General features: G+C 68.6%; 90 protein-coding genes, 2 pseudogenes and 1 riboswitch. Of the genes and pseudogenes, 44 read left to right on the plus strand and 48 right to left on the minus strand.

Annotated features, from left to right (window positions below; genetic code table 11):
- Positions 1-127 precede the first annotated feature (127 nt).
- The 6 genes from B0F77_RS05590 (at position 128) to B0F77_RS05615 (ending at position 9,453) form a co-directional block, all read left to right on the plus strand.
- Positions 128-1,258, plus strand: a complete 1,131-nt coding sequence (locus B0F77_RS05590) for a DegT/DnrJ/EryC1/StrS family aminotransferase (protein WP_086661696.1) — start codon at positions 128-130, stop codon at positions 1,256-1,258.
- Positions 1,259-1,406: 148 nt separating this feature from the next.
- Positions 1,407-6,188, plus strand: a complete 4,782-nt coding sequence (locus B0F77_RS05595) for a DUF4082 domain-containing protein (protein WP_086661697.1) — start codon at positions 1,407-1,409, stop codon at positions 6,186-6,188.
- Between the two features lie 16 nt (positions 6,189-6,204).
- The gene (locus B0F77_RS05600) at positions 6,205-6,852 is read left to right on the plus strand and encodes a NeuD/PglB/VioB family sugar acetyltransferase (protein ID WP_086661816.1); all 648 of its coding nucleotides are present in this window, start codon (positions 6,205-6,207) and stop codon (positions 6,850-6,852) included.
- Positions 6,849-7,931: a DegT/DnrJ/EryC1/StrS family aminotransferase gene (locus B0F77_RS05605; protein WP_086661817.1), complete on the plus strand. Its 1,083-nt coding sequence runs from the start codon at positions 6,849-6,851 to the stop codon at positions 7,929-7,931. Before B0F77_RS05600 ends, B0F77_RS05605 begins: the two co-directional genes overlap by 4 nt.
- The gene (locus tag B0F77_RS05610; protein WP_086661698.1) at positions 7,928-8,485 is read left to right on the plus strand and encodes an acyltransferase; all 558 of its coding nucleotides are present in this window, start codon (positions 7,928-7,930) and stop codon (positions 8,483-8,485) included. The genes B0F77_RS05605 and B0F77_RS05610 overlap by 4 nt, the downstream gene beginning before the upstream one ends.
- Positions 8,486-8,673: 188 nt before the next feature.
- Positions 8,674-9,453 (plus strand): CPBP family intramembrane glutamic endopeptidase, encoded by a 780-nt coding sequence (locus B0F77_RS05615; RefSeq protein WP_086661699.1) that lies wholly within the window; start codon positions 8,674-8,676, stop codon positions 9,451-9,453.
- Here the strand turns inward: B0F77_RS05615 and B0F77_RS05620 are convergent.
- Together B0F77_RS05620 and B0F77_RS05625 are read right to left on the minus strand one after the other, a co-directional pair.
- The gene (locus B0F77_RS05620; protein WP_086661700.1) at positions 9,428-10,075 is read right to left on the minus strand and encodes a response regulator transcription factor; all 648 of its coding nucleotides are present in this window, start codon (positions 10,073-10,075) and stop codon (positions 9,428-9,430) included. The genes B0F77_RS05615 and B0F77_RS05620 overlap by 26 nt on opposite strands.
- Entirely contained in the window at positions 10,072-11,217 is a 1,146-nt protein-coding gene (locus B0F77_RS05625; RefSeq protein WP_158102607.1) for a sensor histidine kinase, read from the minus strand. Before B0F77_RS05625 ends, B0F77_RS05620 begins: the two co-directional genes overlap by 4 nt.
- A gap of 58 nt (positions 11,218-11,275) precedes the next feature.
- Here B0F77_RS05625 and B0F77_RS05630 point away from each other — a divergent pair, with 58 nt between their 5' ends.
- Both B0F77_RS05630 and B0F77_RS05635 read left to right on the plus strand, forming a co-directional pair.
- The gene (locus tag B0F77_RS05630) at positions 11,276-12,127 is read left to right on the plus strand and encodes a helix-turn-helix domain-containing protein (protein ID WP_158102608.1); all 852 of its coding nucleotides are present in this window, start codon (positions 11,276-11,278) and stop codon (positions 12,125-12,127) included.
- A complete protein-coding gene (locus B0F77_RS05635; RefSeq protein WP_086661702.1) occupies positions 12,102-12,284 on the plus strand; it encodes a DUF397 domain-containing protein in 183 nt (60 codons plus the stop codon). The genes B0F77_RS05630 and B0F77_RS05635 overlap by 26 nt, the downstream gene beginning before the upstream one ends.
- Here the strand turns inward: B0F77_RS05635 and B0F77_RS47715 are convergent.
- Together B0F77_RS47715 and B0F77_RS47720 are read right to left on the minus strand one after the other, a co-directional pair.
- Positions 12,237-13,577 carry an O-antigen ligase family protein gene (locus tag B0F77_RS47715; protein ID WP_158102609.1) on the minus strand — a complete coding sequence of 447 codons (1,341 nt, stop codon included), beginning with the start codon at positions 13,575-13,577 and terminating at the stop codon, positions 12,237-12,239. The two genes, B0F77_RS05635 and B0F77_RS47715, sit on opposite strands and share 48 nt — an antisense overlap.
- Positions 13,556-14,443, minus strand: coding sequence for a YveK family protein (locus B0F77_RS47720; protein ID WP_158102610.1), 888 nt, complete (start codon positions 14,441-14,443; stop codon positions 13,556-13,558). Before B0F77_RS47720 ends, B0F77_RS47715 begins: the two co-directional genes overlap by 22 nt.
- 137 nt (positions 14,444-14,580) lie before the next feature.
- Here B0F77_RS47720 and B0F77_RS05645 point away from each other — a divergent pair, with 137 nt between their 5' ends.
- Complete coding sequence (locus tag B0F77_RS05645) at positions 14,581-15,546, plus strand: TolB-like translocation protein (RefSeq protein WP_086661703.1); 966 nt, start codon at positions 14,581-14,583, stop codon at positions 15,544-15,546.
- 16 nt (positions 15,547-15,562) lie between these two features.
- Here the strand turns inward: B0F77_RS05645 and B0F77_RS05650 are convergent, their stop codons facing one another.
- From B0F77_RS05650 to B0F77_RS05660, 3 genes are read right to left on the minus strand one after another with little or no spacing between them, the layout of a single operon-like run.
- Positions 15,563-16,756 (minus strand): rhamnosyltransferase WsaF family glycosyltransferase, encoded by a 1,194-nt coding sequence (locus B0F77_RS05650; protein WP_086661704.1) that lies wholly within the window; start codon positions 16,754-16,756, stop codon positions 15,563-15,565.
- Positions 16,753-18,201, minus strand: coding sequence for a lipopolysaccharide biosynthesis protein (locus B0F77_RS05655; RefSeq protein WP_245847841.1), 1,449 nt, complete (start codon positions 18,199-18,201; stop codon positions 16,753-16,755). The genes B0F77_RS05650 and B0F77_RS05655 overlap by 4 nt, the downstream gene beginning before the upstream one ends.
- Positions 18,198-19,241: a glycosyltransferase family 2 protein gene (locus B0F77_RS05660; protein WP_086661705.1), complete on the minus strand. Its 1,044-nt coding sequence runs from the start codon at positions 19,239-19,241 to the stop codon at positions 18,198-18,200. The genes B0F77_RS05655 and B0F77_RS05660 overlap by 4 nt, the downstream gene beginning before the upstream one ends.
- Before the next feature lie 92 nt (positions 19,242-19,333).
- Between B0F77_RS05660 and B0F77_RS05665 the strand changes: the two genes are divergently transcribed.
- The gene (locus B0F77_RS05665; RefSeq protein ID WP_086661706.1) at positions 19,334-20,179 is read left to right on the plus strand and encodes a glycosyltransferase; all 846 of its coding nucleotides are present in this window, start codon (positions 19,334-19,336) and stop codon (positions 20,177-20,179) included.
- Between the two features lie 20 nt (positions 20,180-20,199).
- Here B0F77_RS05665 and B0F77_RS05670 read toward each other — a convergent pair whose 3' ends face one another.
- From B0F77_RS05670 to B0F77_RS05680, 3 genes are all read right to left on the minus strand, one after another.
- Positions 20,200-21,345 carry an MFS transporter gene (locus B0F77_RS05670; RefSeq protein ID WP_245847843.1) on the minus strand — a complete coding sequence of 382 codons (1,146 nt, stop codon included), beginning with the start codon at positions 21,343-21,345 and terminating at the stop codon, positions 20,200-20,202.
- Between the two features lie 230 nt (positions 21,346-21,575).
- On the minus strand, positions 21,576-23,399 hold the full coding sequence (asnB, locus tag B0F77_RS05675) for an asparagine synthase (glutamine-hydrolyzing) (protein ID WP_086661708.1): 1,824 nt from the start codon (positions 23,397-23,399) through the stop codon (positions 21,576-21,578).
- Positions 23,400-25,406, minus strand: a complete 2,007-nt coding sequence (locus B0F77_RS05680; RefSeq protein WP_245847844.1) for a glycosyltransferase — start codon at positions 25,404-25,406, stop codon at positions 23,400-23,402.
- A gap of 111 nt (positions 25,407-25,517) precedes the next feature.
- On the opposite strand from B0F77_RS05680, the gene B0F77_RS05685 reads away from it, so the two are divergent.
- On the plus strand, positions 25,518-26,849 hold the full coding sequence (locus tag B0F77_RS05685) for a glycosyltransferase family 4 protein (RefSeq protein ID WP_086661710.1): 1,332 nt from the start codon (positions 25,518-25,520) through the stop codon (positions 26,847-26,849).
- The gene (locus B0F77_RS05690) at positions 26,849-28,144 is read left to right on the plus strand and encodes a UDP-glucose dehydrogenase family protein (protein WP_086661821.1); all 1,296 of its coding nucleotides are present in this window, start codon (positions 26,849-26,851) and stop codon (positions 28,142-28,144) included. Before B0F77_RS05685 ends, B0F77_RS05690 begins: the two co-directional genes overlap by 1 nt.
- Before the next feature lie 279 nt (positions 28,145-28,423).
- Here B0F77_RS05690 and B0F77_RS05695 read toward each other — a convergent pair whose 3' ends face one another.
- Complete coding sequence (locus tag B0F77_RS05695; RefSeq protein WP_086661711.1) at positions 28,424-29,119, minus strand: PIG-L deacetylase family protein; 696 nt, start codon at positions 29,117-29,119, stop codon at positions 28,424-28,426.
- 35 nt (positions 29,120-29,154) lie between these two features.
- Between B0F77_RS05695 and B0F77_RS05700 the strand changes: the two genes are divergently transcribed.
- Together B0F77_RS05700 and B0F77_RS05705 are read left to right on the plus strand one after the other, a co-directional pair.
- A complete protein-coding gene (locus tag B0F77_RS05700) occupies positions 29,155-29,610 on the plus strand; it encodes an SLATT domain-containing protein (protein WP_245847845.1) in 456 nt (151 codons plus the stop codon).
- Positions 29,611-29,646: 36 nt separating this feature from the next.
- On the plus strand, positions 29,647-30,492 hold the full coding sequence (locus B0F77_RS05705; RefSeq protein ID WP_086661712.1) for a DUF1963 domain-containing protein: 846 nt from the start codon (positions 29,647-29,649) through the stop codon (positions 30,490-30,492).
- A 48-nt stretch (positions 30,493-30,540) separates the two neighbouring features.
- Here the strand turns inward: B0F77_RS05705 and B0F77_RS05710 are convergent, their stop codons facing one another.
- From B0F77_RS05710 to B0F77_RS05725, 3 genes are all read right to left on the minus strand, one after another.
- Positions 30,541-31,641 (minus strand): right-handed parallel beta-helix repeat-containing protein, encoded by a 1,101-nt coding sequence (locus B0F77_RS05710; protein ID WP_143466583.1) that lies wholly within the window; start codon positions 31,639-31,641, stop codon positions 30,541-30,543.
- 271 nt (positions 31,642-31,912) lie between these two features.
- Positions 31,913-32,680, minus strand: a complete 768-nt coding sequence (locus tag B0F77_RS05720; protein ID WP_086661715.1) for an enoyl-CoA hydratase/isomerase family protein — start codon at positions 32,678-32,680, stop codon at positions 31,913-31,915.
- 9 nt (positions 32,681-32,689) lie between these two features.
- Positions 32,690-33,649 (minus strand): magnesium transporter CorA family protein, encoded by a 960-nt coding sequence (locus B0F77_RS05725; RefSeq protein ID WP_086661716.1) that lies wholly within the window; start codon positions 33,647-33,649, stop codon positions 32,690-32,692.
- Between the two features lie 69 nt (positions 33,650-33,718).
- On the opposite strand from B0F77_RS05725, the gene B0F77_RS05730 reads away from it, so the two are divergent.
- Positions 33,719-35,044 (plus strand): serine/threonine-protein kinase, encoded by a 1,326-nt coding sequence (locus B0F77_RS05730; RefSeq protein ID WP_245847846.1) that lies wholly within the window; start codon positions 33,719-33,721, stop codon positions 35,042-35,044.
- On the opposite strand, the gene B0F77_RS05735 is transcribed toward B0F77_RS05730, so the two are convergent.
- Together B0F77_RS05735 and B0F77_RS05740 are read right to left on the minus strand one after the other, a co-directional pair.
- On the minus strand, positions 35,029-35,898 hold the full coding sequence (locus B0F77_RS05735) for a hypothetical protein (protein WP_086661717.1): 870 nt from the start codon (positions 35,896-35,898) through the stop codon (positions 35,029-35,031). The genes B0F77_RS05730 and B0F77_RS05735 overlap by 16 nt on opposite strands.
- A complete protein-coding gene (locus tag B0F77_RS05740) occupies positions 35,891-36,382 on the minus strand; it encodes an RNA polymerase sigma factor (RefSeq protein WP_143466584.1) in 492 nt (163 codons plus the stop codon). The genes B0F77_RS05735 and B0F77_RS05740 overlap by 8 nt, the downstream gene beginning before the upstream one ends.
- A gap of 101 nt (positions 36,383-36,483) precedes the next feature.
- Between B0F77_RS05740 and B0F77_RS05745 the strand changes: the two genes are divergently transcribed.
- From B0F77_RS05745 to B0F77_RS05755, 3 genes are all read left to right on the plus strand, one after another.
- Positions 36,484-36,978, plus strand: a complete 495-nt coding sequence (locus tag B0F77_RS05745) for a GNAT family N-acetyltransferase (RefSeq protein ID WP_086661719.1) — start codon at positions 36,484-36,486, stop codon at positions 36,976-36,978.
- Between the two features lie 35 nt (positions 36,979-37,013).
- On the plus strand, positions 37,014-38,306 hold the full coding sequence (locus tag B0F77_RS05750) for a YVTN family beta-propeller repeat protein (protein WP_086661720.1): 1,293 nt from the start codon (positions 37,014-37,016) through the stop codon (positions 38,304-38,306).
- A gap of 147 nt (positions 38,307-38,453) precedes the next feature.
- Entirely contained in the window at positions 38,454-40,949 is a 2,496-nt protein-coding gene (locus B0F77_RS05755) for a glycoside hydrolase family 97 N-terminal domain-containing protein (RefSeq protein ID WP_211293677.1), read from the plus strand.
- Here the strand turns inward: B0F77_RS05755 and B0F77_RS05760 are convergent.
- The gene (locus B0F77_RS05760) at positions 40,946-41,128 is read right to left on the minus strand and encodes an MbtH family protein (protein WP_086661722.1); all 183 of its coding nucleotides are present in this window, start codon (positions 41,126-41,128) and stop codon (positions 40,946-40,948) included. The genes B0F77_RS05755 and B0F77_RS05760 overlap by 4 nt on opposite strands.
- 107 nt (positions 41,129-41,235) lie before the next feature.
- On the opposite strand from B0F77_RS05760, the gene idi reads away from it, so the two are divergent.
- The gene (gene idi / locus B0F77_RS05765) at positions 41,236-41,823 is read left to right on the plus strand and encodes an isopentenyl-diphosphate Delta-isomerase (RefSeq protein ID WP_086661723.1); all 588 of its coding nucleotides are present in this window, start codon (positions 41,236-41,238) and stop codon (positions 41,821-41,823) included.
- Here idi and B0F77_RS05770 read toward each other — a convergent pair.
- Together B0F77_RS05770 and B0F77_RS05775 are read right to left on the minus strand one after the other, a co-directional pair.
- Complete coding sequence (locus B0F77_RS05770; RefSeq protein ID WP_086661824.1) at positions 41,809-42,795, minus strand: ribonucleotide-diphosphate reductase subunit beta; 987 nt, start codon at positions 42,793-42,795, stop codon at positions 41,809-41,811. The two genes, idi and B0F77_RS05770, sit on opposite strands and share 15 nt — an antisense overlap.
- 44 nt (positions 42,796-42,839) lie before the next feature.
- Positions 42,840-45,209 carry a ribonucleoside-diphosphate reductase subunit alpha gene (locus B0F77_RS05775; RefSeq protein WP_245847847.1) on the minus strand — a complete coding sequence of 790 codons (2,370 nt, stop codon included), beginning with the start codon at positions 45,207-45,209 and terminating at the stop codon, positions 42,840-42,842.
- Between the two features lie 108 nt (positions 45,210-45,317).
- Positions 45,318-45,528: riboswitch (cobalamin riboswitch) on the minus strand.
- 64 nt (positions 45,529-45,592) lie between these two features.
- On the opposite strand from B0F77_RS05775, the gene B0F77_RS47725 reads away from it, so the two are divergent.
- Positions 45,593-45,760, plus strand: a complete 168-nt coding sequence (locus B0F77_RS47725) for a hypothetical protein (RefSeq protein ID WP_158102611.1) — start codon at positions 45,593-45,595, stop codon at positions 45,758-45,760.
- Here the strand turns inward: B0F77_RS47725 and B0F77_RS05785 are convergent.
- Entirely contained in the window at positions 45,726-46,274 is a 549-nt protein-coding gene (locus B0F77_RS05785; RefSeq protein ID WP_086661825.1) for a LysE/ArgO family amino acid transporter, read from the minus strand. The genes B0F77_RS47725 and B0F77_RS05785 overlap by 35 nt on opposite strands.
- A 99-nt stretch (positions 46,275-46,373) precedes the next feature.
- Between B0F77_RS05785 and B0F77_RS05790 the strand changes: the two genes are divergently transcribed.
- From B0F77_RS05790 to B0F77_RS05810, 5 genes are all read left to right on the plus strand, one after another.
- Positions 46,374-47,231 (plus strand): LysR family transcriptional regulator ArgP, encoded by an 858-nt coding sequence (locus B0F77_RS05790; RefSeq protein ID WP_086661826.1) that lies wholly within the window; start codon positions 46,374-46,376, stop codon positions 47,229-47,231.
- 81 nt (positions 47,232-47,312) lie between these two features.
- Complete coding sequence (locus B0F77_RS05795) at positions 47,313-48,020, plus strand: DUF998 domain-containing protein (protein ID WP_245847848.1); 708 nt, start codon at positions 47,313-47,315, stop codon at positions 48,018-48,020.
- Complete coding sequence (locus B0F77_RS05800; RefSeq protein ID WP_086661726.1) at positions 47,945-48,355, plus strand: type III secretion system chaperone family protein; 411 nt, start codon at positions 47,945-47,947, stop codon at positions 48,353-48,355. Before B0F77_RS05795 ends, B0F77_RS05800 begins: the two co-directional genes overlap by 76 nt.
- Positions 48,355-48,921, plus strand: coding sequence for a TIGR03086 family metal-binding protein (locus tag B0F77_RS05805; RefSeq protein ID WP_086661727.1), 567 nt, complete (start codon positions 48,355-48,357; stop codon positions 48,919-48,921). Before B0F77_RS05800 ends, B0F77_RS05805 begins: the two co-directional genes overlap by 1 nt.
- Before the next feature lie 11 nt (positions 48,922-48,932).
- Positions 48,933-49,271, plus strand: a complete 339-nt coding sequence (locus B0F77_RS05810; protein WP_143466585.1) for a condensation domain-containing protein — start codon at positions 48,933-48,935, stop codon at positions 49,269-49,271.
- A 45-nt stretch (positions 49,272-49,316) separates the two neighbouring features.
- Here B0F77_RS05810 and B0F77_RS05815 read toward each other — a convergent pair whose 3' ends face one another.
- Genes B0F77_RS05815 through B0F77_RS05830 form a run of 4 tightly spaced genes read right to left on the minus strand, consistent with a single transcriptional unit; the run spans position 49,317 to position 53,356 of the window.
- Entirely contained in the window at positions 49,317-50,012 is a 696-nt protein-coding gene (locus B0F77_RS05815; RefSeq protein WP_086661729.1) for a class I SAM-dependent methyltransferase, read from the minus strand.
- The gene (locus B0F77_RS05820; protein ID WP_086661730.1) at positions 50,005-50,685 is read right to left on the minus strand and encodes a DUF3800 domain-containing protein; all 681 of its coding nucleotides are present in this window, start codon (positions 50,683-50,685) and stop codon (positions 50,005-50,007) included. The genes B0F77_RS05815 and B0F77_RS05820 overlap by 8 nt, the downstream gene beginning before the upstream one ends.
- Positions 50,685-52,298, minus strand: a complete 1,614-nt coding sequence (locus B0F77_RS05825; protein WP_086661731.1) for a vWA domain-containing protein — start codon at positions 52,296-52,298, stop codon at positions 50,685-50,687. Before B0F77_RS05825 ends, B0F77_RS05820 begins: the two co-directional genes overlap by 1 nt.
- Positions 52,295-53,356 (minus strand): ATP-binding protein, encoded by a 1,062-nt coding sequence (locus B0F77_RS05830; protein ID WP_169730889.1) that lies wholly within the window; start codon positions 53,354-53,356, stop codon positions 52,295-52,297. The genes B0F77_RS05825 and B0F77_RS05830 overlap by 4 nt, the downstream gene beginning before the upstream one ends.
- Positions 53,357-53,512: 156 nt before the next feature.
- Here B0F77_RS05830 and B0F77_RS05835 point away from each other — a divergent pair, with 156 nt between their 5' ends.
- A complete protein-coding gene (locus B0F77_RS05835; protein ID WP_143466586.1) occupies positions 53,513-55,195 on the plus strand; it encodes a cellulase family glycosylhydrolase in 1,683 nt (560 codons plus the stop codon).
- Positions 55,196-55,247: 52 nt separating this feature from the next.
- Here the strand turns inward: B0F77_RS05835 and B0F77_RS05840 are convergent, their stop codons facing one another.
- The 3 genes from B0F77_RS05840 to B0F77_RS05850 all read right to left on the minus strand — a co-directional run bounded on the left by B0F77_RS05840 (position 55,248) and on the right by B0F77_RS05850 (position 58,265).
- Entirely contained in the window at positions 55,248-56,726 is a 1,479-nt protein-coding gene (locus B0F77_RS05840; RefSeq protein ID WP_086661732.1) for a glutamate-cysteine ligase family protein, read from the minus strand.
- Between the two features lie 77 nt (positions 56,727-56,803).
- On the minus strand, positions 56,804-57,445 hold the full coding sequence (locus B0F77_RS05845; protein ID WP_086661733.1) for a 4'-phosphopantetheinyl transferase family protein: 642 nt from the start codon (positions 57,443-57,445) through the stop codon (positions 56,804-56,806).
- A gap of 1 nt (position 57,446) precedes the next feature.
- Positions 57,447-58,265, minus strand: coding sequence for a metallophosphoesterase family protein (locus B0F77_RS05850; RefSeq protein WP_086661734.1), 819 nt, complete (start codon positions 58,263-58,265; stop codon positions 57,447-57,449).
- Positions 58,266-58,874: 609 nt separating this feature from the next.
- On the opposite strand from B0F77_RS05850, the pseudogene B0F77_RS49645 reads away from it, so the two are divergent.
- A pseudogene (locus B0F77_RS49645) lies at positions 58,875-59,282 on the plus strand (transposase); the annotation flags it as partial.
- A gap of 75 nt (positions 59,283-59,357) precedes the next feature.
- On the opposite strand, the gene B0F77_RS05860 reads toward B0F77_RS49645, so the two are convergent.
- The 6 genes from B0F77_RS05860 to B0F77_RS47730 all read right to left on the minus strand — a co-directional run bounded on the left by B0F77_RS05860 (position 59,358) and on the right by B0F77_RS47730 (position 65,078).
- Positions 59,358-60,533: a sensor histidine kinase gene (locus B0F77_RS05860; RefSeq protein ID WP_086661735.1), complete on the minus strand. Its 1,176-nt coding sequence runs from the start codon at positions 60,531-60,533 to the stop codon at positions 59,358-59,360.
- Between the two features lie 23 nt (positions 60,534-60,556).
- Entirely contained in the window at positions 60,557-62,299 is a 1,743-nt protein-coding gene (locus B0F77_RS05865; protein WP_086661736.1) for a sodium/solute symporter, read from the minus strand.
- Positions 62,296-62,643 carry a DUF485 domain-containing protein gene (locus B0F77_RS05870; RefSeq protein ID WP_245847849.1) on the minus strand — a complete coding sequence of 116 codons (348 nt, stop codon included), beginning with the start codon at positions 62,641-62,643 and terminating at the stop codon, positions 62,296-62,298. Before B0F77_RS05870 ends, B0F77_RS05865 begins: the two co-directional genes overlap by 4 nt.
- A gap of 53 nt (positions 62,644-62,696) precedes the next feature.
- Positions 62,697-63,608, minus strand: coding sequence for a LytR/AlgR family response regulator transcription factor (locus B0F77_RS05875; RefSeq protein ID WP_086661738.1), 912 nt, complete (start codon positions 63,606-63,608; stop codon positions 62,697-62,699).
- A gap of 299 nt (positions 63,609-63,907) precedes the next feature.
- On the minus strand, positions 63,908-64,195 hold the full coding sequence (locus tag B0F77_RS05880) for a hypothetical protein (RefSeq protein ID WP_086661739.1): 288 nt from the start codon (positions 64,193-64,195) through the stop codon (positions 63,908-63,910).
- 652 nt (positions 64,196-64,847) lie between these two features.
- Positions 64,848-65,078, minus strand: coding sequence for a hypothetical protein (locus B0F77_RS47730; protein ID WP_158102612.1), 231 nt, complete (start codon positions 65,076-65,078; stop codon positions 64,848-64,850).
- Positions 65,079-65,118: 40 nt separating this feature from the next.
- Between B0F77_RS47730 and B0F77_RS05885 the strand changes: the two genes are divergently transcribed.
- Together B0F77_RS05885 and B0F77_RS05890 are read left to right on the plus strand one after the other, a co-directional pair.
- Positions 65,119-69,819, plus strand: coding sequence for an NACHT domain-containing protein (locus tag B0F77_RS05885; RefSeq protein WP_158102613.1), 4,701 nt, complete (start codon positions 65,119-65,121; stop codon positions 69,817-69,819).
- Positions 69,820-69,849: 30 nt separating this feature from the next.
- A complete protein-coding gene (locus B0F77_RS05890) occupies positions 69,850-71,163 on the plus strand; it encodes a hypothetical protein (protein ID WP_086661741.1) in 1,314 nt (437 codons plus the stop codon).
- A gap of 4 nt (positions 71,164-71,167) precedes the next feature.
- Here B0F77_RS05890 and B0F77_RS05895 read toward each other — a convergent pair whose 3' ends face one another.
- Both B0F77_RS05895 and B0F77_RS05900 read right to left on the minus strand, forming a co-directional pair.
- Entirely contained in the window at positions 71,168-73,657 is a 2,490-nt protein-coding gene (locus B0F77_RS05895) for a DEAD/DEAH box helicase (protein ID WP_086661742.1), read from the minus strand.
- A gap of 10 nt (positions 73,658-73,667) precedes the next feature.
- Positions 73,668-75,017 (minus strand): glutamine synthetase family protein, encoded by a 1,350-nt coding sequence (locus tag B0F77_RS05900; RefSeq protein WP_086661743.1) that lies wholly within the window; start codon positions 75,015-75,017, stop codon positions 73,668-73,670.
- Between the two features lie 360 nt (positions 75,018-75,377).
- Between B0F77_RS05900 and B0F77_RS05905 the strand changes: the two genes are divergently transcribed.
- Entirely contained in the window at positions 75,378-75,893 is a 516-nt protein-coding gene (locus tag B0F77_RS05905; RefSeq protein WP_236219911.1) for a MarR family winged helix-turn-helix transcriptional regulator, read from the plus strand.
- A 151-nt stretch (positions 75,894-76,044) separates the two neighbouring features.
- On the opposite strand, the gene B0F77_RS05910 is transcribed toward B0F77_RS05905, so the two are convergent.
- Together B0F77_RS05910 and B0F77_RS05915 are read right to left on the minus strand one after the other, a co-directional pair.
- On the minus strand, positions 76,045-77,394 hold the full coding sequence (locus B0F77_RS05910; RefSeq protein ID WP_086661831.1) for a pyridoxal phosphate-dependent decarboxylase family protein: 1,350 nt from the start codon (positions 77,392-77,394) through the stop codon (positions 76,045-76,047).
- Positions 77,395-77,443: 49 nt separating this feature from the next.
- Entirely contained in the window at positions 77,444-79,540 is a 2,097-nt protein-coding gene (locus B0F77_RS05915; RefSeq protein ID WP_245847850.1) for a glycosyl hydrolase family 95 catalytic domain-containing protein, read from the minus strand.
- Between the two features lie 341 nt (positions 79,541-79,881).
- On the opposite strand from B0F77_RS05915, the gene B0F77_RS05920 reads away from it, so the two are divergent.
- From B0F77_RS05920 to B0F77_RS48920, 4 genes and pseudogenes are all read left to right on the plus strand, one after another.
- Positions 79,882-80,568 carry an energy-coupling factor ABC transporter permease gene (locus tag B0F77_RS05920; protein ID WP_086661745.1) on the plus strand — a complete coding sequence of 229 codons (687 nt, stop codon included), beginning with the start codon at positions 79,882-79,884 and terminating at the stop codon, positions 80,566-80,568.
- Positions 80,565-80,846 carry a PDGLE domain-containing protein gene (locus B0F77_RS05925; protein WP_086661746.1) on the plus strand — a complete coding sequence of 94 codons (282 nt, stop codon included), beginning with the start codon at positions 80,565-80,567 and terminating at the stop codon, positions 80,844-80,846. The genes B0F77_RS05920 and B0F77_RS05925 overlap by 4 nt, the downstream gene beginning before the upstream one ends.
- Positions 80,846-81,439: pseudogene (locus B0F77_RS48915) on the plus strand (energy-coupling factor transporter transmembrane component T family protein); the annotation flags it as partial. The gene B0F77_RS05925 and the pseudogene B0F77_RS48915, both read left to right, overlap by 1 nt.
- A 33-nt stretch (positions 81,440-81,472) precedes the next feature.
- The gene (locus B0F77_RS48920) at positions 81,473-82,261 is read left to right on the plus strand and encodes an energy-coupling factor ABC transporter ATP-binding protein (RefSeq protein ID WP_211293684.1); all 789 of its coding nucleotides are present in this window, start codon (positions 81,473-81,475) and stop codon (positions 82,259-82,261) included.
- On the opposite strand, the gene B0F77_RS05935 is transcribed toward B0F77_RS48920, so the two are convergent.
- Entirely contained in the window at positions 82,240-82,755 is a 516-nt protein-coding gene (locus B0F77_RS05935) for a TetR/AcrR family transcriptional regulator (protein ID WP_086661748.1), read from the minus strand. The two genes, B0F77_RS48920 and B0F77_RS05935, sit on opposite strands and share 22 nt — an antisense overlap.
- A gap of 78 nt (positions 82,756-82,833) precedes the next feature.
- On the opposite strand from B0F77_RS05935, the gene B0F77_RS05940 reads away from it, so the two are divergent.
- Genes B0F77_RS05940 through B0F77_RS05950 form a run of 3 tightly spaced genes read left to right on the plus strand, consistent with a single transcriptional unit; the run spans position 82,834 to position 84,867 of the window.
- Positions 82,834-83,283 (plus strand): nuclear transport factor 2 family protein, encoded by a 450-nt coding sequence (locus tag B0F77_RS05940; RefSeq protein ID WP_086661749.1) that lies wholly within the window; start codon positions 82,834-82,836, stop codon positions 83,281-83,283.
- Entirely contained in the window at positions 83,280-84,182 is a 903-nt protein-coding gene (locus tag B0F77_RS05945) for a phosphotransferase (RefSeq protein ID WP_086661750.1), read from the plus strand. The genes B0F77_RS05940 and B0F77_RS05945 overlap by 4 nt, the downstream gene beginning before the upstream one ends.
- A 49-nt stretch (positions 84,183-84,231) precedes the next feature.
- On the plus strand, positions 84,232-84,867 hold the full coding sequence (locus tag B0F77_RS05950; protein ID WP_086661751.1) for a cation diffusion facilitator family transporter: 636 nt from the start codon (positions 84,232-84,234) through the stop codon (positions 84,865-84,867).
- Between the two features lie 3 nt (positions 84,868-84,870).
- Here B0F77_RS05950 and B0F77_RS05955 read toward each other — a convergent pair whose 3' ends face one another.
- Positions 84,871-85,602 carry an RDD family protein gene (locus B0F77_RS05955; RefSeq protein WP_245847851.1) on the minus strand — a complete coding sequence of 244 codons (732 nt, stop codon included), beginning with the start codon at positions 85,600-85,602 and terminating at the stop codon, positions 84,871-84,873.
- A 19-nt stretch (positions 85,603-85,621) separates the two neighbouring features.
- On the opposite strand from B0F77_RS05955, the gene B0F77_RS05960 reads away from it, so the two are divergent.
- The 4 genes from B0F77_RS05960 to B0F77_RS05975 all read left to right on the plus strand — a co-directional run bounded on the left by B0F77_RS05960 (position 85,622) and on the right by B0F77_RS05975 (position 89,386).
- Positions 85,622-86,629 carry a stage II sporulation protein M gene (locus tag B0F77_RS05960; RefSeq protein WP_086661753.1) on the plus strand — a complete coding sequence of 336 codons (1,008 nt, stop codon included), beginning with the start codon at positions 85,622-85,624 and terminating at the stop codon, positions 86,627-86,629.
- A 131-nt stretch (positions 86,630-86,760) separates the two neighbouring features.
- Complete coding sequence (locus tag B0F77_RS05965; protein ID WP_086661754.1) at positions 86,761-87,588, plus strand: CPBP family intramembrane glutamic endopeptidase; 828 nt, start codon at positions 86,761-86,763, stop codon at positions 87,586-87,588.
- Complete coding sequence (locus B0F77_RS05970; RefSeq protein ID WP_245847852.1) at positions 87,585-88,730, plus strand: sensor histidine kinase; 1,146 nt, start codon at positions 87,585-87,587, stop codon at positions 88,728-88,730. The genes B0F77_RS05965 and B0F77_RS05970 overlap by 4 nt, the downstream gene beginning before the upstream one ends.
- Positions 88,727-89,386, plus strand: coding sequence for a response regulator (locus tag B0F77_RS05975; RefSeq protein ID WP_086661755.1), 660 nt, complete (start codon positions 88,727-88,729; stop codon positions 89,384-89,386). The genes B0F77_RS05970 and B0F77_RS05975 overlap by 4 nt, the downstream gene beginning before the upstream one ends.
- A 4-nt stretch (positions 89,387-89,390) precedes the next feature.
- Here the strand turns inward: B0F77_RS05975 and B0F77_RS05980 are convergent, their stop codons facing one another.
- The 7 genes from B0F77_RS05980 to B0F77_RS06010 all read right to left on the minus strand — a co-directional run bounded on the left by B0F77_RS05980 (position 89,391) and on the right by B0F77_RS06010 (position 95,340).
- Positions 89,391-89,546 carry a DUF397 domain-containing protein gene (locus B0F77_RS05980; protein ID WP_086661756.1) on the minus strand — a complete coding sequence of 52 codons (156 nt, stop codon included), beginning with the start codon at positions 89,544-89,546 and terminating at the stop codon, positions 89,391-89,393.
- 14 nt (positions 89,547-89,560) lie between these two features.
- The gene (locus B0F77_RS05985) at positions 89,561-90,391 is read right to left on the minus strand and encodes a helix-turn-helix domain-containing protein (protein WP_086661757.1); all 831 of its coding nucleotides are present in this window, start codon (positions 90,389-90,391) and stop codon (positions 89,561-89,563) included.
- A gap of 89 nt (positions 90,392-90,480) precedes the next feature.
- On the minus strand, positions 90,481-91,770 hold the full coding sequence (locus B0F77_RS05990) for a DUF58 domain-containing protein (RefSeq protein WP_086661758.1): 1,290 nt from the start codon (positions 91,768-91,770) through the stop codon (positions 90,481-90,483).
- 1 nt (position 91,771) lies between these two features.
- On the minus strand, positions 91,772-92,734 hold the full coding sequence (locus B0F77_RS05995; RefSeq protein ID WP_086661759.1) for an AAA family ATPase: 963 nt from the start codon (positions 92,732-92,734) through the stop codon (positions 91,772-91,774).
- Positions 92,731-93,765 carry a DUF4350 domain-containing protein gene (locus B0F77_RS06000; RefSeq protein ID WP_086661760.1) on the minus strand — a complete coding sequence of 345 codons (1,035 nt, stop codon included), beginning with the start codon at positions 93,763-93,765 and terminating at the stop codon, positions 92,731-92,733. Before B0F77_RS06000 ends, B0F77_RS05995 begins: the two co-directional genes overlap by 4 nt.
- Complete coding sequence (locus B0F77_RS06005; protein ID WP_086661761.1) at positions 93,762-94,361, minus strand: DUF4129 domain-containing protein; 600 nt, start codon at positions 94,359-94,361, stop codon at positions 93,762-93,764. Before B0F77_RS06005 ends, B0F77_RS06000 begins: the two co-directional genes overlap by 4 nt.
- Positions 94,348-95,340 (minus strand): YciC family protein, encoded by a 993-nt coding sequence (locus tag B0F77_RS06010; RefSeq protein WP_086661762.1) that lies wholly within the window; start codon positions 95,338-95,340, stop codon positions 94,348-94,350. The genes B0F77_RS06005 and B0F77_RS06010 overlap by 14 nt, the downstream gene beginning before the upstream one ends.
- Positions 95,341-95,450: 110 nt before the next feature.
- Here B0F77_RS06010 and B0F77_RS06015 point away from each other — a divergent pair, with 110 nt between their 5' ends.
- Positions 95,451-95,786 carry an STAS domain-containing protein gene (locus B0F77_RS06015; RefSeq protein ID WP_158102614.1) on the plus strand — a complete coding sequence of 112 codons (336 nt, stop codon included), beginning with the start codon at positions 95,451-95,453 and terminating at the stop codon, positions 95,784-95,786.
- 16 nt (positions 95,787-95,802) lie between these two features.
- Here B0F77_RS06015 and B0F77_RS06020 read toward each other — a convergent pair whose 3' ends face one another.
- Positions 95,803-96,537: an ATP-binding protein gene (locus B0F77_RS06020; protein ID WP_086661764.1), complete on the minus strand. Its 735-nt coding sequence runs from the start codon at positions 96,535-96,537 to the stop codon at positions 95,803-95,805.
- Between the two features lie 103 nt (positions 96,538-96,640).
- Complete coding sequence (locus B0F77_RS06025; RefSeq protein WP_245847853.1) at positions 96,641-97,219, minus strand: uridine kinase family protein; 579 nt, start codon at positions 97,217-97,219, stop codon at positions 96,641-96,643.
- A 37-nt stretch (positions 97,220-97,256) separates the two neighbouring features.
- Here B0F77_RS06025 and B0F77_RS06030 point away from each other — a divergent pair, with 37 nt between their 5' ends.
- A complete protein-coding gene (locus tag B0F77_RS06030; protein WP_086661766.1) occupies positions 97,257-98,606 on the plus strand; it encodes a replication-associated recombination protein A in 1,350 nt (449 codons plus the stop codon).
- Between the two features lie 52 nt (positions 98,607-98,658).
- The gene (locus B0F77_RS06035) at positions 98,659-99,294 is read left to right on the plus strand and encodes a maleylpyruvate isomerase N-terminal domain-containing protein (RefSeq protein WP_245847854.1); all 636 of its coding nucleotides are present in this window, start codon (positions 98,659-98,661) and stop codon (positions 99,292-99,294) included.
- Positions 99,295-99,309: the final 15 nt, after the last annotated feature.

Raw genomic sequence — 99,309 nt, forward strand, 5'->3', positions numbered from 1 at the left:
TCCTACTACCAACCTGTTCGGCGATCGCCGAACAGGTTGGTAGTAGGTAGCGGCGGTTCGATCACGGGTTGGTGGTACTTGCAGACGCCGGAACCGCCGACGAAGAGGTAGAGCTTTGATTCCGGTTATGCGGCCGTTGCTCGGCGAAGAAGAAGCGCTCGCCGCCGCCGAGGCCGTCCGGTCCGGCTGGGTGGCGCAGGGCCCGCGGGTCCGTGAGTTCGAGGAGAAGTTCGCGGCGTCGGTGGGAGCACAGCACGGTGTCGCCGTGTCCTCCTGCACCACGGGCCTGCACCTCGCCGTGCACCTGCTCGGCATCGGTCCCGGTGACGAGGTCGTCGTGCCGTCGCTGTCGTTCATCGCGACCGCCAACGCCGTCCGCTACACCGGCGCGACCCCGGTGTTCGCCGATGTCGAGGCGGAGACCGGCAACCTCAGCGCGTCCACAGTGGAACCGGTGCTCACCGGGCGCACCCGCGCGGTCATGGTCGTGCACCAGGCCGGCGTGCCCGCGGACGTCGACGCCCTCAAGGCGTTGTGCGAACCGCGCGGCATCGTGGTGATCGAGGACGCGGCGTGCGCGGCCGGCTCCACCTACAAGGGCAAGCCGGTCGGCACCAACGCGGTGCTGGCCGCCTGGTCGTTCCACCCGCGCAAGCTCCTCACCACCGGTGAGGGCGGCATGGTCACCACGGACGACGCCGACTGGGCCGTTCGGCTCAAGCGGTTGCGGGAGCACGGGATGAGCGTCTCCGCTGCGGACCGCCACAACGGTGGATCGGCCGTCATCGAGCAGTACCTGGAGACGGCATTCAATTATCGGATGACCGACATCCAGGCCGCGGTCGGTCTGGTGCAGTTGTCCAAACTGGACGCGATCATCGCTCGTCGCCGGGAGTTGGCCGCGCGCTACCACGCGTTGCTCGAAGGCTCCGGCGTCACGCCCGTCCGTGACCCTGAGTACGGCACGACCAACTACCAGTCGTTCTGGGTCTGGCTGCCGGAAGGCGCGCCGGACCGCCAGGAAATCCTTGCGGGCCTTGCCGAACGTGGAGTGTCGGCACGGCGCGGAATCATGGCGTCACACCTCGAACCCGCCTACGAGGGTCACCCCAGCGCCGCGCTGCCGGTGACCGAGGCCTTCACGGCCCGGACGCTGATTCTCCCGCTGTTCCACGACATGACCGAGTCCGAACAGGACACCGTCGTGTCAGCGTTGTCGGAAACTCTCCACACACCCCAACTGACCGTGCGTGGTTGAAAGATAAAGATTCAGGTTGTACCGGAACATTTTTGTGTTGACACGTAACAGTTTTCCCGAGATCGCCGACGTTCGGAGTAGCAGCCCTGTGCTGTCCAGCGTAGTGCGCGGATCACACACGGTAACTCCGTCCGAGAGGTGAAACCCAATGGTGGCTCAGCAGTCGCGTCTCGTGCGGGTGCTTGTGATCACGGCATTAATCGCGTCCACCATGTTCGTGCTGGGGGTGTTCAACGCCCCCAACGCCAACGCCGCTCCGTGTGACTTCCCGGTCACCAACAAGGTCGCGTGTGAGAACACGCAACCTGGTGCGGACAACTGGCAGGCGCAGTACCGGGACGACTCGATCCTCGGGTACACAACGGACATCAGCTACAACGTGGGACAGACCGTCAGCTTCAAGATGCTGACGTCCGCCTCCTCGTACAAGCTCGACATCTACCGAATGGGTTGGTACAACGGCAAGGGCGCCCGGTACATGGGCACGGTCAACCGGAACACACCGCAGAACCAGCCACCATGTCTGCGGGACGCGCCGACCGCGCTCATCGACTGCGGCAACTGGGCCGTGTCGGTCACCTGGAACATCCCGTCCACCGCGGTCTCCGGCATCTACTACGTGCGCATGACGCGCAACGACACCGGTGCCGAGAACGAGATGGCGTTCGTCGTCCGCGACGACAGCTCCACCTCGAAGGTGTTCTTCCAGACCTCCGACGCCACCTGGGTCGCGTACAACCGCTACGGCGGCAACAGCCTCTACTTCGGTGACGGCCCCGGCCAGGGCGGCAGCTCCTACAAGGTGAGCTACAACCGCCCGTACACCGGCGGCGACGGCGACGAGAACTTCATCTTCAACGCCGAGTACCCGATGCTGAGGTTCCTGGAACGCAACGGGTACGACCTGAGCTACACGACCGATGTGGACTCCGCGCGCCGCGGCAACCTGATCAAGAACCACAAGGTCTTCATGGCCGTCGGCCACGACGAGTACTGGTCGAACGAGCAGATGGCGAACGTGCTGGCGGCCCGGGACGCGGGCGTGCACATGGCGTTCCTGACCGGCAACGAGATCTTCTGGAAGACCCGCTACGAGAAGAGCATCGACTCCTCGCAGACGGACTGGCGCACCATCGCCTGCTTCAAGGAGACCAAGGGCACCCAGAGCGACGGCCTGAGCAACTGGACCGGCACCTGGCGCGACCCGCGCTACAGCCCGCCGCAGGACGGCGGCAGGCCGGAGAACGCGTTGCTGGGCAACATGTTCACCGTCAACGGCCGGCGTGACGACGCGCTGAAGGTACCGGCCGCGTACGGCAAGATGCGGCTCTGGCGCAACACCGACCTGCCGAACCTGGCGGCCGACACCACGTACACGTTCCAGCCCGGCACGCTGGGCTACGAGTGGAACACCGTGTACGACAACGGCTTCCAGCCCGCCGGCGTCGCGCAGATGTCGCGCACCACGGTCAACCTCGACGGTTACTACGCGCTGAAGAACTACGGCGACGAGTACGGCGGCGGTCCCGAGACCCACGCGATCACCTACTACCGCGCGCCTTCCGGTGCGTTGGTGTTCGGCGCGGGCACGGTGCAGTGGGCGTGGGGCGTGGACGACGAACACGCGTTCCTCACCAACACCCCGACCTCGGACAAGCGGATCAAGCAGGCGACCGTCAACTTCCTCGCGGACATGGGCGTGCAGCCCTACCAGCTGTGGGCGGCCGACCAGCTCGTCATCTCCGGTGCCATCAACGACAACGCGGCGCCCGGCGTGCAGATCACGACGCTGCCGTCGCAGTCGGCGGTCGGCCAGCCCTACACCTTCAGCGGCACGGTGATCGACGCGTCCGGCAAGGTGGCGGGCGTCGAGGTCTCCACCGACGGAGGCACCCGCTGGCACTACGCCAACTGGCAGGCCGGTCAGACGACGTGGAGCTACACCTACACGCCGTCGCAGTCCGGAGCCGCGGCACTGCGGGTCCGCGCGGTCGACGACTCGCTGAACCTGTCGACGCCGGTGCAGGCCTCGCCGAACGTGGCCGCTCGCACCTGCCCGTGCGGCATGTTCTCCGGCCAGGAGGTCCCGAAGGTCACCTCCGCCAACGACAGCTCGCAGGTCGAGCTCGGCGTGAAGTGGAAGGCCGCGAGCAACGGTTACGTCCGCGGCGTCAAGTTCTACAAGGGCACCGGCAACACCGGCACGCACACCGGTTCGCTGTGGTCCTCGGCCGGTGACCTGCTCGCCACCGGTACGTTCACCAACGAGTCGCCGACGGGCTGGCAGACGCTGCTCTTCGCGTCGCCGATCGCGGTGACGGCGAACACTACGTACGTCGTCTCGTACTACACGCCGACCGGGCACTTCGCGTACGACACCGGCGGGTTCTTCAACCAGCAGGCGTACATGGAACCGGTCACCGGACTACAGTCCGGTGTGGACGGACCGAACGGCGTGTTCCGCTTCGGCGCCGGCTACCCGAACAACTCGTTCGACAACACCAACTACTGGGTCGACGTGGTGTGGGCGACGGACCCCGGTCCCGACACCCGCGCACCGGTCCAGACCGCGACGTCCCCGGTGGCCAACGCCGGCTCGGTCGCGCTGAACACCACGGTGTCCGGCACGTTCGACGAGAACGTCACGCTCACCTCGGCGCAGGTCACGGTCACCGGCCCGGCCGGTGCGGTCAGCGGCACGAAGACGATCTCGAACGACGCCCGCACGATCACCTTCACACCGTCCACGCCGCTCGCGGCCGCGACGGCCTACACGGTGACCATGAAGGCGGCCGACGCGTCGAACAACATGTCGTCGCAGGCGAACTGGACGTTCACGACCGGCTCGCCGCGACCGGCGGCCTGCCCGTGCACGATCTGGGACGACTTCGCGGCCCCCGCCGTGATCGACGCGGGTGACACCACCCAGGTCGAGCTCGGCACCAAGGTCCGCTTCGACGGCAAGGGCGAGGTGCTCGGCGTCCGCTTCTACAAGGGCATCGGCAACACCGGCACGCACACGGGATCGCTGTGGTCCTCCACGGGCCAGCTGCTGGCCCAGGGCACGTTCTCCGGTGAGACCACGTCCGGCTGGCAGAAGCTGATGTTCACCTCGCCGGTCCAGGTGCAGGCGAACACGACCTACGTCGTCTCGTACTACGCACCGGTCGGCCGGTACTCGGTCAGCTCCGGCTACTTCAACGGCCAGGGCGCGGCCTACCAGTCGCTGCACGCGCTGCAGAACGGTGAGGACGGCGGGAACGGCGTCTACCGCTACGGCAGCGGCGGCGGGTTCCCGACCTCGTCCTACAACGCGACGAACTACTGGGTCGACGTCATCTACCGCAACGGCCTCAACGGCGACACCACGCCGCCGTCGATCACGAACCGCACGCCTGCCGTGGACGCGACGAACGTGGGCCTGCAGAGCACGCTGACGACGACGTTCAGCGAACCGGTCGACCCCGCGTCGGCGCAGATCTGGCTGACGGACCCGAAGGGCGGCAAGCTCAACGGCTCGGTGTCGCTGTCCGGCGACCAGAAGACGGTCACGTGGACGCCGTCCGGCAAGCTCGTGGCCGGCACGCGGTACCAGGCGCACGTCGGTATCGCGGACGTCAACGGCATCGCGATGCCGACGCCCGCGGAGTGGGGCTTCACCACCACGAACACGCCGACCTGTCCGTGCTCGCTGTTCAGCACGGCGACCGTGCCGACGGTGACGTCGTCCGACGACACCGGCGCGTACGAGCTCGGCGTCCGGTTCAGCCCGACCCAGTCCGGCCAGATCACCGGTGTCCGCTTCTACAAGGGCACGGGCAACACCGGCACGCACACGGGTTCGGTGTGGAACGCCTCCGGTCAGCGCCTCGCGACCGGCACGTTCTCCGCTGAGACCGCGAGCGGCTGGCAGACGCTGACGTTCGCGCAACCGCTGGTCGTCAGCGCCGGGCAGACCTACACCGCCTCGTACACGACCACCACCGGCCACTACGCGGTGAACGCCGGGTACTTCTCGACGGGCGCGGTCACCTCGCCGCCGCTGACGGCACCGCAGGAGCAGAACGGCGTGTTCCAGCCGGGCTCCGGGTTCCCGACGATGACGTACGGCTCCGGCAACTACTGGGTCGACGTGGTCTACCAGCCCAACGCCGACAACGTGGCACCGGTGCTGCAGTCGCACACCCCGTTGTCCGGAGCGTCCGAAGTGGACCTGACGTCCACGATCACCGCGTCGTTCGACGAGGCCGTCGACCTGAACGGCGCGCAGTTCACCGTCACCGATCCCGGTGGCGCGAAGATCGCCGGCACGCTGGCGCTCTCGCCCGACAGCAGGATGGTCACGTTCACGCCTGCCGCCAGGTTCGCCGCGTCCACCGTGTACTCGGTGAGCGTCAGGATGTCCGACACGTTCGGCAACATGATGGCGAACCCCGTCACGTGGTCGTTCACCTCCGCGACGACGCAAACCTGTCCGTGTTCGCTGTTCAGCGGAGCGACCGTGCCGACGGTAACTTCGGCTGATGACAACGGTGCGTACGAGCTGGGCGTGAAGTTCACGTCCACGGCCAACGGCCAGATCACCGGTGTGAAGTTCTACAAGGGCGCCGGCAACACCGGCACCCACACCGGGTCGCTCTGGTCCGCGGACGGCCAGCGCCTCGCGACCGGCACCTTCTCCGGTGAGACGGAGTCGGGCTGGCAGACGCTGACGTTCTCCTCGCCGGTGTCGATCACGGCCGGGACCACGTACGTGGCCTCGTACACGACCACCACGGGTCATTACGCGGTGAACGCCGGCTACTTCGGTTCGGTGACCTCGCCGCCGCTGGCCGCCACGGCGTCGGCCGGTGTGTTCACCGCCGGGTCCGGGTTCCCGACCTCGACCTACAACGGTGGCAACTACTGGGTGGACGTGGTGTTCCAGTGACGTCGGTGATGTGCCGGTGAGCCCTCGGCCACTGCTGTTCGTCGGAGCAGGTGGACTCGCCCGCGAGACTCTCGCGGCGGTCCGCCTCCTCCCGGAGACGTGGAAGCCCCTCGGGGCACTCGACGACTCCACCGCCCTGCACGGCACCCTGATCGACGGGGTGCCCGTGCTGGGCGGGCTCGCCACCCTGGCTGAACACCCGGAAGCGGCCGTCGTGATGTGCATCGCGAACGCACGGCGGCCGTTGTCCCGGCTGGCTCTGGCCAGGAAGCTGGACCTGCCGGACGAGCGATGGGCGACCATCGTGCACCCGGCGGCTGTCACTTCCGGCGCATCTGTCGGCGCCGGCACGGTTTTGCTGGCGGGTGTCGTGATCACGACCCCGCTGGCTGTTGGCAAGCACGTGGTGGCCATGCCACACGTGCTGATCACCCACGACGACGAGGTGTCGGACGGCGTCACGTTCGCCGGCCGCGCCTCGCTCGGGGGTTCGGTGCACGTCGGGGAGAGCGCGTACCTGGGCCAAGGCTCGTCGGTGCGCGAGGGGTGCAAGATCGGCGCCGGTGCCGTGGTCGGCATGGGAGCCGTTGTCCTGCAGGACGTTCCGGCAGGAGAGACGTGGGCCGGCGTGCCGGCCCGCCCGTTGCGTGGGGAGAGCGCGTGATCGAGATTCCGCTGGTGGACCTGCGTGCCCAGCACGAACAGGTGGCCGACGAGGTGGCCGACGGCTGGGCCGAGGTGCTCAAGACGACAGCCTTCATCAACGGCCCCCAGGTCGCCAGGTTCGAGTCGGAATTCGCTGCCTACCAAGAAGTTCCGCACGCCATCGGAGTCGGCAACGGCACCGACGCGATCGAGCTCGCGCTGCGTGCACTGGGCGTCGGCCACGGTGACGAGGTCGTCCTGCCCGCCAACACCTTCATCGCCACCGCCGAGGCGGTCGCCCGTTGTGGGGCGAAGCCGGTGCTCGTGGACTGCGTGGACGACACACTGCTGATCGACGTCTCGCAAGTGTCCTCTGTGGTCACTTCGCGCACCAAGGCCGTTGTGCCGGTGCACTTGTACGGCCAGGCCGCACCCGTCGAGCTGCTGCCGCTCGGCCTGCCGGTCGTCGAGGACGCCGCCCAGGCCCAGGGCGCGCGCCGCAACGGCGTCGCCGTCGGTGGACTCGGTCTGGCCGCCGCGACCTCGTTCTACCCCGGCAAGAACCTCGGCGCGTACGGCGACGGCGGCGCGGTGCTGACGACGTCCGACTCGATCGCCGAGTCGGTGAAGCTGCTGCGCGAGCACGGTTCGCCGCGCAAGTACGAGCACCCGGTGCTGGGCTTCAACAGCCGCCTCGACACGCTGCAGGCCGTGGTGCTGTCCGCGAAGCTGCGCCGGTTGGAGGGCTGGAACCAGGCCCGCCGCGCCGCCGCTTCGCGCTACTCCGAGATGCTCGCCGACGTCGAACGCGTGCGGGTGCCGGTTGTGCTGGACGGCAACCTGCCCGTGTGGCACCTGTACGTCGTGCGCGTGCCGGACCGCGACCGAGTGCTGTCCGCGTTGCACGCCGCGGGTGTCGGTGCCGGCATCCACTACCCGACGCCGCTGCACAAGACCGGCGCGTTCGCGCACTTGGACGACTCGTTCCCGGTCGCCGAGTCGTCGGCTGCCGAGCTGCTGTCGTTGCCGCTGTTCCCGGAGATCACCGAGGCGCAGCAGGCCCGCGTCGTCGAGGCGTTGACGGAGGCGCTGCGATGACCGTTCGTGTGCACCCTCAGGGGCTGTGCGAGTCCGACGACGTAGGCGACGGCACGCGCGTGTGGGCGTTCGCGCACGTGCTGCCGGGCGCCCGCATCGGCCGTGACTGCAACATCTGCGACGGCGCGTTCGTCGAGTCGCGCGCGGTGCTGGGCAACAACGTGACGGTCAAGAACGGCACGTTGGTCTTCGACGGCGTGACGTGCGAGGACGACGTGTTCCTCGGCCCGAACGTCCTGTTCACCAACGACCTGCGCCCCCGCGCGCACGTCAAGAAGACCGGTGACGCGCTGGAGACCACCCTGGTGCGCCGGGGTGCGACTCTCGGCGCCGGGACGGTCGTGGTGTGCGGCACGGTGATCGGCGAGCACGCGTTCGCCGCCGCCGGTTCGGTGATCACCCGCTCGGTGCCCGCGCACGCCTTCGTGGCGGGCAACCCGGCCGTGGTGAAGGGCTGGGTCTGCGCGTGCGGCGCACGGCTCTCCGGCGACCTGTCGTGCGTCGAATGCGGCGCCCGCCACGAAGAGACCCCGGACGGCCTGAAAGCCCTCTGACCCCGCCTCCCCAGCTCGCGAGCTGGCCATGAACGGCGCTTTCGTGGACCTGAGGTCCACAAAAGCGCCGTTCATGGACTAGTACCGGGGGACCAGGTCGGACTCGAAGTTCCGATCGCGGGTGGATGGTTGCGCGGCGGTGAGCAAGAAAACTCGGACGGGCCTTCGAGAGGAAGCAGGTCCCGTCCGTGTTCGAACAGCTCTCCGACCGCGCCGCCGCGGTCGTCTTCATCGTCCTCGTCCTGGGGACGTCGCTGAGCACCGCCACCATCGCCGGCGGGCTGATCCTCGCCGTCTCCCCGTTGCTCGTCGTGCTGGCGATGCTGCTCGTGGTCACCCGCGAGGGGTATCGGCGCGACGGGTGGCGGCGGCTGGGGATGGGGCGCCTGGGGTTGCGTGACTGGCCGCTCGCGGTCGCCACGACCGCAGGCGTCTCCGCGGTCGCGACCGCGGGTGTCGTGGTGCTCGGCTTCGCGCGGTTCTCCGCCCCGCCAAGCGGCTGGCTACCGAACGTCCTGCTCCTGTGCGTCACCGGGCCGATCCTCGCGTTCGCCGAGGAGATCGGCTGGCGCGGCTATCTCCAGCCACGACTCGCGGTTCTGGGCGAGCGGACGGCGATGCTCGTCATCGGCCTGGTCTGGATCTGCTGGCACCTGCCGTACATCCTGCTCACGCCCGACTACCACAGCGACGGGAACCGGACCGTCGTGCTCGGCCTGTTCGCCTGCTCCGTCATCGCGTTCTCGTTCCTGTTCGGCTACCTGCGGACGAGGTCCGGCAGCGTCTGGCCCGCAGTGCTGGCCCACTTCGCGCACAACGCCACCTTCGCCGCGCTCACCGCGTACGCGATCTCGACCGAGCAACCCGTTGTGGTCAACGAGTATCTGGCGGGAGACACCGGACTGTTGGTGTTCATCGGCACGGCCGTGTGCGCGATCGGGCTCAGCCGGCGGTCTGCGCGAGGATGACGGCCTGCAGGCGGTCGCGCAGCTCCAGCTTGCGCAGCACCGAGCCCAGGTGGGTCTTGACCGTCGACTCCGCGAGCTGAAGCCGCCCGGCGATCTCCGCGTTCGTCAGTCCCAGACCGACGAGCGCGAAGATCTCCCGTTCGCGGCCGGTGAGGCGGTCGAGGTGCGCGGCCGGCGGAGGTGCTGGTGGTGGGGCGGTGAGCACGAACGAGTCGATGAGCCGCCGCACGAGCCGGGGCGCGACCGGCGCGTCACCCGCGGCGGCCGCGCGGATCGCCGCCAGCAGTTCGGCGGGACTCGCGTCCTTGACCAGGAACCCGGACGCTCCCGCCCGCAGGGAGTCGACGAGGAGCTCGTCGGTGTCGAACGTGGTGAGCATGACGACGTGCGGCGGGTCCTGAGTGGACAGAAGACGCCGGGTGGTCTCGATGCCGTCGAGGCCCGGCATCGTGATGTCCATCAGCACGACGTCGGCCTGGTGCTCCGGCCGGCTCAGCAGATCGAGTGCCGCCTGCCCGGCACCGGCCGATCCCACGACCCGCATGTCCGGGGTCGCGTCGATGATCATGGCGAACCCGGCGCGCACGAGCTCCTGGTCGTCGACGAGGAAGACGCGGATCATCGATTGCCGCCTGGCAGGGGGATTTCCGCGTCGACGGCGAATCCACCGCCGGGAAGCGGTCCCGAGGAGAGCTCGCCGCCGACGGCGCGCACCCTCTCCCGCATGCCGCCGAGACCGCGCCCGGCCGAACCGGCGTTCTCGTTGTGCCCCAAGCCGTCGTCGGTCACCCGCACCCGCACCTTCTGTCGTGTCTGTTCGAACGTCACGTGAGCCGAAGCGTTCTCGCCGGCGTGCTTGAGCACGTTCGTAAGTGCCTCACGCACGACGCGGAGCAACGCGAACCGCACCGCTGCCGGCAGCCGTTCGAACGCACCGGGCTCGGCGTCCAGGACCACGCGCAGGCCCGCTGCCTGGACCGAGTCGACGAGCTGCCGCAGTTCGGCGACGCGCACCTCGGGATGCTCGTCCGGATCGGCGTCGCGCAGCACGTCGATGACGACCCGCACCTCCGCCAGGGCCGATCGCGCCGTCCGCCCGATGGTGGCGAGGACCGCCGCGGCATCCGCGCGGTCCCAGGACTCCGCATGCGCGGCGGTGTACTCGGCACCGTTGGTCTGCACGATGACGACCGTGAGCGAGTGGGCCACGATGTCGTGGATCTCCCTGGCCGCCGCCACCCGTTCGAGCCGCACGGTGGCCTCGCGCAGCCGGTGGCGGTTGATCTCGCGACCGCGCACGAGGTTGCCGACGGTCCAGATCAGCGTGGTGAAGGCGGCCAGGAACGCGGCCGTGCCGATCGCGTTCGCCAGGTACGCGGGCGGGGTGCTCCACCGCAGTCCTCCGGCCAGGCAACCACCGACGGCGACGATGAGCGCGCCCACACGAACCGTCAGCGACGTGACGTGCGCGGCGACCGTGTAGACCGCGAACGCTTGCGCGATGTTGGCGGGCAACGGCACCGGTAGCACCACGAGCTGGAGGACGAACGCCGCGATCGACCATCCGAGCACCGCGACCGGATATCGGCGCCGCACGGCGAGCGGCAGGATCGCTGCGGTGGCCAGGGCGATTCCGGGCAGACCGGCGACCAGAGCACTCGGGAGACCGAACAGCAGCCATCCAGAGCCGGCGAGGACCACGTCCAGGCGCCCGGCGTGCTCACGTGCCCAGCGGTCGAGGCGGGCGGTGAGGGAATCAGGCACTGTTTTCACCCGAACGAGCCGTTCTTTGGAGTTACTTCAACGCCTACCGTGCAAGGGCATGACCGCGATCATATCCACCGCCTACAGCAGGGATTTGGGCGACGAACTACGGCACCTGCGAGAGACTTGCACGTCGTTCGGCGGCCGCTCCATGGCTGCCCAACTCGGGTGGGATCCCAGCAAGGTGTCGAACATAGAGACCGGCAAGGCTCGCGCCAGCGAGATCGACCTGGCCCAGTACCTGTCGCTGTGCGGGAAGGATCTCGACTTCCTCCAGGAGTTCGGCAACCGGTACCGCCACGCCTTCGACCTGTACTTCGCTCAGGTGCCGACCAACCTGCGCACGCTCGCCATGGTCGAGTCGATGGCCACGAAGATCTCGGCATACGAGATCTTGTCGATACCAGGTCTCTTGCAGACGGAAGCCTATGCGCGGGCACTGTTCCTGGACACCGGATGTGAGTCGCTGGAGGAGATCGAGAAGGGCGTCGAACGTCGCATGGGGCGGCAGAGCATCTGGCGGCGGCCATACCGTCCCGACTGCGTGTTCTACGTGCATGAACTGGCGCTGCAGATGCGCGTCGGGGACATCAAGGTCATGGAAGACCAGTACCTGCGCCTGCTCTTCAACGCGCACATCGTGCGCGTGGTGCCGATGAGCGTCAGAGGTGTTGCGTTCCATTCGAAGTGCACGCTGTTCGAGTTCGGCAAGGCGTCGCCGTTGGCCTACACCGAGACCGATTTGGCCAAGGTGTTTGCGCAGGAAGACCGAGCGATCACCTGGAGCAGGAAGCTGTTCGAGCGGTTGGATGCGGTTGCGTTGGATGAGGAACAATCGAAGAACAAGCTGGCGGAGTACGTCAGCGGACTTCGAGAGGACCCCCATGACCAACGACCGGACCTGGCGTAAGAGCTCCTACAGCGGTGGCACGACTGACAGCGACTGTGTGGAGGTCTCGCTGGCTCACGACGCGTTGGTGCGGGACTCGAAGAACGCGAGCGGCGATGTTCTCGCGTTCTCAGTCCCTGCGTGGCGCGACCTCGTTCGTTGGCTGGGCTCGCACTGACAAGGCTTGCTGTTTGGCTATTCGCAGCAACGCCCCGGACACGCCGATCAGCAGGAACGACATCCCGGTCGCCACGCTGAAGCTGAGCTGGTCGAACGTCGCGGCGCCCAGCGCGGACGTCAGCATCGCGCCCACCAGGCACACGGCGATCCCGCGGATGCTCTCGTCCTTGGACAGCGCGCGGGCCCGCAGCGCCGCGTAGATGCCGCCGAGGAACAGCAGCACGTAGGCGAGCAGGCCCAGGTAGCCGTTCTCGATCATCGTGAGCAGGTACTGGTTGTCGAGGATCGTGTACTTGGACGGCAGGAAGGTGCCGAAGCCGCGGCCGAGCCACGGGTGTTTGGCGATCTCCAGCCAGGCGCCGTCGTAGTCCTTGGTGCGGCCCTGGAACGACGGGTCGTCCTCGATGTTGGAGAACATCGACGTCACCGTGCCGAACAGGCCAGGCACCACGGCCGAGGCGCCGCCCAGGAACACCGCGCCCACGCCCAGCAGCGGCAGGCCGCGCCGGCGGGGGAGCAGCACACCCAGCACGATGCCCGTCACCACCAGGCCGATGATCGCCGTGCGGGACAACGACAGGATCGCCATCAACGCCAGCAGCGACAGGGCCGTCCACCAGCGGCCGACGGGTTCGCCGCGGTCCTTCGCCTGGAACACGAAGTGCGCGGCGAACGGCACACCGAGCACACAGACCAGGCCGAACTCGATCGGGTGGTTCACCGTGCCGGCCGGGCGGAAGAAGATCGACCGGGACTCCAGCGCCGAGTAGCCGTTGTCCTGCACGCGCAGGCCCGGCAGCGTGATGTACGAGGCGAGGTCGAGGCCCAGGCCGAACTGGATCAGGCCGACGAACGCGCTGACCGTCAGGCAGGCCACCATCACCCGCAGCAGACGGCTGAGGCGTTCGCCGCTGCGGACCGCGTCGATCACGAACACCGCGAGCGCCGACATCGCCACGATGCGGATGAGCGCCGAGTCGGACACCGACAGCTCGTCCGGCGGCAGATACCGGCGGGTGGCCAGCGCGTACGTCATCAGGTGCAGCATCACGTAGAGGCCGAGCAGCGTGCGGACCGTGTTGCGGCCCTTCGCCAGCCCGAGGTGGTCGACGAGGTGCGCGGCGAACCACAGGATCGCGAGGCACAGCGCCACGAACAACGCCGGCGGCAGCGTGATCGGGACGAACGCGATGGTGAACCTGGCCGGGACGACGAGCAGCGCCAGCAGGTAGAAGATCAGCAGCGTGGCGCCGTCGGCACGCTGCTGGGTCAGTCGTCCTTGGTCGGCCATGCCGGGTCTGGGGGCTTGGGGGCGGGGATGATCACGGTCTTCTGGTGCGCGTTCGGCAGGCCCTGGGGTGCGGGGCGCTGCGGTTGCCCGCCGTTGCCGTTGCTCTGCGGGTGAGGCGGCAGCGGCGGCGGTCCGTGGGGCGGGCCCTGCGGCCGGACCGGAGGCAGGGGCGCGGGCGTGGTGTCCTTCTCGGACGGTGCCGCGCCGGACTCCTTGCCGTCCTTGGCGTCCTTGCGGCGCTTGGCCTTGAGCATGATCGAGTCGGCGGCGAACGTCGAGGCGATCGTCAGCAGCAGCAACACGACGGTGGCCGCGCCGACGTACCGGACCTTGCCGCCGATCTTGGCCGAGGCCGTCGTCGGCTTCACCAGGATCTGCGCCGTGATGAACGTCTGTTCGGGCGCGTTCAACGCCTTCTGCTGCGCCGCGAGCTCGTTCACGGTCTTCTCGAGCACCTTGCCGACGAGACCCTCCGCCGACTCGGCCGAGTCCGCCTCGGTCGAGATGAACAGCAGCGGGCCGCCGACGGGGCCGGTGTTCGCGGTGTAGGTGGCCGTGGACTTCTTGCCGGCCAGCTCCTCCGCCGTCTTCGGGTCGCCCAGGATCTGCGTCAGGATCTGCGCGGTCGTCGTGAGGCTGCCGTCGAACTGCAGCAGCGGGTTGACCTTGACCACGTCCTCGGGCTTGGTGTTCCCCGAGTACTTCCCGCCGGCCGCGGGGGAGGTGAGGACCAGCACGCCGCTCGACTCGTACCGGGTGGGCACGGTGATGTAGACGTACAGCGCGAGGATGCCCGTGAGCAGCACTGCGGGCAGGGCGATGTACCACCGCCGCCGCAGCACTCGTACGGTTCCCCAGAAGTCCATCAAAATCCCCGATCCGCGGCTCGGTCTTGCGAACGCACTGTTCGTAGGGTATCCGCTGCCTGGAAAATCGGGGTGAGCTGCCAACTGTTACAGGCCGTAGCTGACGAGCGATGAAGGATTGGAATCCAGGAGGCAGCATGCGTGCAGGACGACTGACCGTGACCGTCGCGGCCATTCTCGTGGTCATCGGCGGGACAACGGCTTACGTCGTCACGGCGGCCACCGACGCGAAGGAGCCCGCGGGCGCCGAGCAGGTGTCGCAGGCCAAGACCGGCGATCTGCTGTTCGTCGATCTCGCAGGTGGGCAGAACCGGGTCGAGAAGCTCGCCGACGGTGGCGCACGCACCCCGACAGAGCTCGCCTGCCAGCGGTTTTACGCCGCCGGCGGCACGAGCGTGTGCCTGAAGCTGTCGGGTCCCGGTCCGTCCTACGCCGCCGAGGTGAGTCGCGGGGGCAAGCCGATCAAGACCGTTCCGCTGCCCGGCATCCCGAGCCGCGCGAAGGTCTCGCAGTCCGGGAACGTGGTGTCGTGGACCAGTTTCGTCACCGGCGACTCGTACTCGGTGCCCGGTGGCTTTTCCACCCGGACCGGATTCTTCGACGTGCGCACCGGCGAGACCGTCGAGTCGATCGAACACTTCGCCGCCACTGTGGAGGGTGCTCCGCTCACGGCCAGTGACGCCAACTACTGGGGCCTGACCGTCGGTTCCAACGATCTGACCTTCTACGCGACGCTCGCCAGCGGTGGCTTCACCTGGCTCGTGAAGGGTGATCTCGTCAGCAAGTCCGTGACGTCGCTGCGCCGCGACGCCGAGTGCCCGTCGCTCTCGCCGGACGGCACGAAAGTCGCCTACAAGAAGCGCATCGGCCGCCTCGGGCCGTGGGACCTCGCCGTGCTGGATCTCGCGACCGGCACGGAGAAGCGGCTGCCCGGCACGGCCGGCATCGACGACCAGGCGACCTGGCTCACCGCGAACGAACTGGCGTTCGCCGCGGTGCCCAAGGACGCCAAGCTGCCCGCGGTTCACGTTGCTCCCGCCGACGGTTCGCAGCCCGCGAAGGTGCTGATCCCGGACGCCACCTCGCCCTCTCCAGTGACGTGAGGAACGTTCTGTCGAGTCATGTGGCGAGCTCGCGGCGGAGCACCTTCTCCAGCTCGTGTCCGGCGGCATCCCAGGAACGTCCCTCCACACTGGACGCGGCCGCTCTGGCGACCGCGTCGAAGTCCGGCGATGTGACCACTTCGGACAATGCGCGCGCCAGTGAGTGCGGGGTGGGCGTCGCGTATCGGACGTGGTCGTTGTCCAGGACTACGCGGTTGAAGTGCGCGTCGTTCACCACGGGGACGCATCCGGCCGCGAGCATCTCGTGCGGCACCAGCGACACGTTGGTCATCGACAGCGACAGCCCGGCGAAGCAACGGTTGTAGATGGCGTTCAGCTCGTCGGGCGTGACGAGGCCGTGGTCGACGAACTGCGGCCCCAGCTGCCCGATCTTCTCGCCGTAGACGTGGATCTTCAGGTCGGGGTGCTTCTCCGCGAACACCTCCAGCGCGAGCAGGCCGAGCTCGAACGCGCGCCGCGGTGCCTTGCGCCGGGCGTAGAAGACGATGCCGTCACGCTTCTCGTCGCCCAGCTTGTACCTGTCCGCGTCGCAGCCGAAGTCGAAGTGGTCGGCGGGCATGCCGTGGTCGTCGCGGACCTTGTCGGCGAGGAACCGGCCGGCGGTGAAGCCGTGCATGCCCATCCGGTAGGTGTTCTCCGCCAACGCGTACAGGCCGCCCGACGGGTAGAACCACGGCTCGTAGTCCTGCACGAGGTAGAACCTCTTGCCCGCGCACGGGTCGTTGAACGCCGGGTACGCGGTGATCCACGCCGTCGCGAACACCGCGTGCGCGTCCGCCATCCCGTCCGTCACGTCGTGGATCGAGCCCTGGAAGAACGGGAACGCCGCCCGGATGCCGGGTTCGAGGTCGGCGACCGTGTTGCCGAAGGTGTCGTACAGGTAGAGCTTGCACTCGTGGCCGAGCGATTCCAGATGCCGGACGAGCCGGAACATCGTGGTGTGGCCGCCGGATCCCTTGGACGGGGGAGTGCTCACCCAGTTGATCGTGAGCTTGCCGTCCTGCGGGATCGGCGGGATCACGACCGGCTTGCGCGCCTCGACGTCGGCCCTGCGGACGTCTTCGAGGCGCACCGGCAGCTCTTCGCCCTCGGCGCCGAGCCGGCGGGTCGCGGCGGTGAGCAGCCGGACGCCGAGCTTCTTGGCGCCCTGCTCACGGACGATCTTCGTGACCTGTCTGATCCGCCTCATGACGCCTTCCTGCGCAGCACGCCAAGGATTTCGTGTCTCATCGGGAACACCACGAGCAGGTAGGCGAGGCACGACAGTGCGCCGCCGACGAGGATCTGCAGCAGTTCGCTGTCGATCACGTTCCGGACCCCGAGCACCACGGCCACCATCAGCACGCCGCCGAGGAACGGCCGGAGCAGGCGTGTCCCGAGTGCTCCGGCCCGCACGCCGTAGGGCTTGAACGCGACCAGGTACGCGGGCGTGATGACCAGGACGGCGACGATCACGTGCGCCGCCGCCACCCCGCGGATGCCGTCGAGGTGCGCGCCGAGTGCCAGCAACGGCACCAGCGCGGCGAGCCACACCAGGTGGATCCACAGGATGGCCCGCGACCGCCCGGCCGACGCCAGGAAGTCGTACCCGAGTTCGAGGGCGACCCGGACCGCGCCGAGCAGCACCAGCAACGCCAGCGCGGTCGCCGCGGGTGCCCAGCGCTCGCCGTAGACGACGCGGATGAGCGGTTCGGCCAGCGCGGCCAGCAACACGCACGCGGGCACGGTGACGAGCGCCAGCAGTCCCAGCGCGCGTCCGAACGATTTCTGGAACAGCTCGGGGTCCTCGCGCACCTTCGAGAAGGCGGCCAGCGACACACTTCTGACCGGCGCGGAGAACGCCGCCACCGGCCAGCTCGCGAGGTTGAAGGCCAGCAGGTAGAAGCCGAGCGGCACGGTGCCGAGCATCGCGCCGACGACGATGTAGTCGACGTTCATCACGCCGAAGATCAGCAGGCTCGACCCCGCCAGCGGCAGGCCGAACGCCAGCAGTTCCTTCGCCTGGACCGCATTCCAGCCGGGGCGGAAGCGGTCCTTGGTGAGCCAGAACATGATGACCGCGGCGGAGAGGTTCTGCGCGATCCGCTGCCACGCGAGGCTCCACGCGCCGAAGCCCATCAACGCCAGCACGACGGCGACCGCCGTTCCGCAGATGAAGGCGGCGGTGTCGGCGTAGAACTTGTGGTCCTGCCGGAAGTTCCGCTGCATCATCGCGCCCGGCACCGCGGTCGCGCCGGCGATGACCAGGGCGACCGACATGAGCTGGATGACACCGGTCGCCTCGGGGGCGTCCATCGCGCCTGAGAACCACGGCGCGCCGACCACGCAGATCAACGCCAGCAGCGTGCCCGACGCGAGCGACAGCGTCGTGACGGTCGGCGCCATCTCGTCGACGGAGTCCTTGGCGCGCACCAGGGCCGCGCTGACGCCGAGTTCGGACACGCTCAGCACGATGTTGAGCACGACCAGGGCGACCGCGAACACACCGAACTGCTCGGGCGCGATCAGCCTGGCCAGCAGGACGCTGATGCCGACCGCCGCGAGGCGTTGCAACAGCGAGTTGATGGCGCTCCAGCGAATCGCCGAAGACACCTTGCCTTCGAGCTTGCCTGTCTCCTGATCCGTGGTCGTCACCACTCGCCCCGCCACTTCCAGCGCTGCGTCCCCACCCACAGCTTCGCCCTCTTCCAGGCGTGCGGGGCGAGGAACAACTGGGTGCGGCTGAGGAACGACGGGCTGAACTTCTGGCGGCGCAGCAGCGCCTTGTACTCCGGCAGCGTTTCCAGCTCCGGGTAGGTCTCGCGGGCGAAGTCGACGAGCTCGTTCTCGGTGCCGTCGAGCTGGTCCCGGTCGTGCAGCCGGACCGCGCGCCACAGCGCGTCCGCCGCGATCGCCTTGCGCGCCAGCGGCTTCAACCGCGCGGGCAGGCCGGGGTTCTGTTCCAGCACCAGGTCGAACACGTCGCGGCGCTGTTCCAGGTCGGCGAACACCGACTTGAAGGTGGTGCGCATCATGGAGTTCTCGTGCACCCGGTAGTACGCGCCGGGCTTGCCGCTGACGTAGCCGATGTCCGACACGGCCGCGATGCGCAGCCACATCTCCAGGTCGCCCGCGTGCGGCAGGTCGGCGCGGTAGCCACCGACCTTCTGCTGGATCTTGGTGCGCACCACGACCTCGGGCGAGGAGATCACGTTGCGGCTGCTGCGGAAGCGGTTCTCGATCCACTCCTCGCCGCGCCAGACCTTGGACGTCACCGGCAGCTGGGCGACCTTCGGCAACATCTCGTGGTCGCTGTAGTACACAACGCGGCCGTACACCATGCCCACGTCCGGGTTCTGCTCGAAGATCGCGGCCGCGCGCTGCAGGGCGCCGGGCGCCAGCAGGTCGTCGGCGGAGAGCAGCACCGTGTAGTCGGCGCTCGCCCAGTCGAGCAGGCCCTCGTTGTAGGTGGCGATGTGCCCCTTGTTGACCTCGTGCCGGTAGCCCTCGACGCGCCTGTCGGCGGCCATCAGCTCGGCCATCACCTCAGGAGTGTTGTCCGACGACGTGTCGTCGATCACAAGCACTCGGACGTCCACGCCTGGTTGGTCGAGGACGCTGCGGACACAGGCCGGCAGGAAGTGGGCGTAGTTGTAACAGGGGATCACGACGTCCACTGTGGGAAGCGTTGGCACAACCTAGCTATCGGTATCCACGGGCATTCGTTAGCCCCGCAACGTTTTGGGCCCATCGGGCGATGTAGGCGATGACCGGAGTAAGGGGAGTCATGGCCGACCACGTCATCCTGACGCGCTTCAACCTGCCTTCTAAGGGCGCCGAAAGTTACGTCCGGGCAAAGGAAGGATGGCTGACCGAGCGCGTTGCGCTGTTTGAGCGCTACTGCCTGCCATCGGTGCTGTCGCAGTCGGACAAACGGACGCGTTGGCTCATCTATTTCGACCCCGAATCACCGAAATGGCTCAAGGACAAAATCGCGCAACATGGCGACGCGTACACGCCCGTTTACCGCGCGGAAGTGTCGCGGGAAGAGCTGAGATCGGACATCCGGTCGCTTTACCGCCAGGTCGGTGACGAGCTCATCACCACCAACCTGGACAACGACGACGGCCTCGCGGTCGACTTCGTGGAACGCCTCTGCGCCGCTCCCCGCCCCACCACGACGGCGGCGTATTACCTGGTCAACGGCCTGATCAAGTCGCCGGGCGGCCTGTACCACCGGGTCGACCGGCACAACGCGTTCGTCTCGGTCCGCGAGACCTGGGACGAGCCGGTGACCTGCTGGGCGCACTGGCACAACCACATGCACCTGCACTTCCCGGTCGTCGAACTGGGCGGCGCGCCGGGCTGGCTGCAGGTCGTGCACGGCGGCAATGTGTCGAACCGCACACGCGGCCGGCTGGTCTCGCCCGAGCCGTACAGGGCGTCGTTCGGGGACTCGCTCGACGACGTGGCCGCGCCGGGCTCGTTGGCCGTGGCGCAGGACCTGCTGGTCTCCCAGCCGGTCCGGTTCATGCGTGACTCGGGCCGGGTGGCCGCCAAGAACGCGGCCATGAAGGTGCTCGGCAAGGGCGGGTTCGAGAAGATCAAGCAGAAGCTGGCTGCTCGCGGTTGATCCCGCAGCGCTGGCTCTTGTTATTGATTAAACGCAGCGATGACGAGCGTCACGGTGAGTGCGACCAGCGCCACCGTGACGCTCGTGGTGAAGCTGGAGAACTGCAGCAGCAGTCCAAAAGCGACGGACGAAACGAGACGCCCCAGCGCTTGGCCGGTCTGCACGACACTGAGCCCGGACGCTCGCAGCGACTCCGGCGCCGACTCGCTCACCTTGGCCGACAGCACGCCGTCGGTGGCCGCGTAGAACAGTCCGTGCAGCAGCAGTGCCGCGATCGCGACGCCCTTTCCGCCCTCGGGGATGAACAGCAGCGCGTACACGCCGAGCAGCAGGCCGTGGCCGAGCAGGAACATCCGCCAGCGGCCCATCCGGTCCGCGAGCCTCCCGAGCGGCGCGGCGGCCGTGAGGAAGACGACCGCCGTGCCGAGCGGGAGCAGGGGCAGCCAGCCGAGCGAGATGTTCGTGGCTTTCTGCACCAGCACGTACACGAACGCGTCCGACACCGTCGCGAGCCCGAGCAGCCCCGCGCAGACGGTGGTGCGGCGGAAGTGCTTGTCGGTGAGCAGGTTGAGGCCCGCCTTGAACGACGGCCGCGGTCCCTTCGGCTGCTGTTTCGCGGGCGTCTCCCGGACGAACGAGATCAGCACGATCAACCCGATGACCGCGAACGCCGCGGACACCGCGAAGATCGGCCCCGGCACCATCCCGATCTGCGCGAGCAGCAGGAACGTCACCAACGGCCCCAGCAGCGCGCCGAACGTGTCCATGCTCCGGTGCACGCCGAACGCCGCCCCGAGCCGGTCCTCCGGCGTGGCCAGCGAGATCATCGCGTCGCGCGGCGCCGTCCGGATGCCCTTGCCCGCCCGGTCCGCGGCCATCAGCGCGCCGATGCCGAACGGCGACGCGCCCACCAGCGGGAAGAACACCTTGGTGGCGGCCGACAGTCCGTACCCGGCCGCCGCAACGGCCTTGGGCCGGCGGAACTTGTCCGAGATGCCTCCGCCGACCAGCCGCAGCAACGCCGTGGCACCGGTGTAAATCCCGTCCAACAGCCCGAACTGCGCGTACCCGAGTTGCAACGTGAACAGCAGGTACACAGGCAGGAACGCCGTGATCATCTCCGCCGAGATGTCCGTCAGCAAACTGACCGTGCCCAACGCGAACACGGTCCCAGGCAACCTCTTGCGAAAGTCAGCCTTGGCCGGCCGCGACGACGCAACATACATGGCTCTACCCGCTCACTTCGGCTGACGGCATCTGCAAGTACCACCAACTCATGATCAAACCGCCGCTACCTACTACCAACCTGTTCGATGATCGCCGAACAGGTTGGTAGTAGGAAAGTGCCTGTTGATGTTGGGTTGGTGGTACTTGCAGACGCCCGAACAGCATGGGGTCACCACGCCAGAGTTTGGTGCCACACCTCGAGCGACAGCAGCGTCCAGATGCGCGGCTGCTCGTTGCGGTCACCCGAGTCGTGGTCGTCGAGCAGCGATCGCACCGCGGCCCGGTCGAAGGTCTTGCCCACGAACGACGTGGGCCCGGTCAGCAGGTCGTACGCCATGTCCCGCAACCCGTCGCGGAACCACGCGTCCAGCGGCACCTTGAAGCCCGACTTCGGGCGGTCCACGATGTCGGCCGGCAGGTGCTGGCGCGCGACCTCCTTCACGACCCACTTGGTCGTGCCGCCGCGCACCTTCACGTTGCTGGGCAACGAGAACGCGAGCTCGGCCACCCGGTGGTCGAGGAACGGCGGGCGCAGCTCCAGTGACGCGGCCATCGACATGCGGTCGCCGCGTTCCAGCAGGTTGTCGGCGAGCCAGGTGTGGGAGTCGGCGTAGAGCATGCGGCGCAACGCGTCGCCGCGCCCGTCGACGTACGGCGCCAGCACGGACCGGGTCGCCGGCCCTCCCAGCAACGCCGCCCTTTCGGACACCGTGAACGGCGCGAACCAGCCGCGCATGCGTTCGGCGTACGACGGTTCGGCGATCGCCCGCAGCGCGATGCCCAGCCGGGCCTTCGAGGCGGGCAGCGCTTTCTCCAGCCGCCGCAGCGCGAACGACGGCAGCGCGCCGGCCAGCCGGGTGGCGGTGGCGAAGCGGTACTTCGGGTAGCCGCCGAACAGCTCGTCGCTGCCCTCACCGGACAGCACGACCTTCACGTCGCGGCGCGCGAGCTCGGCGAGGCGGAACACGGCCACGTCAGCGGGTTCGGACAGCGGCGCGTCGCGGTGCCAGGACAGCTTCGCCCAGCTGTCGCGGAAGTCGTCGGCCGTCACGATCACGCTGTGGTGCGTGCTGCCGACGATCCCGGCGACCTTCTCGGCCCAGTGCAGTTCGTCGACGCGCGGGTCGCCGAAGCCGGCGGAGAACGTGTGCAGCGGAGCGCCGTCGCGTTCGCGCGCCACCAGAGCGGTGATCAGCGACGAGTCCACGCCGCCGGACAGGTACGCGCCGACCGGCACGTCCGCGACCAGCGCGTCCCGCACGGAGGCGGTCAGCGCCTCGTCGACCAGCCGGACGGCCTCCTCCGGCGTGACCTGCCGGATCTCAGACTGACGCGGCAGCTCCCAGTAGGGCTCGGTCCGCACCTCGCCGGACGCCGAAACGACCAGGTGGTGGCCCTGCGGCACCTTCCGCACGCCCCGCAGCAGCGTGTAGGGCGCGGGGACGGACCGGTGCGCCAGGTAGTCGTGCAGCGACTCCTGGTCGACCTCGGCCGACCCGATCGCGGGCAGCAGCGCCTTGATCTCGGACGCGAACGCGAACATCGAGGAGTCCGCGTAGTAGTAGAGCGGCAGGATGCCGAGCCGGTCGCGGAACAGGTGCGTCTCGCCGGTGCGCGCGTCGTGGATCGCGTACGCGAACTGGCCGCGCAGCTTGGCAACACCCGCGGCACCGTGCTGTTCGTACAGCGCCAGCAGCACCTCGGTGTCACCGCTGGTCTTGAACGGGTACGCGAGCGCGGTCCGCAGCTGCTTGTAGTTCAGGATCTCGCCGTTGAACGCGATCGTCGTCGTGCCCGACGCGCCCGCCATCGGCTGCGGCGAGCCGGCCAGGTCGATGATCGACAGCCGGGTGTGGGCGAAGCCGATCGAGCCATCCGACCAGAAACCGCTGTCGTCCGGGCCGCGGTGGTGCAGCCGCTTCGCCATCTCGGCGAGCAGCTCACGGGAGACGGGCGCGCCGTCGAACCGTCTGACGCCTGCGATGCCACACATTCAGCGTTCCTCCGCCAGCTGCATCAGTTCACGGGCACGGGAGTCCCACGACGCGGTCAGCACGGCCGCGCGCCGTTCAGCCGGGGTCTTCAGGCCGCCGTCCTTCAACGTGAGCCTGATCTGATCGACGAAGTCGGCTTCGCCGGACGCGATCCGGATGACGTCGGAGTACCGCTCCACCTCGGGGAAGTCCGTGGACACCACGGCCAGGCCGAGCGCCAGGTACTCCTTCATCTTGATCGGGTTCGCGTGCTTGATCCAGTCGTTGTCGAGCCACGGCATCAGCGCCACGTCGAAACCGGAGCCGTAGCCCGGAATCTGCTCGTACGCGCGGAAGTCCAGCCAGTGCACGTTGGGGTACTTGGCGTAGCGCTCCATCGAGCAGGTGGCGTCACCGATCAGCACGACGGACGCCTCCGGGAACTCCTGCGCGACCTTCTCGATCAGGTCGAAGTCCACCAGGTAGTCGTCGAGGCTGCCGAAGAACCCGATGCGCGGCCCCGGGATCGACGCGATGTCGGCCGGCAGCACGTCGCGGCGGGTGAAGTGGTCGACGTCCACGCCGTGGTCCAGGAAGTGCGCGCGCTCACCGGTCAGCGCGGACTCCTCGTCCTGAAGGGCGCGGGAGACGTAGAGCACGGTGTCCGAATTGGACAGCAGCTGGTTCTCCAGCGCGGCGATGGTGCCCTGGTCTGCCTCGGGGAACGCCGAGTGCCGGTCCGAGCGGTTGAAGATCAGGCCCTTGTGCTTCATCGGCTTCACGACGTCCCACGCGGTGGGAATCGTGGCGACGACTACGGGTGTGCCCATCCGCAGGAAGAAGCACACGAGACGAACCTGGGTGCGCACCAGCACCGAGTTCAGCTTGCGCAGCCACGGCTTGCCGTAGAACGGCAGGGGAGCGGGCGTCATCACGTAGAAGTTCGGCGTCTCGGGAATCGGCCGGCGCACCAGCTTCGCGACGCTCATCGCCTTGCGGAGGATGCGGCGCAGGAACTGCGTGCTCTTGCCGGGTGAGGGCATCCGCAGGCCGATGCTGTTGACCAGCAGCACCTTGCGGTGCTTCGCGACCCGGCGCAGCAGCTGGAAGTCCGAGTGCGCCCGGTTGTGGTACCACCAGTCCTGCGCGGAGAAGCACAGGTAGGCAGGCCCTGCGGAGGCCACTTCCTCCGGCCACTGCCGCATCGTGAGCAGCCCCTTGAACGCGGCCCTGTTCTTGGGCTTGTGCAGGCGCAGGCCCTCGTTCAGCAGCACCACGAGCCACATGAGCACCGCGGCGAACCGGCCGTACCGCTCGCGGTGCAGGCGGACCCGGTTCGTGGCCAGCAACGACCACAGCCGGGGGTTCGTGTTGGACTCGCCACCGATGTGCGTGGCGGTCGCGCGCGGCTCGAACCAGACGCCGCCGACGCGCAGCATGTACTCCACTTCCTCCGAATAGAGGAAATAGCGCTCGTCCAAAAGGCCGTGCTGCTCGATGACTTCGCGCTTGATGAGCCACGCGCAGCCGGTGGCCCAGTCCGCGGAACGGGAGCCCTCGTAGTGCTTGGTCCCGACGACCGTCGCGCCGAGACCCATCCGGCCGGCGCGCTGGCCGTTGAGGAGTGCCTCGGCGAGCGAGGTGCGCAGCGTGGGCTCGTTGCGCAACGAGAAGTGCACCATCCCGTCCTCACCGAGGATCTTCGGCACGGTGATGGGCTTGTCGGCCGCCTGCAACGTTTCGATCGTGGCGGGGTGCAGACGCGTGTCGGCGTTGAGCACGAGCACGTCATGGCCTTCTGCTGCCTTGATGCCGAGATTCACACCCGCGGCGAATCCGGCGTTCACCGGATTGCGCACGATTTGCGCGTTCGGTCGTGTGGCGGCGACCACACTCACGGTGTTGTCGGCGGAAGCGTTGTCGACGACGATCACCTTTACGTCGTCTGGCAGCGAGTTCAGGCACCCCTCGATGACCTGTTCGCTCTGGTACGTGACGATGACCACCGCGACAGGTGACCGTTCCACAACCGCTCCTCGCATTTGGGCTTGTGTCCGCTACATCGAGTGATTTGGAACCTCCGTTACGAGATTCGCGCAAGCTGTAACCGTTTTGCCCTCCGGAACGAGAACCAGAGCGTGACGTCATCGCCGCACGTGTTGATCATCGTGCAGAACCTCCCAGTGCCGCTGGACCGCCGGGTGTGGCTGGAGTGCCGCGCTCTCACCAACGCCGGCTACGAGGTTTCGGTGATCTGCCCCAAGGGTCCGGGTGATCCCGCTTACCAACTCCTCGACGGAGTGCACCTCTACAAGTACGCTCCGCCGCCCCAGGCCGAAGGCGCGCTGGGCTACGCCTGGGAGTTCCTGTACTGCTGGGTGCGCACGGCGTTGCTGAGCGTGAAGGTGCGCGCACGGCGCAGGTTCGACGTCATGCAGGCGTGCAACCCGCCGGACACCTACTGGGCGCTCGCGCTGCTGTGGCGGCTGGGCGGCGTGAAGTTCGTCTTCGACCACCACGACCTCAACCCCGAGGTGTTCCTGTCGCGCTTCGGCGAGCCCACCGGCGTCGCGGGCAAGCTGCAGTACCGGATCCTGAAGTGGCTGGAGCGCCGCACGTTCCGCACGGCCAACCGGGTGACGTCGACCAACACCTCGTACCAGAAGATCGCGTGGACGCGCGGGTCCGTGCCGCCCGAGCACACCACCGTCGTGCGCTCCGGTCCGGACACCACCGTGATGCGGCCTGTCGAGGGCGTGGACGAGCTCCGACGCGGCGGCAAACATCTGGTGGCCTATCTGGGAATCATGGGGCCGCAGGACGGCGTCGACGGTGTGCTGGAAGTCGCGAAGAGGGTCGTTTTCGACCGCGGCCGCACCGACGTCCGGTTCGCGCTGCTGGGCTTCGGCGACTGCCTCGAAGACCTGAAGAAGCAGGCCACGGCGTGGGGACTGGATCCTTACGTCGAGTTCACCGGACGTGTCGGGCCCGAACAGATCACCCGTTACCTCTCCACGGCCGCCGTAGGACTCGGCCCGGATCCGTTGTCGCCTTTGAACGACGTGTCCACTATGAACAAGACCATGGAGTACATGGCCTACGCGCTGCCGGTCGTCACGTACCGGTTGCAGGAGACCGTGGTGTCCGCCGGCGACTGCGCCGTCTTCGTCGAGCCGGGTGACGTCGAGGCGTTCACCACGTCGCTGCTCGACCTGCTCGACGACGCCGAACGCCGTGGCCGCCTCGGCTTCGAGGGCCGGCGCCGCTGCGAGGCGGAACTGGACTGGCGCCCGCAGGCCGAGAACTACGTGGCGGTGTTCGACGGGCTGACCGGCTTCGTCTCGCGCGGCCCGTTCCCCGACGGCAGGCCCGAGCTGACCGCGGGCTCGGACCAGTGGGGCAACAAGATGATCGACGTGAGCGACGACGCCGTGCTCCGCGCGTTCGCCGTGAACCGAACGGGAGAATGATGTTCGTCAGAAGGATCGCCGTCGTCGGCACCGGCTACGTCGGCCTGACCACCGGCGCCTGTCTCGCGTCGCTGGGCCACAGCGTGGTGTGCGCGGACGTCGACGCCGGCAAGATCGAACGGCTCTCGCGCGGCGAGGTCGACATCCTCGAACCGCGCCTCGCCGAACTGGTGGCGGAAGGCATCGCGTCCGGCCGCCTGTCGTTCGTGCTGGGCGCGTCCGCCGCGGTGGCCGACGCCGAGGTCGTCTTCCTCTGCGTGCCGACGCCGATGGGTGTCGGCGGCATCGCGGACCTGCAGGCCGTCGAGTCCGTTGTGGACGAGACGCGCGACCTGCTGCCGTCCGGCTGCGTGATCGTGAACAAGTCCACCGTGCCGGTCGGCACCGCGGTCAGGACCGCGGAGTTGCTGCGGCGTGACGACGTGGCCGTGGTGTCGAACCCCGAGTTCCTCCGTGAGGGCTCGGCCGTGCACGACTTCCTCAACCCGGACCGGATCGTCGTCGGCTGCGACCAGCAGGACGCGGCCGAGCGGGTGGCCGCCCTGTACGCGCGGCTCGGCGCGCCGACGGTGCTGACCGACGCGGCCTCGGCCGAGATGGTCAAGTACGCGGCGAACTGCTTCCTCGCGATGAAGCTCTCGTACGTCAACGCGGTGGCGGAGCTGTGCGAGCGGCTCGGCGCGAACATCACCGACGTCACCGAGGGCATGGGCTACGACAAGCGCATCGGCCAGGCGTTCCTCAACCCCGGCCCCGGCTGGGGTGGCTCCTGCCTGCCCAAGGACACGCACGCGATGCTCCAGGTGGCCGACGCGGCCGACTTCGAGTTCCGCCTGCTGCGCGCCACCATCGACACCAACGAGCGCCAGCGCCAGCGGATGGTCGAGAAGGTCCGGCTCGCGGTCACCGGCAAGCGCGGGGGTTCGCTGTCCCACGTGCGACTGGGACTGCTGGGCCTCACGTTCAAGGCCGGCACGGACGACCTGCGCGACTCGCCGTCGCTCGCGGTGGCGGCGATGCTCAAGCAGGCCGGCGCGGAGCTCGTCGGGTACGACCCGGCGCTGTCCGGCGGCATGGACCTCGGTTCGGTGTCCGTTGTGGACGATCCGTACCAGATGGCCAAGGACGTCGACGCGCTGATCGTGCTGACCGAGTGGCCGGACTTCCGCTCACTGGACTGGGCGCGCCTCGCCGACACCGTGCGGCAGCCGGTTGTCGTCGACACCAGGAACATTTTGGACCCGGACGTCATTCGCCGGGCGGGCTTCACCTGCACGTCCCTGGGTCGCAGGTAGTCCATTTGAGACAGTCCATTTAGCTCGATGGTGTGACTGGGCGCGCGAGGTTGTTGTGCTAGCGCTTTGATTCCCGGCAACACCCGGTGGGACGAGCCCGCCGGGTCTTGCCGGGAGGTTCCCACCGTGGCTGGACTCATGGACATGGTCAGCGGTCTCGTGCACCAGGCCAGCGGCCTGCTCGCTCAGGCGAGCGAGCTCGCGCACGGTCTGCTGTCCGCGCTGCCGCTCTGAGAGCCGTGCGGGGGCGTTCATCGGGAACGGCGAACGCCCCAAGGCTCACCAGCGCGGCAGATCCGGCCCGGCGGTGGTGATGCCCGCGAAGAGATCGGTCTCCGGCAGCGGCGCGTCAGTCGTGTCGAGCGCGCGGAAGTAGTGCTCCTGCAAGGCGAACGCCCCGTGCACCTGCTGCGACGCGTGGCACTGCAACGCCTTGCGCTTCAGGTCGGCGACCTCGCTGATGTCGATCGTCGTGGAGCCGTCCCTGGCGGTGAGGTAGAGCTTGGCCGGGATGCCGGTCCGGTGGACGGCCATCTTGGCGATCCTGATCACGTGCATGTGGTCGCGGTGCGAGCTGTAGTGCGTGACCACGACCTGCGGCTGGTAGTGCTCGATCAGCGCGGCGAGCCGGCCGGCCGCGGTCTCCACCGGGATCGTGCAGAACCCGCCCGCCGGCACCTCGCCCGTGTGGCCGGAGTCGTGGTACCCCAGCAGTTCCAGGTCGGTGATGCCCAGCGCGTCGCACGCCGCCTGCAACTCGGCTCTGCGGTGCGCGGCCACGGCCTGGGGGTGATGGCCCACCTCGCCGGGCATGGCCCCGCCGGGAGCGTCGTCGAACTCGCCGTTGGTGCACGTCACCACGACGGTTCTGGCGCCCGCTCTGGCGTAGCAGGCGAGCATGCCCCCGGTCGACGTCGACTCGTCGCCGGGATGGGCGTGGACGGCCAGCAATGTTCTCGGTCCGGCGAACTGCACGCGGGGCAACGTACCTCGAATCTATTGTCGTGCCGGTGACCGACTTGCCGTCCGGCCTGAAGCCGCTGGAACTCGCCCATCATCTCCGTGACCAGATCGAGCGTGGCCACGTCTACGCCAGATCCCGCAAGCACCGGTTCCGCTGGAAATCCGTGACGGTCCGGCTGACCACGCTGGTCCTTTCGGCCGCGTCCACGATCATCCTCGGCCTGCAGAACCTGGACCCGTGGACGGGCACGGCGTTCTCACTCGTCGCGGTGGTGACCGTGGTGTCCGCTTTGGAGCCGTTCTTCGCGTGGCGGTCGTTGTGGGTGTTGATGGAGGACGCCAGCCACCGGTTCCACCGGCTGCAGGACGACCTCTCCTACTACATCGCCTCGCGCCCGGCCGAGGAGATCGACCCGGAGCGGGTGCGGGAGATGTTCGAGCAGTACCAGGGCATCTGGGACTCGCTCAGCTCGCGCTGGCTCAAGTACCGCGACAGCGCCTGACACGGATTGTCAGACCCCGTCGCTACGGTTTTGGTCATGACTCCTGAGATGTGGGATCGGCTGGGTCCCTTTCGCGACGAGGCGCTCGCGCGGGGCATCCCGGCCGAGGACGTGGAGCGGTGGATCGAGACCGCCCGCCCCTGCGCGACGCTGGCGCGCAAGGGCGACGGGCCGGTCGTGGGCCGGTTCGGCGGTCCGCTCCTGCTGCCGGTCGGCGCTCCGGACCCGGAGAACCCCTTCGTCGCCTCGATCGACTTCGCGGCCCTGCCCGCCGGCGCCACGGACCTGCCGTTACCTCCGGACGGCGAGCTGCTGCTCTTCGCCTTCCCGGAGACCGACTACGAGACCCTGGGCGGTGTGGTCTACGTACCCGTCGGCACGGAGGTGGCCGAACGGGACAGGCTCGCCTGGGACTCCGGCGAGTGGGAGGAGAACGAGGCGATGATGGACGAGTTCCCGCAGGGCGAGCTGAGGGCGACGATCGACGTGTCGCTGCCCTGCCACGGGTGGACCCCGCTGCCGAACGCCACCTCGCTACCCGGTCATCCTCGATCCGGGGACCTGGTCGACGTCTGGGAGGTCACCCGTGCGGCCATCACCTCTGAAGGGACGCTGCAGATCGGGGGCTACGCCGACCATGAGGCCATCGACTCCGACCCCGTCGCCAACGCCGTGCCCGACGCTGTGAAGGCCTTGAAAGCAGCGGGGTTCGACGGACCGGTCTCCGAGGACCCGGCGGACTGGGTGCTGCTCGCCGACTGGCAGGCGGGCTGGGACGTGGAGGGCTGGGAGAGCTCCAGCGTCCACTGGGTCATCCAGCGTGAAGATCTGGCCGCGCGGCGCTTCGACCGCGCGTACACCACCATCTTCTGGAACCCGTGAGCTGAGGGGGCGGTCGGCTCGACCGCCCCCTCAGGGATCACCGCGTCGTCACGGGGTGCCCGCGGGCTTGCCCTTCGCGTCCGGCGCGTTCGGGTCGAGCAGGAAGTTGTCCTGCCAGACGGCCCACTTGTAGCCGACGCCGTTCGCGGTCACGTACGCCGCGCCCCAGCCGCTGCCGGTGAAGCGGTTGTTGATGGACTTCATGTTGCGCCCGTACTGGTTGCCGTGGCTCGACTCCAGTCCGAGCTGGTAGCCGCCGCCCTCCAGCAGGTTGCCCTCGACGGTGACGTTGTCGATGTCGCCGCCGTAGGTCTGGATGAACAGGGCGCCGGTGTCCTGACCGGTGGAGCAGTCGATCCGGTTGTTGCGGAAGGTCAGGGTGCGGCCGGCGTTGCGGTCCAGCGGGAAGTCGCGGACCGTGGCGCCGTCGTTGTGCGCGTCACCGGCGGTGCGCAGGCCACGGACGTAGTTGCCCTCGGCGAGGCCGCTCAGCGAGCTGCCGGTGTTGTAGAAGCAGATGCCGGAACCCATGCCGGTGATGTAGTTGCGCTGCAGGGTGCCGACGCCGAGGAAGGCGCACGACTTCGCGATCGTCGAGGCGGAGAGCTTCGAGCCGTCGATGTTCGAGTCGCGGATCGTCACGGGGGAGCCGGTGACCTGGCAGGAGTCGCTGCCGCACGGGCCGTTGGTCGTCACCAGCGGGGCCGCCTCGTCGAGCTTGTTGGGGCGGATGCAGGACTTCTCGATGGTGATGTTGCCCGCGAACAGCGTCAGCGCCTGTTCGACGCGCTTGCCGGAGATCACCGTGCCGGCGCCGGGCTGGCCGGGGCCGGTGTAGAGCGGCAGCGAGTCGCAGTTGAGGCCCTGCGCGGCGAGGCCGGTGTTGGCCTGCGTGAGCTGCCAGCCGGGCGAACCGGCCGGCGCGGGGGTGCCGGGGTTGTTCGGCGGCTTCACGGGGCCGTTGGTGGCGGTCTTGGTGGAACTGGGGGCCGCCGAGGTGCTGCTCGGGGCGGCGGAACTGCTGGACGTGCTGGTCGAGGTGGCGCTGGTGCTTTCCGCTACAGGTGTCGGGTTGGCCGCCTTCGTCGGGGAGCAGGCGGCCAACGCGATGACACCACCGGTCAGCAGTACGGCCAATCTCAGTTTCACGGCTGGATCTACCTCCACGCGCGTTCACGACGGGGGACCGTGAACTCGCTGTTTGTGTCGTCGGCCGTTGCAAAATGTGTACACACTCGTGCGACGGAGTTCGTACCGGGGGCCGTTGAACGGTCAGCACACTGCACGGGCTGACAGGAGGAGTCAAGCGGATCTCGTTGTCCCGCAACATCATCTTCCGGCTCGGTGGGAATGCCGCGTCAGTGTGAGCAGGTAGATCACGGTTTTATCACCGAGCCATTTGGTTTTTTGATGTGTGAGATCAGCGACCTGTGAATGTCGCGCGGCCGGGACCGTCCGTGAGGAAGCTGTGAACAGCGCGTGGCAGGTCCTCTGTTTCGTACAACGCGGATGCGATCGTCGTGACGTGAGCGTCCGCCTCCGGGACACCGCCGTTCTCGAAACGCGCGAGCACCTGTTTGGTCGCGAAGTGCGCCTGCGTCGGGCCCACCGCGAGCGACGCCGCGAACTGTTCGGCGGCCAGCGCGAAGCCCTCGTCCGGGAACACGCGGTTCACCACGTTCCAGCGCTCCAGCGTCGCCGCGTCGTAGAGGTCGCCCGTCATCACGAACTCCTTCGCGCGTCCCACGCCCGCGCGGGCCGCCAGCCGCTGCGTGCCGCCCATCGTCGGCGTCAGGCCCACGACCTTCTCCACCAGCCCGAACCGCGCACTCTGCGCGGCGACGATCAGGTCGCACGCCACGGCCAGCTCGAACGCCCAGGTCAGGCACAGGGCGTGCGCGGCGAAGACGGTCGGGATCGGCAGCGCGGCAAGGCGTTGCGGGAGCAGCAGCATGCGGTCGAACAACGCCTGCGCGTCCTCGCGGTACTCCTGGGCCGCGAACAGCGACACGTCGACACCGCCGGACACGACCCGTCCGGACGCGTTGACCAGCAACGCCCGTGCGTCGCCCAGTTCGTCCAACGCGTCGTGGAACTCGGCGTCGAGGTCCAGCGCGTAGAGGTTCAGCGGTGGCGCGTCGATCGTGATGATCGCGAGTTCGTTCTGCCGGGTCAGGTGGATCTTCATCGGGTTCCTCTACAGCCAGTCGCGGCGCTTGAACATCAGGTACAGGTAGTAGGAGAGGCCGAAGATGCCCGCCGTGGACACCCAGAAGCCCCACTTCTGCTCGAAACCGGGGTAGGGGACGTTCATCCCGTAGTACCCGGAGATCGCCGTCGGCACGGCGATGATCGCAGCCCAGCTGGTGACCTTCTTCATGATCGAGTTCAGCCGGTTGCCCTGCACCGCGACCTCGGCCTCGCGCAGGTTCGTGACCAGCTCACGCATCGACTCGGTGAGCTCGGCGGTGAACAACGCGTGGTCCTTGACGTCCAGGTAGTACGGCATCATCACGTCGTCCACCACGTCGTGTTCGCGGTGCACCAGCGAACCCAGGACCTCGCGCATCGGCAGCGCCACCCGCCGCAGCTGCACCAGGGCCCGCCGCAGCTGCAGCGCCTTGCGGCCGACGTGCGGCTTCTCCTGGTAGATCCGGTCCTCGAGCGCCTCGATGTCGTCGTCGAGCCGCTCGGCCGCGGTGTAGTGGCCGTCCACCACGTCGTCGAGCAGGCCGTGCAGCAGGAACCCGACGCCGCTGGACGCGAGCGTCGGCGCGCTGTCCCACCGGCGCAGCACACCGGCGAGGTCGTAGTCCTCGCTCTCGCGCACGGTCACGAGCGCGTTCTTGGTCACGAACGCGTCTACCTCGCACGTGCGGAGTTCGTGCCCGTCGCCATATGAGACGGCGTAGACGCTCAGGAACAGATGGGTGGGATAGCGGTCGACCTTGGGGCGCTGGCGTTCGGCAACGGCGTCCTCGATCGCGAGCTCGTGCAGGCCCAGCTCGTCGCGCAGCAGACCTATCTCTTCCTGCGAAGGCGCGCAAAGGTCGAACCACACCACCGCCGACGGATCTTCGAGGTGGTGCGCGACCTCGGAGACGGGGAAGTCCCGGTCCACGAGTTCGCCGTTGCGGTACAAGCGGGTCCGACCCATGGGTGACAACGATACGTAGATCTACTCAGATGTGAGGATTGACGGCCAACTCCCGCTACCCTCGTTACGGTGAAGGTGGACCAACCACAACGCATTGGCGACTACCTGCTGCTGGGCAGGCTTGGTCGCGGTGCCATGGGAACGGTCTACCTGGGCCAAGGCAGCGACGGGCGGCAGGTCGCCGTCAAGGTCGCCCGCGCCGAGCTCGCCGACGACCCGCGCTTCCGCGAGCGGTTCCGCCGCGAGGTGCAGATGGCCCGCGCCGTCGGTTCGGCCGGCACCGCGGCCGTCGTGGACGCGGACACGCGCGCGGCCCGCCCGTGGATGGCCACCGAGTACGTGCCCGGTCCGACGCTGCAGGAGGCCATCGAACGGCACGGCCCGCTGCCAGAGCACCACCTGCGCCGGCTCGCCGAGGGCCTCGCGGAGGCGCTGACGGCGATCCACCGCGCCGGGCTGGTGCACCGCGACCTCAAGCCGTCCAACGTGCTCCTCGGCGCCGACGGACCGCGCGTGATCGACTTCGGCATCTCGCGCGCGATGGAGCACACCGCGCTGACCGAGACCGGCATGGTCTTCGGCACGCCCGGCTTCCTCTCGCCGGAGCAGATCACCGGCCAGGACGTGAACGCGCCGTCCGACGTGTTCGCGCTCGGCGCCGTGCTGGTCTACGCGGCCACCGGCAGGGGCCCGTTCGGCGAGGGCCCGACCGCGACGCTGCTGTACAAGGCCGCGCACGGCGAACCGGACATCGACGGCGTGCCCAAGGGGTTGCGGCCGCTCGTGCAGAAGTGCATGCACCGCGACCCGGCCAAGCGCCCGGACCCGTCCGAGGTGACGCGGCTGCTCGCCCAGGTCGTGTCGCCGAAGCCGCCGACCAGCAAGCTGCCCGCCCCGATGACGCCCGCCGCGGCGACGTTCTCGACGTCGCGGCTCGTGCCGGTGCTGTGGGGACTGACGAACCTCGCCGCCGCCCTGCTGGCCGCCGCGATCGCCGACCCTGCCGCCAAGGCCAACGGCGCCACCCAGCTGCTGGCGCTGGCCGCGTTCTGCGTGCTGGTCGTGCGCGCGGCCCGGTACTTCGGTGCCGCCGCCCGCCGCAAGATCGTCATCGAGATCAGCCGCGAGGGCATCGCGACCACGCGCAACGGCAAGTTCCACCAGTACTGGTGGTACGAGCTGGCGCGGGTAAGAGTCGTGCCGCACAAGAAACGGCCGTGGGTCGTCGTCTGGCTGAAGGACCCGGCGCCACGCCGCTTCTTCGGTGCGCATCACGGCGGTGTGCGGGTGTTCCCGGTCGCCCACGAACGGACCAGACGGCGGCGCGAGCGTGACGTCGCCGAGTTGCGCGCCGCCCTGGCCTGGTACCTGCCGCGTTCCTACGACGGCCGCTGATCGGTCCACTCGTAGGTGACGGTGACCGACCTCGGCACGATGCCTTCCGGCAACGAGGGGTTTTGCCACGGGTTGAGTTCCCGCATGCCGCTCACGCGGCCCGTGGCGGGATCGATGGTGAACTCGGTGAGGCTGCCGTCGACCGACAGCTTTCCGTCGTTCCAGCGGATCTCGGGGGACTGAGCGAGCGTGCGGTAGAGGGCGGCCTTCTCCTCGTTCGTCGTGAACGGCGAGAGCAGCGCCGCCGACGCGGCCTTCAGCTTCTTCGCCGGGTCCGGCGGCAACGGCTGCGCGAGGCTGTCCTCCTTGCACGGAGTGGCCGCGCAGAACGAGTCCCACAGGTCGGGGATGTTGGCCAGATCGATGGTCCGGTCGGCCGGTGGCGGGTTGCCGCCGACCATTCGTCGCTGGCCGGTGAGCTTGCGGGAGATCACCACCGTCTGGCCGGGTGCGGTGGGCAGCCACACGTCGAACCTGAACTCGGCCGCCACCGAGCCGTAGTTGGGGTCTCCGAACGCCGCGCCGCTCATGAACTCCCAGAGCAGGTAGGTGATGTGCTGGTACTTGGCGGTCGGTTTCTCGGCGGTCTCCAGCATCGTCGCGGCCTCCAGCAACGAGGTGGCCGGGATGGTCGGCAAGGTCGCGGGCGCGTCCCGCGAGGCCGGCCGCAGCGTCACCACGAGCCCGGCGATCACCATGACCGCGACGGCCGCCGCCGCGATCCCGATCCAGCGCCGTGACCGCGGCGCGGGTTCCCCGGCGAAGAGCTGCTCGCGCAACCGGGCCATCCGCACGTCGTCCGCGGGCCGCACCGGGTACAGCTCGGCGAGGTCGTCGTCCAGCACGTCACGCATGTTCCACTTCCTTCAGCTTGGCGCGCAGGCGGTGCAGCCGGGACCGGGCGGTGCCGGGGTTCATGTCGAGCGCCTCGGCAGCCTCCTGCACGCTCAAACCGGCCAGCGACACGAGCAGCACCAGGTCGCGGTCGACGTCGGACATCTTCGCCAGCTCACGGGCGATCCGCCGCAGGTGCGAGCGGGAGTCGATGCGGGCGACCACCGTGTGTTCCAACGAGTCCGCGACACCGACGTCCACGCCATAACGTTCGGCGGTGCGCAGCAAACGGGTCTCCCGTTTGGCATGACCGCGCAACAGGTTCGTCGCGATGCCGTAGAGCCAGCCGACGACGCTGCCCCGCTCCGGGTCGTAGTTCTCCTTTCCGCGCATGGCGGCCAGGAACGTCTCGCTGACCAGGTCGTCAGCCACGTCGACGCCCACCCGTCGCGCCAGATATCGGTGCAGCGGATGGGCGTGCTCGTCGAACAGCTCCGCGAACATCACGCCCCCAGTTGGCTTCTCGCGGCATCGGTGTTGCAGTGACGTGGGTCACACTGTGTTGGATTTCTTATTGGATTGGACGGCGTCTCGATGATGGTCGCATGACCAACTGGACCGTGACGGTCGCCGACGCCGCGCACTCGCCGCTCAACCGCGAGTACAACGCCGAGATGATCAGCCGCTACTGGGGGCGGCCCACGAACGACGCCGAGATCGACGCCTACGAACGTGACGAGCAGGACCACGACGTGCCGGTGTTCCTGGTCGCGTCGCATGACGGCGAGGACGCGGGCTGTCTCGGCATGAGGTTCCTCGGCGACGGTGTCGGCGAGCTGACGCGGATGTTCGTGCGGGTGCCGTGGCGCGGAAAGGGTGCCGCGTCGGCGTTGCTCGTGGCGATGGAGGCCGAAGCGCTGAAGCACGGTGTCGAGGTGTTGCGCCTCGACACTCGCAAGGATCTCGTCGAGGCGCGAAACCTGTACGCCAAGCACGGTTTCGCGGAGATCGATCGCTACAACAACGCCGAATATGCCGACCATTGGTTCGAGAAGCGGCTGAAGAGGCTAACGTCCGCTGGTCCGGTCGCGATGTCCTGAAAGGTCGGGATGACTCGCGCCAGGAGGCATTGAACATGCGGTTGCGTCCACTGGTGATGGCTGTCGCCGTCACCGCGGCACTGGTGGTGACCCCGGCCTCGGCGGCTCCCGCCGGCCGGGTGCTCGGATACGTCGCCAACAACGGCGGCGGAGTGTCGGTGATCGACACGGCCACGAACTCGGTGTCCCAGACGATCGTCGACAACGGCGGAAGCTCGCCGTACATGGCGGCGGTCGCGTTCGACGGAACTCGCGGCTACGTGACGAACTCCGTGCAGAACACGCTCACCGTGATCGACACGCCGACCAACACGGTCGACAAGTCCATCCCCGTCGGGAGCCACCCGGCGGGCGTCGCGGTCGCCCCCGGCGGCGGCTTCGTCTACGTCACCAACTACGCGGACGGCACGGTGTCCGTGGTCGACACGGCCACGCTGACGGTCACCGCGACCATCACCGTCGGCCAGAACCCGGACGGCGTGGTCGTCACCCGCGACGGCACCGCCGTCTACGTCACGCACGACGTGGTCGGCCCGAGCAAGGTCTCGGTCATCGACACGACGTCCAACACCGTCGTCACCACGATCAACGTGGGCAGCACGCCCACCGCGGTCGCGGCATCGGCCGACGGCACGCGGATGTACGTGGTCAACAAGGGTTCGGACGACATCTCCGCCATCGACGTCGCCACGCGCACCGTCGTCGGCACCGCCAAGGTCGGCTTCGTGCCGCACGGCATCGCGTTGTCGCCCAACGGAACCCGCGCGTACGTGACGAACAGCGAGTTCGACTCGGTGTCCGTCGTGGACCTGACGGCGATGACCGAGCTGCAGAAGATCGTCGTCGGTGACCGCCCGATCAGCGTGGCCCTCACGCCGGACGGTGCGAGCGCCTACGTCACGAACTTCAACAGCAACACGGTGTCGATCATCGACACGGCGTCCAACACGGTCACCGGCTCCATCGCGGTCGGCCAGAGCCCGGTGGGCATCGCGATCAACTTCGTGCCGCCCGCCGCGTCGAAGCTCGTGGGCGGCAACGCCCAGCTGCAACTGCGCCTGCTCGGCTTCACGGTCCGCTCGCTCGACGCGACGCTGACCGACAAGCACACCGGCGTGCCGGTCGCGGGTCAGCAGATCGTGTTCCGCACGGTCAAGGGCAACCCGCTGTGCACCGCCACGACCAACTCGTCGGGCAAGGCCACCTGTGACGCGAACGTGTCGCTGCTGGTCGGCCTGTCGACGCTGCTGCAGGGCTTCACGGCGTCGTACGCGGGCAACGACGAGCACGGTGGCGCTTCGGCGCACGGCAACATCACCTTGCTCTAGTCAACGCTAGACATCGGAGTACTCACGGTTGTTACATCCCTTGACTCGGACGAAATGCCCGGCATAGCGTCCGAGTCATTGGATGTCTTCCGGTGACCGCCGCCCCGGATCACGAGGGGAGTGTCCGTGGCGGTGAGAGCTGCAGCCGTGGCTGTCCTGGTCGCAGGCCTGGTCGTGGCACCTGCGCAGGCTTCGTCCGACGGCCCGCGGGCGGTGGTCGGCACTTCCGGGGGAGCGGTCACCCTGGCCGTGACCTCCGGCGGCAGGACGGTCGTGCAGCCGTCGCCGGTCGGGATCACCACCGAGCGTGCCGACCTGTCATCCGGGTTGTCGTTCGCCGGCAAGTCGCGGCGCGCGATCTTCGAGCGCTACCGCACGACGTCCGGCAAGAAGCGGGACCGGACAGTGCGGGCCACCGAGACGACCTACCGGTTCACGTCCGGCGCGAACAGGCTCAACCTGGTGGTGCGCGAGTCCCCTGACGGCGTCGCCTACCGCTACGAACTGCCGCAGGACACCGGTGCGGTCACCGGCGAGACCTCGGCGTTCGTCCTTCCCGCGGACTCTCCCGCGTGGCTCGCGAAGTTCCGGCGCGACTACGAGAACCCGTTCCTGCAGCTGACCGCCGGCACCGCCGAACTCGCCGAGTACATGCACCCGGCGCTGTTCGAGGCCGGCGGCACCTACGCGCTGATCACCGAGTCCGATGTGGACGGACGGTACTCGGGTGGCCACCTCGTGCACACCGGTGGCGGCAGGTACCAGGTGAAGCTGTGGGACGAGAAGGTCGCGGTGTCCGGCGCGCTGAAAACGCCGTGGCGCACCGTGATCGTGGGCTCGCTCGCCACCGTCACCGAGTCGACGCTGGTGGACGACCTCGCGCCGCCGTCCCGCGTGCGCGACACGTCCTGGATCAAGCCCGGCCCGGCGATCTGGACCTGGCTCGCCGGCGGCCGCCCGGTGCAACAGGACCTGGCCAGGCAGAAGGAGTTCGTCGACTACGCAGCCGCGCGCGCCTGGCCGTACGTCGTGGTCGACGCGGGCTGGTACGACGACCCGAACTGGCGCCAGACCAGCTTCATCCCCGAACTCGTGCGGTACGCGAAGGCGCGGAACGTCGGCATCCACACGTGGGTGCGGTTCAGTTCTGTTGACACGCCGGAGAAGCGCGCCGATTACCTGCCGTGGCTGCGGAAGTGGGGCGTGCAGGGCCTGAAGATCGACTTCATGGACTCCGACGGCCAGGAGCGCTACCGCTGGTACGACGAGATCCTGCCGGAGACCGCCCGCATGCACTTCCTGGTCAACTTCCACGGCGCCACGCTGCCGCACGGCGTCCACCGCACGTGGCCGCACGTCATGACGACCGAGGCCGTGCACGGCGCCGAGAAGTCCAGCGGTCTCACCACTTCGCACATCACCGCGCTGCCGTTCACCCGCAACGTGGTGGGCGGCATGGACTACACGCCCGGTGGTTTCCACCGCACCCGCGCCAACACCGACGGCGGCGAGCTCGCGCTGTCCGTGCTGTACGAGTCCGGCGTGCAGAACCTCGCCGGGCGCCCGGACTCCTACGACGCCCGGCCGCTCGCGCGGTGGTTCCTCGAACAGACACCGACCGCGTGGGACGAGACGCGCCTGGTGTCCGGCCGCCCCACCGAAAGCGCCGTGCTGGCCCGCCGCAGCGACGACCGCTGGTTCGTGGGCGGCGCGGTGGCAGGGGAGTCGCGGACTCTGGACCTGCCCGCGCTCGGCAACGGGCGCTGGCTGGTCGAGGTGGTGCGCGACGGTGTCGGCGGTCTGGTCAAGGAAACCCATGTCACTTCGGACAAGCTGACCATCCCGGTCGCGAAGGACGGCGGTTTCGTCGCCCTGGTCTGCCGTCCGGACCGTTCGACCTGCGCACGGCCCACGCACGGCATCCCGCCGACTTCAGTGGTCGTCACGCCGGAACTGACGTCGGTGCAGCCCGGGCAGGCGTTCGAGATGAGCGGCACGGTCACCAACACCTCGGACCGCCCGCTCCACGGCGTGACGTTCGCGCCGCAGGTGCCTGCCGGCTGGACCGTCTCCCGAGCGGTGAAGGCGTTCCGAGTCGCGCCGGGGGAGTCGTTGAGCGGCAGGTGGAGCGTGCGGGTCGGCGCGAATCCGGTCGTGGGGCTGACAGATGTGCCCGTGGAGGCCCGCTTCAGCTCCGGTGTGTCCGCCGCGAAGGCGACCCGCGCACACGTGTGGAAGCCGTTGCCCGCCGGGCAGTCCTACCTGGCGGGCAACGACCGTTCCGTCGAGGGCAGGACTTTGACCACCGGCGGTGTGCGGTTCGGCAAGGGCATCGGCACGACGCCCGCGGACGACACCTTCTCACTCGGCACGTGCACGCGGTTCGACGCCACGGTCGGAGTGGACGACGAGGTCGACGGCCGCGTGGACCGCGCGGCCGGCGTCGGTGGGTCGGTCGTGTTCGCCGTCATCGGTGACGGCCGGGTGCTCTACGAGAGCGCGCTGCGCAGGTCGGTGGACCCGGCGTTGCCGATCAGCGTCGACCTGGGCGGCGTCAAGTCGTTGACGCTGCGGGTGACCGACGGCGGTGACGGGGCGAGCCTCGACAACGCGGTGTGGGGTGACGCGCGAGTGACGTGTTAGGCGGCGGCCGGCAGGTCGGCGCCGTGCACGAAGTCCTCGCACGAGATCCGGGACGCGACGCCGTGGACGACCTGCCACCCGGCGGGCACCCGCAGCACCGCCGGCCAGATCGAGTACTGGCCCGTTGGGCTGACCAGCACCAGGAACATGGTGTGAGCCTGAGCGAACGGGGATGTCATGACCTCAGGGTGACCCGCACCACCTCGGGTCTTGCTATCCGTACGCTCAAGCTCACACTCCCGGCTTCCGATCTGCTGCACTCGTGTGATTACGTGGCGTCGTGACTGTGGAACAGGTGGTCCTCCTGGCCGAGGACGGTTCGGCCATCGGCGTCGAGGACAAGGCAGTGGTGCACCACGCGGACACCCCGTTGCACCTGGCGTTTTCCAGCTACGTCTTCGACTCGGCCGGCCGCATCGTGCTCACGCGGCGAGCGCTGCACAAGAAGACCTTCCCCGGCGTGTGGACGAACACCTGCTGTGGTCACCCGTTGCCGGACGAGGACATGGCCGCCGCCGTGGTGCGGCGTCTGCACGACGAGCTCGGCCTGAACTGCGCCGACCCCGAACTGCTGCTGCCGGCCTTCCGCTACCGCGCCGAGATGGACGGCGTCGTCGAGAACGAGATGTGCCCGGTGTTCCGCGTGGTGTGCGACGACGAGCCGGTGCCGAACCCGGACGAGGTCGATTCCACCGAACGGGTGGCGTGGTCCGAGTTCGCCGCGAGCGCGCTCGACGGCACGCGCGAGATCTCGCCGTGGTCGAAGCTGCAGATCGCCGAACTGGTGAAGCTGGGGCCCGATCCGCTGGCGTGGCCGGTGGCGGACCGGGCCGGGCTCCCCAAGGCCGTGCGGCTGGGCTCACCACTCCAGTGAGCCGCCGTTCTGGTACTCGATGACGCGGGTCTCGAAGAAGTTCTTCTCCTTCTTGAGATCCATCATCTCGGACATCCACGGGAACGGGTTCTCCGTCTGCTCCCAGACCGGCTCCAGCCCGAGCTGTGCGCACCGGCGGTTCGTGATGAACCGCATGTACTGCTCGCACAGTTCGGAGTTGAGGCCGAGGATGCCGCTCGGCATGGTGTCGCGGCCGTAGGCGATCTCCAGCTCGCAGCCCTCGGCGAGCATGGTCCGCACCTCCTTCTGGAACACGTCGTTCCACAGGTGCGGGTTCTCGATCTTGATCTGGTTGATCGCGTCGATGCCGAAGTTCAGGTGGATCGACTCGTCGCGCAGGATGTACTGGTACTGCTCGGCGATGCCGACCATCTTGTTGCGCCGGCCGAGCGAGAGGATCTGCGCGAAGCCGGTGTAGAACCACATGCCCTCGAAGACCACGTAGAACGCGACCAGGTCGCGCAGGAACGCCTGATCCGTCTCGGGGGTGCCGGTGCGGAACTCCGGGTCCTCCAGGTGTTGCGTGAACTGCAGCGCCCACGCCGCCTTGTCGGTGATCGACGGGATCTCCCGGTACATGTTGAACAGCTCGCCGTCGTCGAGACCGAGCGATTCGCAAATGTACTGGAACGTGTGGGTGTGCACGGCCTCCTCGAAGGCCTGGCGCAGCAGGTACTGGCGGCACTCCGGGTTGGTCAGGTGCCGGTACACCGCGAGCACGATGTTGTTGGCCACCAACGACTCCGAGGTCGCGAAGAAGCCGAGGTTGCGCTTGATCATGCGGCGCTCCTCCTCGGTCAGCCCGTCCTTGGACTTCCAGAGCGAGATGTCGGCCTGCATCGAGACCTCGGTCGGCATCCAGGCGTTGTTGCAGCCGGCCAGGTACTTGTCCCACGCCCAGTGGTACTTGAGCGGCAGCAGCTGGTTGACGTCGGCGCGGCAGTTGATCATCGCCTTGTCGTCGACGGAGACGCGTGCGGCGCCTGCTTCGATGCTCACTGACAAGCCTCACAATCGGGATCGGTGACGGAACAGGCGTCCGGGGTGACGGGGGAGACGGCGTTGAGCTTGCCGTCGGTGCCCTGCAGCGTGGACTTCTCCACGTGCGTGGCGCTCTGGGTGCGCAGGTAGTACGTGGTCTTGAGGCCGCGCACCCAGGCCAGCTGGTACAGCTCGTCGAGCTTGCGGCCGCTCGGCTGAGCGAGGTACAGATTCAGCGACTGCGCCTGGTCGATCCACTTCTGCCGGCGCGAACCCGCCTCGATCAGCCAGGAGCTGTCGACCTCGAAAGCCGTGGCGTACAAGGCTTTCAGGTACGGCGGCACCCGGTCGATCGCGCCGAGACTGCCGTCGTGCAGCTTCAGGTCCGAGATCATCTGCTCGTCCCACAGCTTGCGCTGCTTCAGGGCACGCACCAGGTCCGGGTTGATCACGGTGAAGTCGCCGGACATGTTCGACTTCACGTACAGGTTGCGGTACAGCGGCTCGATCGACTGGTTCACGCCGGTGATGTTCGCGATGGTCGCGGTCGGCGCGATGGCCATGACGTTCGAGTTCCGCATGCCGCGCCGCACCTTCTCGCGCACGGCGTTCCAGTCCAGTGTGGACGAACGGTCCTGCTCCAGCTCACCCTCGGCGCGGGTGGCGGCCAGGATCTCCACCGAGTCGATCGGCAGGACGCCCCGCGACCACAGCGAACCCTCGAACGACCGGTACGCGCCGCGTTCCCCGGCCAGCTCGGCACTCGCGGAGATCGCGTGGTAGCTGATCTCCTCCATGGAACGGTCGGCGAACTCGACGGCCTCCTTCGACGCCATCGGCAGGCCGAGGGTGAACAGCGCGTCCTGGAAGCCCATCAGGCCCAGGCCGACCGGCCGGTGCTTGAGGTTGGAGTTCCGTGCCTCGGGGATCGTGTAGTAGTTGACGTCGATCACGTTGTCGAGCATCCGCACGGCCGTGCGCACGGTCTTTTCGAGGCGCGCGTGGTCGATGCCGTGCTCGGTCACGTGCTGTGCGAGGTTGACCGATCCAAGGTTGCACACCGCGACCTCGTCGATCGTGGTGTTCAGCGTGATTTCGGTGCACAGGTTCGACGAGTGCACGACACCGCTGTGCTGCTGCGGCGAACGCAGGTTGCACGGGTCCTTGAACGTGATCCACGGGTGTCCGGTCTCGAACAACATGGTCAGCATGCGCCGCCACAGGTCGACGGCCGGGATCTGGCGGAAGACCTTGATCTCGCCGTTGGCGGCCTTCTTCTCGTACGCCCGGTACTTCTCAGCGAACTCGTCACCGAACGCGTCGTGCAGGTCCGGCACCTCGTCAGGGGAGAACAACGTCCACTGGCCGTTCGCGCGGACCCGGCGCAGGAACTCGTCCGGCACCCAGTTCGCGGTGTTCATGTCGTGCGTGCGGCGGCGCTCGTCACCGGTGTTCTTGCGCAGGTCGAGGAACTCCTCGACGTCGATGTGCCAGGTTTCGAGGTACGCGCAGACAGCGCCCTTGCGGCGTCCGCCCTGATTCACGGCTACGGCGGTGTCGTTGGCAACCTTCAGGAACGGCACGACGCCCTGCGACTTGCCGTTGGTGCCCTTGATGTGCGCGCCGATGCCGCGCACCGGGGTCCAGTCGTTGCCCAGACCGCCGGCGAACTTGCTGAGCAGCGCGTTGTTGCTGATGCCGTGGAAGATGGCGGCGAGATCGTCGTCCACGGTGGTCAGGAAGCAGGACGACAGCTGCGGGCGGGTGGTGCCCGAGTTGAACAGCGTCGGTGTCGAGCACATGAAGTCGAACGACGAGAGCAGCTCGTAGAACTCGATCGCGCGGGCTTCGCGGTCATCCTCTTCGAGGGCGAGGCCCATGGCGACGCGCATGAAGAACGCCTGCGGGAGCTCGTAACGGCGGCCGTCGTCGTGCAGGAAGTAGCGGTCGTACAGGATCTGCAGGCCCAGGAACTGGAAGTTCAGGTCACGCGACGGGTCGAGCGCCGCACCCAGGCGGGCCAGGTCGAACTCCGCCAGGCGCGGGTCGAGCTGGCTGAGGTCGATGCCGTGGTGCACGAACGACGCGAAGTAGGACGGGTAGCGCTCGGTCATCTCGGCGTGCGAGAGAGGCACGCCGCAGGCCTCGGCACGCAGCTTGTCCAGCAACAACCTGGCGCTGACGTAGGAGTAGTCCGGGTCGTGCTCGACCATCGTGCGGGCGGCCATGATCGGCGCCAGCGCGAGTTCGGCGTCGGTGATGGCGTCGTAGAGATTTCGCTTGGTCTCGGCCAGAACCGCCTCGGCCGACGCGTTCGGCAGGTCGGCACACGCTTCGTTGACGACCCCAGAAAGACGATCCAATGTCGTTAGGCGGTCGGGCACGCTCTCTCCTCGCGAGCTAAGCCCGAGGAAAACGCATGCGCACGCCAGCGGACACACCACTGGTGCACACAGCCGCCCTCCCTCGGGGCACCGTGTCGTGCGCGCAGGCTTGCGCGCACACCAGTGGCAGGTCTTCGGACTCGTGGGCGCACTACGAACGCCTACCGGCCGTCGCTTCCCAGGTCGCGAGACCCAGTGCTCAGTTGACGGCTTTCGTTCCCACTCACCGCTGCGGGGCAGTCCTGGTTTTTCACCAGGTTCCCTCTTGCCTCACCGGCTCGTTGCTCCGAGTCGGTGAACCACCAGCGCGGCAGATACTACATGTAGGGGTGGGGTCTGGATCACCACCCAACATGGGCGTGTCGTGGGCTATGGTGATCAACGTGGGTGATGTTCGGCCGAAGGTCGTCGCGGGCGCGCTGGTCAGTGCGGGGCTCGCTTCGACGTCCCTTCTCGTCGGTGCCGCGGCGCCCGTGACGAGCGGTGTTCTGGCCGTGTTCGCGGTGCTGGTGATGATCATCGCCCGACGATCAGGGCGACCCCGAGACTGATCATCACGGCGGCGATCAGGCCGTCCAGCACCCGCCACGAGCGGGGCTTGGCGAACAGCGGGCTGAGCAGCCGGGCGCCGAACCCGAGCGCGACGAACCAGGTGACGCTCGCGGTGACCGCGCCGACGCCGAACAGCCACCGGCCGGCCGCGATCGAGCCGAGCAGCAGCAACGTGTCCAGGTAGACGTGCGGGTTGAGCCACGTCAGCGCGAGCGCGGTGAGCACGGGCCGGTTCGAACCGCTGTCGGCGGCGGTCATCGTCCCAGGGGTGAACACCCTGCGCGCCGCCAGAAACCCGTACCCCAGCAGGAAAAGCCCGCCGACGACCGCGGCGACGGTGATCGCCTGCGGCCACCTGCGGACGATCGCCCCGAACCCCGCGACGCCCACCGCGACCAGGATCGCGTCCGAGATGGCGCACACGGCGACGACCTTGGCCACGGCTTGACGTCGAAGTCCTTGGCGCAGCACGAAAGCGTTCTGCGCGCCGATCGCGACGATCAGGGTCATCATGGTGCCGAAGCCGAGCAGCAGGTCAGTCACGTCGTCGACGGTATTGACGCGGTCTTGATGAGACCAGCTAAAGATTCTTACGTATCATTAGCGCTTGTGATGGATCTCGACCTGGTTCGCACGCTGCTCGCGGTCGTGGACGCGGGCACGTTCGACGCGGCCGCCGCGGCGTTGCACGTCACTCCGTCCGCTGTCTCCCAACGGATCAAGGCACTCGAACAGCGCACGGGTCGCGTGCTGCTGGTGCGGGCCCGGCCGGTGCGACTGACGCCGTCGGGGGAGGTGCTGGTCCGGTACGGTCGGCAACTGCTCGCCCTGGATCAGGACCTCGACGCGGCGCTGGGGTCCGACGCCGTCGTCCGGGTGCCGATCGCGGTGAACGCCGACTCGCTCGCCACGTGGTTCCTGCCCGCCCTGCAACGGGTCTCGCCGTCGTTGAAGATCTCGTTCGACCTGCACCGCGAGGACCAGGACCACACGACGGCGTTGTTGCGCCAGGGTGTGGTGATGGCCGCGGTCACGTCGTCACGCGAGCCGGTCGCCGGGTGCTCGGTCCGCATGCTCGGCGACATCCGTTACGCCGCAATGGCTTCGCGGGATTTCATCGACCGGAACCAGGAAGGCGCGCTGAAGTCGTGGCTGCCGGACGCGCCGGTGGTGGTGTTCGACCGCAACGACGACCTCCAGGACAGGTTCGTCCGCACGCTGACCCGCGGTCGCGGCGCGTCGGAACACCGTCACTACGTGCCGTCGTCCGAGGTGTACGTGCGGGCGATCGTGGCGGGCCTCGGCTGGGGCATGGTCCCGCCGCAGCAGCTGCAGGAGGGCCTGATCGACCTCGCGCCCGGCCGGACGATCTCGGTTCCGCTGTACTGGCAGCAGTGGAAGCTCGACTCGCCGGCCCTCACGGCGGTGGCCGGCGCGGTCGCGGAGGAGGCCCAGGTCGCGCTTCGGTAGGACCTGTCGAAACCCTGGGGACAACCTGTCGGCTTCCTGAATCCAGGAACCGGGCGGGTTCGCGACCGCGTTGACCGGTATGTGCTGATTCCTCGACTTGCCGCCACCGGCGGTTCACTCGCCGTCGTCGCGACGGTGGCCATGGTGGGTCTGCTCGACCTGACCGTCGGCCCGCTGCGCCGCACGATCAGCGAGTACGCGCTGGGTGACTACCGGCCGGTGTTCGACGTCGCCGTGCTGCTGCTGGCCGTCGGTTCGCTCGCGATCCTCACCGCGCTCGTCCACAAAGGACTGACGAAGTGGCGGTCCGGCGGCTCGATCGCGCTGATCCTGTGGTCGATCGGCCTGTTCCTGGTGGTGGTGTTCCCCAAGACGAACTGGGCGATGGGCACCAACCAGGTCAGCGGCAGCATTCACCGGTTCGGCAGCATGATCGCGTTCGTCAGCCTGCCGATCGCGGTGATCCTGCTGGCCAGGCCGTGGCTGCGGGATCACGTGTGGGGAAAGCACGCGAGATTCACGATGGCGTCCGGTCTGTTGAGCGTTGTCGCATTCACGCCGCTTCTCTACGCCATTGTGCTGGGAGCGACCTCCGACGTTCGGTGGTGGGTCGTGTTCCCGTTGGGCTACATCGAGAGGATCTTGCTCATCGCGGAGGTGGGCGCCGTGCTCGTCGTCGGGCTGTGGGCGGTCGCGGCAAGTAGGGTTGCGCCATGGCGAGTTGGGGAGACCTCGCGGATTACGTCCGCGCAGAGTACGACGTCATCCACGACGAGGACGAGGAGCTGAGGATCCTCTTCACCTTCGGGGACGACGACGAGGGCGACGATGAGCGCACGCAGGTCGTGATCATCGTCAGGGAAGTGCTCGACAAGATGCACGAATGGGTGCAGATCGCCTCCCCCTGCGGGTTGGCGGCGGACGTGAACCTCCGCGACGTGCTGGAGGAGGTCGGCAAGTCCACCGTGGCGTGCGGTCTCGCGATCATGGGCGAGCACGTGGTGGTCCGGCACTCGCTTCCGCTGGTGGACCTCGACATCCACGAGTTCACCGACCCGCTGCAGCTGCTCGCCGGTACGGCGGACATGCTCGAGGAAACGTTCTGGGGAGGCGATGGCTACTGATGTTCGACTTGACGCCTGCGACCGATCAGCTCGCGGCTCTGGTGCGCAACGTGTCGGACGGCGATCTCAAGGCACCGACCCCGTGTCCCGACTACACGGTCGGCGACCTGCTCGACCACGTGAACGGCCTCTCGGTCGCCTTCACCATGGCGGCGCGGAAGACCCCGCTGAACGGCGCGGCCGCAGGTGACGCGACCCGGCTGCCGCTGGACTTCCGCGAGTCGATGCCGGTGCGGCTCGCCGAACTGGCGTCGGCCTGGCACGCGCCGTCGTCCTGGGAGGGCATGACCGCGGCGGGCGGCGTCGACCTGCCCGGCGAGGTGGCGGCTGCCGTGGCGCTGGACGAGGTCGTGCTGCACGGCTGGGACCTGGCCCGCGCGACCGGCCAGGACTTCGCGGTCGACGAGAACCTGCTCCAGGTCGTCTACGGCTTCGTGTCGTCGATCGGCCCGGACGACCGCGACGGCTCGCTGTTCGGCGCCGCGGTGGAGGTCGACCCGAACGCGCCGCTGCTCGACCGTGTCCTGGGACTCAGTGGGCGCGATCCTGGGTGGGGCCTAGGTTAGGCTCTCCTAACGTGAGAGCGATTACGGTGCAGGTTCGGGCCGGGCTGGGCGTGGGACGCCTGGCCGCCGCGGTGGATTCCCTGGTGGAACTGCATCCCGAACTGTGTCGTTCCGGCTTCGCACACCGTGAGGTCGTGGACCCCGCCGCCGCCACCGACGCCGCACTGGCCGAGGCGGAGGCGGGGCTCGACCCGCTGGCCGGGCTCCTGATGCAGGCCGTGTGGCTCGACGCCGGCCCCGATCGATCCGGCCGGATGGTGCTGGTGCTGCACGACGTCGTCGCCGACCTGATGCCGCGGATCCTGCCGTGGCTGGTGCAGGCCTGGCGGCAGCCCGCGTTCGTCGGTTAGGGCCTCGTGTCCCAGGCAGCCGCCTGGGACACGAGCACGGCGGAGCTACCGCCGCTGGGCCAGGAAGACGTGTTCGCGGCCCGGCCGGTCCGGCGCGTCACGTACGTCCACGATCTGGAAGCCGCACGCCACCAGGCTCTTCTCGACTTCGGGCCGGGAGCGGAACCGCAGCGTCGAGTCGGAGGAGAGCACCGAGCCGTCCGGGAACCGGTAGGTACGGCGGATCGACACGAACGGCAGGCCCACGCCGAGCAGTTCGAGCTGCTCGCGCACCCCGCCGCGCACCCGCGGCTGTGCCCGCGACCAGTCCTCCCAGGCTCGTCTCTCCGGCCGCCGCGTCTCGAACACGAGGTGCCCGCCGGGGCGCAGCGCGTCGTGCACGCACCGGAGCGCGACCTCCCAGTCGTCGCCGAGGAACACCTGCGCCACGTTCCCGGTCATGGTCGCGAGATCGACCTGCAAGGGAGGCAGCGACGTCGCGTCGCCGTGGATCCACCTCACCCGGGAATCCTTGGCCCGTGCGATCTCCAGCGACGCCAGCGCCGGATCCACCCCGAAGACCGTGAGTCCGGAGCCGGCCAGCAACGTCGCGAGGTTCCCGGTGCCGCACCCGAGGTCGAGCACCGAGCGGGCGCCGACCTCGGCGGCGATCCCCAGGTAGAGCGAGAGGTCGCTGCGTGGTTCGTCGAACAGGTCGTAGATCCGAGCGAGCCGTGGATCGGCGAAAATCGCGTCAGGCATTCCACATCCTAGGCCCGACGACGAACGGCATCAGCAACTCGATCACCTCTCGGTCAGGACGTCCGTTCAGTTCCTCCTCCGCGACCCGCCTGGCGATCCCGGCCAGGAAGTCCGCCACCTGCACGCGAGCGTCGTACTGCGAGTCGACCAGCGTGAGGCTTTCCAGTCGTGGCGCGATCTTCTTCAGCTGCCGGATCCGCCCGTCGGTCAGCGACAGCTGCTGGTCGTGCACGATCGACACCGGACCTCCCCCCGAAACCTGCCACTGCGCGACGGCCCGCAGGATCGCCGGGAACAACGGGTCCAGCGTTCCACGCGGCCCGCGGGCGCGCAGCAGGTCGTTGTAGTGCTCCAGCGGTCCGGAGACGCGGCCGAACTCCGCGCGCACCCGCGAGGCGAGATACCGCCGTTTGTCCACGAGCTGCACGCGGGCGCGTCCGATCAAGGGGCCGTCAGGTCCGAGGAACCACAGCAGCACCCACCGGTTCTTCGTGCGCAACAGATGGTTGGCCTTGTACTCCAGCGCGGGCGACTTGATCATCGAACGCAGCTGGGTGACACACGACGAAGCCTCGTCGTGCGACATCCGGACGCCGGCGTGCGCGAAGACCGCGGTGACCCCGCCGACGAGCTTCTCGCCCTCGGAACCGGACTCGTCGCAGGCGATCTCCATCAGGACATCCGGAACACGGGACCACGGGCGCGGAACGGCAGATGCGCGCCCGCCGGGATCAGGAACGCGTGGTCGCGCCGGATCCGCAGCACGTCGCACCACCCGTCGGTGATGACGAGGATCGGGCCGGCCGACGGGAAGTCCGCGGCGCGTTCGAGCAGGTCGATGCCGGGCTGCAGCACCGTGCCGCCACGCCCGCGCACCGTCACCCGGCCCGCGATGTCCTCGACGGGCACATATCCGGCGTCATATGCCATCGCGTCACAGAAAACCACGCGTGCGGCAGGCACGTCACGTGCGGCGGCGTAGGAAGCGATCGCGCCCAGAGCCTTGCCCAGCAACTTGGGATCCATCGAACCGGACGTGTCGAGCACGACCCCGAACGTCGGTCGTGACTCCAGCGTCTCGGGTCGCACCCAGCCGGGCCGGGGAATGTCCGGAGTGGACGCTTGCCGCCGCGACGCACGCGCGTAGGTCCGCCGCTTCTCCACGGCGGGAACGAATTCCTCGAACCACCGCGCCAGCTGGGCGTCCCACGACAGCGGTGGGTGTTCGAGCGCGCGGATCTCCTCGACCAGTCCGGCGGGCAGCAGGCCGCGAGCCGACGTGTGATAGCTGAGCCCGGTCAGCAAAGCCCGTCGGTAGAACTCGTCCAGGTCGGTGACGTCGGAAGGTCCGCGCAACGGCTCACCGAGCAGGTCGCCCTGGTGATGGCCCCGCAACGTGAGCAGCTTCCGGTACCGCCGCAGGTCCACTGCGATCCGGTCGTAGATCGACTCCACCGACAGGCCGCGCAGGGAAGGGTCGTGCAGCACACCTTCCGGAGCCGCGCCCACGCCCATCTCGACCAGCCAGCCGTTGACCACGAAGTCGGCGGCGATGTTCCACAGGTACGCGTCCCGCCCGCCGACCCGGTCGCAGTGGCGCAGCGCGGCGTGCAGCATCTCGTGCGCGAGCACGAACCGCCATTCCGGCTTCGACAAGCCCGCCAACGGGTTCACGTAGATCTCGGCCGAGGCCGTGGACACCGCCGCGATCGAGATGTTCCAGCCCCGCGCCAGTTCGGGGTCCGCCACCACGGTCATCGTCGACGCCAGAGCGCCCAGCAGCGGGTAGTTCGACACGAACCAGCCCAGCGCGAGCTGCCACTCGGTCTTCACCGGCCGCGCGTCGCTCAACGACGACCGCGCGCCACCCGCCACGTCGATCGCGGCCACGGCGGCGTTGGACAACCCGGTGGCGAACCGGTCGGCCCACTTCTTCGGGTCCTTCGACTCCCCGCCGCGCACGCACCGGCCAGACTCCCACGACAACGGCCGCGTGCCGAACTTCAGCGCGGGCTGGAAGTCCTGCACGTCGTCACAGGAGAAAGTGCCGAAACCCAGGTGCAGCAGGCAATGCGCGAAGACCCACGTCCACTCGTCCTCGCTCGCCTTCTTCGTCGGGTGGGCGAGTAGCGTGCCGTCCAGCGAGATGTCCGCCCACGGATGCTCCGACTGGCGGCGCACGAACGTGCTGAGGGCGGCGAACAGCGGATGTGAGTTGATCCGCCGGTCCGCCGCCGCGAACGCCAGCGCGGCAGGGTCGACGTGTGCCTTCGAACGCCGGCTCATGCCCGTGCCGCGACCAGTCGCGGCAGGTCGCGGGTGACCTCGACGAGGAACCACGCGGGCAGCACGGGGTTGCCGTCGTCGTCGGCCGCGATCACCATCTGCGCGATCTCCAGCGACAACTCGGCCAGTTCCAGCAGCAACGCCTTGCCGCGGTGAGCGAGCTGCTTGCCCGCCGCGGGCGCGTGCGCCTTGTCGTGCGGCAGTTCCTTCACCAGCCGCGCGCGGAACGCCTCGGCCAGGAAGTACAGCAGGTCGCGGTCACCTGGCGCGGACGGCCAGCGGGCGTCACCGCGCAGCACGGCCTCCAACCCGTACGCGTGCCGGACGGTCTTCACGTACGCCCTGAACATCGAGGCGTGGTTCGCGGTGACCGTGCCGAACGCCAGCACCCCGAGCAGGTCATCGGAGATGTCGTCGCCGAACGAGTGCAGCGCGTCGGACAGCATGTGCCAGCCGCGCGGCGTGGAGAACGTCTCCTCGACCTTCGGCGCCGCGCTCCACAGGTGGTCCGGGCGCTGCGTCAGGTAGTCGAGCACCCACGGGTGGATGTTCGACTCGCGCGCCCAGTCCAGCCAGTCGCGGGCCGACGCCGTGAGGTGCACGTGGATCATGCGGTTCACGAGTGCGGACGCCATCGGGCGCGCCAGGGCGTTGTCCACCGCCCGGTTGCCGGCGCCGATCACGATCGAGCCCTTCGGCAGCTCGTAGGAGCCGATGCGCCGGTCGAGGATCAGCGAGTAGAACGCCTTCTGCACCTCCGGGCTGCTCGCGTTCAGTTCGTCGAGGAACAGGCAGTACGGGTCGTGGCGGGCGATGGATTCCGGTGGGGCGAACCGGGACCTGCCACCGACCAGTTCCGGAACTCCGATCAGGTCCTCCGGAGCGAGCTGCGTGCCCAGCAGCGTCACGCACTCCAGGCCCAGCTCGGCGGCGAACTTGCGGACGAGCGACGACTTGCCGATACCCGGTGCTCCCCAGAGGAAGACCGGTCGGACGACGGCGACGTGCAGCAGCACCTCCGGAAGCTGTGCTGGTGTCACGGTGACTGTGGATCGCATCAGGCGTGCAGGATGCCCCACCCGACTTGTTCCGGTCGCCCGAATTTGTTGACACGAGCAGTGGTCTGGTGCTGTGATGCAACCCACAACGGATAGGAAACCTTCTTAACTAAATCGCCGCCGCACCCTGTTGTTCCCCTACACAGGAGGCACCCTGTGGCCAGATCCCTGTTCTTGGTCCTTCCGGCAGCGCTGGCGCTCGCCGTTCCGGCCGTCGCGGTCGCCGCCCCGGTCCAGTACCAGGCGGAGAGCGCGACGATCTCGAACGGTCTCGTCGAGTCGAACCACGCCGGCTTCACCGGCAGCGGTTTCGTCAACTACGACAACGAGGTCGGCAGTTCCGTCGAGTTCACCGTGACCTCGCCCAGCGCGGGGCAGGCGACGCTCACGTTCCGGTTCGCCAACGGCACCACGGCCAACCGCCCGATGGACGTCTCGGTGAACGGCTCGCTGGCGGCGGACGAGCTCTCGTTCCCCGGTACGGGCGCGTGGACCACCTGGACCAGCCGCACCACCACGGTGAACCTGAACGCGGGCACCAACACGATCAAGACGGTCGCGACCACCGCCAACGGCGGCCCGAACCTCGACCGGCTCGACGTCGAACCCCCGTCCGGCCCGCCGGACACGGTCGCCCCCTCGACGCCGGGCAACCTTCGTTCGACCGCGCAGACCGCGTCGTCGATCTCGCTGGCGTGGGACGCGTCCACGGACAACGTGGGCGTGACCGGGTACGTGCTGTCCAACGGGCAGACCGCGACCGGCACCACGCACACGGTGACCGGGCTGACGCCGGACACCTCGTACACCTTCACCGTGCAGGCGCGGGACGCGGCAGGGAACCTGTCCGGCGCGTCGAACTCGGTGACCGTGAAGACCACGCCGGGCACCCCCGGTGGCACCAGGCCGCACGACATCAACGGTCTGCTGCGCGTGTGCGGTGTGCAGCTGTGCAACCAGTACAACAAGCCCATCCAGTTGCGCGGCATGAGCACGCACGGCATCCAGTGGTACGCCCAGTGCATCAAGCCCGCATCGTGGGACGCGCTGGTGGACGACTGGGGCGGCGACTTCATCCGCACCGCGATGTACATCCAGGAAGGCGGGTACGAGACCAACCCGCGCAAGTTCACCGACCTGGTGCACAGCTACATCGAGGAAGCGACCCGGCGCGGTATCTACGTCCTGATCGACTGGCACCAGCTCTCGCCGGGCGACCCGAACTACAACCTGTCGCGCGCCAAGACGTTCTTCACCGAGATCGCCCAGCGGCACAAGGACAAGACCAACATCATCTACGACATCGCGAACGAGCCGAACGAGGTCTCCTGGGCGAAGGTCAAGTCCTACGCCGAGCAGATGATCCCGGTGATCCGCAACATCGACCCGGACAGCCTGATCGTCTCGGGCACGCACGGCTGGTCGACGTTCGGCTACTCCGACGGCGAGGACGCGTCGGTGGTGCTGAACAACAAGGTCAACGCGACCAACTTCATGTACTCGTTCCACTTCTACGCGAACTCGCACAAGCAGGACTACATCAACGTCCTGGACCGCGTCTCGAGCGCGGTGCCCGTCTTCGTGACGGAGTTCGGCACCCAGACCGCGTCCGGTGACGGTGCGAACGACTTCACGACGTCGCAGAAGTACATCGACCTGATGGCCCGCAAGAAGATCTCCTGGGCCAACTGGAACTTCTCCGACGACAACAGGTCGGGTGCGGTGTTCAAGACCGGCACGTGTTCCGGCAACAACTTCAGCGGCACCGGTGTGCTGAAGCCGGCGGGCGTCTGGGTGCGCGAACGCATGCGGACCCCCGACGACTTCCCGACGAGCTAGCGTGCGATGAAGGGCACCTTCATCCACCTCAGGTGGATGAAGGTGCCCTTCATCACGTCAGCGGCCAGGTGTGCACCGGTTCGTTGGTGTGCATCAGGTCGACGTAGGTCCTCAGCATCGTGCGGAGCGCGTCAGCCCGGTCCATGTGCGTGTGGTCGTAGTGCCGGTGGAACTCGCGCGCCTGCCAGGTCGCCCCGTTCACACCGGTGAGGCAGCGCTGCTCGATCACCCCGAGCAGCTTGTCCCGTTCGGCGGAGTCGACACCCCAGCGGATCAGCCCCTCGTGCGCGAGCGGCAGCAACCGGCGCAGCACCAGTTCGACGACGGGCACGGTGCCGACGCCCGGCCAGTACATCTGCGCGTCCATGCCGTTGCGCGAGGCGGCGTTGAAGTTCTCCTCCGCCGCCTGGAAGCTCATCTGGGACCACAGTGGACGCTCGTCCTCCGCCAAGGCCCGCACCAGACCGAAGTACAGCGCCGCGTTCGCCAGAGTGTCCACAATGGTCGGACCGGCCGGCAGCACGCGGTTCTCGACGCGCAGGTGCGGGCGGTCGCGCACCACGTCGTACACCGGGCGGTTCCAGCGGTAGATGGTGCCGTTGTGCAGCTTCAGCTCGCTGAGCGTGGGCGTGTCGCCGTGATCGAGCACGGCCAGCGGGTCCTCTTCGTCGCAGATGGGCAGCAACGCGGGGAAGTAGCGGACGTTCTCCTCGAACAGGTCGAAGATCGAGTTGATCCACCGCTCGCCGAACCACACCCGCGGGCGCACGCCCTGGGCCTTGAGCTCGTCGCCGCGGGTGTCGGTGGCCTGCTGGAACAACGCGATGCGGGTCTCGCGCCAGAGTTCCTTGCCGAGGAAGAACGGCGAGTTCGCGCCCACCGCGACCTGCACGCCCGCGATGGCCTGGGCGGCGTTCCAGTAGGCGGGGAACTGCTCGGGGCTCACCTGCAGGTGCAGCTGCGTGCTGGTGCAGGCCGCCTCGGGGACGATCGAGCTCGCGGTGAGGTGCAGGCGTTCGACACCGTCGATGGCGATCTGCAGGTCCTCGCCGCGCGCGGCCAGCACCTGTTCGTTGAGCAGGGCGTAGCGCGGGTTGCTGGACAGCTGGTCCGGCGTGACGTGCTTGGTCCGCAGCGTCGGCAGGATGCCGTTGATGACCATGTGCGCGCCGATCCCGCGCGCCTTCTCCTCCGCGGAGTTGAGGCTGCGCCGGACGGTCTCCTCGAACGAGGTGATGCCGCCGCCCGCGAGCCGGCGCGGGGCCACGTTGATCTCGATGTTCCACTGGCCGAGCTCGGTCACGAAGTCCGGGTCGTCGATGACCGCGAGCGCCTCGTGGTTCTTCATCGCCGGGTCGGCGTTCTCGTCGATGAGGTTGATCTCGATCTCGAGGCCCGTCATCGGCCTCTCGAAGTCGAACCGGGACTCACGCAGCATCCGGGCGAACACGTCGAGACACCGCCGCACCTTCGTGCGGTACCGCGTGCGGTCCTCGCGGGTGAACTCGTGCTTCGCGACGTCCTCGCCCATGGTGGCCTCCCGGCGGTCGAGGGCTAACCCCACCACTGTGCATCATGGTTGATCAATCCGACACCCGTGTCTTGTTCCTACTCGGTGGGCACGGCGATCGCGGTCACGAGGATGTCGCCCTGCACCAGCCAGCGGCCGTGGAACCCGGCGACGGGCGTGTCCGGCAGCAGGATCCGCGAGTGGAACGTGCCGTCGGCGCTGAGCGTGATGTCGGCGTCCTCGAAGCCCAGCCACCGCTGGGTGATCGGGTACCAGGCCTTGTAGGTCGACTCCTTGGCGCTGAACAGCAGCCGGTCCCAGCAGATCTTCGGGTCGTCCACCTTCAGGCCCGGCATCCGCCTGATCTCCGCGGGGATCGCGATGGCCTCCAGCACGCCCTTGGGTGCGGCGGCGTGCGGCTCGGCGTCGATGCCGATGGTCCGGAAGTCGGTCTTGCTGGCGAGCGCCGCGGCCCGGTAGCCCAGGCAGTGCGTCAGGCTGCCGACGATGCCCTCCGGCCACAGCGGTTCGCGCTTCGGCCCTGGGAGGATCGGCGCCGGCTCCACGCCGAGGCTCCGCATGGCCTCGCGGGCGCACGCGCGGGCCGTGCCGAACTCGAACCGCCGCTTGGGCACGGCGTTGCCGAGCAGCGCCTCCTCCTCGGGGAAGAGTTCGACCGGTTGCTCGTCGTTGTACCGCTCCACCGCCGCGATGGGGGGAGGAAGAAGCTGTTCCAGCACGTCACGACTCCCGGAGCACGTCGTGCAGCTTCACCTGGGTGGTGCCGCGTGGCTTCCACTCGCGCGGGTAACCGAGCGAGACCTCGTCGAACCGCACGCCGTCGTAGTGCGTCGTGCGCGGGATGTGCAGGTGGCCGTAGACCATCTCGACCGCGTTGAACCTGCGGTGCCAGTCCGCGGTCAGCGTGGTGCCGCACCAGAGCGCGAACTCCGGGTAGCGCAGCACGAACGTGGGGTCGCGCACGAGCGGGTAGTGGTTGATCAGCACGGTCGGGCCCTCGATCTGGGCGAGCCGTTCCTCGGTCTCGCGTACCCGCGCCTCGCACCAGGCCTCGCGGGACGGGTACGGGTCGGGGTGCAGGAAGTACTCGTCGGTGCACACCACGCCCGCCTCGTGCGCGATGGCGAGGGCGGACTTCACGTCCGTGGCGCCATGCGGCCGAAAGGAGTAGTCGTACCCGAGGAACAGTGGACAGACAGTGACCGGACCGTTGGGGCCGGGGAACGTGACGTACGGGTCCTCGGGCGTGATCACGTCGAGGCTGCGGCAGAGCTCCACGAGCTGCTTGTAGCGCACCTCGCCGCGCGCCTGGTTCTCGTCGTCCTTGGTGGTCCAGAGCTCGTGGTTGCCCGGCGACCAGATGAGCCTGCCGAACTTCGGCCGCAGCGTCCTGAGCGTCCACTCGACGGCCGAGAACTTCTCGCCGATGTCCCCGGCGATGATCAGCCAGTCGCTCGGGTCCGACGGCGCGATCGCCTCCACGACATCACGGTTGTCCTGGTAGGAGACGTGCAGGTCACTGGTGGCCAAGAGCTTCACAGGTCGAACGTTACTTAAGGCGTCAACGACCGGATCAGTACCGCCCGGCGGTGCGCGGGTCGGTCCACCCGGTAGTGGGACAAGTGCCACGACCGGTTATCCGTTCGTCGCAGACAGTGCGCCACTCGTCTCAACAGGGCAAGCCGTGCGTCGCCACTGCACGTCCGCTCATCGCCTTTCATGGCCTACCTACTTACCTGTTTTCCGGCCCGCTTCCTACTGTGAGCGCTGTCACCTGACGGAAAAGTCCTGGCGGAGGACCACACCATGACCGACTCACAGTTCGCTCGCACCCCGGACCCGCGACTCGCGCGGCAGGTCCCGCCCCGTCAGGTGCCGCAACGGCCCGTCCCCCCACGGCAGGGCCAGGTCCCGGTGCGCTACGGCCAGCCGGTGGACCCGCGCCTCGCGGCCAACCCCTCGTTCCGCCGCACCGTCGGCGCCGAGATCGCCCGGCACGCCCAGCAGCAGCACGCCTACGCCGTCCCCCAGCGTCGCACCACGGCCGAGGACACCGCCCTGGCCACGCTGCTCCGCTCCCGTCAGCGCGCCGAGTCCGCCCGCCAGGACACCCGGCCCGCCGACGCCGCGCCGCGCCAGGACTCCTGGATGCGCACGGCCTCCTGGCCGGAGCACAGCTGCGAGACCGGTCGCGGTGACGTCATCGAGCAGCTCTCGTCGCGCCTCGTCTCGCCCAAGCTGTGGGCCGTCGTCGAGCCGATCATCCCGCCGGCCAAGGTGCGCCGTCAGGGCGGTGGCCGTGGCCGCGTCTGCAACCGTGCGGTGTTCACGGCGATCGTGTTCGTGCTGTCTTCGGGGTGCGCTTGGCGGCACCTGCCGGCGTCGTTCGGGGTGACCGTGCCGACCGTGCACCGGCGCTTCCAGGAGTGGACTGACCTGGGACTTTGGGTTCGTCTGCGGCGTGCGGCAGCCGAGGGTGCCTGCGGGACCGAGGAGCTCGACTGGATTCGCGCGGTGCTCGACGCAGCCGACCGCCGGGCGGCGAAAGCCGCCAGCTGATCGCGCCATGATCGCTGCCATGAACGGCGCTTTCGTGGACCTGGGGTCCACGAAAGCGCCGTTCATGGCAGCTCACATGCCGTTGATCCCCGCCTGGTACTTCGGCACCCGCACCGTGATCTTCGTGCCCAGCCCGCACGCCGTCTCCACGACGAGCCCGTACTCGTCCCCGTAGACCCGCCGCAGCCGTTCGTCGATGTTCCCGAGCCCGATCCCCGCGGACTCGTCGACCTGCCCGGCCAGCGTGCGCCGCAACTTCTCGGGGTCCATCCCGATGCCGTCGTCCTCGATGGTGATGTGCGCCTCGGCCCCGCCGTCGTTGGCGTAGATCTGGATGTGCCCGGGCTCGACCTTGCCCTCCATCCCGTGCCGCACCGCGTTCTCCACCAACGGCTGCAGACACAGGAACGGCACGGTCACCGGCAGCACCTCTGGCGCCACCTGCAGGGTCACCTTGAGCCGTTCGCCGAACCGCGCGCGTTCCAGCGCCAGGTACTGGTCGATCGACCGCAGTTCCTCGGCCAGCGTGGTGAAGTCGCCGTGGCGGCGGAACGAGTAGCGGGTGAAGTCGGCGAAATCGAGCAGCAACGTCCGTGCGCGTTCGGGGTTCGTGCGGACGTACGAAGCGATGGCGGACAACGAGTTGTAGATGAAGTGTGGCGAGATCTGCGCACGCAACGCACGTACCTCGGCCTCCACCAACCGCGTCCGCGAGCGGTCCAGCTCGGCCAGTTCCAGCTGACCGGCAGCCCAGCGGGCCACCTGGTTGGTCGCGCGCACGAGCCCGGCCGACGCCTCACGCGAGTACGCGGCCAACGTCCCGACCACACGCCCCTCCACCGTCAAGGGCGCGACCACGGCGCAGTTGATCGGGCAGTTCGGTTCGGTGCAGCCGATGTCGAACGCCTGGGTGCGCCCGGTGAGGAACACGTCCTCGGCCTGGGTCATCGCCTCGGCCGCGTGGTGGTCGGAAACCCCTTCCCACGCCACGACTTCCGTCTCGTCGGTCAGGGCGAGGGCGGGTGTGTCGAGCAGCGTGCGCAGGTGACGGGCCGACTTCTTGGCCGCGTCCGGGACCAGGCCGGCGCGCAACGGCGGTGCGGCGGACCAGGCGGTGTGCAGTGTTTCGTAGGTGACGCGCTGGGCCTCGGTCGAGAGCGACTGCTTGTTGCGCGTGCCTCTCCACAGGACGAGCACGGCCGCTCCACCCACGATCAGGATCGCGGCGGCGGTGAGGAAGTCCTGCATCTCACATCACCTATCCAGCTTCTCTAGCTTCGCTCGTCGGACGACGAAGGGCCGGAGCCGTCCAGCCCGAGGTTCTCGGGCGCGTGGAGCCTGACCATCGTTCGCTGCACTCCCGCGGGCAGGTGCCGCTGGGTGAGCAGCGAGACGACGTACATGACCCCGAAGCCGAGCGGCACCGTCCACGCGGCGGGGCGGGAGAGCAGCACCTCGTACGAGGCGTCGCCGGTGTCGGTGAACATCGTGACGAGACCGGCGGTCAGCGCGGGCACGCCACCGGCGAGCATGCCGGCGATGGCGCCGACCTTCGTGATGCGCGCCGACCAGATGCCGAGCATCAGCAAGGGGCACAAGGAGGACGCGGCCACCGCGAACGCCAGGCCGACCATGTCCGCGACCGGCATGCCCGTCGAGACGAACGTCATCGCGAGCGGCACGATGCCCGCGAGCACCGTGGAGATCCGGAACCCGCGCACGCCGCCGAGCCGCAGCACGTCCTGCGACAGCACACCCGCGAGGGACACGACGAGCCCCGAGGACGTCGAAAGGAACGCCGCGAAGGCGCCACCCGCCACCAGAGCGCCGAGCAACTGGCCGCCGATGCCGTCGATCATCCTGGTCGGCAACACCAGCACCACGGCGTCCGTCTGCCCGGTCATCAACAACTCGGGCGTGTAGAGGCGGCCCAGAGCGCCGTACAACGGTGGCATCCAGTAGAAGACCGACAACAGGCCGAGCACGATCAACGTCGTGCGGCGCGCGGCGGTGCCGTTGGGGTTGGTGTAGAAACGCACGATCACGTGCGGCAGGCCCATGGTGCCCAGGAACGTCGCGATGATCAGCGAGTACACCCCGTACAACGGGAACTCCTGGCCGCCGGACTCCGGCAGCGCCCACGACGCGTTGGTGTTGTGCGCCATTGTGGACACATGGGGAACGGCACCGCCCTTGGGGAAGACGAACGCCGAGCCCTGCCCGATGCGGTGGGAGCCGGCGGTCAGGCCGTGGCCGACGGTGTTGACGTACTTGCCGTCGATTTCGCCGATGCCCTTGATGTACAGCGGTTTCTCGGCGTGGATCATCGTCTCGCGGTGGAACGTGACCTCGGTGTCCTGCCGGAACTCCGGATACTCCGGCTTGGTCAGCGAGTCCGCGCCGTGCGCCTGCCACACGGCGATCAGGAACACGATCGGCACGGTGATCGCGGTCAGCTTGAACCAGTACTGGAACGCCTGCACGAACGTGATCGACCGCATGCCGCCGGACATCACGTTCGCGGTCACGACCACCGTCACGATCAGCGCGCCCACCCAGTCCGGCGCGCCCGTCACGGTGTTCAGCGTCAGACCGGCGCCTTCCAGCTGTGGCAACAGGTACAGCCAGCCGATCGCCAGCGCGAGGATCGACGCGACCGCGCGCACGCCGAGGGAACGGAAGCGGGCCTCGGCGAAGTCCGGCAGCGTGTAGGCGCCCGACCGCCGCAACGGCGCCGCGACCATCGTCAGCAGCACCAGATATCCGGCCGTGTACCCGACCGGGAACCACAGCATGTCCGGCCCGTAGGCGAAGATCAGCCCGGCGATGCCGACGAACGACGCCGCCGAGAGGTACTCGCCGCCGATCGCGGAAGCGTTCCACCACGGGGAAACCGTGCGCGAGGCGACGTAGAAGTCGGACGTGGTGCGGGAAACGCGCAGTCCGTAGGTACCGATCAGGATTGTGCCCAGTGCGACGACCAGCACCGCCACGATGGCGTAACCACTCGTCATGGACGTTCGACCAGCTCCGCGAACTCCCGTTCACTGCGCTCGGCCTGCCGCACGTAGAACCAGCCAGCCAGCAGCAGCATCGGGAACGTCACCACGCACAGCAGGAACCACGGCATCCCGAGCCCGAGGACCCGGATTTTCCCGAGATCCGGCTCGACCGAGAACAACAGCGGCAACACACCGAGAGCACCGCACGTCACGAGACAGACCGACAGGCCCAACCGCCGTTGCGCCCGGATCAGCGTGCGCATGTACACGGCGCCGAGCTCGCTCTGTTCGTTGATCTCGCGTGTGCCCGGGTACGGACGGCGCGCACGGGGTGCCCTGGTGCGCGGGCTGGTCACCACCACACGCTGGGTCGGCTTGGGCGCCGGTCCCTTCGGGGGTGGTGGCGTCGTCACGACCCCAGTCCGTTCCTCGGTTGTGCGACACCGGCGGGCGTGGCCTGACCGGTCACGGGGGTGGGCCGGGCGCGTCGCACCAGCAGTTGCCGCAGGTGCCTCGCGTGCCGGCGGCTGACCGGCAGCACCGCGCCGCCGATCGTGACGCTCAGGTGCCCGTCCTCCAGCCGCAGCTCGTCGATGTGGCCGAGCGACACCAGGTGGCTGCGGTGGATGCGGACGAATCCCGCGCTGCGCCAGCGTTCTTCGAGACCGTTCAACGCGGCGCGCACCAGGCCGCTGCCGGTCGCGGTGTGCAGGCGGGCGTAGTCGCCGTGCGCCTCCACGTACCGGATGTCGGCGAGCCGGATGAACCGCGTGACGCCACCGAGTTCGACGGGGATGACCTCGTCACCCATCTCCGGCGGCGTGGTGTTCGCGAGCTGCGCGGGGGTGGGAGTCGTGGGCTCGCCGCCCGCCTTGGAGTCCCAGACCTCGTGCACGATGCGGTGCACGGACTCGGCGAGCCGTTCCTGGCGCACCGGCTTGAGCAGGTAGTCCACCGCCTTGAGCTCGAACGCCTCCACCGCGGGCTGCTGGTGCGCCGTCACGAACACCACGGGCGGCGGCTGCGCGAACCGCGACAGCACGCGGGCGAGGTCGAGACCGTCGAGCCCAGGCATGCGGATGTCGAGGAACACCGCGTCCAACGGCTGCCCGGCGTCCATCGCGCGGTGCAGCACCCGGAGCGCCTTCGTGGCGTCGGTGACCGCTTCCACGTGAGCGATGCGCGGATCGCAGCGCAACAGGTACACGAGGTCTTCCAGCGCGGGCGCCTCGTCGTCGACGGCGAGCACCCGGAGGGAGCGCTCGAGGCTGCCACGTCGATCCGGCCCCTCGCAGATGGGGCAGGGCAGACCTGAGGTCATTCGAGATCGAGTCCAAACTGTGTACGGCCGATCCTCACGTGGCCGCGATTAGACCACGCTCGGTCAGCGCGTGCCTGGTGAGCCGGGGGCGTCGGATACGCGATCATGCCCCCTCACGGAGGGTGACCCGTCGCGGGGGCCAGGTTGCCCAGCGTGTGCATGGACGGTTCCCCCTCCCACCCCGGAAAGCCCGATCGGCGCATCATCCGTCAGGGGAGGACGTGCGGAAACCCTCCGAACGGGTGTGTCTCGGATGGCAGACGGAAACCGCTGTCACGCGTGCGTTGCCTGGTCGGGCACTACGGCTGACGGACGGCCCTCGGCTTCACGGCCAACGCGTCACCGAGCGTGATCTCCAGCTCGATGAAGGACTCCTCCGCGCGCCGGGCGGCGACGCTCACCGACGCGGCCGCGGCGGGGCCGATGAGCCTGCGGGTGGGCGCGCGCAGCGCCTGGATCGCCTCGGACCACTGGTTCGACAGCTTGGCGAGGCCGCTCAGGGTGTCGACGAGGTCTTCGGTGTTGTCCGGCGGTGAGGCGATGATCTCCGCCAGCCGGTCGCGCAGGGCGTCCAGTGCCGGGTCCACTTCAATCCTCCCGTCGTGCCGCGCCAAGGGGAGAGGACGAGTGCGAACATTTCCCCACTGGGCAACACCATATCTCGACCGCGGTGGTCCAGTGCAATGATGTTGCCGCACCCAGACTACCGGGTCAATCGCGCGCCCATTACGTCTCAGCAGGCGGTTGTCTCAATTGGCGCGCTCTTATGCGAGCCCGGCTGAAATGGTGCCGTTTCGACGTTTAGTCGGCGTTACTCGACATGGTGTCGGTTCTACGTGCCTGGTAGGCCAGGTGGCGCCTGAGGTGTTGGGCCGAATCGGTGTGTCCTGGGTCGCAGTGACGCACATTGAGTTGCCCGGTCGGGCAACTTCTCCGCGGAGACATTAACTCTTTTGTCACAACGTTCAGTCGTTCGGGTTCATACAGGATTATCGAAGAGTTCTCCGCGCGCCCTCTGCGTGGATGGCGGAACAGCCGCACGCCGCGAAGTTCAACCCCTCGTGGACCCGTCGTCGCACGTGCTCGTCGACCAGGACACGGACTGGGGCCTTCTGCGGGTACCGTAACGGGACCTTCGAGGCCGAACGAGCGCTGCAGGGGGTCCGGCATGACCTCAGAGTGGGCGGGTGACGCCGCCAAGGTGGTGCAGGTGGGCCACGTGCACGGCGACCTGAACGTCTACTCCCGCACCCGCCGGCCCGCCCCGGCGGAGATCGCCTCGCTGATGCGGGCCCACGTCCTGATGGCGGAACAACTCCCGTACCGCCTGCGCGGCGCCAGAACGCCGTCGCTCTCCACCGTCCACGTGCGCCAGGACCTGGGCAGCGGCGGCGACGAACTCACCTCCGACGAAGCCCGCCCGCGTCCGATGGTGGACGGCCACGGCCAGCTCGTCGACGTCTCCACCACCCCGCGTGTCCGTACCTCCGTGCGCCCGCCGTCGCGCACCGTGCGCGAGGCACTGGAAACCGACGACCACCTCGTCATCACCGGCGGCCCAGGCCAAGGCAAGTCCACCCTCGCCCTGCGCCTGGCCGCCGACCTCGCACTGAGCTGGTCCGGCCAGGGAACCGCGCCAGTGACCGAACGCGTCGTGCCGCTGCGCCTCCCCGCCCGCGAACTGGCCGCGCGCCTCGACGTCCCGTTCGCCGAAGCCCTGGCCGCAAGCGCACGAGCCGAGTACAACGTGCGGCTGAAGTGCGCGATCGACCCCGCCCACTTCGAAGACCGCGTCTCCGGCTGCCGCTGGCTGCTGCTGGTCGACGGCCTCGACGAGGTCACCTCACCCGCCGACCGCGAAGACCTCGTGCACGCCCTGGCCGGCTGGGCCGCCTCGGGCGAGGTCTACCGCGTCGTGCTGACCACCCGCCCGATCGAAGGCGGCGCACTGGCACCCCTGCAACGCATCGGCGCCGTCCGCTACGAACTGCAGCCGTTCGACGAGGACGCCCTCCGCACGTTCGCCTTCAGCTGGTTCGAAGACTCCGCCGACACCGCCACGAACTTCCTGCGCCAGATCCGCAAGGCCTACCTCGACGAACTGGTCCGCGTGCCACTCCTGGCCACCATCGCCGCGATCATCTTCGAACAGCGCCGCGAACACCCGTTGCCCGACAACCAATACGAGCTCTACGAGGCCTACCTCCGCTACCTGCGCACCGGTCACCCGCACCGCCCCAGCCCGCTGGACCCCCACCGCGACGCCCTGCTGGAACACCTCGGCCTGGTCCGAGTAGACGCCGACACCTCCCTGCTGGGCGCCGCCCGCACCTGGGCCGCCTCGCGGGTGTCCGGCGACTGGCAGGACGACCTGGTCCGCTTCCTGACCGCCGTAGGTCCCTTCACCCTGCGCGCCGACGACGTCCAGTTCCTGCACCACAGCTTCGCCGACCACCTCGCCGCCACCGCCCGCGCCCGCCTGCTGCCAGCGCGCTTCTCCGCGGAGGACAACGACTTCGCCCACCTCCTGCACGCCGCCCGCCCCCGCGAACACGGCCGCCACGTCCGCCGCGTCCTGCTGCACTACGGCCGCCTGCACCCACCCCAGGCCGACGCGCTGCTCACCACCCTGAACGCCGGCGACTCCGAACAACACCTCCTGGCCGCGCGGTTGCTGGCGGGCCACCTCCCCGCCAGCCCGCCGGTCGTCTCCACCTTCCTGGCCACGGTGCGCGGCTGGGCCATGACCACCCACTACAACGCCTACGAAATCCTCGCCGGAGCGAGCCGCGCCACCCACCACCCCGGCCTGTCCGACTGGCTGGCGGACCTGATGGACGACGACAGAGCTCCGTGGACCAGCCGCGTAGAAGCGGCGGCCTCCTTGGCCACCAGATTGCGAGACCGCCACGAGCAAGCCGCTTTGGCACGCCTGCACACCGCCGTGAGCGATCTCGATGGTCAGACGGGCCATCGCCTCATCGCGGCCGAAGCGCTGTCGGACTGCGGCGAAAGTGAACGGGCAGCGGCAGAAGAAACCCTGCGCGCGATCCTCGTCGACTCGTTCGCAACGCCACGTGAACACCGTGATGCCGCGTTGGTGATGGCGTCATTGGGAGGCGAAGCCCGTGCGGTTGCCACTTCCGCGCTCTTGGCCGCGCTGAATGATCCCGAAGCCCCGCCGGCAAGACTGGTGGAAGCGGCACACGGATTGATTGAGATCACTGTGGAGCACACGGACCTCTGCGCAGAGAGCCTTGCCAGGGTGCTACGCGTCGGCCCGGTGTGGTATGGGACAGGGACGCTGAAAGCGGCGGCAGAGTCACTGGGGTCACTGGGGTCCAGGCATGTCGAGATGGGGATCAAAGCGCTGACCAGCCGTATCACCAATGTGTGCTTGTCGAGATGGGAGCGAACCGCGACCGCGGGCGTGCTGGCGGACATCGGACCATCCCATCGGGCTCTGGCAGTGAAACACCTGCTGGAACTGTCAGCGGAACCGGCCTTGCCTCAGGACCTCTGGCGGCACGGCGAAATGCTTCGGCAATGTGGATGGGAGTATCGCGAGCACGCGGTGTCAGTGTTGCGCCGCGTGCTCAGTGGTGCGGCTTCCGACGTGAACACCATCCATTGGGCAGCGAGAGAACTGCGCGAGATCGGCCCGGACTACCGAGTGGAGGCAGTCGGCCATCTGATACGCCTCAGCGAGGCGACAGCCCACCGGCACGTGGCGCATTGGGAGCGAGAAAGTGCGCTGGGAGAGCTGGCCGCGACCGACGAGTTGGGCCGGTCGCACGCTGTGCCGGAATTGCGCTCGAGTCTTGCTGACGAACGGATCGATCCGAAACGACGTGACCAGGCTGCCTTCGAACTCATCGAGCTCGGGCCTGAGTACCACGTGGAGGTCGTCGGTCCTCTCCTGCAAGTGGTCGCCCAGCGGTTCAGCCTCGACGCGAAGCTGTCGGCGTGGCGGAATCTGGCCCGACTGGACACCCGGTTCCGCGCGGACGAGGCCGAAGTGTTGACGGAACTGATGGCGACTTCAAGTGAGGACGACCGCACACCCCCAGCAGGGGTGTGGTTCTCAAGAAACGCATTCGATGATGTCCAGACGGCAGCGGGCGTATTGCTCCGCGTGATCGTGGACGACACACGGGATGACCGCTGGCGTGGCTGCGCCGTCCGCAACCTGATCTCGTTCGGTCAGCCGTTCCACCGAGCCGCCGTAAGTGGCCTGATCGATCTGATCCGGTCGGAGGCTGTCCCTCGCAAGTACTTGGGCCAGTGGCTGAGAGAGTTCACCGACGTCGCGGAAGTGTTCCGGATCGAGGTGGCGCAGACGCTAAGTGAGATGGCGCTGTCTGCCGACAACACGCCCGCGATGATGGTGAACCTTGCAGAGGCGGTGCAGACCATGCACCGCCCCTGCGGACCAGAACTGATCGCATCGCTTCGATCGATTCTCGTTGACGACGGCACCGAGCCCGAGTGTCGTATCAGATCCGCCGTTCTGGTCGCTTCCGTGCATCCGGAACTTGCCGACGAGGCAGTGGCCGCGGTGCTCCGGGATCAGCGGGGCCGGTTATGCGAATGTCGGTCGGAGCTGTTCGTGTTGGCACGGCTGGGCGCAGACCCAGTGCCACGTCTGCAGGCTCTCGCCGCCGACGTGAACGTTCGTGCTGGGCATCGACTGCGGGCCATCTCTGCCCTGAGATGGCTGAGCCGACACGAAGGGACGGAGACTCTCGTCAAACTCGCGGATGACGAGTACGTGGCGCACGAGCTACGTGCAGGTGCGTTGGACGAGTTGGCAATACACAGCAATGGCGAGGTACCCGAGCTGATCGAATATCACCAGCGAGTGCGGGACGACCGGACACAGGAGGTCTCCGATCGCTGTTGGTCGGCGTACTGGATGTACAGATATGACCTGACGGCCACGTCCGCCGCGGTGGAGCTGTGGCGCGCGGTTGGGGCAAACCCGGAACTGACGGTTTCCGAGCGGGTGTCGGCGGTCTCCCTTTTGCGCCGCACGACTTATTATGCCACCACTGCCGCCGACTTCCTGGCCGCTGTGATCGCTGAGGATCCCACGTGTGGAGCCGTCGAGCGGAAGATCGCGCTCCGTTGCCGGGAAGGAAAAGGTCGGCTGGCAGGGCAGCGAACGATGCTCTCTGATCGGTCGATCGCGTTGGAGCACCGGATACCGGAGTTGGAAAACTGGAGTTACCAGCCGCTGCCGAGCGAGACGGAAGCCGCGGTCCGCGATGTGCTCTCCGCTCCGGAAAGCACCCACCGCGAACGTGTTGCCGCAGCGGCGGCGTTGGCGCAACTGTCGTCGCGGTTCGTCGGCGAGGCAGCCGAGTTGTTGGCCGGCTTGGGGTGGCCCGGTCAGGAGGAACTGGCCAAGCTAGGTCCCCGCTGGAGCAGTCAGGTGCGAGCCAACGCGCGAGCCACCGCGACCGACAAGACCAAGCCGTGGCGAGAGAGATGGCGGGCTGCCCGGCTCGTGTGGGAGGGCGTCGAGCCGCGCTCGGACGAACAGCGGATGGAGTGGGCCGAAGCACGCGGAGCTATAGGCGTCCTGCGCGCGATGCTGACCCACACACAGCCGGCCATCAGATGGCGCGCCGCGAAACGGTTGCGGGACTACGACTTCGCCGATCGGGTTGCCGGTGCGCGAGTGCTGGAGGAGATCGCCAAGGATCCCGGCGCCAGACCGGCGTTGCGGTGGCGGGCAGGGGAGGAGCTCACCCAGTTCGGGGCCAGGGGCCGGGAGAGCGGCGTCGCGGTGCTGCGGAACATCATGGGCGACGAGGGGCTGCCGGTGATGGCACGCGTCGAGGCCGCGAGTGTGGTCGGCAAGATCAGGCCGGATCTGCGGGCCGAGGTCGTGCGGTTCCTACGTCAGTTGAGTGCGGACGGTCCGTTGCAGCAAATCAAGCTGTGTCAGGCGATTGGGGTGTTTGAGCCTGAGGAAGGCGCACGGGCGTTGTGCGCTATGACGAACGGAGGCGCGCCGCTGACCCGGATCCGGGCCGCGGAGGCGATGTTCGGGTTGCGCCGGGACTATCGGGAGCGGGCGGCCATCACCGCGCGAAACGTTCTGAGGGACATCAAGGCGCCGTGGCACGTGCGGCGGCGGGCGGCGTGTGATCTTGCGCGGTGGAGCGACCTTTGTCTTGAGGAGGCGCGGGCCGCCTTGGTATGACTTGTGCTCGGCCGAGTCTGGGGGGATGCGGTGAAGTACTTCGTGATTCACGACGGTGGTCCGGTTCCGCGCGCGTTGGTGCGCACGGACCACCACGGGGAAGAACAACTTGTCGGCCTGGGGGAGTGGGCCGCGTCCGACCTGCTGGGACGGTCCGGGTGGACGGTGGCCGAGGTTGAGGGCTACGAGTTCTACGGCCACGTGTACGAGGCCATGCGGGTCGCGCGGGCCGGGTTGCCCTGTGTCGCGGTGCTCGGGGTGACCTATCGCGCGGACGAGTTCATCAACGTGGACGCGATCATGCGCCGCAGGAACGGCGTTGAGGAGTGGCTCGACCGGGAGAACGTCTGGCGGGCGGAGCACCGGGATCTCGGCGGACGGTTCTGGCTGCCTGTCAGCGAAGAGGAGCTCGACCGTCTGCAGTGGACGGTCACCAGGCCGGAGTGGTTCGTCGTGCGACGGTGGGATGGGCAGCCGCACGCGTTGGTGCGGAGGATCCCGTCGGCGGAGGAGGCGTTCGGCCGCGACTTGAGGTGGCAGAGGAGCGACCTGCGCGCGCGGGCGGAGAAGCTCGACAACTCGTTCGACGCCCGCGATGTGCGGGCCGCCATCGAGATCGGGGTGCGGGCCGAGCGGTATCACGTGCGGGGCGGGACCCACTACTTCGCGCTGTGGCCGACGGTCGAGTTCGATCCGAAGGACCTGCACTCCGTGATCAGGCGGTCTGCGGCGGGGGAGGAGATCCACGTCGGACATCGCGGCTGGGTGCCGTCGGGGGTGGTCGGCGGGATCGAACGGGGTGGGTTCTCGTTCTACCGTCCACTGCCGGTCAGCGAGGAGGAGGCCGAGGCGGTCATCGCGCGGCAGGTCGCGCCGCGGAGTTTCCTGGTGCTGAACGAGGAGGACGGGCGGGACCTGCCGGTAGCGGTGGTCCGGGTGCACGGGGAGCGCGAGGAGGCGTTCACGCGCGACCTCGTGTGGGGGCCGTCGGAGTTGCTGGCCGAGCTTCCTGACGGTCTGCGTGTCGAGGAACTCCCTCGTGGCGCGAACGGGGTCCACGAGGCGTACTGGCTGGCCGCGAAGCTGCGCGTGCGGCGGCGCGCCATGTGGGAGTGCGAGTACTGGTACTACGCGATCTTCGCGGACGAGGCCAAGGCGATCGACCTCGCGAACGCACACACGCTCGTGCGTACCGATGCGGGCGGCGACTTCAACGAGCAGACGTACCGTGACGGCGAGTGGAAGTACTCACGCGTGCTCGGCGACATCAGAAGGTGCAAGTCCGACGACGAGCACCTGCCGATCAGTCCGGAAGAGGCGAAGAGCCTCATGGAACGCCTGTAGCCGCTCAGAGGCGGCCGACGTCCGTGATGGTCACGACCGCCTCGCCGAGTTCGTCGGACCCGGCCAGGTCGACCTCCGCGTTGAAGCCCCAGTCCTTGTCGCCGGCCGGGTCCTCGAAGATCTGCCGGCACACCCAGCGCTCGCGCTCGACGTTGATGATCAGGAACGCCGGGCCGCGCGCGTTCGGGCCCGCGCCGATGTCCGAGTGCTCCTCGAAGTACGGCTCCAGGGCGTCCATCCACTCCTTGGCCGTCCAGCCCGACTCGTGGTCGAGCTCGCCCAGCGAGTACCAGTCGCGTTTCGCGGCCAGCTCCACGCGGCGGAACAGGGCGTTGCGGACGAGCACGCGGAACGCGCGGACGTTGCGGGTGACCGCGGGCGGCAGGTCGACGCGAACCTCCGGAGCGGCGACGCCGTCCGGGTTGGTGAGCTTCTCCCACTCGTCGATCAGCGACGAGTCGACCTGGCGGACCAGCTCGCCGAGCCACGAGATGAGGTCCTGCAGCTCCTCGGTCTTCGCCTCTTCCGGCACCGTCTGCGACAGCGCCTTGTAGGCGTCGGCCAGATACCGCAGAACGAGCCCCTCGGAGCGTGCGAGGCCGTAGAACGACACGTACTCCGTGAACGTCATCGCGCGTTCGTACATGTCGCGCACGACGCCCTTGGGCGACAACGAGTAGTCGCCGACCCACGGGTGGCCACGGCGGTAGGTCAGGAACGCGGCTTCGAGCAGGTCGCCCAGCGGCTTCGGGTACGTGACCTCGTCCAGCAGCTCCATGCGCTGGTCGTACTCGATGCCGTCGGCCTTCATCGCGCCGATCGCCTCGCCGCGCGCCTTGTGCTCCTGCGCGCCCAGGATCTGCCGCGGATCGTCCAAAGTGGACTCGATCACCGACAGCACGTCCAGCGCGTAGCCGGGTGCCTCGCGGTCCAGCAGCTCGATGGCGGCCAGCGCGAACGGCGACAGCGGCTGGTTCAGCGCGAAGTTGAACTGCAGGTCGACGGTGAGCCGGAAGTCGTCGCCGACGCGTTCCACCACGCCCGCCGCGACCAGCGCCCGGTACATCGCCAGCGCGCGCTTGATGTGCTTGAGCTGCTTCGGCCGGTCCTCGTGGTTGTCCTCCAGCAGGTGCCGCATGGCCGCGAACGCGCCACCGCCGGGGCGGCCGATCACGTTCAGCAGCATCGCGTGCGAGACCTGGAACGACGAGGTCAGCGGCTCCGGTTCGGCGCCGACGAGCCGTTCGAACGTCGACTCGCTCCACGAGACGAACCCGTCCGGGGCCTTCTTGCGCACGACCTTGCGACGCTTCTTCGGGTCGTCGCCGGCCTTCGCCAGGGCCTTGATGTTCTCGACCTCGTGCTCGGGCGCCTGCACGACGACCGTGCCCACCGTGTCGTACCCCGCGCGGCCCGCCCGGCCGGCGATCTGGTGGAACTCACGGGCCTTCAGGATCCGCGTGCGGGTGCCGTCGTACTTCGAGAGAGCGGTGAACACGACCGTGCGGATCGGCACGTTGATGCCGACACCCAACGTGTCCGTGCCGCAGATGACCTTCAGCAGACCGGCCTGCGCGAGCTGCTCCACGAGCCGCCGGTACTTGGGCAGCATGCCCGCGTGGTGCACGCCGATGCCGTGCCGCACCAGCCGCGACAGCGTCTTGCCGAACCCGGAGGAGAACCGGAAGTTGCCGATCGTCGCGGCGATGGCCTCCTTCTCGGGCTTCGTGGCGACGTTCACACTCATCAACGACTGTGCGCGCTCCAACGCCGCCGCCTGCGTGAAGTGCACGACGTAGATCGGTGCCTCACGGCCGTGCAGCAGGTCTTCGATCGTCTCGTGCAACGGCGTGGAGACGTACTGGAAGTTCAACGGCACCGGACGCTGCGCCGAACGGACCACCGCCGTCGGGCGGCCGGTGCGCCTGGCCAGGTCCTTCTCGAAGAACGTGACATCGCCCAGCGTCGCCGACATCAGCAGGAACTGGGCCTGCGGCAGCTCGATCAGCGGCACCTGCCACGCCCAGCCGCGGTCGGGCTCGCTGTAGAAGTGGAACTCGTCCATCACGACCTGGCCGACGTCGGCCTGGGCGCCGTCGCGCAGCGCGATGTTCGCGAGGATCTCCGCGGTGCAGCAGATGATGGGCGCCTGGTCGTTCACCGAGGCGTCGCCGGTCATCATGCCGACGTTCTCCGGCCCGAAGACGTCGCACAGCGCGAAGAACTTCTCCGAGACCAGCGCCTTGATCGGCGCGGTGTAGAAGCTGCGCTGGTTGCCCGCCATCGCGACCAGGTGGGCGCCGATGGCCACCAGGCTCTTGCCCGACCCGGTCGGGGTGCTGAGGATGACGTTCGCGCCGGAGACGAGTTCGATCACGGCCTCCTCCTGCGCCGGGTACAGCGCGAGGCCGCGTTCGGCGGCCCAGTGGGAGAAGGTGTCGAACAGTTCGTCTTCGTCGGCGATCGAGGTGAGCCGGTCGGTGAGTGCAGTCATCGCAGGTGAACTATAGGTGGTACGCGTACTCGGTGAACTCCCAGTCGGTCACGAACCGCTGGAACCGGGCCACCTCCTCCCACTTGAAGTCCACATAGGACCGCACGAAGTCCTTGCCCAGCACCTCGACCATCGCCGTGTCCTCCTCCAGATAGGCGAGTGCGTCCGGCAGCGTGGCGGGCAGGGTCGGGGCCTTCGACGGGTCGTAGCCGTACCCGGCGGACGGCCGCGGTGGCTCGATCCGGTCGCGAATGCCCAGGTAGGTGGCCGCGATGAGGCCGGCGATGCCCAGATAGGGGTTGGCGCTCGCGTCACCGAGCCGCAGTTCGAGGCGGGTGGTCTCGCCGCGTTCGGCCGGCACCCGGAGCATCGCGCTGCGGTTGTCGAGGCCCCAGTCGATCAACCACGGCGCGAGCGAGTCCGGACCGAACCGCTTGTAGGAGTTGACCGTCGGGTTGAGCAGCGCGGCCAGCGCCGGGGCGTGCTTGAGGATGCCGCCGATGGCCCAGCGCGCCTCGTCGGACAGGCCGTGCGAGGTGCCCGCCGCCTGGAAGGCGTTGCGGCCGTCCTTCTCGTGGCAGGACAGGTGCAGGTGGAACCCGCTGCCGCCGCCGTCGTTGAACGGCTTGGCCATGAACGTGGCCAGCCGGCCCTCCCGGCGCGCGAGCTCCTTGACCGAGCTCTTGAACCGGAACGCGCGATCGGCGGCGTCCATGGCGGGCGAATGGACGAGGTTGATTTCGAACTGCCCGCCCGCGTACTCGTGGTTGCCGCCGGTCGTCTGCAGGCCCGCCGAGCTGAGTGTGCGAAGAGTTCTCAACAGATGACCGTCTGAATCGCCCCGTCGGCCGGTGGCGTACACGTTGCCCGGCTCATCGCAGTAGGGCCGCCACCCGTTCGGGCGATCTTCGTCAGGTTCGCAGAGAAAATATTCCAACTCGGGACCGACCACCGGGGACAGGCCGGTCGTGCTGAATATTTCCAGCGCCCGGCGCAGCACCTGCCGCGGCGATTCGTCGACAGGTCTTTCGTCAGCCGGGCTGACGGCGTCGCCGATGCACCAGGCGACGCCCGGCTCCCACGGGATCGGGAGCAGCGTGTCGAGGTCCGGGACCACGATCACGTCGGGCAGCCCGGCGTCGAGCACGCCCCCGTTCTCGGTGGTCTTGCCGCCGGGCGTGGTGCTGTAAACGGCCCGGCAGAACGACAGTCCGCGCTGCGTAACCGCTGGTAGATGCTGCACGAGGACGTCACGGCCCCGGTCCGTGCCCAGCAGGTCGGGGAAGACGACGCGCACGACGTCGATACCGTCCTCGCCGAGTCTCGACGCGAGTTCCCGTGTCACCTGTTCACCGACCACGTCGAACTACCTTTCCGGCACAGTGTGTCGCTGGCGCGGAGGGGATAACGTTGAGAGGCAAACGCTATCGACCCATCCGGGAGCAAAGACCACGATCGGTCTCAGTGGGTGCTCCGCACTCATCGTCCACCACGGGGCAACAGTCCGTAACTGGACGGGTGACGACCGTCACGAGATCATGCACGATGTGGGATCGTGATCAAAGTGGTTGCGGACCGACTCGCGCCACATCACAGACATAGTTCGGAACCGCAAGTATTGTGCCGGGAACACCTGAGCTCGAGCACGGGAGACTTTGAGTTGTCTGGTCACCACACGATTGCCGAGACCGAGAAAGCCGTACAGGCCAAACTCGGTGCGGTGCCGCTGCATCGCGAGCAGATGGCGGCGGTGTCGAACATCCACCGCGCCGCTACCGCGATCCGCCAGCACCTCGAGAACTCGGTGCTGCGCACCAGCGATCTGACCTGGACCGGCTTCGTCGTGCTCTGGGTCGTGTGGATCTGGGGCGAGATGGAGACGCGCTACGTGGCCGAGGAGGCCGGGATCTCCAAGGGAACCCTGACGGGCGTCGCCAAGACGCTGCAGTCACGGGGCCTGCTGGAGCGTCTCGGGCACCCGACCGACGGGCGCCTCGCGGTTCTGCGGCTCACCCCTGAGGGTGAAGAACTGATGGCGGACCTCTTCCCCAAGTTCAACGAGGAAGAAGTCTTCGTCTCCGACCCGCTGGAGTCCTCCGAGGCCCAGTCGCTGGCCGAGATGCTGCGCCGCATGGTGACGCACCTCGAGGCCAACGGCGAGCAGCGGCGGCTCGATCTGCGCGGCGACACACCGTTGCCGCCTCGTCGCTCCGGGCGGCGGGCCAAGCACGGCTGATGCGCACGCCTGAAGGGCGACTCACCTGGCCGGGGAATCACCGCCCCGACTTGGTGAGTCGCCCATTTCGGCGTTCCCGCAGCTCGCTGCTTCAAGTGCACGCGGGGAGCTTCCGTTCACTCTGAGAGTACGAAAGGCCCCCGCGTGCGGCTCAGAGCAGGGTGAGGACGCGGGCGTGCAGGGTGTCCAGGTAGTCCTCGGACTCCGGCTTCATCAGCACGCTGCGCAGCACCCGCGCTCCGTCCACATCGGCCGCCACCTCGGGGTGCCGCGCCGCGAACGCCGCCTTCGACGCCCGTGCCACGCTCAGGAACACCGGGTCGACCGGCGCGTTCATGCCCGCCTCCATCACCCGGTGCGAGGCGGCGTCCACAGCCGACAGAGTGAGCGGGTTCGTCCGCGGGAAGTACGTGACGATGTCCAGCTCGGGCTCCTGGTAGAGCTCGAGCTCGTCCGACTCCCGGATGATCGACGCCCACCGCACGGCCGCCCGCCGACCGGCCGCCAGCACCTCGCCCAGACCGTCGCGGGTCAGCGGCAGCAGGCGCAACGTCAGCCACAGTCCCGCGGCCGCGGCGCCGGCGCGGGAGCACTCCAGGCTGATTTCGCCCAGGTGCAGTTCGTCGGACGTGAAGTAGGTGTAGGGGGAGTCGTGCAGGTAGAAGTGGCCGACGGACGGGTCGCGGAACAGGACGGCGCCGCAGCCGTACGGCTGTAGGCCGTGCTTGTGGGGGTCCACCACCACGGAGTCACACGAGCCGATGGCCTCCCACGGTTCCGGGGCCAGGTCCGTACCCGCGAGCAACGTGAAGAAGCCGCCGTACGCGGCGTCTACGTGCACGCGTGCGTCGTACCGCCGTGCGACGTCCAGCACGAGATGCACCGGTTCGATGGCGCCCAAGGCGGTGGTACCCGGGGTCACCACGACCGTGCCGACCTTGCCGGTCTTCAACAGCTCTTCGAGGGCGTCCAGATCCATGCGGCCACGGCCGTCCACGGGCACCGGGTGGCCCTCGATGCCGAGCACGCCGCACATGCGTGCGTGCGTGTAGTGCGCCTCGGAGGAGTACGCGACACCGCGAGAGGGATGCAACGATCGGGCGACGAACAACGCCTCCAGGTTGGCGATCGTGCCGCTGGAGGTCAGGTGGCCGAGGTGCTCGTCGCCGTAGCCGAACATGTGCGCCAGCCCGGAGACGACCTCGCGTTCCATCGCCGCGGTCGCGGGGCCGCCGTCCAGGGCGTGGTTGTTCGGGTTGATCAGCATCGCGGACAGGTAGCCCACGACGGCCGCCGGATGCGGCGGCTTGAGCATCTGGCCCGCATAGCGCGGGTGGAAGAACGGGTAGTTGTCGCGCAGCCGGTCCTGCAGCTCGGCCAGCGCCGAGCCGAAGACCGCCGGGTCGACCTGCAGGGACGAGTGGGACGTGTAGGAGCCGTAGTCGGCGGTCCACTTCTCGTGGTTGGCCAGCGCCTCGTTGAGCCAGTGCTGAAGATCCACCGTGCACACCCCACTCGTCCGTGCAAACCCGAATGTTCGAATTTGTACGTTACGGCAGACCCCAGCGCGGCGACGAGCCGTTGGCGTTCACATCGCGTGCCGAGACGTCCGGACGTGTGCCGCGGCGGGACACGATGGCCGTCTGACCTCGGCGAAGCGGGATCTCGACGGCCGAGCCGCGCGTCTTGTAGTCCAACCGGCGGCCCCAGCTGTCCCGTACGTCGATCTCGCCGGTGATGCCGTGGTCCAGCACCAGCGGCGAACCGGCCTCTGAGTGCACCTGAACCCAGTCGGTGCGTCCGCCGGAACGCGAAGCGTCCACGAGGAACGCGCCTTGCGTGCGCAACGACGAGATAGACGCATCAGCCCAAGTGGACGAAACCGATGGGAAGACGCGCACGACGTCGTTGTGTGACTGGACCATCATCTCCAGCACCGCCTGACCGGACATCAGTGGCGACTCGATCGCGAGGTTGCCGCCCTCGCGGTAGAAGGTGTTCTCGGTCAGCACCGCGTTCGTGCCGACCTGCTTGCGGTCCAGGAAGTAGCGCAGGAACGACAGCGCTTCCTCCGGCCGGCCCATCGCCGACGCCATCGCGGACGCCGCACCGTAGCTGTAGCCGGCCCACAACTGCTGCCGCGACGTCCAGTGGTCGAACGTGCGGTTGATCAGGTCGCGGTGCTCCGGCATGTCGTACGTCAGTTCGCGCAACGGGTAGAACCACAGCATGTGTGAGAAGTGGCGGTGCGAGTCGTTGAGCGACACGTCCTTGCCGATCAGCACGCCGTTGGGCCCCTGTGCGTACGGCACGAGCCTGGTGAGGATGTCGCGCCAACGCGCGTTCTCCTCAATGGACAGCAACGTGCGCACGCCCCAGCGGATCAGTGACAGGTCGTACGTCGTGTCCGTGGCGTTCGCGTACTCCGGCGAACGCGTCTCGGGCAGGTGCAGCTTGCCGTCGGCGCCCTCGACGAGGAACCGCGCGTAGTAGTTCACCGCCTTGGTGAGGATCGGGAACAGGACGTCGGAGAGGATCTTCTTGTCCATCGTGTGCCGGTAGCCCAGCCACACGTTGTGGCAGGCCCACAGAAGATTGCCCGTATGGTCGTTCGGCGCCACGCCGGGCACACCGCAGTAGCGCGGCCCTGAGCGCAACGTGCGGTCGCCGGGGTGGCAGATCGCGTACGACTCGCCGTCGCGGTAAGCCGGGTTCACGTTCAGTTCGAGGTGGTGCTCGAACCGCTTCAACGTCGTGGTCACCGCGTCCAGCTCGTGGTGGTTCGAGCCGTTGATCAGCGGATAGGAGATCTGGACGTTGAGGTTCCACCACACGGCCGTCCAGCTGTTGCCCTGCTCCGGGAACCACGGACCCCACTCCGAGATGACGGGTGCGTCCGCACGAGTGGCGGCGGCCATCTTGTAGAGCTGCAACCAGTAGAAACGCTGCACGAGCTTGTCTGGCACGGACACCAGTGACTTCGTGAAATAGGCGTTCCACCAGCGACGGTGCTGCAGCGTCAGCACCTCGAACGGGATCGACAACGCCTGACGCACCTCACGGATCGCGTCTGACGTGTGCGTGTCCGCGGGGTGTGTGTACGCCACGTGGGCCGCGAAACGGCCGTCGCGGGTCTGCCAGGCCGTTGTGTACCCACCGCCCGCGTGCAGCGGCTGTGCGGCGTAGGAGACGCCGTTGGCCGCTCCCAGCGTCGCGTCGGGGTTGGTCGTGTACTCCGGCGGCTTGCGGATCGTGCGGGTCGTCGCCGCCTGCAGCGGCTGGAAACCCCAGGTCACCTCGCCTTTGACGGTCGCGAGGAACGTGCTGCGCGTGTTGTGCACGAGCATCGTGAACGTGGCGCTGCCCTGAGTGGTGGTCACCGAGCCCGTGAGCTCGGCGTTCCACAGGTCGAGCGTCCAGTCGACCGCGGTGATCGCGCCGGCGAACTGGAGCGTCAGGTACCCGATCGGCAGCCTGGACAGGCCGATCGCGGCCTCCCAGTGTTCGCGCTGGTCCTGCACCTCGGAGTGGCTGAGCATGAGCTTCAGCTCGTTCGGGGTGCGGCCCGCGTAGACCTGGACGCCGAGCAGGCCGTTGGCGAGGAACGGGCTGTCGCCCCAGTTCTTCGGCAGCTGCTTCCACTCCATGCGAGCGTCGCGGACAACGTCCCGGTGGACATTATGACCCGATGTTTCCGGGAGTGTGGGTGCCGCGACCGCAGCGCCCGCACCGAGCGCGGAAGCACCTACGGCCGCGCCCGTCCCATACAGAAAGGTTCTACGCGACAGCTCTGTCACTGTTCGTCCCTCCAGGCCGTGGCGGCGGCGGAACGGATCTTACGCAGAATTCATCGGATGACTAGGGTGGCTCGAACCTGACGGCCCCATGCTGCGAACTCTGGGGTGTGACTACCAACGCCTTCTTGCCTTCGAATTGTTGTTGCATGCATCTGGCCATAGCCGCCATCCGGCAATTAGCGTGACCACCCATGTCACCTGTTGCCATGCACATGAGCGACGGTCTGCTGAACGCGCCGGTGTCGGTCGCCTTCCTCGTCATCGCGGCGGCGGGCGTCGGCTTCGCGCTGATCAAGGCCAGGGCGGACCTCGACGACCGCACCGCGCCGATGGCGGGCCTGGTGGCCACGTTCATCTTCGCCGTCCAGATGATCAACTTCCCGATCCTGCCCGGCGCCTCCGGCCACCTGCTCGGCGGCGCGCTCGCGGCGATCCTGGTCGGCCCGTACGTCGGCGCGCTGTGCGTGACGATCGTGCTCGTGGTGCAGGCACTGCTGTTCGCGGACGGCGGGCTCACGGCTCTCGGCGCCAACGTCACGAACATGGCCCTGATCGGCACCGCGACCGGGTTCTTCGTCGCCGTCGCCCTGCGCAGGATCGCCGAGCGGGGCAAGGGCGGACTGGCCGCCGTCGCGTTCGTCTCCGCGCTCGTCAACACCGTGGTCGCCTCGACCGGCTTCATCGTCGAGTACGCGATCGGCGGCGTCGGTGGCGTGGAGATCGGCAAGGTCGCGCTGCTGATGTGGGGCCTGCACGTGTTGATCGGCATCGGTGAGGGCCTGATCACCGCGGTCACCGTCACGTCGGTCGCCTCGATCCGGCCCGACCTCGTCTACCTGCTGCGCGGCAGCAAGAAGCCGCTGGAGGTGCGGTCGTGAAGAAGTTCTTCATCGGGTTCGCTGTCGTCTCGCTGCTGATCGCGGGAGTCCTGTCCTACTTCGCCTCCAGCTCACCGGACGGCCTGGACAAGACCGTCGAGGACACCGGCATCGCCGCGCACGCACAGGAACACCCGCTGTCCGGCACCACGTTCGCCGACTACGCGCTCGGCGGTGACGACAGGTTCACCGGCCTCGCGGGCGTGCTCGGCGTGGTCGTGGTCCTGGGTCTGTCGTTCGGCCTGTTCTGGTTGCTGCGCAAGAAGTCTGACGCCTGATGGCGGGCAGCCACGACGTCCTGCACCACGCCGGCGACTCGCCGGTGCACCGGCTCACGCCCCACGTGAAGATCCTCGTGGCGTTCGCGGCGGTGCTGGGTGTCGTGGCGACCCCGCGCACGTGGTTCCCGGTGTTCGGCCTGTACCTGCTGCTGATCGTCGCGGTGTGGACCGTCGCGCGGGTTCCCGTGCTGTGGTTCGTGAAGCGCGCGGTGATCGAGGTGCCGTTCGTGGTACTGGCGTTCCTGCTGCCGATCTTCGGCACGGACCCGCGCACCGACTTCCTCGGCTTCTCGGTGTCCGTCGAGGGCTCACTGGCGGGCTGGAACATCCTGGCCAAGGGCACGTTGGGCGTGCTGGTCAGCCTCACCCTGGCGGCCACGACCGCGCCGGGCGATCTGTTGCGCGGCCTGCAGACGTTGCGCGTCCCGGCGCCGCTGATCATGATCGCGACGTTGATGCTCCGCTACGGCGAAGTCGTTGTGGGAGAAGCGAAACGCATGCGCGTCGCACGCATCTCCCGTGGCGACGACCCCCGTTTCCTCTGGCAGGCGGGCGCCACCGCACGCGCGGTCGGCACACTGTTCATCCGGTCCTACGAACGCGGAGAGAGGGTGCACCTGGCGATGGTGTCGCGCGGCTGGACGGGCAGGCCCTCGGGCTCGGCGACGATCGTCGCGGAGACCCCGGCCGCGCCCGCCCTGGAGGTCTCGAAGCTCGCCTTCGCCTACCCGGACGGCCACCAGGCGCTGTTCGGCATCGACCTGCGCGTCGAGCACGGCGAACGGGTCGCGGTGCTCGGCCCGAACGGCGCCGGCAAGACCACTTTCGCCCTGCACCTCAACGGAGTGCACTCCGGCGGCTCCGGCACCGTCTCGATCGCCGGTCTCGAAGTCTCGAAACGCAACCTGCGCGAGATCCGCCGCCGGGTAGGGCTCGTCTTCCAGGATCCCGACGACCAGCTGTTCTGCCCGACCGTGCGCGAGGACGTCGCGTTCGGCCCGCAGAACTTCGGTCTGTCCGATGTGGACACACGAGTGTTGAAGGCGTTGCGGGCGGTCGGAATGGAGTCGGTGGCCGACCGCTCACCACTGCACCTGTCCGGTGGTCAGCGCCGACGCGTCGCGCTCGCGTCCGTGCTGGCCTGCGACCCGGAAATCCTGGTGCTGGACGAACCCTCCGCGAACCTGGAGCCCGTCGCGCGCCGTGAGTTGGCCGAGCTGCTCTTGTCGTTGGGCCGCACCATGCTGATGGTCACGCACGACCTGCCGTTCGCGTTGCAGATCTGCCCCCGCAGCGTGCTGATCGACGACGGCGTGGTCGTCGCGGACGGCCCGACCCGCGAGATCCTCGCCGACACCGCGCTGCTCGCGCGCCACCGCCTCGAACTGCCCTACGGCTTCCGACTCGACTGAAGCCCGGTCAGCACGATCTCCAGCAGTACCGCGGGATTCCCGCCCTCGTGCAGGCTCTGCAGCATCCCCTTCATCAGCACCACGAGGTCGGTGGCGGTGACGTCGGTCCTGACCGTGCCCGCCTCCTGGGCGCTGTGCAGCAGCTTGCCCAACGCCGCGTGCAGGCCCTTGCGCAGTTCGGGTGACACGGTGATCGCGTCGGACATGTCCCGCTTCACCGCCGCCTCGTCCGCCATCCGCCCGAGGAACGCGAACAACGCCTGTTTCGGGTCCTCCGCTGGCTCGGTGGCCGACGCGATCATCGCCGCCACGCGTGTCTCGGTGACGGCCTGGAACAGCGCCTGCTTCGTCGGGAAGTGCCGGTAGACCGTCCCGGGCCCGACCCCTGCCTTCGCCGCGATCTCGTCCAACGGCACGTCGAAGCCCTGCGCGGCGAACAACTCCCGCGCCGCTTCCAGCACCTTCTCGCGGTTCCGCGCCGCATCGGCCCTCATCGTTGCCAACCGGGGCGTGCGTTCCGTATCGTCATAACCGGGGTCACCGTTCCGATTCTAGAGATGGGGGCAGTACCGATGACACGCACGCCCGAGGAGATCGTCGAGCACGTTCGCAAGATGGTGGCGGGGGAGGCGACGCACGCCCAGTTCGCCGACCTGTTCGCCGAGGACGGGGTGATGGCGTACAAGTTCCCGACGCAGTGGCAGCCGGAGGAGATCAAGGGCCGCGAGGACATCCGCGCGTACTTCAGCAGGGTCCGCGGCGCGGGAGTCCGGGACAGGATCGAGATCCAGAGCGTCCAGGCGGACTGCTGGCGCACCAACGACCCGTCCGTGGCGGTCGCGGAGATCACGCATCGCGGCTGGTCGAAGGTGAAGCAGGACTACTACACGTTCACGGCCGTCGCGATCATCCGGCTGCGCGACGGCGAGATCACGCGCTACGACGACTACATGAACCCGCTGCTGATGGCCGAGCTGTTCGGCATGCCCTACCAGCCGCACGTGGCAGAGTCGCCTGCATGACCTTCGACGTGTCCGCCTGGTGCGTGCGGCACCTGGGGAGCGAACCGGCCGCCGTGCTGTTCGAGCGGGTGTCGATCTCGTCGGTCTTCGGTCTCCGGCTGGCCGACGGACGCGAGGTCTTCGTCAAAGCCCGCGAGGACGACGGCCGCGCTTCCTCGTGCCTCACCGCACAGGCGGTCCTGGCGGAGCGGGGGTTTCCGTGCCCCCGCCCGCTCACGCCGGTCGTCGCCGTCGGTTCGCTGGCCGTGCACGCCGAGGAATCCGTGCCGGGCGGTGCTGTCCTGTCTGGAGACACACCATCCGTCGCCCGGCGGTATGCGGCCGTGTTCGCCCGGCTGATGACTTTGCTGGCCGACGTGTCCGTGCCGCCGCCGTTGCCGAACCCGCGCTGGTCCCGGTGGGACCACACCGATCCCGGGTTGTGGCCGGCGATCGACTTCCTCGACGCGCGCGACCAGAGCGTGGTGCCGTCGTTCGTGGTGGAGATCGCGGAACGGGTGCGCAAACGGTTGCTCGCCACGGATTTGCCGTGCGTGCTGGGGCACGCGGACTTCGAGGCGCAGAACCTGTCCTGGCGGGACGGCGAGGTGTGGGCCGTGCACGACTGGGACAGTCTGGGGTGGCAGCCCGAGGCGGCGCTGGTGGGCGCGGCCTCGGGGGCGTTCGCCAACATCCCGCCGCCGTCGCTGGTGCCGGTCGAGAGCTCGGCCGCGTTCATCGAGACCTACCAGGAGCTGGTCCGGAGGTTTTCGGCGGAGGAACTGGAGATCGCCTGGGCGGGAAGCATGTGGACCGCGCTGCACAACGCGCGTTGGGAAGTTCTGCACGGTGACGCGCCGCTGTCCCTCAACGCTGTCCGGGAGCAGGCGGCCGAGCGCCTCCGCAGGGCGAACTGCTGACCACGGCTATGATCACGCCGGCGGTGCGAGCGTGCCTTGAGGAGCAAGCGTGGAACAGCCCAAGGCGCTGCCGGACGTGAGCGGCGATGCCGCGCGAAAGGCCTTGGTGCTGCAGTACGTCACGATCGGCTACAACCTGGTCGAAGGCGTCATCGCGGTCGGCGCCGGTCTCGCCGCGGCATCGGTGGCGCTGGTCGGCTTCGGCGTCGACTCTGGAATCGAACTCGTCGCCGCGCTGCTGATCGCGGTCCGGCTGCGGGCCGCGATCCGGACCGGTGCCGTCGACGAACGCAAGGAGTACCGCGCGCTTCGCTTCGTGGCACTCACGTTCTTCGCCCTGGGCGCCTTCATCCTCTTCGAGAGCGTCCGCGAGATCGTCGCCCAGGCCAAGCCGGAGAAGTCGTTGGTCGGCATCGTGCTGACCGGGATCTCCATCGTGACCATGTCCTTTCTCGCCGCCGCGAAACGCCGGAACGGACGGGCGATGAACTCGCGGCTCATCGTCGCCGACGCGGCGGAAACGCGCCTCTGCGTCTGGCTGAGCGTGACCACGTTCCTCGGCCTGGTGGCCTACGCCCTGCTCGGCTGGACCTGGCTGGACGCGGTGGCAGGACTGTTCATCGCACTGTTCGCCCTCAACGAAGGGCGTCGCGCCTGGTCCGGCGAGCTGACGTGTGACGTGTGACCCTCAGCCGGACGCGCGCCGCCGACGTTCCGCCAGCACCGCCGCCAGGTAGGGATGCGGGTGCGTGTGCTCCACCCGCGGCGACCGGATCGCGGCGCCCACGTCGTCCGCCAGCCGTGAGCCCAGCTCCCACCGCGCCTTCTCACCCAGCTCGTGATACCGGCTGAGGTACTGCCGCGACGCCAGCACCAGCTCCTCCGACAGCTGCGACAGGTCCAGCCCGCGGGCCCACTCGGCCAGCTGTGGCGGCATCTCGGCGAGCTCCACGGTGCTCTTCGGCACGCGCGTGTGGATCACCACCGTGCCCGCGAGGTAGTCGCCGACGCGCTTGCCCTTCGGCGAGAACAACGACACGAACAGCGCGACCGCGCCGCCCAGGCCCAGCGCCCAGAAATCCACGAAGAACCCGCCGAGCGCGCGCACCAGGGCGTGCCGGAAGCGGATCGCGCCGCCGTCGTCGCGCACCACCCGCAGGCCCATGACCAGCTTGCCGAGCGAGCGGCCCCGCGACAGCGACTCCACCAGCGTCGGGTAGCCGATCAGGACGAGCACCGTCAGGGACAGCGCGAGCGCCGACTGCAGCGCGTCGTCGAAGCCGATCGGTGCTATCAGGAACACGGCCAACAGCAGGAGAAACTGGACCGCCACGTCGAACACGAACGCGACCGCCCTGCTCGCGAGCTGTGCGACGCGCAGGTCCAGAACTACGGCTTCACCGGTGACGAGGTCCCCCACGCGGATAGTGTGACTCATCGTGGATCTGGACGTGTTCATCGAGCGCAACCGCGCGTCGTGGCAGCGGCTCGAACAGCTCGTGAAGCGCTCCGGCCGGCTCAGCGGGGCCGAGGCCGACGAGCTGATCGAGCTGTACCAGCGCGTCACGACGCACCTGTCGATCGTGCGCAGCCAGACACCGGACCCGGCGACCGTGGAACGGCTGTCGTCGCTGGTCGCACAGGCGCGATCGGCGCTGACGGGCACGCACACGCCGGCGTTCAAGGTGGTCACGCGGTTCTTCACGCACCGCCTGCCCGCCGCGATCTACCTCGGCTGGCGCTGGTGGGTGCCGGCCGGAGTGGTGTTCTACCTGATCACGGGCATCATGGCGGCGTGGATCGCGTCGAACCCGGACGTGCAGGCCACCATCGCGGCACCGGACGAGCTGCGCGAGATGACCAAGGTCGGCGGCGGCTACGAGTCCTACTACTCCAGCGATCCGGCCGGGTCGTTCGCGGCGAAGGTGTGGACGAACAACGCCTGGGTCGCCGCCACCTGCCTGTTGCTCGGCGTGCTGTTCGCGATCCCGCCGATCTACCTGCTCTTCACCAACGCCGTCAACCTCGCCGTCGGCGTCGGCCTGATGTTCGGCGCCGGGCGTGGCGCGGAGTTCCTCGGGCTGCTCGCCCCGCACGGACTGCTGGAGCTGACGGCGGTGTTCGTCGCCGCGGGCATCGGCATGCGACTGGGCTGGCAGGTGATCGACCCCGGCAAACGCACCCGTGGCGCGGCTTTGGCCGCGGAAGGCCGCGCGGTGGTGGCGGTGGCGCTCGGGCTCGTCGTGGTGTTGCTGGTTTCCGGTGTGCTGGAAGGGTTCGTGACGCCGTCCGGGTGGCCCACCTGGGCGCGGGTCGGCATCGGTGTGGTGGCTGAGGTGCTGTTCCTGCTGTACGTGTTCGTGGTCGGTCGGCGGGCCGCGCAGCAGGGCGAGACGGGCGACATCGACGCGAGCGAACGTGAGGACGTCGCGCCAGTCGCCGTCTAGTGTGGTCACCGCACTCGCCCTGTCCCTCGTGCGAGCTACATGTGGATGTCCACCGTGTGGTGACGTTGCGCGGCCGCGAAATCCCTAGCGTTCCTGGCGACGGAAACGCACTACTCACAAGGGATTTGGTCATGCGATTGGTGAAGCAGCTCGTCGTGGTCACGGTGGTGGCGATGGCCGGCGCCGCCGCCGTCCAGGCGGTGGGCTGGAACGTGCCGCTCACGCTGGTGCTCGGCCTCGCCACGGCGGTGCTGACGGTGGTCGCCTACTCCTGGGTGGTGCGCGGGACCGAGCGCCGGAACCCGGTCGAGGTGGCACGGGCGGGCGCGCCGGCCGCGCTCGGCCGCGGTGTCCTGATCGGACTCGCGATGTTCGTGGCCGTGATCGCGAACATCTGGTTCCTCGGTGGCTACGAGGTGCGCGGCTGGGGTTCGGCAGGGGGTGCCCTCGCGATCTTCGGGTTCATGGCAGCCGCCGCGGTCACCGAGGAGGTGCTCTTCCGCGGCGTCCTGTTCCGCATCGCCGAGGAACGGCTCGGCACGTGGATCTCGCTGGTGCTCACCGGGGTGCTGTTCGGGTTCGCGCACATCTTCAACCCGAACGCGACGCTGTGGAGCTCGGTCGCCATCGCGGTCGAGGCGGGCTTCATGCTCGCCGCCGTCTACGTGGCGACGCGCAACCTGTGGGTGCCGATCGGCGTGCACTTCGCCTGGAACTTCGCACAGGGCGGCATCTTCGGCACCAGCGTCTCGGGCCAGGGCGCGCCGCGGGGGCTGCTGGACGCGGTGACGTCCGGTCCAGCCCTCGTGAGCGGCGGCGAGTTCGGGCCGGAAGCGAGCGCGTACTCGGTGCTGGCCGGCGTCGTCGTGACCGTCGTCTTCCTGGGACTGGCCAGGCGCAGGGGCACCATCGTTCCGCGCCGTGGCCGAACCACGCCGGCCGCTACGCTCGCCGCGTGAGCCGCGTGATCAGCCTCGGGCGAGTCCGTGAGCTGTGGTGCGGCAGGCACGTCATCTTGCGGGACGCGCCGATCGCGCTGGCACTGGTGCTGGCCTCGCTGATCCCCGCGCTGCACAACAGGGGCACCCACCTCGGTGACGCGCCGGCCCGGCCGATGGATCTGCTGGCCGCCGGAGTGGTCGCGCTCGAGTGCCTGCCGCTGGTCGTGCGGCGCCGGTGGCCCCTGGTGTGCCTCGCGCTGGTGTCGATCGCGTTCGCGGCCGATCAGTTGTCCGGCTACCACACCGTGGCCGGTACCGCGTTGCCCATCGCTTTGATCAGCACCGGCCTGCACCTGTCGCACCATCGCCGCGTCACGGTCGTCGCGGCGAGCCTCGGCTACGCGGTGCTCGCCGTGGCGCTGGACCGCGAGGGCTCGTCCGAGGGTGTGGCCGGGTTCGTCACGTTCTACCTGGCGCTGGCCGCCGCGTGGGGCATCGGCGCGTGGCTGCGGCTGTCCCGCGCCGCCGAGGCCGAACGCCGCCGGCACGTCGCCGAGGCCACCCGCGTCGCGGAGCGCACGTTGATCGCCCGCGAGCTGCACGACGTGGTGACCCACCACGTGACCGCGATGGTGGTGCAGGCGGAGGCGGCCAGGTACCTGACCGGGGCGCCCGACCGGCTGGACCAGACGCTGCGGACGATCACCCACACCGGTCGCCGGTCCCTCACCGACCTGCGGCACCTGCTCGGCCTGCTGAACCCGGACCACGATCGTGAGTCCGTCGGCGACCTGGGCAGCCTCGTCGAGCAGACCCGCGAGGCGGGCCAGCCGGTGGAGTTCGCTGAGGAGGGCCGGCCGGCACGGGACGCGGGCAGCGCGGAGGCCGTCGTCTACCGCGTGGTGCAGGAGGCGTTGACGAACGCCCTCAAGTACGCACACGGCAGTCCCACGAACGTCCACGTGCGTTACGGCGAAAGGGAGATCACTGTGGTGGTCGGCACGGAAGGCATGCAGCCGTCCGCCGCGTCCGGTGGCGGCGGACGCGGCCTCGCGGGACTGCGCGAGCGCGTCGACGTGCTGGGCGGCGAGTTCACGGCGGGACGCCAGGACGGCGGCTTCGTCGTCCGTGCGCGCATTCCGGCGGGCAACCCGTCGTGACCGCGCCCGTCCGCGTGCTCGTGTGCGACGACCAGGCCCTCATCCGCACCGGGTTCGCCACGATCATCGACGCGCAGCCCGACCTCGAGGTGGTGGGGGAGTGCGGCGACGGCCGGGCGGCGGTGGACCTGGCCGGACGGCTCAGGCCGGACGTGGTCGTCATGGACGTGCGCATGCCGGTGCTCGACGGCATCGAGGCGACCCGGCTGCTCGCGGGTGAGGGCGTCGCCGATCCCGTCAAGGTGCTGGTGGTGACGACCTTCAACCTCGACGAGTACGTCTACGAGGCGTTGCGCGCGGGCGCCAGCGGGTTCCTCCTGAAGGACGCCCCGCCACCGCAGCTGTTGCAGGGCATCAGGACCGTCGCCGGTGGGGCCGCCCTGCTCGCCCCGGAGGTGACCCGCCAGCTCGTCGGCCGGTACGCGGCGCGCATCCGGCCGGCGAACGAGACGAGCAGCGAGCTCCCGCTGGCCCCGCGCGAGCTGGAGGTGCTCCGGCTCATCGCGGAAGGCCTGTCCAACAGCGAGATCGCGGCCGCGCTGGTGATCAGCCAGGAGACCGTGAAGACGTACGTCTCGCGCATCCTGACCAAGCTGGACCTGCGCGACCGGGTGCAGGTGGTCGTCTACGCCTACCGCCGCGGTCTGGTCACCTGACCGGCTAGGTCTTCACACGCCTGATGAACGCCGACCACGCTTCGGCGGACACCGGCAGGTGGGCGGCCGGTGCCTTGCTGTCCCGGATGCCGATGCGACGACCGACCTCGACGCAGTCGTTCGAGTTCGCGCTGTAGCTGCTCTTGCGCCAGACCGACATGCCGGAACATCTCCTCAGATCAGGATGCTGTTGATCAGCTCCTTGGATTGTTCCGCATCGAACGCCTGCCGGTCGAGCAGCTTCAGCACCTCGGAGTAGGTGGCGAGCGAAGCCCTGTCTTCGAGGAAGAGGCTGGAGTTCTCGCCTTCCAGATAGATCACCGGTTCGAACTTCTCGTAGCTCAGGTGCATGAACGAGCCGCCGAGCCCTGCGTGTGCTCCGGCCGAAATCGGCACGATCCGCAAACTGATGTAGGACCGCTGTGCCATGGCGAGCAGGTGAAGGAGCTGGTCCTTCATCAGGTCAACGCTTCCGACCGGAAGTCGCAGGGCCTGCTCGTGGATGTAGAACGTGAACTCGCGGCTCCAGTGGAAGAGCTCACGCCGCTTCATCTTCGCCTCGATGACCTGCCCGTAGTCGACGGACTTCGAGTGCACCGATCCGTCGACGACGGCCTGCATGTAGTCGGCGGTCTGGAGCCTGCCGGGGATGAGGTTCATCGACCACACCGTGATGACGTTGGCGAGGCGCTCCTGCTCGACCAGGCTGCGCACCAGGTCCGGGACGCCGTCCTCGGGAATCTTCAGGTACCCGGTCTCGCGCGTTTCGCGGTACAGGGCGATCAGGTGGCGGACCTCGGCCGGCGGGACCCGGCAGAAGGCGAGCAGCTGCAGCACTTCGGCCTCACTGACACCGCCCTTGCCCCGGACCAGGTCGGACAACTTGGACTCGTCCCAGTCGAGCATCTCGGCGATCTTGCGGTGGGTCATCTGGGTCTGCTCGATGGCGCGGCGAATGCCGATGCCGAACTCCCGGCCCACCACGCTGGAGTTTCGTCGTGGCATGGCAAGAAACTAGGAGCAGCAAGGCTTTCGGCTCCATCGTTTCCGCCCGAATAGCCCCGAAGGAAGTACTTTTTGGAGCCGGTACAAGTTCAGAGTTTGCCTGCGGCCTTCAACGACAGGTAGCGGTCCGCGAGAGCGCGTGGCAGATCATCCGGCAGTGCGTCGACAACGTCAACATCGTGCCGTGCAAGCAAAGCGGTCAGACGGCGTCGTTCGGCCAGAACGCGTTCCGCAGCAGCAGCGGCATAGACCGACTCCAGGTCACCTCGCCCGGCCGCCATCGCGTGCACGGCGGGATCGGACACCGAGGCGATCAGCAACCGGTGCCGCGCGGCCAAAGCGGGCAGCAGCGGCAGCAGGCCGTGCTCGATCGACGGTTCCAGCGACGTCAGCAGCACGACCAGCGAACGGCGACCGGCCCGGCGCAGCACCTCGGCGACCGCGCCGCGGGCGTCGAACTCCACCAGTTCGGCTTCGAGTGGCGCCATCGCCTGCACCAGGACCGGCAGCGTGGCCCGGGGTACCGAGGCGCGCACCTTGTGGCTGAACGCCAGGAAGTCGACCTGGTCACGGGCGTGCGATGCCAAGGCGGACAACAACAACGCGGCGTCCATCGACGTGTCCAGGCGCGGCAGGCCACCGAGCGCGCCAGACACCCGGCCGGCCGCTGTGCGGGCGGTGTCGAGCACGATCGTCACCTGGCGGTCGCGTTCGGGGCGCCAGGTGCGCACCACGACGTCCGACGAACGGGCCGACGCACGCCAGTCGATGGACCGCACGTCGTCACCGATCACGTAGGCGCGCAACGAGTCGAACTCCGTGCCGGCGCCCCGGATCAGCGAGGCGCGGCGGCCGTCCAGTTCGCGCAGGCGTTCCAGCAGCGGCGGCAGATGGCGGCGGCTGTGGAACGGCGGCAACGCGCGCACGGTCCACGGTACGACGTGTGAGCCTTGCCGTGCCGCAACGCCAAGAGGACCAACGGATCGCACGGTCACACGGTCGGCAACGCGGTCACCGCGGCGCACAGGCCGTACATCGAAAGACAACACACGCGAGCCTTTAGCGGGCACATCAACGGCAACGCGGTCGGCGACCACACCGGCAGAAGGCGCCCATGCGTCACGAAGTACGCCACGCAACCGACGACCTGGGTTGTGCACGGTCAGCTGCACGGTACAAAGCTCACCCGTGCGCACTGAGGTCGAACCAGCGCGCGTGAACGTCAACCGCCGGACACCGGCCGCCAACAACAGGTCGACAAAAACACACGCGAGCAGCACCAGAAACACGACGAGAATCCCTTGCCACGACGGCAAGAGCAGTCCGACGACGAGAACCCCGATGAGCGCGAGCAGGCCCGCGCGGCCCGTGAGCGCCACGTCAGCGCGGCACCTGGACCGCGCCGAGCACGCCGTCCAGCACGCCGTCCGCCGTCACGCCCTCCAGTTCGGCCTCCGGGCGCAGCTCCAGGCGGTGCCGCAACGCCGGGCGGGCCAACGCCTTCACGTCGTCAGGCGTCACGTACTCACGACCGGCCAGCCACGCCCACGCCCGTGCGACGGCCAGCAGAGCCGTTGCGCCACGCGGAGAAACGCCCAGACGGACAGAGGGGGACTGACGCGTCGCACGGCACACGTCGACCACATAAGCGATCACCTCGGGCGCCACGGTCAACGCGCGCACGGCCGCCGAACCGGCTTCCAAGTGTGAAGCACCGGCCACCGGAGACAGCGAAGAAAGGTCGCGCGGATCGAACCCGGCGGCGTGCCGGGCCAGCACGTCGATCTCCTGCTCGCGCGGGGGGATCGGCATGGTGACCTTCAGCAGGAACCGGTCCAGCTGCGCCTCGGGCAACGGGTAGGTGCCCTCGTACTCCACCGGGTTCTGCGTGGCCACGACTATGAACGGCGACGGCAGCGGGCGCGTCCTGCCGTCCGCGGACACCTGCCGTTCCTCCATCGCCTCCAGCAGCGCGGCCTGCGTCTTCGGCGGCGTGCGGTTGATCTCGTCCGCGAGCAGCAGGTTCGTGAAGACCGGGCCCTCGCGGAACGAGAACGCCGCGTTGTGCGAGTCGTAGACCAGCGAACCGGTCAGGTCGCCGGGCATCAGGTCCGGCGTGAACTGCACGCGCGTCGTCGACAGGTCCAGCGCACGGGCCATCGCGCGCACCAGCAACGTCTTCGCGACGCCGGGGACGCCTTCCAACAGCACGTGTCCCTTGCACAGCAACGCGAGGATCAAGGACGTGACGGCGGCGTCGTTGCCCACCACGGCCTTGCCGATCTCCGTGCGCAACGCCACCAGCGCCGTGCGTGCCTCTTCAGTCGTGACCACAGCGGTCATCCCTTGCGCACCTCGTCCTCCAGAGCGTCCAGCTCGAAAGCCAGCGCGACCAACCCCCGGTCGTCCACTGGGTCCTGCGAATACAGCAAAGTCCGGACATCGCCCTCGGACCGCGAGGTCCGGCGCGCGATCTCGAACGACGGGTCCTCGCCGACCGGCAACCCCAGCAGCGGAGCCAGCCGGTCGCGGGTCGCCTGCCGCAGCACCGAAGCCGCGTGACCGGCGGCGTGCGACCGGCGGTACAGCCGGGCCCTGCCCTCCACGGTCTCGGCGGCGCGCACGACCACCGGCAGCGGTTCGGGCACCACCCGGCCCAGCCGGCGGGCCCGCCACAACGCGATCACCACGGCCGCGAGGCCGAGTTGCAGGGCGCCGAACTTCCAGCCGGCCGGGATCAGGTCCGACAACGACTTCTGCCGTGACTTGTCCGCCGCGGACGGCAGGTACCAGACCAGCCGTTCGTGCTGGCCGAGCAACGACAGCGCGAGCGCCGCGTTGCCCTCCGCGTCGATGTCCCGGTTCGTGAAGATCGCGCCGTAGCCGATCATCGTCACCGTGCCGGTGCGCACCAACGTCGAGTCGTAGCACCGTTGTTCGCCCTCGTAGACCAACCCGCCCATGGTCGCCGCGCCCGCCTTCTCCGCCAGCGGGCAGCCCGGCTGGCGCGTCTCGGCCTCGACCTGGCCCGTCACCCCGGTCACGGGGGCGAGCAACACGGTGGCGGCGGCACGGCGGCTGAGGTCCCGCAACCGCGCCGGGTCGATCAGGTTCGGCTGCGGCACGAACAGCGTCGCACCGTCCACAGTGGACGCGTTGTCGGTGAGGTCGACGCGCACGCCGTGCTGTTCCAGCAGCCGGGCGACCGCGTGGCTGCCTTCCGGGCGGAACGAGCGCGGGTCGAGCGAGCCGCCCTCACCGCCGCCGCGCAGCAACGTGATCACGACCGCCGTGAACAGGATGATCACGCCGATCAGCAACGGGCCGCGCGCGGCCGTCCAGATCCGCCCGGCGTCGGGGGAGACCGCCGTCATCGGCGCACCTTGCCGTCCACCGACACCAGCTGCCGGTACCCCTCGAGAGTCGCGGTCCGGCCGCCGTACCAGACGTCGTCGAACTGCACCGCCGCGCCGCGCAGGTCGTCCGCGAGCACCGGAAGCGCCTGGCCCGCCTCGATCGCCACCTCGTCGACAGTACGTCCGGCCCGCGGGTCGAGCACACCGCGCTGTTCCAGTTCCCGCACCACCGCGCGGAAGCGTTCGCGCACGGCCTCGGCCAGATCACCGGCCGCGGCAGCGCGTTCGGCGGCGGCGCGGTGCTCGGCGGCGGACAGGACCGCGGAGCCGAACACCGTGGAGCCGGCCCGCCGCGCACGACCGGCGCGACCGGTGCGGAGCCTGATGACGATCACGATGATCACCGCGACCACGACGAGGATCGTGACCGCGGTGATGCCGTTCATGCCGCCCGCGCCAGCGAAGAGCTCGCCCAGCTTCTCCAGCACCCACCGGAGCGCGCGCTCCAGCGGGTTCGGGTCGTCGGAGACGTACGCCGGGTCGCTGAGCTCCCGCGCGGCCGCCTCCCTGGCCTCGTCGCGGCCGAGATCTACCGGTACGTCAGAGACCGCCATGCCCTGCGGCCCGCTGGAGTTCGATGTCCATGCCCTCGGAGCGCATCCGGCGGTCGACGTAGACCAGCACGGTCACCGCGGACGTGAACGGCAGCGTGATCGTCGACGCGATGATCCCGCCGATGGCGGACAGCACCAGCGAGCCCGCGCTCAGCGCGGCGCCCGGTTCGCTGGAGAAGCCGGTGGTCGCCGCGCCCATCAGGCCGAACGGGAGGCTGATGATCCAGCTGATCACCCAGCTGATCACGGCGGTGAGCACCAGGATGCCGAACGTCCGCCACCACGCGCCGTTGATCAGTGCCCGCGAGCGGCCGAACGCGGTGCCCACACCGCAGCGCTCCAGCACCAGCGCGGGCGTGACCAGGGCGAACAGCACCCACAGCCAGATGCCGGGCACGATGCAGAGGATGACGCCCACGCCGATCACGAGAGTGGACAGCAGCGTCGCGCCGAGCAGCGGCAGCAGGCGCGGCTTGAACTCCTCCCACGCCTGCGCGAACGAGACGGGCTTGCCCAGCACCGCGTGACCCACGATGACCGTGATGAAGCCGGAGAGGAACACCGTGCCGAGCGTCGCCAGCACGATGCTGATGAGCGCACCGCCGAGGAAGCCGGTCAGGGTGTTCGTGAGCTGCTCGACGAGCTGCTCCTGCGACAGGGTGTTCGGGTCCTGCGCCACGACCGAGGAGAGGTCGTTCAGGAACGGCAGCTGCACCAGCAGGCCGAGGATCTGGGTGACCGCGGCGACCACCGCGGCCGCGCCGATGATCAGCTTCGGGTACCGGCGCATGGTGGTGATCGCGCCGTCGACGATCTCACCGACGGCCAGCGGGCGCAGCGGGATCACGCCGGGCTTGATCGTCGGCTGCGGTCCCGGCGGCGGCGGGGCGTAGTAGCCCGGCGGGGGCTGCGGCGGCTGCTGCGGCTGGTTCTGGTTCGGTTGCTGGTCGGGCGAGGACCAGCCAGGCGTTTCGGACATAGCGGCTACCCCCTGGTCGTGTGTGAGCGGCATCTTGCCAGATCAGGACCCCCGCCACTGGGCAACCTGATCACGAAACGGTGACCGGCCGGATGTGCGACCATTCGACGGTGGACGTTCCGCCGCCGCTGGACCTCAGCGCCGACCACCAAGGTGTGTCGACGGTGGTCAGCGTGGCCGGGGAGATCGACCTCGCGACGGCGCCGCGGCTCGAAGCCTTCCTGCGCGAACAGCTCGCCCTCACGCAGGCCGTGCTGATGATCGAGATGTCCGGTGTGAACCACATGGGGTCGACAGGCCTGAAAGTGCTGCTCACCGTGCGTGCCGAGTGCGACCGCCGCGGCGTCGACCTGGTGTTCGCGGAGTGCTCGTTCATCGTGCGGCGGGTGTTCGAGCTCAGCGGCCTGAGCGAGTTCTTCCTGAACGGGAAGAACGCCACGGGTTAGTCGTTCCGCCGCTTGGTCACTCGTCTTCGGACGGCCCGAGCACCGCCCACACGGTCTTGCCCCCGTCGGATGACGGTGCGAAACCCCAGGCGACGCTGATCCGGGCGACCAGCTGCACGCCCCGATGGCCCGGCACGTCCCGATCCGGATACTCCAGCAGCGGTGGCGTCGGGTCGTTGTCGCGCACGGCGAGCGACAGCCCGGCGGGACGCAGTTCGACCCTCAGCACCGACGCCGAGCGCGCGTGCCGGACCGCGTTCTCGACCAGTTCGCTCACGACGAGCACCGCTTCGTCGCGCAGCCTGGGCAGGTCCCACTCCGCACAGGCGTCCCGCACGACCGCACGTGCCAGCAGCGGTGCGGCCGGTGAGTTGGGCAGCGGCACGCGGCGGAACCTGCGGTGTGGCGGACTCGTGACGACGTCGAGCACGTCCGTCAGCGCGCCGGCGACGCGCAGGAACCGCGCGACTCCGCTCGTCCGCAGGTCGTCGCGGTGCCTGTCGGTCTCGGCCAGCAGCACCACGGGGATGTCCGGCCACTGCGAGATCTTCAGCCTGACCGTGGTGAACACCGAGAGCATGGTCCTGGTCGGAGCCTCGAAGGCCAGGCCGAGCCGGACGACGAGCGCGGCCGGGGTGTCCGCCGCGAGCCTGAGCAGACAGTCCCGCAGCACCGGGTAGGAGACGAGATCGAGCCGTCCCACGGGCGTCGCGACCACGACGCCGGCGAGGTTCGCCGTCTCGATCCTCACGTGCCGATCCCGGAGCCGGGATCCCGCACGACGACCACCAGGTCCCTGCGCACTCGGAGCTCCTCAGCCTCGCTTTCGCTTCGGATACCCGTGGTGGTCGGTCTCACACGGACAGTTCCGCCCTGGCCTTGTGCGGCGTAGTGCGGCGCATACCGGCGTTGACGCACCTCCTGACCACCTGTGGCTGTTCGCGCATCAGCCGCAGCCCGCGCCGGAGCAGCGTCGGGACCGGCTTGCGGGCCTCGGCGACGTCCCTGGCGAACCTGCGCGCGAACGTGACGGGTGCGCTCGGGGCGAGCACGATGGCGTCCTTCAGCACGCCTGCTTTTCGCGCACCCTCCACGAGCAGGTCGGCGAACAGGCCTTCGGCGATGAACGCGGGCGCGTCGCCGAGTTCGATCGTCTGCGTGCCGACCGCGCGGTCCTCGCTGATCGAGTAGACCGGTGCCTCCGTCTTGCCGGTGTCCGACAGCTCGACGACGGCTCTCAGCGCGGCATCAGCGTTCCAGGAGCCGATCGCGTCCCAGTCCGCGCGCCCGTGCTCGTCGCGGGGCAGCAGCGGGTCGTCGCCGTCGCGGTAGAAGTCGTCCAGGCGCAGCACGGGCCAGCCGAGGTGGGCGGCCAGGGTCGACTTTCCGGAGCCGGACGGACCGGCCAGCAGCACTGCGCGTGGGATGGGCACGGGACGCGATTTTCGCATATGAATTACTCTCGAACGCATGAGCGAAGGCTTGTTCGACGAGGGCCTCTTCGGCGCGACCGACGAGGAGAAGGCCGAGCGCATCGCGGCCAACGCCCCGCTGGCCGTGCGGATGCGTCCGGCCACGCTGGACGAGGTCGTCGGCCAGGACCACCTGCTCGGGCCGGGCGCGCCGCTGCGTCGTCTGGTCGAGGGCGCCACCCCGGCGTCCGTGATGCTCTACGGCCCTCCCGGCACCGGCAAGACGACCCTCGCGACGCTGGTGTCGAAGGCGACCGGACGCCGGTTCGTGGCTCTGTCGGCGTTGTCGGCGGGTGTCAAGGAGGTGCGGGCCGTCATCGACGAGGCCCGGCGGCGGCTGGTGCGCACGAGCGAGTCGACCGTGCTGTTCATCGACGAGGTGCACCGGTTCTCCAAGACCCAGCAGGACGCGTTGCTGGGCGCCGTCGAGGACCGGATCGTGCTGCTGGTCGCGGCCACCACGGAGAACCCGTTCTTCTCGGTGGTCTCACCTTTGTTGTCGCGGTCTTTGGTGTTGCAGCTCAAGTCCCTGACCGACGACCACGTGCGGGTCGTGATCCGCCGCGCGGTGTCCGACTCGCGCGGGCTGGACGGCAAGGTCGTCGTGGAGCCCGACGCCGAGGACCACCTCGTGCGGCTGGCCGGCGGCGACGCGCGTCGTTCGCTGACGGCGCTGGAAGCCGCGGCGGACTCGGCGCTGGCGTCGAACTCCGGGGTGATCACGCTGCCGCTGCTGGAGTCCACTGTGGACAAGGCGGCCGTGCGGTACGACCGCGACGGCGACCAGCACTACGACGTGACGTCGGCGTTCATCAAGTCGATCCGCGGCTCGGACGTGGACGCGGCCCTGCACTACCTGGCCCGGATGATCGAGGCGGGCGAGGACCCGCGGTTCATCGCGCGGCGCCTGGTGATCCACGCCAGCGAGGACGTCGGCATGGCGGACCCGACCGCGTTGCAGACGTGCATCGCCGCCGCCCAGGCCGTGCAACTCATCGGGTTGCCCGAGTGCACGCTGAACCTCGCGCAGGCCACGATCCACCTGGCCACCGCGCCGAAGTCGAACGCCGTCACGACCGCCATCGGCGCCGCCATAGCGGACGTGCGGAAGGGCGCTATCGGTGCTGTGCCGCCGCATCTGCGGGACGGGCACTACGCGGGTGCGGCGAAACTGGGGAACGCACAGGGTTATCGGTACCCGCACGACGTTCCGGACGGCGTGCTGACGCAGCAGTACGCGCCGGACGACCTGGTGGGCCGCGACTACTACGAGCCGACCGGCCGGGGTGCCGAACGCGCGGTGGCGGAACGGCTGCCCCGGTTGCGCCGGGTGATCAGAGGCGAGTGAGCGGGCGCGAGCGCCTCACGCCTGTTGTTCGTCGCCGGGTAACTTCGGCGGTGTGACGATCAGGGACGACTTTCTGACCACCGCCCGCATCGCGCTGGACCTCATGCGCCACCCGCGGGTCGGCGAGAACTGGGACAACCCGAGTGCGCTGCCCGAGTTCGGCGTGAGCGGCCTCGCGGGCCATCTCGCCTACCAGGCCCTGCCGCTGCCGGACATGATCGCGGCGCCCCTCGGCGACGAGCCGGTGGTGCCGCTCATGGAGCACTACGCGCGGGCGAACTGGACCGAGCTCGACGTCGACTCCGAGTTCCACACCCGCATCCGCGCGGGTGGCGAGAAGCTCGCGGTCGAGGGCGGGGAAGCGCTCTGCGACCAGGTCGAGCGGACGTTGCTCGATCTGGAGAAGTCGTTGCCGGGCCACGAGAACAGGCCTGTCCGGATGCCGCACTGGGGCCCGTGGGCGGTGTCGCTGGACGAGTACCTGGTGAGTCGGCTGATGGAGTTCGTCGTGCACTCCGACGACCTCGCGGTGAGCGTCGGCGTCGAGACGCCCGAGTTTCCGCGGCGCGTCAACGAGACGGTCATCGACCTGCTGACCCGGATGTCGCTCAACAAACATCGCGCGATCGACGTGGTGCGCGCGCTCAGCCGCAAAGAGCGAGCACCACAGGACATCACCGCCTTCTAGTAGTGCTTTGTCGGG

It is taken from the genome of Lentzea kentuckyensis (assembly GCF_002150765.1).
Lineage (GTDB): Bacteria > Actinomycetota > Actinomycetes > Mycobacteriales > Pseudonocardiaceae > Lentzea > Lentzea kentuckyensis.

Coding starts and splice junctions, on each gene's coding strand:
- B0F77_RS05590 (WP_086661696.1), top strand. CDS start 128: ATGCGGCCGTTGCTCGGCGAAGAAGAAGCGCTCGCCGCCGCCGAGGCC.
- B0F77_RS05895 (WP_086661742.1), bottom strand. CDS start 73,657: ATGACTGCACTCACCGACCGGCTCACCTCGATCGCCGACGAAGACGAA.
- B0F77_RS05705 (WP_086661712.1), top strand. CDS start 29,647: ATGACTCCTGAGATGTGGGATCGGCTGGGTCCCTTTCGCGACGAGGCG.
- B0F77_RS05760 (WP_086661722.1), bottom strand. CDS start 41,128: ATGACATCCCCGTTCGCTCAGGCTCACACCATGTTCCTGGTGCTGGTC.
- B0F77_RS05800 (WP_086661726.1), top strand. CDS start 47,945: ATGGCGAGTTGGGGAGACCTCGCGGATTACGTCCGCGCAGAGTACGAC.
- B0F77_RS05645 (WP_086661703.1), top strand. CDS start 14,581: ATGCGTGCAGGACGACTGACCGTGACCGTCGCGGCCATTCTCGTGGTC.
- B0F77_RS05860 (WP_086661735.1), bottom strand. CDS start 60,533: ATGCAGGACTTCCTCACCGCCGCCGCGATCCTGATCGTGGGTGGAGCG.
- B0F77_RS05965 (WP_086661754.1), top strand. CDS start 86,761: ATGCGATTGGTGAAGCAGCTCGTCGTGGTCACGGTGGTGGCGATGGCC.
- B0F77_RS05740 (WP_143466584.1), bottom strand. CDS start 36,382: ATGTTCGCGGAGCTGTTCGACGAGCACGCCCATCCGCTGCACCGATAT.
- B0F77_RS05690 (WP_086661821.1), top strand. CDS start 26,849: ATGTTCGTCAGAAGGATCGCCGTCGTCGGCACCGGCTACGTCGGCCTG.
- B0F77_RS05865 (WP_086661736.1), bottom strand. CDS start 62,299: ATGACGAGTGGTTACGCCATCGTGGCGGTGCTGGTCGTCGCACTGGGC.
- B0F77_RS05790 (WP_086661826.1), top strand. CDS start 46,374: ATGGATCTCGACCTGGTTCGCACGCTGCTCGCGGTCGTGGACGCGGGC.
- B0F77_RS05725 (WP_086661716.1), bottom strand. CDS start 33,649: ATGGGTCGGACCCGCTTGTACCGCAACGGCGAACTCGTGGACCGGGAC.
- B0F77_RS05935 (WP_086661748.1), bottom strand. CDS start 82,755: ATGAGGGCCGATGCGGCGCGGAACCGCGAGAAGGTGCTGGAAGCGGCG.
- B0F77_RS05840 (WP_086661732.1), bottom strand. CDS start 56,726: ATGGGCGAGGACGTCGCGAAGCACGAGTTCACCCGCGAGGACCGCACG.
- B0F77_RS05940 (WP_086661749.1), top strand. CDS start 82,834: ATGACACGCACGCCCGAGGAGATCGTCGAGCACGTTCGCAAGATGGTG.
- B0F77_RS05920 (WP_086661745.1), top strand. CDS start 79,882: ATGTCACCTGTTGCCATGCACATGAGCGACGGTCTGCTGAACGCGCCG.
- B0F77_RS05980 (WP_086661756.1), bottom strand. CDS start 89,546: ATGTCGGTCTGGCGCAAGAGCAGCTACAGCGCGAACTCGAACGACTGC.
- B0F77_RS05750 (WP_086661720.1), top strand. CDS start 37,014: ATGCGGTTGCGTCCACTGGTGATGGCTGTCGCCGTCACCGCGGCACTG.
- B0F77_RS05720 (WP_086661715.1), bottom strand. CDS start 32,680: ATGAAGATCCACCTGACCCGGCAGAACGAACTCGCGATCATCACGATC.
- B0F77_RS48920 (WP_211293684.1), top strand. CDS start 81,473: ATGGTGTCGCGCGGCTGGACGGGCAGGCCCTCGGGCTCGGCGACGATC.
- B0F77_RS05995 (WP_086661759.1), bottom strand. CDS start 92,734: ATGACCGCTGTGGTCACGACTGAAGAGGCACGCACGGCGCTGGTGGCG.
- B0F77_RS05630 (WP_158102608.1), top strand. CDS start 11,276: ATGACCGCGATCATATCCACCGCCTACAGCAGGGATTTGGGCGACGAA.
- B0F77_RS05635 (WP_086661702.1), top strand. CDS start 12,102: ATGACCAACGACCGGACCTGGCGTAAGAGCTCCTACAGCGGTGGCACG.
- B0F77_RS05875 (WP_086661738.1), bottom strand. CDS start 63,608: ATGACCTCAGGTCTGCCCTGCCCCATCTGCGAGGGGCCGGATCGACGT.
- B0F77_RS06010 (WP_086661762.1), bottom strand. CDS start 95,340: ATGTCCGAAACGCCTGGCTGGTCCTCGCCCGACCAGCAACCGAACCAG.
- B0F77_RS05820 (WP_086661730.1), bottom strand. CDS start 50,685: ATGGAGATCGCCTGCGACGAGTCCGGTTCCGAGGGCGAGAAGCTCGTC.
- B0F77_RS47715 (WP_158102609.1), bottom strand. CDS start 13,577: ATGGCCGACCAAGGACGACTGACCCAGCAGCGTGCCGACGGCGCCACG.
- B0F77_RS05610 (WP_086661698.1), top strand. CDS start 7,928: ATGACCGTTCGTGTGCACCCTCAGGGGCTGTGCGAGTCCGACGACGTA.
- B0F77_RS05745 (WP_086661719.1), top strand. CDS start 36,484: ATGACCAACTGGACCGTGACGGTCGCCGACGCCGCGCACTCGCCGCTC.
- B0F77_RS05815 (WP_086661729.1), bottom strand. CDS start 50,012: ATGCCTGACGCGATTTTCGCCGATCCACGGCTCGCTCGGATCTACGAC.
- B0F77_RS05620 (WP_086661700.1), bottom strand. CDS start 10,075: ATGATCCGCGTCTTCCTCGTCGACGACCAGGAGCTCGTGCGCGCCGGG.
- B0F77_RS05785 (WP_086661825.1), bottom strand. CDS start 46,274: ATGATGACCCTGATCGTCGCGATCGGCGCGCAGAACGCTTTCGTGCTG.
- B0F77_RS05915 (WP_245847850.1), bottom strand. CDS start 79,540: ATGGAGTGGAAGCAGCTGCCGAAGAACTGGGGCGACAGCCCGTTCCTC.
- asnB (WP_086661708.1), bottom strand. CDS start 23,399: ATGTGTGGCATCGCAGGCGTCAGACGGTTCGACGGCGCGCCCGTCTCC.
- B0F77_RS05650 (WP_086661704.1), bottom strand. CDS start 16,756: ATGAGGCGGATCAGACAGGTCACGAAGATCGTCCGTGAGCAGGGCGCC.
- B0F77_RS05945 (WP_086661750.1), top strand. CDS start 83,280: ATGACCTTCGACGTGTCCGCCTGGTGCGTGCGGCACCTGGGGAGCGAA.
- B0F77_RS06000 (WP_086661760.1), bottom strand. CDS start 93,765: ATGACGGCGGTCTCCCCCGACGCCGGGCGGATCTGGACGGCCGCGCGC.
- B0F77_RS05665 (WP_086661706.1), top strand. CDS start 19,334: ATGGCCGACCACGTCATCCTGACGCGCTTCAACCTGCCTTCTAAGGGC.
- B0F77_RS05805 (WP_086661727.1), top strand. CDS start 48,355: ATGTTCGACTTGACGCCTGCGACCGATCAGCTCGCGGCTCTGGTGCGC.
- B0F77_RS06005 (WP_086661761.1), bottom strand. CDS start 94,361: ATGGCGGTCTCTGACGTACCGGTAGATCTCGGCCGCGACGAGGCCAGG.
- B0F77_RS05595 (WP_086661697.1), top strand. CDS start 1,407: ATGGTGGCTCAGCAGTCGCGTCTCGTGCGGGTGCTTGTGATCACGGCA.
- B0F77_RS05735 (WP_086661717.1), bottom strand. CDS start 35,898: ATGCGTGACGTGCTGGACGACGACCTCGCCGAGCTGTACCCGGTGCGG.
- B0F77_RS05830 (WP_169730889.1), bottom strand. CDS start 53,356: ATGCGATCCACAGTCACCGTGACACCAGCACAGCTTCCGGAGGTGCTG.
- B0F77_RS06030 (WP_086661766.1), top strand. CDS start 97,257: ATGAGCGAAGGCTTGTTCGACGAGGGCCTCTTCGGCGCGACCGACGAG.
- B0F77_RS05985 (WP_086661757.1), bottom strand. CDS start 90,391: ATGCCACGACGAAACTCCAGCGTGGTGGGCCGGGAGTTCGGCATCGGC.
- B0F77_RS05825 (WP_086661731.1), bottom strand. CDS start 52,298: ATGAGCCGGCGTTCGAAGGCACACGTCGACCCTGCCGCGCTGGCGTTC.
- B0F77_RS47720 (WP_158102610.1), bottom strand. CDS start 14,443: ATGGACTTCTGGGGAACCGTACGAGTGCTGCGGCGGCGGTGGTACATC.
- B0F77_RS05770 (WP_086661824.1), bottom strand. CDS start 42,795: ATGATCAACTGCCGCGCCGACGTCAACCAGCTGCTGCCGCTCAAGTAC.